General features: G+C 59.3%; 107 protein-coding genes, 5 tRNA genes and 1 pseudogene (1 of these 113 cut by a window edge). 64 read left to right on the top strand and 49 right to left on the bottom strand.

The features are described from left to right. Nucleotides 1-322: 322 nt before the first annotated feature. From ACP7B0_RS05835 to ACP7B0_RS05850, 4 genes are all read right to left on the bottom strand, one after another. The gene (locus ACP7B0_RS05835; protein ID WP_426140839.1) at nt 323-1660 is read right to left on the bottom strand and encodes a sigma-54-dependent transcriptional regulator; all 1338 of its coding nucleotides are present in this window, start codon (nt 1658-1660) and stop codon (nt 323-325) included. Between the two features lie 5 nt (nt 1661-1665). Further along, a complete protein-coding gene (locus tag ACP7B0_RS05840; RefSeq protein WP_426140088.1) occupies nt 1666-3258 on the bottom strand; it encodes a sensor histidine kinase in 1593 nt (530 codons plus the stop codon). Beyond that, nucleotides 3248-3487, bottom strand: a complete 240-nt coding sequence (locus ACP7B0_RS05845) for a PP0621 family protein (protein WP_426140089.1) — start codon at nt 3485-3487, stop codon at nt 3248-3250. The genes ACP7B0_RS05840 and ACP7B0_RS05845 overlap by 11 nt, the downstream gene beginning before the upstream one ends. Before the next feature lie 399 nt (nt 3488-3886). Continuing rightward, the gene (locus ACP7B0_RS05850) at nt 3887-4900 is read right to left on the bottom strand and encodes an outer membrane protein assembly factor BamD (RefSeq protein WP_426140091.1); all 1014 of its coding nucleotides are present in this window, start codon (nt 4898-4900) and stop codon (nt 3887-3889) included. Nucleotides 4901-5048: 148 nt separating this feature from the next. Here ACP7B0_RS05850 and rluD point away from each other — a divergent pair, with 148 nt between their 5' ends. The 7 genes from rluD to ACP7B0_RS05885 all read left to right on the top strand — a co-directional run bounded on the left by rluD (nt 5049) and on the right by ACP7B0_RS05885 (nt 10353). Beyond that, on the top strand, nt 5049-6011 hold the full coding sequence (rluD, locus tag ACP7B0_RS05855; RefSeq protein ID WP_426140092.1) for a 23S rRNA pseudouridine(1911/1915/1917) synthase RluD: 963 nt from the start codon (nt 5049-5051) through the stop codon (nt 6009-6011). Next, the gene (gene pgeF, locus ACP7B0_RS05860; RefSeq protein ID WP_426140094.1) at nt 6008-6736 is read left to right on the top strand and encodes a peptidoglycan editing factor PgeF; all 729 of its coding nucleotides are present in this window, start codon (nt 6008-6010) and stop codon (nt 6734-6736) included. Before rluD ends, pgeF begins: the two co-directional genes overlap by 4 nt. Nucleotides 6737-7047: 311 nt before the next feature. After that, nucleotides 7048-9612 (top strand): ATP-dependent chaperone ClpB, encoded by a 2565-nt coding sequence (gene clpB / locus ACP7B0_RS05865; RefSeq protein ID WP_426140096.1) that lies wholly within the window; start codon nt 7048-7050, stop codon nt 9610-9612. 307 nt (nt 9613-9919) lie between these two features. Further along, nucleotides 9920-9995 (top strand) — tRNA-Asn (locus ACP7B0_RS05870). A 21-nt stretch (nt 9996-10016) separates the two neighbouring features. Beyond that, nucleotides 10017-10093 (top strand) — tRNA-Pro (locus ACP7B0_RS05875). A gap of 5 nt (nt 10094-10098) precedes the next feature. Further along, nucleotides 10099-10174, top strand: a tRNA-Lys gene (locus tag ACP7B0_RS05880). A gap of 102 nt (nt 10175-10276) precedes the next feature. Continuing rightward, a tRNA-Pro gene (locus ACP7B0_RS05885) sits at nt 10277-10353 on the top strand. Nucleotides 10354-10536: 183 nt separating this feature from the next. On the opposite strand, the gene ACP7B0_RS05890 is transcribed toward ACP7B0_RS05885, so the two are convergent. The 5 genes from ACP7B0_RS05890 to ACP7B0_RS05910 all read right to left on the bottom strand — a co-directional run bounded on the left by ACP7B0_RS05890 (nt 10537) and on the right by ACP7B0_RS05910 (nt 15442). Beyond that, nucleotides 10537-12021, bottom strand: coding sequence for a diguanylate cyclase domain-containing protein (locus ACP7B0_RS05890; RefSeq protein WP_426140097.1), 1485 nt, complete (start codon nt 12019-12021; stop codon nt 10537-10539). Between the two features lie 726 nt (nt 12022-12747). Beyond that, nucleotides 12748-14046 (bottom strand): NAD(P)/FAD-dependent oxidoreductase, encoded by a 1299-nt coding sequence (locus ACP7B0_RS05895; protein ID WP_426140098.1) that lies wholly within the window; start codon nt 14044-14046, stop codon nt 12748-12750. Nucleotides 14047-14109: 63 nt separating this feature from the next. Then, on the bottom strand, nt 14110-14280 hold the full coding sequence (locus ACP7B0_RS05900; RefSeq protein WP_426140100.1) for a DUF3094 family protein: 171 nt from the start codon (nt 14278-14280) through the stop codon (nt 14110-14112). Nucleotides 14281-14306: 26 nt separating this feature from the next. Beyond that, nucleotides 14307-14816 carry an MOSC domain-containing protein gene (locus tag ACP7B0_RS05905; protein WP_426140101.1) on the bottom strand — a complete coding sequence of 170 codons (510 nt, stop codon included), beginning with the start codon at nt 14814-14816 and terminating at the stop codon, nt 14307-14309. Next, nucleotides 14813-15442, bottom strand: a complete 630-nt coding sequence (locus ACP7B0_RS05910; protein WP_426140102.1) for a DUF1780 domain-containing protein — start codon at nt 15440-15442, stop codon at nt 14813-14815. Before ACP7B0_RS05910 ends, ACP7B0_RS05905 begins: the two co-directional genes overlap by 4 nt. A gap of 175 nt (nt 15443-15617) precedes the next feature. Here ACP7B0_RS05910 and ACP7B0_RS05915 point away from each other — a divergent pair, with 175 nt between their 5' ends. The 3 genes from ACP7B0_RS05915 to ACP7B0_RS05925 are packed head-to-tail and all read left to right on the top strand — an operon-like array spanning nt 15618 to nt 17269. Continuing rightward, on the top strand, nt 15618-16076 hold the full coding sequence (locus ACP7B0_RS05915; RefSeq protein ID WP_426140103.1) for a hypothetical protein: 459 nt from the start codon (nt 15618-15620) through the stop codon (nt 16074-16076). 33 nt (nt 16077-16109) lie between these two features. Then, on the top strand, nt 16110-16577 hold the full coding sequence (locus ACP7B0_RS05920; protein WP_426140104.1) for a hypothetical protein: 468 nt from the start codon (nt 16110-16112) through the stop codon (nt 16575-16577). Continuing rightward, the gene (locus ACP7B0_RS05925; RefSeq protein WP_426140105.1) at nt 16574-17269 is read left to right on the top strand and encodes an energy-coupling factor ABC transporter permease; all 696 of its coding nucleotides are present in this window, start codon (nt 16574-16576) and stop codon (nt 17267-17269) included. The genes ACP7B0_RS05920 and ACP7B0_RS05925 overlap by 4 nt, the downstream gene beginning before the upstream one ends. Before the next feature lie 23 nt (nt 17270-17292). Here ACP7B0_RS05925 and yacG read toward each other — a convergent pair whose 3' ends face one another. From yacG to pilB, 5 genes are read right to left on the bottom strand one after another with little or no spacing between them, the layout of a single operon-like run. Beyond that, nucleotides 17293-17496 carry a DNA gyrase inhibitor YacG gene (gene yacG / locus ACP7B0_RS05930; RefSeq protein WP_426140106.1) on the bottom strand — a complete coding sequence of 68 codons (204 nt, stop codon included), beginning with the start codon at nt 17494-17496 and terminating at the stop codon, nt 17293-17295. Then, nucleotides 17493-18116, bottom strand: coding sequence for a dephospho-CoA kinase (gene coaE / locus ACP7B0_RS05935; RefSeq protein WP_426140107.1), 624 nt, complete (start codon nt 18114-18116; stop codon nt 17493-17495). The genes yacG and coaE overlap by 4 nt, the downstream gene beginning before the upstream one ends. Then, complete coding sequence (locus ACP7B0_RS05940) at nt 18113-18985, bottom strand: prepilin peptidase (RefSeq protein ID WP_426140108.1); 873 nt, start codon at nt 18983-18985, stop codon at nt 18113-18115. Before ACP7B0_RS05940 ends, coaE begins: the two co-directional genes overlap by 4 nt. A gap of 2 nt (nt 18986-18987) precedes the next feature. Then, complete coding sequence (locus ACP7B0_RS05945; protein WP_426140109.1) at nt 18988-20205, bottom strand: type II secretion system F family protein; 1218 nt, start codon at nt 20203-20205, stop codon at nt 18988-18990. Nucleotides 20206-20207: 2 nt separating this feature from the next. Continuing rightward, the gene (pilB, locus tag ACP7B0_RS05950; protein ID WP_426140111.1) at nt 20208-21905 is read right to left on the bottom strand and encodes a type IV-A pilus assembly ATPase PilB; all 1698 of its coding nucleotides are present in this window, start codon (nt 21903-21905) and stop codon (nt 20208-20210) included. Between the two features lie 224 nt (nt 21906-22129). Here pilB and ACP7B0_RS05955 point away from each other — a divergent pair, with 224 nt between their 5' ends. Both ACP7B0_RS05955 and ACP7B0_RS05960 read left to right on the top strand, forming a co-directional pair. Continuing rightward, nucleotides 22130-22537, top strand: coding sequence for a pilin (locus ACP7B0_RS05955; RefSeq protein WP_426140112.1), 408 nt, complete (start codon nt 22130-22132; stop codon nt 22535-22537). A 103-nt stretch (nt 22538-22640) separates the two neighbouring features. Then, nucleotides 22641-22714: transfer RNA gene (locus tag ACP7B0_RS05960), tRNA-Thr, on the top strand. Between the two features lie 126 nt (nt 22715-22840). Here the strand turns inward: ACP7B0_RS05960 and ACP7B0_RS05965 are convergent. The 3 genes from ACP7B0_RS05965 to ACP7B0_RS05975 form a co-directional block, all read right to left on the bottom strand. Further along, nucleotides 22841-23113, bottom strand: coding sequence for a hypothetical protein (locus ACP7B0_RS05965; RefSeq protein ID WP_426140114.1), 273 nt, complete (start codon nt 23111-23113; stop codon nt 22841-22843). A 51-nt stretch (nt 23114-23164) separates the two neighbouring features. Further along, nucleotides 23165-23458, bottom strand: a complete 294-nt coding sequence (locus ACP7B0_RS05970) for a hypothetical protein (RefSeq protein ID WP_426140115.1) — start codon at nt 23456-23458, stop codon at nt 23165-23167. A gap of 220 nt (nt 23459-23678) precedes the next feature. Beyond that, entirely contained in the window at nt 23679-24446 is a 768-nt protein-coding gene (locus tag ACP7B0_RS05975; protein WP_426140116.1) for a WecB/TagA/CpsF family glycosyltransferase, read from the bottom strand. A 103-nt stretch (nt 24447-24549) separates the two neighbouring features. Between ACP7B0_RS05975 and ACP7B0_RS05980 the strand changes: the two genes are divergently transcribed. Beyond that, complete coding sequence (locus ACP7B0_RS05980; RefSeq protein WP_426140117.1) at nt 24550-25653, top strand: glycoside hydrolase family 5 protein; 1104 nt, start codon at nt 24550-24552, stop codon at nt 25651-25653. Here the strand turns inward: ACP7B0_RS05980 and ACP7B0_RS05985 are convergent. The 8 genes from ACP7B0_RS05985 to nadC form a co-directional block, all read right to left on the bottom strand. After that, on the bottom strand, nt 25650-26936 hold the full coding sequence (locus ACP7B0_RS05985) for a hypothetical protein (protein WP_426140118.1): 1287 nt from the start codon (nt 26934-26936) through the stop codon (nt 25650-25652). The two genes, ACP7B0_RS05980 and ACP7B0_RS05985, sit on opposite strands and share 4 nt — an antisense overlap. Before the next feature lie 38 nt (nt 26937-26974). Continuing rightward, on the bottom strand, nt 26975-27922 hold the full coding sequence (locus ACP7B0_RS05990; RefSeq protein ID WP_426140119.1) for a glycosyltransferase family 2 protein: 948 nt from the start codon (nt 27920-27922) through the stop codon (nt 26975-26977). A 7-nt stretch (nt 27923-27929) separates the two neighbouring features. After that, nucleotides 27930-29309 (bottom strand): lipopolysaccharide biosynthesis protein, encoded by a 1380-nt coding sequence (locus tag ACP7B0_RS05995; protein WP_426140120.1) that lies wholly within the window; start codon nt 29307-29309, stop codon nt 27930-27932. An 18-nt stretch (nt 29310-29327) separates the two neighbouring features. Next, complete coding sequence (locus tag ACP7B0_RS06000; protein WP_426140121.1) at nt 29328-30713, bottom strand: undecaprenyl-phosphate glucose phosphotransferase; 1386 nt, start codon at nt 30711-30713, stop codon at nt 29328-29330. Between the two features lie 139 nt (nt 30714-30852). Beyond that, nucleotides 30853-33072, bottom strand: a complete 2220-nt coding sequence (locus ACP7B0_RS06005) for a GumC family protein (protein WP_426140122.1) — start codon at nt 33070-33072, stop codon at nt 30853-30855. A 1-nt stretch (nt 33073) separates the two neighbouring features. Further along, on the bottom strand, nt 33074-33601 hold the full coding sequence (locus ACP7B0_RS06010) for a polysaccharide biosynthesis/export family protein (protein ID WP_426140124.1): 528 nt from the start codon (nt 33599-33601) through the stop codon (nt 33074-33076). 82 nt (nt 33602-33683) lie between these two features. After that, the gene (locus ACP7B0_RS06015) at nt 33684-34838 is read right to left on the bottom strand and encodes an outer membrane beta-barrel protein (RefSeq protein WP_426140125.1); all 1155 of its coding nucleotides are present in this window, start codon (nt 34836-34838) and stop codon (nt 33684-33686) included. Between the two features lie 703 nt (nt 34839-35541). Next, nucleotides 35542-36390, bottom strand: a complete 849-nt coding sequence (gene nadC / locus ACP7B0_RS06020) for a carboxylating nicotinate-nucleotide diphosphorylase (protein WP_426140126.1) — start codon at nt 36388-36390, stop codon at nt 35542-35544. Nucleotides 36391-36731: 341 nt separating this feature from the next. Here nadC and ACP7B0_RS06025 point away from each other — a divergent pair, with 341 nt between their 5' ends. The 3 genes from ACP7B0_RS06025 to ampE all read left to right on the top strand — a co-directional run bounded on the left by ACP7B0_RS06025 (nt 36732) and on the right by ampE (nt 40897). Continuing rightward, nucleotides 36732-38978, top strand: a complete 2247-nt coding sequence (locus tag ACP7B0_RS06025) for a DUF1631 domain-containing protein (RefSeq protein WP_426140127.1) — start codon at nt 36732-36734, stop codon at nt 38976-38978. Nucleotides 38979-39497: 519 nt separating this feature from the next. Then, nucleotides 39498-40064 carry a 1,6-anhydro-N-acetylmuramyl-L-alanine amidase AmpD gene (ampD, locus tag ACP7B0_RS06030; RefSeq protein ID WP_426140128.1) on the top strand — a complete coding sequence of 189 codons (567 nt, stop codon included), beginning with the start codon at nt 39498-39500 and terminating at the stop codon, nt 40062-40064. Continuing rightward, the gene (gene ampE, locus ACP7B0_RS06035) at nt 40061-40897 is read left to right on the top strand and encodes a regulatory signaling modulator protein AmpE (RefSeq protein WP_426140129.1); all 837 of its coding nucleotides are present in this window, start codon (nt 40061-40063) and stop codon (nt 40895-40897) included. The genes ampD and ampE overlap by 4 nt, the downstream gene beginning before the upstream one ends. 34 nt (nt 40898-40931) lie before the next feature. On the opposite strand, the gene ACP7B0_RS06040 is transcribed toward ampE, so the two are convergent. Then, nucleotides 40932-41717, bottom strand: coding sequence for a TatD family hydrolase (locus ACP7B0_RS06040; protein WP_426140840.1), 786 nt, complete (start codon nt 41715-41717; stop codon nt 40932-40934). Then, entirely contained in the window at nt 41714-42709 is a 996-nt protein-coding gene (cra, locus tag ACP7B0_RS06045; RefSeq protein WP_426140132.1) for a catabolite repressor/activator, read from the bottom strand. The genes ACP7B0_RS06040 and cra overlap by 4 nt, the downstream gene beginning before the upstream one ends. 347 nt (nt 42710-43056) lie before the next feature. Between cra and ptsP the strand changes: the two genes are divergently transcribed. The 5 genes from ptsP (at nt 43057) to ACP7B0_RS06070 (ending at nt 51539) form a co-directional block, all read left to right on the top strand. After that, nucleotides 43057-45930, top strand: coding sequence for a phosphoenolpyruvate--protein phosphotransferase (gene ptsP, locus ACP7B0_RS06050; protein WP_426140133.1), 2874 nt, complete (start codon nt 43057-43059; stop codon nt 45928-45930). Next, nucleotides 45930-46871, top strand: coding sequence for a 1-phosphofructokinase (gene pfkB, locus ACP7B0_RS06055; RefSeq protein WP_426140134.1), 942 nt, complete (start codon nt 45930-45932; stop codon nt 46869-46871). The genes ptsP and pfkB overlap by 1 nt, the downstream gene beginning before the upstream one ends. 13 nt (nt 46872-46884) lie before the next feature. Continuing rightward, on the top strand, nt 46885-48627 hold the full coding sequence (locus ACP7B0_RS06060) for a PTS fructose-like transporter subunit IIB (protein ID WP_426140135.1): 1743 nt from the start codon (nt 46885-46887) through the stop codon (nt 48625-48627). Nucleotides 48628-48843: 216 nt separating this feature from the next. Further along, a complete protein-coding gene (locus tag ACP7B0_RS06065) occupies nt 48844-50409 on the top strand; it encodes an alkaline phosphatase D family protein (RefSeq protein WP_426140137.1) in 1566 nt (521 codons plus the stop codon). 188 nt (nt 50410-50597) lie between these two features. Further along, nucleotides 50598-51539, top strand: a complete 942-nt coding sequence (locus ACP7B0_RS06070) for an AEC family transporter (RefSeq protein WP_426140138.1) — start codon at nt 50598-50600, stop codon at nt 51537-51539. On the opposite strand, the gene ACP7B0_RS06075 is transcribed toward ACP7B0_RS06070, so the two are convergent. The 6 genes from ACP7B0_RS06075 to gatC form a co-directional block, all read right to left on the bottom strand. Next, nucleotides 51536-51916 carry a carboxymuconolactone decarboxylase family protein gene (locus ACP7B0_RS06075; protein ID WP_426140140.1) on the bottom strand — a complete coding sequence of 127 codons (381 nt, stop codon included), beginning with the start codon at nt 51914-51916 and terminating at the stop codon, nt 51536-51538. The two genes, ACP7B0_RS06070 and ACP7B0_RS06075, sit on opposite strands and share 4 nt — an antisense overlap. 24 nt (nt 51917-51940) lie before the next feature. Beyond that, a complete protein-coding gene (locus ACP7B0_RS06080; protein WP_426140841.1) occupies nt 51941-52993 on the bottom strand; it encodes a calcium/sodium antiporter in 1053 nt (350 codons plus the stop codon). 45 nt (nt 52994-53038) lie between these two features. Beyond that, a complete protein-coding gene (locus ACP7B0_RS06085) occupies nt 53039-53407 on the bottom strand; it encodes a septal ring lytic transglycosylase RlpA family protein (protein WP_426140142.1) in 369 nt (122 codons plus the stop codon). Between the two features lie 150 nt (nt 53408-53557). Continuing rightward, on the bottom strand, nt 53558-55003 hold the full coding sequence (gatB, locus tag ACP7B0_RS06090) for an Asp-tRNA(Asn)/Glu-tRNA(Gln) amidotransferase subunit GatB (protein WP_426140143.1): 1446 nt from the start codon (nt 55001-55003) through the stop codon (nt 53558-53560). A gap of 12 nt (nt 55004-55015) precedes the next feature. Continuing rightward, nucleotides 55016-56467 (bottom strand): Asp-tRNA(Asn)/Glu-tRNA(Gln) amidotransferase subunit GatA, encoded by a 1452-nt coding sequence (gene gatA / locus ACP7B0_RS06095; protein ID WP_426140145.1) that lies wholly within the window; start codon nt 56465-56467, stop codon nt 55016-55018. 15 nt (nt 56468-56482) lie between these two features. Next, a complete protein-coding gene (gene gatC, locus ACP7B0_RS06100) occupies nt 56483-56770 on the bottom strand; it encodes an Asp-tRNA(Asn)/Glu-tRNA(Gln) amidotransferase subunit GatC (protein WP_426140146.1) in 288 nt (95 codons plus the stop codon). Between the two features lie 208 nt (nt 56771-56978). On the opposite strand from gatC, the gene mreB reads away from it, so the two are divergent. The 8 genes from mreB to tldD all read left to right on the top strand — a co-directional run bounded on the left by mreB (nt 56979) and on the right by tldD (nt 68236). Then, nucleotides 56979-58016 carry a rod shape-determining protein MreB gene (gene mreB, locus ACP7B0_RS06105; protein WP_020292894.1) on the top strand — a complete coding sequence of 346 codons (1038 nt, stop codon included), beginning with the start codon at nt 56979-56981 and terminating at the stop codon, nt 58014-58016. 169 nt (nt 58017-58185) lie between these two features. After that, on the top strand, nt 58186-59295 hold the full coding sequence (mreC, locus tag ACP7B0_RS06110) for a rod shape-determining protein MreC (RefSeq protein WP_426140842.1): 1110 nt from the start codon (nt 58186-58188) through the stop codon (nt 59293-59295). Beyond that, nucleotides 59288-59779, top strand: coding sequence for a rod shape-determining protein MreD (gene mreD, locus ACP7B0_RS06115; RefSeq protein WP_426140147.1), 492 nt, complete (start codon nt 59288-59290; stop codon nt 59777-59779). The genes mreC and mreD overlap by 8 nt, the downstream gene beginning before the upstream one ends. Nucleotides 59780-59844: 65 nt before the next feature. Then, nucleotides 59845-60444 (top strand): Maf family protein, encoded by a 600-nt coding sequence (locus tag ACP7B0_RS06120; protein ID WP_426140149.1) that lies wholly within the window; start codon nt 59845-59847, stop codon nt 60442-60444. Further along, complete coding sequence (gene rng, locus ACP7B0_RS06125; RefSeq protein ID WP_426140150.1) at nt 60441-61898, top strand: ribonuclease G; 1458 nt, start codon at nt 60441-60443, stop codon at nt 61896-61898. Before ACP7B0_RS06120 ends, rng begins: the two co-directional genes overlap by 4 nt. Before the next feature lie 183 nt (nt 61899-62081). Beyond that, complete coding sequence (locus ACP7B0_RS06130) at nt 62082-65897, top strand: YhdP family protein (protein WP_426140151.1); 3816 nt, start codon at nt 62082-62084, stop codon at nt 65895-65897. A gap of 45 nt (nt 65898-65942) precedes the next feature. Continuing rightward, entirely contained in the window at nt 65943-66794 is an 852-nt protein-coding gene (locus tag ACP7B0_RS06135; RefSeq protein ID WP_426140153.1) for a carbon-nitrogen hydrolase family protein, read from the top strand. 2 nt (nt 66795-66796) lie between these two features. Next, nucleotides 66797-68236 carry a metalloprotease TldD gene (tldD, locus tag ACP7B0_RS06140; RefSeq protein WP_426140154.1) on the top strand — a complete coding sequence of 480 codons (1440 nt, stop codon included), beginning with the start codon at nt 66797-66799 and terminating at the stop codon, nt 68234-68236. A gap of 53 nt (nt 68237-68289) precedes the next feature. On the opposite strand, the gene yjgA is transcribed toward tldD, so the two are convergent. Next, the gene (yjgA, locus tag ACP7B0_RS06145) at nt 68290-68811 is read right to left on the bottom strand and encodes a ribosome biogenesis factor YjgA (RefSeq protein ID WP_426140155.1); all 522 of its coding nucleotides are present in this window, start codon (nt 68809-68811) and stop codon (nt 68290-68292) included. 107 nt (nt 68812-68918) lie between these two features. On the opposite strand from yjgA, the gene pmbA reads away from it, so the two are divergent. The 7 genes and pseudogenes from pmbA (at nt 68919) to ACP7B0_RS06180 (ending at nt 76267) form a co-directional block, all read left to right on the top strand. After that, nucleotides 68919-70265, top strand: coding sequence for a metalloprotease PmbA (gene pmbA / locus ACP7B0_RS06150; protein ID WP_426140157.1), 1347 nt, complete (start codon nt 68919-68921; stop codon nt 70263-70265). 270 nt (nt 70266-70535) lie between these two features. Next, on the top strand, nt 70536-71231 hold the full coding sequence (locus ACP7B0_RS06155) for a sulfotransferase family 2 domain-containing protein (RefSeq protein WP_426140159.1): 696 nt from the start codon (nt 70536-70538) through the stop codon (nt 71229-71231). After that, on the top strand, nt 71224-71871 hold the full coding sequence (gene cysC, locus ACP7B0_RS06160; RefSeq protein WP_426140160.1) for an adenylyl-sulfate kinase: 648 nt from the start codon (nt 71224-71226) through the stop codon (nt 71869-71871). The genes ACP7B0_RS06155 and cysC overlap by 8 nt, the downstream gene beginning before the upstream one ends. A gap of 144 nt (nt 71872-72015) precedes the next feature. Beyond that, complete coding sequence (locus ACP7B0_RS06165) at nt 72016-73146, top strand: mechanosensitive ion channel family protein (RefSeq protein ID WP_426140161.1); 1131 nt, start codon at nt 72016-72018, stop codon at nt 73144-73146. 182 nt (nt 73147-73328) lie between these two features. Continuing rightward, nucleotides 73329-74435: pseudogene (locus ACP7B0_RS06170) on the top strand (FIST signal transduction protein); the annotation flags it as partial. A gap of 462 nt (nt 74436-74897) precedes the next feature. Further along, nucleotides 74898-75347 (top strand): methyl-accepting chemotaxis protein, encoded by a 450-nt coding sequence (locus tag ACP7B0_RS06175; protein WP_426140843.1) that lies wholly within the window; start codon nt 74898-74900, stop codon nt 75345-75347. A 101-nt stretch (nt 75348-75448) separates the two neighbouring features. Then, entirely contained in the window at nt 75449-76267 is an 819-nt protein-coding gene (locus ACP7B0_RS06180; RefSeq protein ID WP_426140162.1) for a mechanosensitive ion channel family protein, read from the top strand. A gap of 48 nt (nt 76268-76315) precedes the next feature. Here the strand turns inward: ACP7B0_RS06180 and ACP7B0_RS06185 are convergent, their stop codons facing one another. Continuing rightward, nucleotides 76316-77803, bottom strand: a complete 1488-nt coding sequence (locus ACP7B0_RS06185) for a YdgA family protein (RefSeq protein ID WP_426140164.1) — start codon at nt 77801-77803, stop codon at nt 76316-76318. 309 nt (nt 77804-78112) lie between these two features. Here ACP7B0_RS06185 and ACP7B0_RS06190 point away from each other — a divergent pair, with 309 nt between their 5' ends. The 7 genes from ACP7B0_RS06190 to ACP7B0_RS06220 all read left to right on the top strand — a co-directional run bounded on the left by ACP7B0_RS06190 (nt 78113) and on the right by ACP7B0_RS06220 (nt 82971). After that, nucleotides 78113-78805: an HAD-IA family hydrolase gene (locus ACP7B0_RS06190; RefSeq protein WP_426140165.1), complete on the top strand. Its 693-nt coding sequence runs from the start codon at nt 78113-78115 to the stop codon at nt 78803-78805. Between the two features lie 288 nt (nt 78806-79093). Next, complete coding sequence (locus ACP7B0_RS06195) at nt 79094-80287, top strand: PepSY-associated TM helix domain-containing protein (RefSeq protein WP_426140166.1); 1194 nt, start codon at nt 79094-79096, stop codon at nt 80285-80287. After that, complete coding sequence (locus tag ACP7B0_RS06200) at nt 80284-80844, top strand: thiamine pyrophosphate-binding protein (RefSeq protein ID WP_426140167.1); 561 nt, start codon at nt 80284-80286, stop codon at nt 80842-80844. The genes ACP7B0_RS06195 and ACP7B0_RS06200 overlap by 4 nt, the downstream gene beginning before the upstream one ends. Further along, a complete protein-coding gene (locus ACP7B0_RS06205; protein ID WP_426140168.1) occupies nt 80841-81170 on the top strand; it encodes a hypothetical protein in 330 nt (109 codons plus the stop codon). Before ACP7B0_RS06200 ends, ACP7B0_RS06205 begins: the two co-directional genes overlap by 4 nt. Before the next feature lie 269 nt (nt 81171-81439). Next, a complete protein-coding gene (locus ACP7B0_RS06210) occupies nt 81440-81898 on the top strand; it encodes a hypothetical protein (protein ID WP_426140169.1) in 459 nt (152 codons plus the stop codon). A gap of 1 nt (nt 81899) precedes the next feature. Further along, nucleotides 81900-82511 carry a superoxide dismutase gene (locus ACP7B0_RS06215; protein WP_426140170.1) on the top strand — a complete coding sequence of 204 codons (612 nt, stop codon included), beginning with the start codon at nt 81900-81902 and terminating at the stop codon, nt 82509-82511. Nucleotides 82512-82632: 121 nt separating this feature from the next. Continuing rightward, nucleotides 82633-82971 (top strand): zinc ribbon domain-containing protein YjdM, encoded by a 339-nt coding sequence (locus ACP7B0_RS06220; RefSeq protein ID WP_426140172.1) that lies wholly within the window; start codon nt 82633-82635, stop codon nt 82969-82971. Nucleotides 82972-83059: 88 nt separating this feature from the next. On the opposite strand, the gene ACP7B0_RS06225 is transcribed toward ACP7B0_RS06220, so the two are convergent. The 10 genes from ACP7B0_RS06225 to ACP7B0_RS06270 all read right to left on the bottom strand — a co-directional run bounded on the left by ACP7B0_RS06225 (nt 83060) and on the right by ACP7B0_RS06270 (nt 90153). Beyond that, nucleotides 83060-83332: an HPr family phosphocarrier protein gene (locus tag ACP7B0_RS06225; RefSeq protein ID WP_426140173.1), complete on the bottom strand. Its 273-nt coding sequence runs from the start codon at nt 83330-83332 to the stop codon at nt 83060-83062. Nucleotides 83333-83348: 16 nt separating this feature from the next. Next, entirely contained in the window at nt 83349-84206 is an 858-nt protein-coding gene (rapZ, locus tag ACP7B0_RS06230; protein ID WP_426140174.1) for an RNase adapter RapZ, read from the bottom strand. Between the two features lie 2 nt (nt 84207-84208). Then, the gene (ptsN, locus tag ACP7B0_RS06235) at nt 84209-84673 is read right to left on the bottom strand and encodes a PTS IIA-like nitrogen regulatory protein PtsN (RefSeq protein WP_426140175.1); all 465 of its coding nucleotides are present in this window, start codon (nt 84671-84673) and stop codon (nt 84209-84211) included. 10 nt (nt 84674-84683) lie between these two features. Then, entirely contained in the window at nt 84684-84992 is a 309-nt protein-coding gene (gene hpf, locus ACP7B0_RS06240; RefSeq protein ID WP_426113676.1) for a ribosome hibernation-promoting factor, HPF/YfiA family, read from the bottom strand. A 130-nt stretch (nt 84993-85122) separates the two neighbouring features. Beyond that, the gene (locus ACP7B0_RS06245; protein ID WP_426140176.1) at nt 85123-86616 is read right to left on the bottom strand and encodes an RNA polymerase factor sigma-54; all 1494 of its coding nucleotides are present in this window, start codon (nt 86614-86616) and stop codon (nt 85123-85125) included. 186 nt (nt 86617-86802) lie between these two features. Next, nucleotides 86803-87528, bottom strand: coding sequence for an LPS export ABC transporter ATP-binding protein (gene lptB, locus ACP7B0_RS06250; RefSeq protein WP_426140178.1), 726 nt, complete (start codon nt 87526-87528; stop codon nt 86803-86805). Continuing rightward, nucleotides 87529-88071: a lipopolysaccharide transport periplasmic protein LptA gene (gene lptA / locus ACP7B0_RS06255; protein WP_426140180.1), complete on the bottom strand. Its 543-nt coding sequence runs from the start codon at nt 88069-88071 to the stop codon at nt 87529-87531. Then, complete coding sequence (gene lptC, locus ACP7B0_RS06260; RefSeq protein ID WP_426140181.1) at nt 88058-88630, bottom strand: LPS export ABC transporter periplasmic protein LptC; 573 nt, start codon at nt 88628-88630, stop codon at nt 88058-88060. The genes lptA and lptC overlap by 14 nt, the downstream gene beginning before the upstream one ends. Before the next feature lie 9 nt (nt 88631-88639). Beyond that, entirely contained in the window at nt 88640-89164 is a 525-nt protein-coding gene (locus ACP7B0_RS06265) for a KdsC family phosphatase (protein WP_426140182.1), read from the bottom strand. Nucleotides 89165-89178: 14 nt separating this feature from the next. Further along, complete coding sequence (locus ACP7B0_RS06270; protein ID WP_426140184.1) at nt 89179-90153, bottom strand: KpsF/GutQ family sugar-phosphate isomerase; 975 nt, start codon at nt 90151-90153, stop codon at nt 89179-89181. A gap of 289 nt (nt 90154-90442) precedes the next feature. Here ACP7B0_RS06270 and ACP7B0_RS06275 point away from each other — a divergent pair, with 289 nt between their 5' ends. From ACP7B0_RS06275 to hisC, 10 genes are all read left to right on the top strand, one after another. After that, nucleotides 90443-91252 (top strand): ATP-binding cassette domain-containing protein, encoded by an 810-nt coding sequence (locus ACP7B0_RS06275; RefSeq protein ID WP_426140185.1) that lies wholly within the window; start codon nt 90443-90445, stop codon nt 91250-91252. After that, complete coding sequence (mlaE, locus tag ACP7B0_RS06280; RefSeq protein ID WP_426140186.1) at nt 91252-92049, top strand: lipid asymmetry maintenance ABC transporter permease subunit MlaE; 798 nt, start codon at nt 91252-91254, stop codon at nt 92047-92049. Before ACP7B0_RS06275 ends, mlaE begins: the two co-directional genes overlap by 1 nt. Then, complete coding sequence (gene mlaD, locus ACP7B0_RS06285; RefSeq protein WP_426140187.1) at nt 92049-92516, top strand: outer membrane lipid asymmetry maintenance protein MlaD; 468 nt, start codon at nt 92049-92051, stop codon at nt 92514-92516. The genes mlaE and mlaD overlap by 1 nt, the downstream gene beginning before the upstream one ends. An 11-nt stretch (nt 92517-92527) precedes the next feature. Beyond that, on the top strand, nt 92528-93181 hold the full coding sequence (locus ACP7B0_RS06290) for an MlaC/ttg2D family ABC transporter substrate-binding protein (protein WP_426140189.1): 654 nt from the start codon (nt 92528-92530) through the stop codon (nt 93179-93181). Further along, on the top strand, nt 93178-93483 hold the full coding sequence (locus ACP7B0_RS06295; RefSeq protein WP_426140190.1) for an STAS domain-containing protein: 306 nt from the start codon (nt 93178-93180) through the stop codon (nt 93481-93483). Before ACP7B0_RS06290 ends, ACP7B0_RS06295 begins: the two co-directional genes overlap by 4 nt. A 117-nt stretch (nt 93484-93600) precedes the next feature. Further along, entirely contained in the window at nt 93601-93840 is a 240-nt protein-coding gene (locus ACP7B0_RS06300; RefSeq protein WP_426140192.1) for a BolA family protein, read from the top strand. Between the two features lie 22 nt (nt 93841-93862). Then, nucleotides 93863-95128 (top strand): UDP-N-acetylglucosamine 1-carboxyvinyltransferase, encoded by a 1266-nt coding sequence (murA, locus tag ACP7B0_RS06305; protein WP_426140193.1) that lies wholly within the window; start codon nt 93863-93865, stop codon nt 95126-95128. 180 nt (nt 95129-95308) lie between these two features. Next, nucleotides 95309-95944: an ATP phosphoribosyltransferase gene (hisG, locus tag ACP7B0_RS06310; protein WP_426140194.1), complete on the top strand. Its 636-nt coding sequence runs from the start codon at nt 95309-95311 to the stop codon at nt 95942-95944. A gap of 125 nt (nt 95945-96069) precedes the next feature. Next, nucleotides 96070-97401, top strand: a complete 1332-nt coding sequence (gene hisD / locus ACP7B0_RS06315) for a histidinol dehydrogenase (protein WP_426140196.1) — start codon at nt 96070-96072, stop codon at nt 97399-97401. 2 nt (nt 97402-97403) lie between these two features. Continuing rightward, nucleotides 97404-98456, top strand: coding sequence for a histidinol-phosphate transaminase (gene hisC / locus ACP7B0_RS06320; RefSeq protein WP_426140197.1), 1053 nt, complete (start codon nt 97404-97406; stop codon nt 98454-98456). A 142-nt stretch (nt 98457-98598) separates the two neighbouring features. Here hisC and algW read toward each other — a convergent pair whose 3' ends face one another. Next, complete coding sequence (gene algW, locus ACP7B0_RS06325) at nt 98599-99756, bottom strand: Do family serine endopeptidase AlgW (protein ID WP_426140198.1); 1158 nt, start codon at nt 99754-99756, stop codon at nt 98599-98601. A gap of 169 nt (nt 99757-99925) precedes the next feature. On the opposite strand from algW, the gene ACP7B0_RS06330 reads away from it, so the two are divergent. The 3 genes from ACP7B0_RS06330 to cysN all read left to right on the top strand — a co-directional run bounded on the left by ACP7B0_RS06330 (nt 99926) and on the right by cysN (nt 103666). Continuing rightward, entirely contained in the window at nt 99926-100684 is a 759-nt protein-coding gene (locus ACP7B0_RS06330) for a Nif3-like dinuclear metal center hexameric protein (RefSeq protein ID WP_426140200.1), read from the top strand. 153 nt (nt 100685-100837) lie between these two features. Next, nucleotides 100838-101755, top strand: a complete 918-nt coding sequence (gene cysD / locus ACP7B0_RS06335) for a sulfate adenylyltransferase subunit CysD (protein WP_426140201.1) — start codon at nt 100838-100840, stop codon at nt 101753-101755. Between the two features lie 12 nt (nt 101756-101767). Further along, nucleotides 101768-103666 (top strand): sulfate adenylyltransferase subunit CysN, encoded by a 1899-nt coding sequence (gene cysN, locus ACP7B0_RS06340; RefSeq protein WP_426140203.1) that lies wholly within the window; start codon nt 101768-101770, stop codon nt 103664-103666. Nucleotides 103667-103849: 183 nt separating this feature from the next. On the opposite strand, the gene ACP7B0_RS06345 is transcribed toward cysN, so the two are convergent. Then, a complete protein-coding gene (locus tag ACP7B0_RS06345; RefSeq protein ID WP_426140205.1) occupies nt 103850-104287 on the bottom strand; it encodes a YhcB family protein in 438 nt (145 codons plus the stop codon). Between the two features lie 145 nt (nt 104288-104432). Between ACP7B0_RS06345 and ACP7B0_RS06350 the strand changes: the two genes are divergently transcribed. From ACP7B0_RS06350 to zapE, 3 genes are all read left to right on the top strand, one after another. Then, complete coding sequence (locus ACP7B0_RS06350) at nt 104433-105062, top strand: alpha/beta hydrolase (protein WP_426140207.1); 630 nt, start codon at nt 104433-104435, stop codon at nt 105060-105062. Between the two features lie 24 nt (nt 105063-105086). Further along, nucleotides 105087-106436: a tryptophan--tRNA ligase gene (locus ACP7B0_RS06355; RefSeq protein WP_426140208.1), complete on the top strand. Its 1350-nt coding sequence runs from the start codon at nt 105087-105089 to the stop codon at nt 106434-106436. A 61-nt stretch (nt 106437-106497) separates the two neighbouring features. Further along, a complete protein-coding gene (gene zapE, locus ACP7B0_RS06360) occupies nt 106498-107592 on the top strand; it encodes a cell division protein ZapE (RefSeq protein WP_426140209.1) in 1095 nt (364 codons plus the stop codon). Nucleotides 107593-108177: 585 nt separating this feature from the next. On the opposite strand, the gene ACP7B0_RS06365 is transcribed toward zapE, so the two are convergent. Beyond that, nucleotides 108178-109074, bottom strand: a complete 897-nt coding sequence (locus tag ACP7B0_RS06365) for a GlxA family transcriptional regulator (RefSeq protein WP_426140844.1) — start codon at nt 109072-109074, stop codon at nt 108178-108180. 239 nt (nt 109075-109313) lie between these two features. On the opposite strand from ACP7B0_RS06365, the gene ACP7B0_RS06370 reads away from it, so the two are divergent. Further along, nucleotides 109314-110450, top strand: coding sequence for an acyl-CoA dehydrogenase family protein (locus tag ACP7B0_RS06370; protein ID WP_426140210.1), 1137 nt, complete (start codon nt 109314-109316; stop codon nt 110448-110450). Between the two features lie 129 nt (nt 110451-110579). On the opposite strand, the gene ACP7B0_RS06375 is transcribed toward ACP7B0_RS06370, so the two are convergent. Continuing rightward, nucleotides 110580-111617, bottom strand: coding sequence for an NADP(H)-dependent aldo-keto reductase (locus tag ACP7B0_RS06375; protein ID WP_426140211.1), 1038 nt, complete (start codon nt 111615-111617; stop codon nt 110580-110582). Nucleotides 111618-111863: 246 nt separating this feature from the next. Between ACP7B0_RS06375 and rplM the strand changes: the two genes are divergently transcribed. The 4 genes from rplM to ACP7B0_RS06395 all read left to right on the top strand — a co-directional run. Next, the gene (gene rplM, locus ACP7B0_RS06380; protein ID WP_020292945.1) at nt 111864-112292 is read left to right on the top strand and encodes a 50S ribosomal protein L13; all 429 of its coding nucleotides are present in this window, start codon (nt 111864-111866) and stop codon (nt 112290-112292) included. A gap of 14 nt (nt 112293-112306) precedes the next feature. Next, a complete protein-coding gene (gene rpsI, locus ACP7B0_RS06385) occupies nt 112307-112699 on the top strand; it encodes a 30S ribosomal protein S9 (protein ID WP_002555064.1) in 393 nt (130 codons plus the stop codon). Between the two features lie 268 nt (nt 112700-112967). Continuing rightward, nucleotides 112968-113561 carry a ubiquinol-cytochrome c reductase iron-sulfur subunit gene (gene petA, locus ACP7B0_RS06390; RefSeq protein WP_426140212.1) on the top strand — a complete coding sequence of 198 codons (594 nt, stop codon included), beginning with the start codon at nt 112968-112970 and terminating at the stop codon, nt 113559-113561. After that, nucleotides 113561-114190: the 5' portion of a cytochrome b gene (locus tag ACP7B0_RS06395; RefSeq protein ID WP_426140213.1), read on the top strand. The gene runs 582 nt beyond the window's last position; only the first 630 of its 1212 coding nucleotides appear in the window; its start codon is at nt 113561-113563; the stop codon falls past the right edge of the window. Before petA ends, ACP7B0_RS06395 begins: the two co-directional genes overlap by 1 nt.

Genomic DNA, 114190 nt, shown 5'->3' on the forward strand with positions numbered 1-114190 from the left:
CCCACACCACGGCACCGGAGCGAAGGAACCCCTGCGAAGCAGGGGCCGGACGTCAGCGCAAACGGTTTTCGTCTATTTTGCCACGACAAAATGGACCCGGCCGTCAGGACGGAACCTCAGTGCGCAACGCTGAAAAGGGTGTGAGTGCTACCCGATTCAACAGGCGCCACCCTGGATCGTCAACTCGCCAATGCGTGCTGGCGACATACAAGGAGCTACCGGGGTGGCGATCCACCTTGCCCGCGAATCGGTACTCCAGTCGACATATCCATCGTCTGAAACGAGCCTTCGCGGGCAAGCCTCGCTCCTACGGTTTTAGAATCTATTCCAGGCCGAGCTTTTTGAGCCGGTAGCGCATCGACCTGAACGTCAGGTTCAGGCGCTGGGCCGCAGCGGTGCGATTCCAGCGGGTTTCTTCCAGTGCCTGGAGGATGATCTTGCGTTCGATGTTTTCCAGATAATCTTCCAGATTGTCGATGTCCGCGAGGTTGTGTTCGCTCTGTTCGGCCGTGCTGGGCGATGGGGTTAGGCGCAAGTCGCTGATGTCGATGCGGTCGTTTTCACACAGGGTGTAGGCGCGCTCCAGGATGTTTTCCAGTTCGCGCACGTTTCCGGGGAATCTATAGCTTTTCAGCGCGGACAGGGCCTTAGGCTCAAGGCGGGCCAGTGGCAGCCCTGAGCTGTTTGCCAGGCGTTGCAGCAGATGAGTGGCCAGTTGATCAATGTCTTCGCGGCGCTCTCGCAAGGGCGGCACGGCCAGTTCGATGACGTTCAGGCGGTAATACAAGTCCTGGCGGAAGCGGCCGGCGGCGACTTCGACGCTTAAGTCTTTGTGGGTCGCGCAAAGGATCCGCACATCCACCACTTGCTCCTGCTGGTCTCCGATGCTGCGTATGGATTTTTCCTGTATGGCGCGCAGCAGTTTGACCTGCATCGTCAAGGGCAGATCGGCGACTTCATCCAGAAACAACGTACCGCCGTTCGCCGCCTGAAACAGCCCGGGCTTGTCCTCGTGCGCGCCGCTGAAGCTGCCTTTGCGGTGGCCGAAGAACTCGCTTTCCATCAGCTCGGCGGGTATGGCCCCGCAGTTAACCGGAATGAAAGGGCGTTCGCTGCGCGGGCCTTGTTCATGAATCAGCCGGGCGACCAGTTCTTTGCCACTGCCGGATTCGCCACTGATGTAGATAGGTGCCTGGCTGCGGGCCAGCTTGGCGATGTGCTGACGCAAGGCGTGAATGGGCGGCGAGTCCCCCAGCAGGCGTCGGTCGATGCTGCGTTCGCTCTGACCGAGCACTTGCAAGCGCAGGGCACTGCTCACCAGTTCCCGAAGACGGCCCAGGTCCACGGGTTTGGTCAGGAAGTCGAACGCCCCGGCCTTGAGCGCATGAATCGCGGTGTCGAGGTTGCCATAGGCGGTGATCATCGCCACCGGCACCTGTGAATGACGTTGCTGGATGTGCTGGACCAGCTCCAGGCCGTTGCCGTCGGGCAGGCGCATGTCGGTCAGGCACAGGTCGAAGGCTTCCCGTGCCAGCCATTCATGGGCTTCCTTGACGTTGCGGGCGCTACGGGTGTCGAGCTTCATTCGGCCAAGGGTGATTTCCAGGAGTTCGCGAATGTCCGGTTCATCGTCGACGATCAGAATTTTCTGCCGCTGGATCATGGTCAACTCAACTTCAACGGGTGGGCGAAGGTGATACGCAGACAACTGCCGCCACCTTCCCGAAAGGTGTAATCCAGCTGCGCCTGATTGCTCTCGCAAAGCTCTCTTGAAAGATAAAGACCCAAACCGGTGCCTTTGCTTTCAGTGGTGTAGAACGGCTCGAAGAGCTTGCTCAAATGCTCCTCGGCCACCCCGGGGCCGTCGTCGAGTACTTCCAGTACCGGCAACTCGCTGCGCGGGTCCCGGAACAAGCGCAGCCAGACTTGCGCGTGTTCATGCTGCTTACCACTGTAGCGCAAACCGTTTTGCAGCAGATTGCTCACCACCTGGGCGAGTTGTTCCGGGTCCATGCGGGTGGTAAGAGGCTCCGCTTCAATCTCCAGATGAAGGGTCTGGGAGGGCAGGGCGCGGGAGCGTGCCTCGGCGACGAACTGCTCAAGCCAGACCTTGAGATCAAGCATCTGCGGCTCTGCCTGGCGGCGCCGCGACAGTTGCAGCACGTTTTCAATGACCCGGTTCATGCGTTGTGACTGATCCTGAATGATCTGAATCAGGCGGCGGTCACTGCCTTCCAAAGCTTCGGACTCGTCCAGCAGTTGCGCCGCGTGGCTGATTGCGCCAAGCGGGTTGCGGATTTCATGGGCTATCCCGGCCGTCAGGCGACCCAGCGCGGCGAGCTTCAGTTGTTGCGCCTGTTGGGAAATCTGGGACAGGTCTTCGAGAAAAATCAGCGTCTGACGCTGTTCGCCGCGATTAAGGGCAATGAATGTCGGCCTTAGAATCGGTCCGATGGCTGACGTAGAGATGCTCTGCGGGACCAGCACCGGATTGATCAGCCATTGGCGAAAGCGCGTTACCAACTGAGGGGCGTAGGTGTCGATAACCTCGCCCATCAGGCTCTCATGCCCGAGCAAAATCAGTGCGCTCTGGTTGGCCAGAACCACTTGGCGACGGGCGTCCAGCACCAGAATCCCGGTGCGCATGCGCTGCAGGATCAGCGCATTGAGTTCTTCCAGGTTGTCGACATCGGCTGCGCGCTGTTCGGCCAGCACTTCGCTCAGGTGCAGCCGCCGCGTCAACGCCTGCACCAAAAGGGCGGCGGCGAAGCACAGGGCACCCAACGAGCCCGCCTGAACATAATGGCTGGCGGCCGAAGGGTTGCTGAAGCTGATGTAGAACGTCAGGTAAATAATGCCGATGGCCGAGACGGCAGCGATCAACACGCCGGCGCGGCCACGCAGCAGGACGTTGCTGATGGCCACTGATGCGATCAGCAGGTTGCCGATGCCGCTGGGTGGACCGCCGGCGGCATAAAACAATCCCGACAGCATGATGGCGTCGATCATGGCCAGGACGAACAGCTGTGCTTTGTGGTCAGGACGGTCCAGCAGCACGACAACCAGGATGTTGAACACCAGATACAGCCAGCAACCGGCCTGAAACAGGCTGGGGCTGACGATTTCCAGCAGTTCATGGTCCATGCCGCTGGAAATCAACAGCACCAGCATGATGCCGATGGTCAGTCGATACAGGTGATACAGCCGCAGAATCCGCTGCGCTTGTGGGCTGCCCAGGGATAACGCCTCAGCGATCACGTTTAGCGGGGCCTTCCAGCCGATGTGCCTCGCTGCAATACCACTGTTGATCCTGGCTCAGGGCGCGATCACGGGGCAAGTGAACGCCGCATTGGGCGCAACGGACCATGGGGGCAGCAGCAACCTCCGGCGGTGCCGCTCTGGATTTTTTGGCGGGCGGGTTGAGCAGACGCTTGATGAACCATACGGCTGCCGCGATCAGTGCAACCCACATAATTAAGCGAATCATGACTATCAGCTTGGTGATTGAGATTTCGCAGTGTAGCGAAGGAGTGACTGTTGTGTCTCTGTACGAGATCGCCCGTTATCCCTGACGCCGCAGTGGCCCCGTTGGAGCGAGGCTTGCCCGCGAATCAGGCGCTACGGTGAATCAGGCCCGCCGAGTTGTCGTTCTTCGCGGGCAAGCCTCGCTCCAACGAAAAAGAGGCCCGAAGGCCTCTTTCTCACGCATCGATCAATCAGTCGAACAGCCCGTTGTCCAAGACGCCGCAGTGGCCCCGTTGGAGCGAGGCTTGCCCGCGAATCAGGCGCCGCGGTGAACCAGGCCCACCGAGTTGTCGTTCTTCGCGGGCAAGCCTCGCTCCAACGAAAAAGAGGCCCGAAGGCCTCTTTCTCACGCATCGGTCAATCAGTCGAACAGGCCCAGCGTCATGTAGCTGAACCACGAACGGCTTTTAGTGCCTTTTGCTTCGCGTTCCTGCTCGTCGATTTCGTCCTGGTTCTCAGGCAGAAGTTCGCGAGGGATGGCTTGCTTGGCATCTTCGTATTGCTTGATCACGTCCTGGTTGGCACGGGTCTCGCCCGGTGGCAGCGGCGGGCTGCTCTCGATCAGGCCCAGTGTTGCCTTGGACAGCCACGAGCGGTTGTCGGCTTCGGCTTCACGCGGTACGAACTGACCGTCCACCAGTTGCGGGTGGTTCGGGTAGTTGGCCTTGAGCACTTCAAGGCTGGTGGCCGCCAGATCGTCCAGGTGCAGACGCTGATACGACTCGACCATGACCGCCAGGCCGTCACCCACCGAAGGGGTTTCCTGGAAGTTTTCGACCACGTAACGACCGCGGTTGGCCGAGGCTACATAGGCCTGACGAGTCAGGTAGTAGTCGGCTACGTGGATTTCGTAGGAGGCCAGCAGATTGCGCAGGTAGATCATGCGTTGCTTGGCATCAGGGGAATAACGGCTGTTCGGGAAGCGGCTGGTCAACTGAGCGAACTCGTTGAACGAGTCGCGGGCCGCGCCCGGGTCACGTTTGGTCTGGTCCAGCGGCAGGAATCGGGCCAACAGGCCGACGTCCTGATCGAAAGAGGTCAGGCCTTTCATGTAGTAGGCGTAGTCCACGTTCGGGTGCTGCGGGTGCAGGCGGATGAAACGCTCGGCGGCCGACTTCGCAGCCTCCGGCTCACCACTCTTGTAGTTCGAGTAGATGAGTTCGAGCTGTGCCTGGTCAGCGTAGCGACCGAACGGGTAGCGCGATTCCAGTGCCTTGAGCTTGTCAGTCGCAGTGCTATAGCTGTTATTAACCAGATCGGCCTGCGCCTGCTGGTACAGCTCGACTTCACTCAGATTTTCGTCGATCACTTCCTTTGACGAACAGGCAGCGGTGAGTGCGAGGATGGCTATCAGCAGCAGGTGTTTCACTTGCATGGCGGCTTGCGTCCCTATAACGGTCGCTGTCTTGGGCGTGACCGTCCTGTTATGATGGGCGCCCCGCGGAACCCCCGGGGCAAAAGACGCCGTATTTAACCACAAGCGCGCTGCCGAAACCAAAGGCTAGCCGCCACCTAGTCTGGCCATGTCCGAAAATATAGAACTTCGCGCAGAGGTGCCGTCCGATTTGGGCGGTCAACGCCTCGATCAAGTCGCCGCACAATTATTCGCTGAGCACTCGCGCTCGCGCCTCTCCGCCTGGATCAAGGACGGTCGCCTGACGGTGGACGGAGGCGTATTGCGCCCACGTGACATCGTCCATGGCGGCGCTGTTTTGCAGCTCATCGCCGAGCAGGAAGCCCAGGGTGAATGGGTTGCGCAGGATATTGCGCTCGATATCGTCTACGAGGACGATCAAATTCTGGTGATCAACAAGCCTACCGGGCTGGTTGTCCATCCCGCTGCCGGTCACGCCGACGGCACGCTGCTCAATGCCCTGTTGCACCACGTTCCGGACATCATCAACGTCCCGCGTGCGGGCATCGTGCATCGTCTGGACAAGGACACCACTGGTCTGATGGTGGTGGCCAAGACGATTCAGGCCCAGACCCAGCTGGTGACTCAGCTGCAAAGCCGCACGGTCAGCCGTATTTACGAGTGCATCGTGATCGGCGTTGTCACTTCCGGCGGCAAGATCGACGCGCCGATTGGCCGTCACGGTCAGCAGCGCCAGCGCATGGCGGTCATGGAAGGCGGCAAACAGGCCGTCAGTCATTACCGCGTGCTGGAGCGTTTCCGCTCCCACACCCATGTGCGGGTCAAGCTGGAAACCGGTCGTACGCACCAGATCCGCGTCCACATGGCGCATATCAACTATCCGTTGGTCGGCGATCCGGCCTACGGTGGTCGTTTCCGTATTCCGCCAGCGGCCAGTATGACCATGGTCGAGTCGTTGAAAAACTTCCCGCGCCAGGCCCTGCACGCTCGTTTCCTTGAGCTGGACCATCCGATCAGCGGTAAGCGCATGAGCTGGGAATCGCCGCTGCCTGACGATTTCGTCTGGCTGCTGTCGTTGCTCAAGCAGGATCGCGAGGCGTTCATCGGGTGAATGACTGGTTGATTCCCGACTGGCCCGCGCCTGCGGGGATCAAATCCTGTGTCACGACCCGCGAGGGTGGCGTCAGTCTGGCGCCGTTCGACGCGCTGAATCTGGGCGATCATGTGGATGACGATCCGCAAGCCGTCGCCAGCAATCGGTTGCACCTCACCTCGACCCTGAACGTCCGTCCCGCCTGGTTGAAGCAGGTCCACGGCCTTGGCGTCACCCAAGCGGACCCGACGCGTGTCGTGGAAGCCGACGCCAGCTGGACGGCAACGCCGGGCATCGCCTGCACCATCATGACCGCCGATTGCCTGCCTGCCTTGTTTTGCACGCTGGACGGCGCACGCGTTGCCGCCGCCCATGCGGGTTGGCGCGGGCTGGCCTCCGGGATTCTGGAAGCAACGGCCGACAGCCTGGGCGTGCCGCCTGAGCAGATCATGGTCTGGCTCGGTCCCGCGATTGGCCAACAGTCATTCGAAGTGGGGCCGGAAGTGCGTGAAGCGTTTATAAGCCTTCATCCGCACACCGCTGAAGCGTTTATACCGAGCGAAAACCCCGGACGCTTCATGGCGGACCTCTACGCCCTCGGGCGTCTGCGCCTTGCAGCCCACGGAGTTACGGATGTGTATGGCGGCGGCTTCGACACCTTCACGGATCCTCGCTTTTATTCCTATCGCCGCAGCCCCCGCAATGGTCGTTTTGCGTCGCTGATCTGGATTGATCGCGCCTGATTGATCGGCAGCCTGTCCGCAGGCCAGCTAGGCTTGCTACGCAGCAACTCTGACCTGCATCAATCAAACGCCGCTTGAATCTCGCACAATCGCCCGCATCTATCTGGCATCCAGCAGGTTTTCTCGAGGGTCTGTTACCGTTTCAGCACGGCCGCGCCGGAGCCCGTTTTGCCGCGAGGCAAGGCGAGAGACGCGAAGTTTGGTTTTTCGAATGAGCGTCGAGAAACGCAGCAACGCCGCTCGTGCTGAAACGATAACAGACCCTCTATGTGTGTTCATTGCTCCGGCCTGCTTATATAGGAAGGTGACAAATGCGTATCGATAGATTGACCAGCAAATTACAGTTAGCGTTATCGGATTCACAATCACTGGCGGTCGGCCTCGACCATCCGGCCATTGAACCTGCACATTTGATGCAGGCGTTGCTTGAGCAGCAAGGCGGCACCATCAAGCCGTTGCTGATGCAGGTTGGCTTTGACGTCAACAGCCTGCGCAAGGAACTGAGCAAAGAGCTCGACCAACTGCCAAAAATCCAGAACCCCACCGGTGACGTCAACATGTCACAGGATCTGGCGCGCCTGCTGAATCAGGCGGATCGCCTGGCACAGCAAAAGGGCGATCAGTTTATTTCCAGCGAACTGGTGCTGCTCGCCGCCATGGACGAGAACAGCAAGATGGGCAAGTTGCTGCTTGGCCAGGGCGTCAGCAAAAAAGCCCTCGAGAACGCCATCAACAACCTGCGCGGCGGTGCGGCAGTCAATGACGCCAATGTCGAAGAGTCACGTCAGGCGCTGGATAAATACACGGTCGACCTGACCAAGCGCGCCGAAGAAGGCAAGCTTGATCCGGTCATCGGCCGCGACGATGAAATTCGTCGGACCATTCAGGTGCTGCAACGCCGCACCAAAAACAACCCGGTCCTGATCGGTGAGCCTGGCGTGGGTAAAACCGCGATTGCCGAAGGTCTGGCCCAGCGCATCATCAATGGCGAAGTGCCGGATGGCCTCAAGGGCAAGCGCTTGCTGTCCCTGGACATGGGGTCGTTGATCGCGGGCGCCAAGTTTCGCGGCGAGTTCGAGGAGCGTCTGAAGTCCCTGCTGAACGAGCTGTCCAAGCAGGAAGGGCAGATCATTCTGTTTATAGACGAGTTGCACACCATGGTCGGCGCCGGTAAAGGCGAAGGCTCGATGGACGCTGGCAACATGCTCAAGCCCGCTCTGGCCCGTGGTGAGTTGCACTGCGTGGGTGCCACCACGCTCAATGAGTACCGCCAATACATAGAAAAGGACGCGGCCCTTGAGCGTCGCTTCCAGAAAGTGCTGGTGGAAGAGCCTAGCGAAGAAGACACCATCGCGATTCTGCGTGGCCTGAAAGAACGTTACGAAGTCCACCATAAAGTGGCCATTACCGACGGCGCGATCATTGCGGCGGCCAAGCTGAGCCATCGCTATATCACCGACCGTCAGTTGCCGGACAAGGCGATCGACCTCATCGACGAAGCGGCCAGCCGTATTCGCATGGAAATCGACTCCAAGCCGGAAGTGCTTGATCGTCTCGAGCGCCGGTTGATCCAGCTCAAGGTCGAATCCCAGGCCCTCAAGAAAGAGGACGATGAAGCGGCGATCAAGCGCCTGGAAAAACTTCAGGAAGAGATTGTCCGGCTGGAGCGTGAATACGCGGATCTCGAAGAGATCTGGACCTCGGAAAAAGCCGAGGTCACAGGTTCCGCGCAGATCCAGCAAAAGATCGAGCAATCGCGTCAGGAGCTGGAAGCCGCCCGTCGTCGCGGTGATCTCAATCGCATGGCTGAACTGCAGTACGGGATCATTCCCGACCTGGAGCGCAGCCTGCAGATGGTCGATCAACACGGCAAGCCGGAAAACCAGTTGCTGCGCAGCAAGGTCACCGAGGAGGAGATCGCGGAAGTCGTGTCCAAGTGGACTGGTATTCCCGTGTCGAAGATGCTCGAAGGCGAGCGCGACAAGCTGATGAAAATGGAAAGCCTGTTGCACCAGCGCGTGATCGGGCAGGACGAAGCCGTGGTTGCCGTGTCGAACGCCGTGCGTCGTTCCCGCGCCGGGTTGTCCGACCCTAATCGCCCCAGCGGTTCGTTCATGTTCCTCGGCCCGACCGGCGTGGGTAAAACCGAGCTGTGCAAGGCGTTGGCCGAATTCCTCTTTGACACTGAAGAGGCCATGGTGCGGATCGACATGTCCGAGTTCATGGAGAAACATTCCGTGGCACGGCTGATCGGCGCACCGCCAGGCTATGTCGGCTATGAAGAGGGCGGTTACCTGACCGAGGCGGTGCGTCGCAAGCCTTATTCGGTGATCCTGCTGGACGAGGTCGAGAAAGCGCATCCGGATGTCTTCAACATCCTGCTGCAAGTGCTCGAAGACGGGCGTTTGACCGACAGCCATGGTCGCACCGTGGACTTCCGCAACACGGTGATCGTCATGACCTCCAACCTGGGCTCGGTACAGATTCAGGAACTGGTGGGAGATCGTGAAGCGCAACGTGCAGCGGTCATGGACGCGGTGAGTACCCACTTCCGGCCGGAGTTCGTCAACCGGATTGATGAAGTCGTCATCTTCGAACCATTGGCTCGCGACCAGATCGCCGGCATCACTGATATTCAGCTCAGCCGTCTGCGTGCTCGCTTGACCGAGCGCGAACTCACGCTTGAACTGAGCCCTGAGGCGATGGACAAGCTTATTGCCGTGGGGTACGACCCGGTGTACGGCGCGCGTCCGTTGAAACGTGCGATACAGCGCTGGATCGAGAACCCGTTGGCGCAGTTGATCCTGTCGGGCGGCTTGATGCCCGGTTCGAGTGTCACAGGCACGGTGGTGAACGACGAGATCGTATTTGCCTGATAAGCAGAAGGCCGCTTGCTGGTGAAGCATCTATCGCCAGCAGGCGGCCGCTGTTGAGGGTTGCAATGGATGATTGACCACCAGACCCTGATTTCTCTGGCTTGAAAGGCGATCTGAAAAAAAATCGCAAATCATTGTCTTCAAAGCAATTTGGGGGGTTGACACCTGTTTTTAAAATTGTAGAATAGCGCGCCTCAGAGACGTGAACGCAGCGATGCAAACACATCGAAGAGGATGAATTAACACGTTAACAGCGCGTTAGTTCAGAGCTGTAAAGTTGTAGAAGTTGCATCTGAAATCGATAAGTTCCGCGATAGCTCAGTTGGTAGAGCAAGTGACTGTTAATCACTGGGTCCCTGGTTCGAGTCCAGGTCGTGGAGCCAGATTTCAATATGTAGCTGTATCGGGGTATAGCGCAGTCCGGTAGCGCGCCTGCTTTGGGAGCAGGATGTCAGGAGTTCGAATCCCCTTACCCCGACCATTTTTGGGTCGTTAGCTCAGTTGGTAGAGCAGTTGGCTTTTAACCAATTGGTCGTAGGTTCGAATCCCACACGACCCACCATTTTTGGCCTCAGCAGCAATGCCGGGGCCGAATCTTATAGATCTGATGCCATTAGCATCACATCGCAGACGGCTGGTTGAGGCGTCTTTAAAAAGTTTCAAACGGGGTATAGCGCAGTCCGGTAGCGCGCCTGCTTTGGGAGCAGGATGTCAGGAGTTCGAATCCCCTTACCCCGACCATATTTACAAATAAGCCTGATTTAAGCCTGGTGCTAAAATCGGGCTTTTTTGCGTCTGTGGTTTATGTGCATCCGATGTTGATGAAGTCAGTTATCCTGGCAAGTTTGCTGTTGCTCGTGAATAGGTGCATACAACGGCGCATTGACGGTTGATCGCCTGCTTCCAGTCGCGGCGCGCAGTGGTCTAACTCATCACCTCTGTTGCCAGCTCCACTCGATTACGGCCCCGCTGTTTGGCGCGGTAGAGCGCCGTGTCTGCGGCCCTCAGGAAGCCCGTAATGCTGGTTTGCCCATCGGGGCGAAGGACTGCGACCCCCACGCTCACCGTGAGGTGCTTGAGGGGCGACATGTTGTGAGGCAACCGGAGTTGCGCAATCTCCCGACAAAGCATCTCGGCAAACGCTGCTGCATGCTCCTCACTGGTTGACTGCAGGATGATCGCAAATTCCTCTCCGCCGTAGCGTGCCACGAAGTCGCCGCTACGACGCACGAGGGATGTCAGCTCAGACGCCACCCGGCGCAAGACTTCATCCCCGGCCTGGTGGCCGTAGTGGTCGTTGTATTGTTTGAACCAGTCGACATCGATCATGGCGAGCATCAACTGCTGACCGTTGCGGCGCGCACGGCCCCACTCGGTTGTCAGGGTCTTGTCAAACTGGCGACGATTGGGGATGCCCGTCAAACCATCGGTTGCGCTGATCGTCGCCAGTTGCCGGTTCGACAGTTCCAGCTCTTGTGTGCGCAGACGCACGCGGGCTTCCAGTTCCAGCTCGCGCAGTTGCATTTCCTTGACCAGAACAGAAAACCCGACGCCGATAAGGCTCAGCGTAAAAATGAACTCCTGCGCCCGCAGCACTTCCAGTTGAATGGGCATATCACCGAAAGGTTTGAAGCCTGAGGTCATCATCATGGTCATCGACAATGAAACCAGTGCGACGAAGACGGCCGTCGAGCGGACTCCGAAGCGAAACGCAATAATCGCAGCGCCGGGCAGTAGTAGCGTGGGCGTGACCGTTATTTCGTCCAGGTTGCCGTCATAGTGGTGGGTGGCGAAGGAAGCAGTGATCAGCACCAGGGTGGTCAGCAACGCTTTGTCGAGCCAGGTCAGGTGCATGTGTTGTTGCGCACGCTGGGTCAGGGTCAGCAGGAGTGGCGTATAGATAAGCAACCCGAGCGCGTCACCAAACCACCAAAGTCGCACGAGGGTGAGGTAGCTGGTGGTGGCACCGGCAACGTGCTGCAAGACGAAGGCAGCCATCAGGCTGGCCAGGAGTGCGCCCGTCACGGGGCCGGCAAGCACGAATTTGACCAGATCTTCCAGTCGCTGCAGGCGCAGTGAGGCCCCGCTGCGCCTGAGTAGCGCATAGGTAACAAGCACTTCAAACACGTTCACCGCGCTGAGCGGAACAGCCTCTTGCCATGAAAAAGCGCCAACGCTGGCCAGTACGTCAGAGCCAAAGGTGACCGCCGCGAGCAGCAGCATGCGCTGTCCGCGAAAACGCAGCAACGCCGCCAGCAACACCGCATTGGGTAGCCATACGACGACGACGTTGTCCGGGGTTACAGCGCAAAAAAATGTCAATTTGACACTGGCAAAATGGACCAGCATAAGCAGCGCGCAGAACAGCAATCCGGGACGCTGCCAGAAATTTTCAATGGGTGCGATCATCACCGATTCCCAAAGGCAAGTGACTCGAACGATTGTCTTGGACCATTAACGTGATGCTCTCAATACGCTCAGCCAAAAACGGGCAGCGGCGCGTATTGAATTAATGCAAAAACATCTCGACTCAGTGCGCAGGATTCAGGGGTGTGAAAAGACAGCGATCGTTGATCCCGATCACACACGGCGAATTAATAACGCGTAAAAAAAGTTGAGGGGTGCTGCTCAAGTAACGTGACGGCCTTTGGCGATGCGTCCCGTTCATTGCATTTTTGTTACGTGATTAATCGCCCAACGCGGCTGCGTCGGGCTCGTCAAGCTTCGTCTATTGTGTCACATGACCCTCCCGGCTTCGATAGCGAACACAGACAAATACACGCGTGATTAACGGACCCGAGCAAGTAACATGCAACCAACCCGAATATCGGGCGCACACTCTTTAACTTCGTTTTGACGCCAATATATTGTCTTGGCGAAGGCCGAAAGTTGCATTCTTCATGTGCGTACAGACTTTATTATTATCAGAAGCTATTTCGAAATCGAACGCGTGGGGCCGTCACTAATATTGACCGGCATCCCGATAGGTTCGCCAAAGCGTTTGAACGCATTTAAAGAATGGACGTTCCCGGGTGGGGTGGGTGCAGGCTCACTGGCATTTCAGTGCCTGCACCGGAGGGTTCAGAAAAGTCGGCGGCGCGCAGACTCATCTCCCCCTGAAGCGCATTCATTGCATCAATGCAGCTTCATCCTCGGTTCCGTGCCTTTGCCGATGCGGCTGCCGAGCACCAGCATCAGGGTGCGGAAGGTGCCGTACAACGCCATCTGGTGCATGCGATACAGGGAGATGTAGAACATCCGCGCCAGCCAGCCTTCCAGCATGACGCTGCCCATCAGGTTCCCCATCAGATTGCCCACGGCGGAGAACTTGGACAGCGAGATCAACGAGCCGTAATCGGTATATTTGTACGCAGGCAGCGGCTTGCCTTCGATGCGCAGGCGCAACGATTTGACCAGCAATGACGCTTGTTGATGCGCTGCCTGGGCGCGGGGCGGAACGTTGCGGTCCGAGCCTTTCTGCGGGCAGGCTGCGCAATCACCGAAGGCAAAGACATTGTCGTCGCGAGTGGTTTGCAGCGTGGTTCGCACCTGCAACTGGTTGATGCGGTTGCTTTCCAGACCGTCCAGCTCATGCAGGAATACCGGCGCTCGAATACCGGCCGCCCAGACCTTCAGCGTAGCGGGAATCACTTGGCCGCTGGCGGTGATCAGGCTGTCGGCAGTGACTTCGCTGACGGCGGCGTTGGTCAGGACCGTGACGCCGAGTTTTTCCAGCGTGGTGTGCACCGGGCCGCCAATTCGCTCAGGCAGCGCCGGCAACACGCGAGGGCCTGCCTCTATCAAGGTGATGCGCAGGTTTTCCGGCTTGATCCGGCCCAGACCGTAGGCGGCCAGTTCGTGGGCGGCATTGTGCAGCTCGGCCGCCAACTCAACCCCCGTCGCGCCTGCACCGACAATGGCCACGGTGATTTCTTCGGTGATGTCGGTTTGTCCGGCATGGGCCCGTAAATAATGGTTGAGCAATTGCTGATGAAATTTCTCGGCCTGCTGGCGCGTATCCAGAAACAGACAGTGGTCTGCCGCCCCTTGGGTGTTGAAGTCGTTGGTGGTGCTGCCGACGGCAATAACCAGCGAGTCATAATCCAGGCTGCGCGCAGGCACCAGCTCCAGGCCGTTTTCGTCCAGTGTCGCGGCCAGGTGCACCTGGCGTTGCGCGCGGTCCAGGCCAGTCATACGGCCGAGCTGAAACTGAAAGTGATTCCACTTGGCTTGCGCCACGTAGTTCAGCTCGTCCTCGTAGGAGTTCAGCGAGCCAGCCGCCACTTCGTGCAACAACGGTTTCCAGATGTGGGTCAGATTGGCGTCCACCAGCGTGACGCTGGCGGTGCCTTTCTTGCCCAGGGTCTTACCCAGACGGGTCGCCAACTCCAGACCGCCGGCACCTCCGCCAACGATGACAATACGATGCGTCATAGGGATATCTCATAAGGTTTACGGAATTCGGGGGGCGAGGCTGACGCTGCGCGAGCACGCGGCTCACGTCAGATAGCTCAACAGGCGGCTCAACAAACCCAGGCCGACCACTGCAGCCACCACGATGATCAGGAGCAGCCACGGCCGGAAAGGTCGACGCTCGACTTGATGCTGCGGGGCTTGCAGGTACTCTTCGACACGTCGTTGGTCGTCAGGGTTCAGGCGGCTGGGCATATAAGTAAGCCTCTTGGATTGAACGGCTACTCGGGGGTGAAATTCAGCGGTTCGACGTGCAACGCGTCATCAAGGCGAATGATTGCGCCTTGTAGCACCCGTGCGGTGATTCCGCCATGGCCGCGAACAGCCTGAAACGTGCCGCGCCCGAGGCGTTGCTCCAGACGGGCGCAGGGTTGGCACCAGCCTGTGGTTTCCAGAATCGCCTGGCCAATCCTGAAGCGTCGGCCTTTGAGGCTGAACAGATTGATGCCGCTGATCACCAGGTTACGGCGCATGTCCTGAGGCAGTATGGGCTGATCGGCGGCGCGGCCCAGCAATGAACTGATCACCGGCAGATGTTCCCACTGAATCAATGTGACCTGGCGAGCGTTACGCGGGCCGGGGCGTGCGTGGTCGCCGGTCAGGCCCGCTTCGCGCCGCGCCTCAACGGCGTCCAGCACGATCATGTCGCCGCGAGACTCGGGGCGCACACCGATCCAGCGCACGCGGCCTTGCTGGGGTACATCAGCCAGCAGTTCTTGCAGGGGGCTCATAAACTGATTCCAACATCAAAGACAACGCTACGACCCAGATTGGTCCGCAAAAATTCCGGGGCATCGGGGTGGGCGAACAGCACCCTGGCAAACGTGGGGCCCACCAGAGACAACGAGCGCCAGCCCTGGCGCAGGTATTCGGTGGGCGGTGGGAAGTGGCTGTTCAGGTCCAGCACCTCGCGCTTGAGACTGGCGAACGCGATGATGTCCAGTTCCCCCAGGTCCAGCCCGCGCTCGCGGTAGTTGTGAGCTTTTTTTCGTAGCGTGGGGCCCAGGCGCTGCAACAGCTCCGGCGCGGGTATGCGCTTGGGCTTGGCCTCGCGGCGCACCAGTTGGCTCAGGGAAAACGCACTGCGCCGCCGCGCCAGTTCTTCGCGCCACTCGTCATTAAGACGACGGCCTTCATCAAGCACGAAAAACACCTCGAAGCAGGCGTCACGAAACAGCACATCGGGCGGCTCCTGGCCGGCGGCGTGGAAGTCCTCATTGCGGTGGGGGATGTTCAGGCCCTGCAATAATCGCTGACAAACCCAACGCTCACGCTCCCACTTACGCGCATTGGAGAGGAACGCGTTGGCTTGTTCGGCCTGGATCGTGAGCAGGCGAAGATAGTCAGAGTCATCCATAGGCCCAAGCTTAGCGTCCAATTGGCTATAACTGAAAGGATGTTTAGCGTCCGGGTGCAAAGCGCCGGGTTCATGTCTGCTCGGTATCAATCGGCATGCGACGTTGCTACACAGCGATCTGTCAGATCATCTCGGCTATCCTGTGGTTTTAGAACCGTCCCGGGAGCACCCGCGCTTGAAACTCTGGCCAATTCTGCTGTTAAGTTTATTGCCGTTCGCCGCTCAGGCTGTGCAGCCCGGCGAACACATCGCGTCATGGACGCTGCTTGATCAATTCGACGAGCCTTACACGCTCAACGACCAGACTCAGACGTTGCTGGTGGCCCGCAGCATGGATGCCGCCAAATTGGTGAACGCGGCTCTGCAAGACAAGCCCAAGGGGTTTCTCGAGGCGCGCCACACGGTGTTCGTCGCGGACATTCAGAAGATGCCCGCCTTGATCGCCAAAATGTTTGCCGTGCCGTCGATGCGCGCCTATTCCTATCGCGTGATGCTCGACCGCGACGGCCGTGTCGTGCCGCGTTACGCGGGTGACGCTGACAAGGTCCTGTGGCTTGAGTTGCATGACGGCCGCGTGGTGAAACAACAGCAATTCAGCACGGCCGAACAGCTGCGTGAGGCGCTGGAACACTGATACATAACGGGTCCACAACGGAGGAACTCACGTTTGAAGCTTTGGCCGATCCTGCTATTCGTCTTGCTGCCGCTCACTGCGCAGGCCATTGAAATCGGCGATCCTGTGCCGTCCTGGAGCCTGTTGGACCAATTCGACGAACCTTACGTGATGGATGAGCACACCACTCAGACGATCCTGGTGGCCAGCAGCATGAGCGCGGGCAAGACCATGGAAAAAGCGCTCAAGGACAAACCCAAAGGCTTTCTCGAAGCGCGCCGCACCGTGTTCATTGCCGACATCAAACCCATGCCAGCGCTGATTACCCGGTTTTTCGCGGTGCCGAAGATGCGCAAGGTGTATTCCTACCGGGTCGCACTGGACCGCGAGGCGTTGATTGCGCCCGGCTACGGCGGCGATCCGAGCAAGGTGCAATGGTTGCAGCTCAAAGACGGCAAACTGGCGTCGCGTCGGGAATTCAACGGCCCTGACGAACTGCGCATGGCCCTGGAACAGCCATGATCAGCGCCCAGGTCCTGACCCCGGAAACCATGACAACCGCCTGGCTGTTGTACGTGCCGGTGCTGTGTTGGGCGATCTGGCGTTCGCCCTGGGTTGAGCTGTTCACCGACAGCCGCCGTCAGCACCTGTTGTTCGGCACTGTCTTCGCGCTGTTCCTGCTGTGGTTGGTACGGCGTGATTTCGACACGGGCGTGTCGTACCACTTCATTGGCATGACGGCCGTTACCCTGCTGCTGGACTGGCCATTGGCGCTGGTGGGCGGGCTGGTGGCGCAGATCGGCCTGTTGGCCATGGGGCGACAGGATCTGGCGGCGATGGGGGTCAACGGTTTGCTGTTCATCGGGCTGCCGGTGTTGGTCACGGAAGCCTGCGCGATCCTGGTGGAGCGCGCGCAACCCAAAAGCCCGTTTGTGTACATCTTCTGTTCGGGGTTTCTCGCTGCCGCGCTGGCCACCTTGTTGTGCCTGCTGGTGGCGTTGGGCGTGCTGTGGTTTGAAGAGCTGTTCGAAATGCCGATCTGGTTATCGGACTTTGTCGGTTACCTGTGGCTGATCATTTTTCCCGAAGCGTTCATCAACGGCATGATCGTCAGCGCCCTGGTGGTCTTCAGCCCTGAATGGCTGGAGACGTTCAATCGCACACGCTACCTGTCAGCACCCTGGAACGAAAAGCGCCCGGGCGACGACACCTGAGGTGTGCCCGGGGCTTGTGTGCATCAGTGCCCGCGTGGGGGCAGGTCGCCGGAGAACAGTTCGTCTTCGGCGTCCGGGCTGACCGGGATGGCGTGTTCTTCCGACGCCCACGCGCCCAGATCGATCAATTTGCAGCGCTCGGAGCAAAACGGCCGGGAAGGGCTGGCCGCGCTCCATTCCACGGGTGCGCCACAGGTTGGGCAGTCGACGGTTGTTGGTTGGCTCATGACTGGCCTCCACGCAAGATTAAGTAAAAGTGATGCAGCCGCTGGACTTCGCTTCGCAGCCAGGCGTGATCCCGGTCGTTGACCAGCACATCGTCGGCATGGTTCAAGCGTTCTTCGCGACTGGCCTGGACCTTGAGAATGGCCTGGACCTGCTCCTGGCTGGAACTGTCGCGCAGCATGGTGCGCTCCACTTGCAGTTGTTGAGGGGCGTCGATCACCAGCACGCGCTGGGTCAGCTTGTACTGGCCCGACTCGATCAGCAATGGCGAGACCAGGATCGCGTAAGGCGAGGTTGCGCTGGCCAGGTCGCGCTGGATCTCTTGCGCAATCAGTGGATGCAGCAGGGCTTCCAGCCAGCGTCGCTCGTCAGGGTGCTCGAAGATCAAGCCTCGCAAGGCACTGCGATTGAGGGTGCCGTCGGCCTGCAACACGGTGGGGCCGAAATGCTCGACGATGCGGGCCAGGGCAGGGCGGCCCGGTTCCACCACCCAACGGGCGGCGTGATCGGCGTCGACCACGTGAATCCCGAGGTCGATAAAACACTGCGCCGCAGCGCTTTTGCCGCTACCGATACCGCCGGTGAGGCCGAGAATCCAGGGTTTGAAAGCGCTGTTGGTCATTTGAAACCGGCAAACTGCAAATAAGAGTCGGTTATTTGACCACCCCAGAGCAAAGCGATCCAGCCTGCGATGGCCAGATAAGGACCAAAGGGAATTGGCGTACTGGTTGCCACGCTGCGCAAACGCAGCAGGATCAGGCCCAGAATCGCGCCCACCAGCGACGACATTAGAATGGTCAGCGGCAGGATCTGCCAGCCGCCCCACGCGCCCAGCATGGCCAGTAACTTGAAGTCGCCCTGGCCCATGCCTTCCTTGCCGGTGACCAGTTTGAACAGCCAGAACACCGACCACAAGGTCAGATAACCCGCCACCGCGCCCCACAAGGCATCCCCAAGGCTGGTAAACAGACCGAAGGCGTTGACGATCAGACCCAGCCACAGCAACGGCAGCACCAGTGAATCCGGCAGCAGTTGATGGTCAGCGTCGATCAGGCTCATGGCGAACAAGCCCCAGGTCAGCACCAGCATCGCGCCCGCTTGCCAGCCGAAACCGAAATGCCAGGCGATAAACACCGACAGCACACCGCACGCCAGTTCCACCAATGGGTAGCGTTTGCTGATCGGCGCCTTGCAACGGGAGCATTTACCGCCCAGAAACAGATAGCTCAACACCGGGAGGTTTTCCCATGGGCGAATCCGGTGGGCGCAATGGGGGCAGCGTGAATGCGGCAGGATCAGGTTGAAGGTTTCGCCTGCCGATTCGGCGGGCAAGCCCAGCATTTCCCGGGACTGCGCTTTCCAGTCCTGTTCCATCATGATGGGCAGGCGGTAGATCAACACATTGAGGAAGCTGCCGACGAGCAAACCCAGGACGAGCGCGGATAAAACAAAAGCCAGCGGTGAGCTGGCCAGGAAGTCAAAAAGAGGCATTTCTAGACGACATCCCCGAGTTTGAATATGGGTAGATACATAGCGATAACCAGACCGCCGACCATCACGCCAAGTACCGCCATGATCATGGGTTCCATGAGGCTGGTCAGGCTGTCGACCAGGTTATCGACTTCGTCCTCGTAATACGTGGCAACCTTGTCGAGCATCGAATCCAGGGCACCGGATTCTTCACCGATTGCTGTCATCTGGATTGCCAGACTCGGGAACACGCCAGTGGCGCGCATGGAGAAGTTAAGCTGCATGCCGGTCGAGACGTCCTGTCGGATCTTCATGACCGCATTTTTGAACACCACGTTACCGGTGGCGCTCGCCACAGAGTCCAGCGCTTCTACCAGCGGAACGCCTGCCGCGAACGTCGTGGACAGCGTGCGTGCATATCGAGCCACCGCAGACTTGTATAACAAAGGGCCGATTACCGGGAGTTTCAACAAGCCACGGTCAATGCTGTCACGAAACTTTTGTGACTGTTTGTAGGCACGTTTGAATAGAAAAAACGCCGCGACCATCACCCCAAGAATAATGAGCCACCATTGCTGAACAATTTGGGAAAGCCCTATCACCATCAATGTGAACGCTGGCAACTCTGCCCCGAAGCCGGCAAACACTGACTGGAACTGCGGCACCACTTTAATCAGCAAAATGCCTGAAACGATAAAAGCCACCACCAATACGGCGATAGGGTAGGTCATTGCTTTTTTGATCTTGGCTTTGAGTGCTTCTGTTTTTTCCTTGTAAGTGGCGACGCGGTCCAGGAGGCTTTCCAGCGCACCCGCCTGTTCACCGGCATCCACCAGGCTGCAATACAGCTCATCGAAATATTGCGGTTTTTGCCTCAGCGCCGTGGCAAAGCTGTTACCTGCGGCGACTTCCTGCTTAACATCATTGATCAGCTTGCGCATGTTCGGGTTGTCAGCGCCTTCGATGATGATGTCGAAGGACTGCAACAACGGCACCCCTGCCTTCATCATCGTCGCCATTTGCCGGGAAAAGAACGCGATATCCAGCGGCTTGATCTTCTTGCCTTGACCGAAAATCGAGACGGATTTCTTGCGGACTTTGGTGGGGTTGATGCCCTGCTTGCGAAGTTGAGCCTTGATCAGCGCGATATTATGCCCGGTCAGTTCGCCGGTCATTTTCGTGCCTTTCTTATCGGTGCCTTCCCAGGTAAAGATACTGGCTTTGACTGCTTTGCTGGCCATGGTCAGTCCTTGGTCACGCGGTTGACTTCTTCGAGGCTGGTAATGCCTTGCATGGCTTTCATCAGGCCGGACGTGCGCAAATCATTAAACCCGTCCTTGCGCATCTGAATGGAAATATCCAGCGAGTTGCCTTCTTCCATGATGATGCGCTCCAGCGCGGGAGTTTTCTTGACCACCTCATAAATCCCCACCCGGCCCTTATAACCGCCGTTACACAGGTCGCAGCCCACCGGCGCATAAATCTTGAAGCTGCCCACTTTGTCTGCCGGGAAACCTTCCTTGATCAGCGTCTCCCGGGGGATGTCCACTTCCTTCTTGCAGTAGGGGCATAACTTGCGCGCCAGACGCTGGGCGATGATCAGGTTGATGGCTGTGGCGATATTGAACGCCGCTACACCCATGTGGTGCAGGCGAGTCAGGGTTTCCGCGGCGCTGTTGGTGTGCAGCGTGGAAAGCACCAGGTGCCCGGTTTGCGACGCCTTGATGGCGATTTCTGCTGTTTCCAGGTCGCGGATTTCCCCCACCATGATGACGTCAGGGTCCTGACGCAGGAAAGCCCGAAGTGCCTGGGAAAAGTCCATGCCTTGACGGGGATTCACGTTGACCTGATTGACGCCCTCAAGGTTGATCTCCACCGGGTCTTCTGCCGTGGAAATATTGATGTCCACGGTGTTGAGGATATTCAGGCCGGTGTACAGCGACACGGTTTTACCCGAGCCCGTCGGGCCGGTCACCAGGATCATGCCTTGGGGTTGGCGCAAGGCTTCCAGATAGAGTGCTTTCTGATCAGGTTCATAACCCAGCGCGTCAATGCCCATCTGGGCGCTGGTGGGGTCGAGAATCCGCATCACGATTTTCTCGCCCCACAGCGTCGGCAGGGTGTTGACCCGGAAATCAATGGACTTGGTTTTCGAGATGCGCAGCTTGATGCGACCGTCCTGGGGTTTGCGTCGCTCGGAAATGTCCAGGCTGGCCATGACTTTCAAGCGCGCCGCAATGCGATTGGCCAGATGAATCGGGGGTTTGGCCACTTCATGGAGGATGCCGTCCGTGCGCAGGCGTACCCGAAACATTTTTTCGTAGGGTTCGAAATGCAAGTCCGAGGAGCCGAGGCGGATGGCATCCAGCAACATCTTGTTGACGAAGCGCACCACCGGGGCATCGTCTGCATCACCCTTGGCGGACAGACTGCTCTCTTTGCTGTCATCGACCGATTCGATTTCCAGGCCCAGATCGACATCGGACAAATCACCCATGCCGCTGGCGCTGTCGAAAAACTTCTCGATGGCGTCACTGAGTTTGTCGTCTTCAACCAGAATCGCTTCGGTGGTAAGCCCGGTATTGAACTGGATGTCCGTGACAGCCTGATGGTTGGACGGGTCCGACACACCGATAAACAACTTATTGCCACGGCGCCACAGCGGCAGCGCCTGATGCTGGCGAACGAGCTTCTCGCTGACCAGGCCTTTGGGCTGGCTGTCCTTGTCCAGGCTCTTCAGGTCGAAAAACGGAATGCCGAACTGGTCGGAGGCGATTTCCGCCAGGACCAACGCCTTGGCCAGCTTGTTCTGCACCAGGTAATTGACCAGCGAAACCTTGTCGCGCCGCGCTTGCTGGAACGCCAGCTGCGCAGCTTTTTCATCGAGAAGCCCGGCAATAACCAATTGTTTGGCCAAACCGGTGAGGACCACATCACTCATAAAACCACCAGACACAGACAGTGCGAGGTTTATAGCGCAGTCCAGCGGTGCTGCCAATGACGCAGGGCAATGTGACGGAAAATGTCACTTTGTGCGTGTAAGTGAGCACTCAATACCCTGCTGCCGGGACGAAGGCAGCAATGGATCATGTAAATGTTTTGTTGGCACGACCTATGCTTTTGTCCGGATAGGCAACAACTTATTGACACTCCGGAGCAGTACTCATGAAGGCACAAAAAGGCTTTACCCTTATCGAACTGATGATCGTTGTCGCGATCATCGGGATTTTGGCGGCTGTGGCGCTGCCTGCTTATCAGAACTACGTGAAAAAAGCTAAATTCACGGAAGTGATCTCCATCTCTGATGGCTATAAAAGTGCTGTAGCTATCTGTGCCCAGACCTTGAATACCAAAACCGGTTGTGATGCTGGTACCAATGGTATCCCTGCAGCGATCGCGGCAGCCCAAGGTGTGATTGCAACTCTAGCCGTTAAAGACGGGGGCATTACAACAACTGGCACAGCTGCAGTCGATTCTCTGACTTACATCTTGACTCCGACGCTTGCCGAGACAGGGATTACGTGGGCAGTCACTGGTACTTGCACAACTTCAACGCCGCCGCTTTGTAAGTAGTTATTTAAACTGCTCATTTCAGCCATTTTGCAGAATTCAATTGAGTCCTATTTTGACTTAGGTTCTAGATCGTGGCCAGTGTGAGTTAAACTGCTCGCTACCTGCCGAAATAGCTCAGCCCGGTAGAGCAGCGCACTCGTAACGCGAAGGTCGCAGGTTCGATTCCTGTTTTCGGCACCGGCTTCATCGTTTTACACAGCTCGCTTCACCTTGCACCGCACCAAACAAAAAGCCCTGCACATGCAGGGCTTTTTGCGTTATTGCTCGCGCCAACGAGCTATAGGCTTCACCGCCATCTGAACCTCAACCCTTCACTTCATAAAGCCCAAAACTGCGCCCATCCACGCAGCGCACCTTCGGGCCGTCGATAAACGCCATGTCATGCCCTTCGTGGTCCACCAGTCTTTGGGGTGAGCCGAGTACGAGGATACCAATGTCGCCGCTCCAGTCACGGCGGGGGTCGTGTTCGAGGTAGGCGTAGACGCGGCGGTTCTGGATGCGCCAGACGGGGTTTTTCTGATCGGGGTCTTTTACATCGTAAGTGGCGGCAGGGTCGAAGACGAAGTTGGCAGTCATGGCAGTGTCCGTTGTTCACGCCGAGGCCGACTGCGCGTAAGACCCTGGCTGTTAAGGGTTGGAGGATGGGTTCTCGTTTGTCGGTATCCAGATGCATTCGGCCAGTTGCACTGACAGGTCAGCCGATTCGCCATGGGCCAGCGCTCTGCAGGCATTGGCTGCCCACTCCTGATATTCGGCGAACGTGAAGACGCCGTTGCGCTGAAGCTCCAGCAACCGCCCGCAAAAGATGCCAATGCGGAAGATCCGGGTCGGTAGATCGTCGGGTTGTCCCAACGCCTCCAATGCCAGATGGAGCTCGAGTCGTCGTTGGGTTTTCAGCGTTTCAACCAGGCTGTCGTTCATTGGCGCGACCCCCGTCTGACAAAATACACCTGCACTGCTCGGGTACAACTTAGTACAGATTCATTTCCGTACAGCACCGCTCGTCGTCGATGTCCGGTTCTGCTCCACAATGCGTTGAACGTTTGTCAGAACTGCAACACAGGCCGTGCACAAAAATCATCGAGGGCTACACTGGTTCAAGGCAGTTGGAGCACGATTGCCGCTCTGGTGTGCGCCGGGCCTAGGACAGGCCTCGTGGATCATTGTCTGAATTCGGGCGTTTCCCTGACCCATTCCTGATCTCTTTGAAGATGGCCGGAATGATCCGGTAGGCATCCTTGACGTAACGTTTGCCCAGCCGCCTGGGTTCGTGAAGGAAGCGATGCAGCCATTCCAGGGACAGGCGTTGTATCCACTCGGGCGCTCGTCTGTGCTTCCCCGACAAAAACAGCAGTGACGCACCCACGCACAAGCCAATGCCCACGGCGGCACCGCGCTCGTACACCCGCATCGCGAGTATTTCCTGGCGGGGCGAACCCACCGAAAACACCACCATACGCGCCGGATGTTGATTGATGAACAAGATGGAGCGTTCGATTTCCAGCGGGTTGGCGATAAAACCCATCGGCGGGTTGTGATGGTGAAAGGTGATCGAGGGGTACTTCTGTTTCAACGTGGCAATGATGTCCTGTTCACAACCGATGACCGTTACCGGCCAGCGGCGTTGCTCGGCGATCTGGATCAGCTCTTGTGTCAACGTGCTGCCCGGGATCGCCTCGGCGATGTTTGCATGGAGTCGATTCAACAACGGGAACAGCACCCGGCTGTCACACAGCCGGTAAGCCGCGTAGCGGTAAGACCTGCGTAACTCCCCGTCATGCTCCAGCATCACGATGTGATCCACATTGGGCGTGACGATGTAACGAAACGGCCTGTCGCTCAGTGCTATGAGCTCCCGGATGAGTTCCTGGCGCGGCCGATGATAAAACTCGATGCCAAACACTTTCATAAGGTTGCTCCTGAGGCGTGATCGCGTTGAACCACGCGATTGCCGGGGGTACTTGCCTGCTGCCTGTGCACACAGGCAGCGAAACAAGGAGGGCCAGCTCACCATGCTCGATTCACTGGACTCAGTTGCGGCGGCGCTGACTGCCGGGTTATCGAACGCGATGCACACAGGCATCCACCGGGCGGGCGGGCTGCTGCTCGTTATGGTGTTGTGTGTGTTGCCTTGGGAGGTGCAGGCGCAAAAAGCGGCCAGGCAGGTGCCGATGGTCTTGCTCAATGTGTCGGGTGCGGAGTTTTCCGAGGGCGTCTGGCCGGGGGAGAACGGCACCCATTACTTCTTCCCGGACGACAATTATTTCGACCAATGGCAAGCCCGGGGCATCCGGGCGATTCGCTTTCCCCTGCGCTGGGAGCGTTTGCAGACAAACCTGTGGGAGGAGCTGGATGAAACCTACGCCGCGCTGATCGACAGGATGCTGATCCAGGCCGAACGGCGCAGGATCAAAGTCACCCTGGATGTGCATAATTTCGGGCGCTACAAGAATGAAGTGCTGGGTAGCAAAGCCGTACCGATCCCGGCGTATCGCGACTTGCTGCACCGCGTCTCGGCGCGCTGGCGGGATTTTCGCGCGCTCCACGCCTACGACATCATGAATGAGCCCCACGACGAAGCCGATGAGCACTGGCCGCGAGCGGCGCAAGCGGGCATTTTTGCCATTCGTGGCAATGACTGGCACCGCCCGATCATCATCGAAGGAAGGTCCTGGTCCAGTGCCACCCGCTGGCCGCAGCACAACGATGCCTTGCTGGACCTGAAGGACCCGTCCAACAACCTGATCTTTTCCGCGCACCTGTACTTTGACGAGGACGCCAGCGGGCGTTATCAGAAAACCCTGGGCCGTCAGTTCGACCCGGACATCGCCGTGAAAAGGGTCAAGCCTTTTGTCGAGTGGCTGGAGAAACATGGCAAGCGTGGCCAGATCGGCGAAGCCGGGTTCCCGGCCGACGATCCGCGCTGGGGGCAGGCCATGGATCGTCTGCTGGCGTATCTGCAGGAACGCTGTGTGCCGCTGGCGTATTGGTCTGCGGGGTCGGCGTGGGGTGATTATCCGCTGTCTATCGAACCGGTGGGGGGGCGGGATCGTCCGCAATGGCCGGTGCTGGCGAAATACCTGACAACACCGCACTGCACGATGCCTCGGCGTTAACCCTGGCGGTTCATGAAGACGTGCCTTCTTGCTGATCCCTGCGGCCATCCGTTTTTGTCGGGCGACGTGGCCGCCACCGTATCCTGCGTGCGGGCGAAGTAAACGAATGCCGCAATGGACAGACCGGTGATTTCCCCGCCATACATGATGGTGTTGGAAAACAGAAAGTTGATCCCGTTGAACCAGAACGTCAGTTGCAAGGCGTTCAGCAAGTCGCCTTTTTTCCGGCACCAGGACATGAGTCGAAAAAAACCCAAGTAGTAGATCAGCGCAATCGCCGGGGTCAGAAAACCGAAGCGGTAGTAAACCCCGAGCAGGCCCACGTCCGACAGATAGAAGTAAGCGTTGTACATCCGTGAGAAACCGCCTTGCCATTGCAAGGACAACGCGCCCATGCCCATCAGGCTGTTGCGCGCCACTTCCTCAAGCACGATCTGTGTCGTGATATTGCGCACACCCGGTCCCTGGGCCTCGAACAACAGCGCGTCGAACCTGTCCAGTTGTGCGGCGAAAAAGTCCGGTGCCAGGAAGAAGGCAGCCAACAACACCGCGCCAACAAGGAGGCCAAGTTTGACCAGCAGGCCGACGCGTCTGCGAAAAATCCAGAGGCCTGCCAGCGCCCAGATCAGCATGGTGTTGCGGGTCTGAAGCACCAGCCATAAATAGGAGGCGAAGAGCAGCAATAGAGCGAGGGCGAGCCAGGACATGGCTCTTTTCAGGCGATACATCAGCATGAAGGCGCAAGCACTGACATACGGCGCGCCGACGCTGAAGCGGTTGGGCCTCAGAGGATTGATCCCGTAATCCTTTTCATCGACGGTAAAACTCACGTCGCTGTTTTCCGGGAGGACGCCGAAGTAATACAGGTAACCGATCGCAACACAGGCCAGGGCACAGGCCAGCAGAAATTTTTCCAGTTGTTCCTGGCTGGGGCGCGCCTTGATCAGCAAAAACAGCACCGGGAAATACAGCAGGTAGAGAAAGCTGCGGCGCTCCTCCAGGAGCCCGAAGCCGATGGGCTGACCGAAGTTGAGCGCCGCCAGCAGTGCGGAAAGCAGGGGCAATACCAGGCCAAAAAACAGCACCCACAGCCCCGCACGGGACTGCTGTGCGCGGCGCCATGTCAGTAATAAAACCAAGGCTGCCAGCACGATCGCGACGATGAACAGTTCACGCAGGTACGCGATACCGGCTTTTTTATCGTCGGTCAGGAACAGGCACGCCGAGTTCAGAAACAGCACCAGCAATAGCAAGGCGCGATAGACCCGGAGTCGGGTAATCATCGGCGGTTCTCCTTCAATGCCCACGACAGCGGTGCGTTTCAACGCCACGAATAAGCCAGGCCCTGGGTAATGCCCTTGATCCCGTAACGAATGTTTTTCGGGTTGTGGCGGTTCTGCAAGGCCGTGATGGCCGTCAGGGCCAGCGCCGAAAACAGGGAGTAGGGCATCGAGTGAAATTTTTTGTTGTACATGATGGCAGCCCGGTTCCGGTAGAAATGGAACATATGGCTACGGTTCTGCGTGCTGGCGCTGTCGCCGTGGCGTGCAAAGCTTTGGGGGGCCACGTGACAGGTAAAACCCTGCAGGGCGGCCCGGCGTTGCCAGTCCACCTCTTCGTAGTACATGAAGTAGCGTTCATCCATCGGGCCGACGCGTTGAATGACATCGCGCTTGATCAGCAGTGACGCCCCCATCAGGTAATCGGGTCGGGGCAGCCTGGGCAACTGCTGGCTCAGTTCATCGCGGCTCAGGTTCTTGCCGATCAGTCGGGCTTTGCCGAGCCAGGGATAAAGCTGGCCGCCGCCTACGCACTGGACGATCTCCGGGTGATCGGCGTACACCAGAATCGACGCGCAAAACCCGCAGTCGGCATCGCTGTCGAAAGCGGACAGCAACGCTTGCAATGCACCGGCTTCGACGGTGATGTCGTTGTTCAGCAGCCAGATATAGTCGTAGCCGGCGCGAAACAGGTAGTCGATGCCTGTGTTATTGCCGCCGGCATAGCCATAGTTGTCCGCATTCCGGATCAGGCAAGTGCGATGCCTGTCTTGATGCTGACGGATCTGGTCTTCAGTGCCTGTCCAGGTATCGCCATCGACACGGGTGCTGAAATAGTGGGTCAGGCGCAGGTAATCGTTGTCCTCGGAATGGTTATCGACGACCACCAGAGGAATCCCACAGTGGGCGTCCACGGACCTTACGCAGTTGATGGTCTGTTCAGCGCCGTTCCAGTTAAGGATCAGCGCGCATACGTTATCCATGTCCATGTGCGGGTTACTCCGGTGGTGGCGGCAGATCGCGAGCGGTGAGCGGGTGACGTCGATGCCTGCGCCGCGCCTCGAACAAGACGATGATGATCAGGCACAGGTTGATGACGGTGTTGGCGGCCGCGAAGGCCATCACCACTGCCAGGGGATTCTTGAGCACCAGCGCACTGGCCAGCACGGCCACGATCCGCAACGTCGTGCTGACGATCTCGAACAGCAAAAAGCGTTTCTGCAGGCTCAGCGCGGGTATCGCCACGGCGCAGGGGCCGGAAATAAAACCGGCGAATTCGGCCAGCGCCAGCCAGCGCGCGTATTCCCCTGCCGCCGCCCATGCGTTGCCGAAGACCAGTCCGAACAGCCATGGCCCGGCCAGCGCCAGGGCCGCGAACGGCACGGCCCCCACCAGCGCCATGCCGGCGACGCCGCGCGCCAACAGGTGGGTCACCGGTTCGTCGGCGTGAATCGCCTGGGTGATGCGCGGGTAATAAACACTGCCAACGGCCTTGCCGACAAAGTTGCTTGGCATGCTCAGCACTTGCAGGCACAGGGCAAAAAAACCGGCCGAGACCGCGCCGAAGGACGCTGCCAGCACCAGCGTCGGCATGTGGATGGAAAGGGCGTTGATGAGCACTTGCGGGGCGCGGAACAACGGGAAGTCCCGGTACTGCGCGGCCAGTGTTGTCAGGTGCGCAGGGGGCGCGGGATCGGTCGGGGCCTGCGCGTTGGCCGCGGGTTTGAACGTCATGCCCAGCAACAGCAGTGCGCTGTGGATCACGTAGTACAAGGCGCTGGTCACCACCAGCACCGACGCCGAAGCCTGGATCAGGCCCGCCAGACTGCGCGTGGCGTTATACACCAGCGCATGCAGGGTCGCGCCGCGAGCGGTGAGGCTGAAACGCTGGGTTCGATACAGCCACTGCTGGGTGATTTCCAGCACGGCGGCGCTGAACATCACCACCGGCAGCAGCATCAGATAGGGAATCAGCATATCGATGCCCAGGGCGCGGGCCATCGCCGGGCCCTGAACATACAGAAGCAACGCTGACACGCTGGCGATGACCAGTGCCACCCACAACGAGAGCCTGACCAGGCCTCGGGCGTCGGTGTCGCATTTGGGCAGGACGATTGCCATGGGGTAAGTCAGCGCGCAGGCCGGGATCAGGATGATGGTCAGGCTCAGGAAGGTGCCCACCACGCCAAACGCTTCAGGTCCGTAGATACGCATGATCACCGGGATCAGCGCCAGATTGATCGCCTGCGCTCCGGCACTGCCGGACACCGTAGTGGCGATGTTGCGCAGCAGCCTTGCTTGTGTCGCCTGTTGCCACACACCGCGCCAGCCGCCATGGCCTGGCAATACGGCACCGCCGGGTTCCTGATCAGCCATGTTCGCCTCCGTCTGCACTCAGTAGATGTTGCGCGAGAACAGGGTGAACGGCGTCTTGAGCAGGATCTTGATGTCCAGCCAAAGCGACCAGTGATTGATGTAGTCCAGGTCCTTTTCCAGGCGTTCCTGCATTTTTTCCAGGGTTTCGGTTTCCCCTCGGCAGCCGCTGACTTGAGCCAGGCCCGTGATGCCGGGCTTGATGCGATGGCGTGCGGTGTAGGCCAGGATTCTCGCGCCGTAATACTGGTTGTGAGCCACGGCGTGAGGACGCGGCCCGACCAGGGCCATTTCTCCGAGCAGTACGTTGATCAGTTGGGGCAACTCGTCCAGCGAAGTGCGGCGCAGAAAAGCGCCCACCGGCGTGATCCGTGGATCATTCCGGGTGGCTTGTTGCACGTGGGTGTCTTCATGCACGCGCATCGAGCGAAATTTCCAGACCTGAATCACCTCGCCGTTGCAGCCATGCCTTGGCTGGCGGAAAAACACCGGCCCCGGTGATGACAGCTTCACCGCCAGTGCAATCGCGGACATGACCGGCAGCAGCACCAGCAGAGCGATCAGCGCCAGGCTGCGGTCGAGCATTTCCTTGCCCAGGGTGGCGGCAGGGTGTGAGCTGCGTGGCGTCTCGTTCAGGTAAATCGCCGGGAACTGCTCGATCTGGGACACCGACTGATTGAGCAGCAGCATGCTGCCGAAATCCGGCACCCACACCACATCCACATTGAGGTCCAGCAGGCTTTGGTAGATGGCCTCGATCTGCGTGATCATGTTCAGTGCAAGCGCGATGTAAACCCGCCGCACACGATCACCGACGACCAGCTCGCGCAGTCGCGCCAGTTCACAAAGAACCGGGGGCTGCCCTTCGATGGACGAGACGCCGGGTTCGGTCGCCACCAATCCGAGCACGGGCACGCGCGGGCGTAGCTGTTGCGCCAGGGCGTAGGCCATGGGACAGGTGCCGATGATGACCGAGACGCGCTCCTGGCGCAGCCAGCGCGAGTGCAGGCTGACCAGATAGCGCAGGGGCAGGTAGGTCAGGCATTGAGCCAGGTAACCTGTGCACGCGACCTTGAGCAGCAGGGCGTCATCCAGATCGGCTTGCCCCAGGCACAGCCGCGCCACCCCAAACAGCGCGGCGACCAGCAGCAGCCAGCCGCCGAGCAGGCGCAGCAGGCCCGACCCGTAGCCGAAACGCTTGTGATAGATGTGCAGCAAACTGTAAATCGGCACAGAGCCGAGCACGCCAATGATCATCAGCACGCGGTAGGCATACGGCACTGCGCCGATGGCGTCATAGACAACGGCGCACGTCGTGAGTGTTGTCAGGCCCATGGCGCAGATCCATTGCGCCCAGAAAGTCAGGCCGCGTCGATTGACCGACGGGTGCAGGCGTTGAGCAAGCATGGTGAATGTCTCCTCGATAGTGAGCATCGCGAAGCAGCTCGCCCTCAGGATCGGCGAGTCAAATGCTAGGCATGCGGTGGCCAGCATGCGCAGGCTATGAAGTGCGCAGCCGCGCGGGCTGCACAGGGCACAGGTGCGCCTATTGGGTGGTTTCACGAGGCAGATAACGGTAATACCGGCTGTATCCCCGGCGTCCTTTCAACGGGGTCATTTGATTGAGCACCACGCCCGTCAGCGGGGCGCCGTTTTGCAGGAGTTGCTCGATGCATTGCTGGACCAGCGCAGCGGGTGTGCTGTCGGACTTGATCACATAAATCGCTGCGTCGGCCATGGCGCACAGCACCGCAGCATCGCTGACCGCGTCACTGGCCGGCGAATCGAGGATGATCCGGTCGTAATGCTGACGCGCCCATTCGATGAACCGCCCGAAGTTGGCCGAGGCCAACAGTTCCAGCGGGTTGGGCGGTACTTCGCCGGCGGTCAGGATGTCCACCTGACCGATCTGATGAAGGCAGGCATCGATCTTGCTCTGGCCGCTGATCAGCGTGGCCAGGCCGGGCTGTGCGGCATTCATGCCCAGATTGCGGGCCAGATTCGGCCGACGCAGATCGGCTTCGATCAACAGCACGCGTTCCAGTTGCCCCAACGCAAAGGCCAGGTTGACCGCGATGGCGCTCTTGCCTTCGCCGGGCAGGGTCGAGGTGATGACCAACAGGCCGCGCCGTTTGTGGGTGTCCCCCAGCATGACGGCGGTGCGCAAGGTCCGGATGGCTTCGGTGAAGCCTGCGTCGTCGTTGCGTTCAAACTGCCGGGAAATGCTCTTGCGGTTCTTCTTCTCCAGCAGCGGCACCAGCCCGAGCACCGGCAGGTTGAGTTTGCGGGCGATGTCTTCGCCGGATTTGAAGCCGCTATGCAAGGTGTCGCGCAGCAGGTAAAACACGCAACCCAGTGCCAGCGCCAGCATGGCGGTGATGGACGCAATCAAGGATTTGTTCGGTGCGCTGGGTTCGCTGGGCACGATGGCCGGGTCGACGATGCGTGCATTGCTGACGCCGATATCCGCCGTGGCCGTTGTCTCGCGCAGCCGCGTGACGAAGGTGTCATACAAGGTGCGATTGCTGTCCACGTCCCGTTGCAGTTCGCGCAGTTTGAATTCTTTGCGGGAGATGTCCTGAATCTGCGCCCGGCTGGTGTTGACCGATGAGCGCAACGCCTCTTCATTGGCCCGTGCCAATTGGTAATTGCGCTCGAGGCCGGCGACCACTTGGTCCACCTGCCCCCGCAGACTGGCTCTGGCAGCGGCGAGGTCCGAGCGGGCGGCGATCATCTTCGGATGGCGATCACCATAGCGACGCGACAGCTCGTCGACCTTGGCCATGGCTTGCGCCTCGTTGGCCTGAAATTGCTGGATCACGGGGTTGCTGATCACCGCTGGCACGCTGGACAGATTGGCCAGGCTTCCGGAACCCAGCATCGACTTGACCTGGGCGTATTGGCTTTGCGCTTCAGCCCGCTGGCGACGCGCGTCGATCATCCGGTCACTGGTTTTTGACAGCTCGTTGGCGCTGAGTGTGACCACGCCGTCCACGTCCACCAATCCTTCGGCATCGCGGTAGCGTTGCAGCTTGTTTTCGGATTCCTGCAATTGCGTGCGCAATTCGACCATCCGGCTGTTCATCCATTTTGAAGCGTTCAACGACTCGTTCATCTGCGCGTCAAGTCGGCTGTCCAGGTAGCCGTGGGCCAGTGCATTGGCCGCCAGCGCTGCGGTTTCCCGGTCGTTCAGGGTCACGCTGATGTTGACCAGCTGACTTTTGCCCTGGGCCGCGACGCTGCTGCGCTTCATCAAGGCTTGGACCGTGGCATCGAAAACCTCGGTCGGGGTCATGGTGCGGTCTTCAAGCCAACTGTCGGGGAATCCGGCAGGGTAGAGCTGTGCACTCGCTTTGCGCACCGTTTGCAGCAGACTCAGGCGCTGGCGTGGATCAAACTCGGGGTGCCGGGTCAGGTCCAGTTGGCGCACGACACGTTCGGCCACTGCCCGGCTCTGGATCAGGGTGATCTGAGTCTGCAGGTAGTCCACGGCCGCATTGGGTGAATCGTAGGTGGGTTGTTGAAAGCTGATCAACGTAGCGCCCTTGGGCTCGATGACCAGCGACGCCGTCGCCCGATAGACCGGCGTGAGGTTTTGCAGCATCAGTATGACGGCCAGGGTCGCGGCTGCCGCCAGAGCCGCAATACGCCATTTATGAGCCCACAGGATTGCGCCCAGATTGCGCGAGTCGATGAAGTCGCGGTCGTCAGCGATGGGGGCGTAGCGTTGTGGCAGCCCTGGGTTGCTTAAAGTCACCTCGTCCATGTCAGAAGAACCCCTGTTCAATGGTGATGGTGTCGCCGGGCTCGACCAGCGTGTTCAGGCTGGCTTTCTGGCTGCTGCGGCGCAGGTCGGCACCGCGCACGATGTAGATGCGTCGATCCGAAGCACGCTCGGTGAGGCCGCCGGCCAGGGCAATCGCCCGGTCCAGCGTCAGGCCCGGCTCGAACGGATAGCCGCCGGGCAGCTTCACTTCCCCGCTGATATAGAACGGTCGGTACGCCAGCACGCTCACCGAAACCCGGGGCGCAACCAGATAGCCGTCCTTGAGCTTTTCCGTCAGCAAGGCTTCGACTTCGCCGGGCGTCCTGCCTTTGGCGTTGACCTCTCCGAGGAAGGGGTATGAAAAAGTACCGGCATCATTCAGACGGATTTCCGCGAAGCTGAGGTCCGTTTCACCGAAGACATTGATCTTCAGGATGTCACCTGAGTTGAGTTGGTACTGCGGCGCAGCAAATACCGGGAAGCTGCCCGTCAGCAACACCGCGATGCGGCAGAACTGGCCTAAAGACATGGGATATCTCCCTTCAACTGAAACGGTCCATGTGAAGAGGCGGCTCGCTGTCCGGCGCGAGGGTTATGGGCAGGCAGGGCGCTCAAAGGCTCAAGTTGAAACTCAGCAGGTAGACATTGCGGGTATAGCGTTCGTCGACGACGTTGGAGTCGTTATGCCAGCGGCGATAACCGAGGCTGACTTCTGCCCAGCGGTTGACGGCGTAGATCAGTGAGGCGCCGTAGCTGTCCAGTGTGTCGTCGCGGCTCAGTCCCAGGTATTCGCGCTCGGCGTGCTGGTAGTCGAGTTTCGATGAAATCCAGCCCGACCATTGGTGTGTCCAGCTCAGGCGAGTGCTGGTGGTGTGGACCGTGCTGGCACCGTCGTCGCCCTCGTCGAACGCCTTGCGCAGGTTCAGCTCCCATGTGGAATAGGTGCGCGGCTTCCATGCCAGGCCGACTTCCCACATCGGGCTGCTGTGGTCACTGACCGAGCCGCTGTCGAAATCCTTGCGTTCATAACCGACGCGCAGACTGCCGCTGGTTTTGGCGGTGACATCACGGCTCAGGCCGATCAGTGCCGCGCTGCCGGTGCTGTTGCGCGTGCTGCCCGGGAGCACGTAGTCATAGTCGCTGCGTCGCAGTTCGAGCAACCCTCGGGTGCGCCCGCCAAGCCGGTGATACCAGGTCGCGACGAACGCCTGGGTATCGTGTTCCTTGTCCTCGTTGAGGGTGCCGCTGTTGCGGTAGCGCAGTTCCTGATACTCCGCAGAGAGATCAATCTGATTCATGCCGCTTTGCACGCCGAAGCTGTAACCCAGCAGGGCATTCTTCAAGGTGTATTTGTCGTTTTTCAGCGGGTCGGCCGTGTCGGTGGTTTCTTCGGCGCGTTTGTAGCCCAGCTCAGCTTTCAAGCGGTTGCGCGAATCAAATTCCAGCGCGCTCCGAAGCGCTAACTGTTGATCCACGTGATTGGCGTCGGTGTGGTCGTGGAAGGTTTCGCTGTGCACCGCATATTCAAGCTGATAGGCGCTTTTACGTGTCTGGGCCTCCAGCAGGAAAACCGGGCGCAGTGAGGTGACCCACGACGACACGGCATCTTCGTGGAGCGCGCGCACGTTATCGTCATAACGTTCTCCCGCCTCAAGCGTCGGTGTGAACTGCAAACCACCGACTTCAATACTCTGTGGTTTACCCGCCATGGCCGAAAGCGGAAATGGCGAAAGGACAAGCAGTACCAGCCAGTTTTGCCTGTTCATGGGCATGATCCGTTTGAGCCGCACCCACATTTCGACGCACGCGGGTGATTGCCGCTTATGCGTCATGAAATGTTCACCGCGTTGAGGGTTTCGGGCAGAGGAAGTTGCTGAGGCCTGGCGCTGTAGTTAAGTGAGCGAGGTACGTTAAGCGCCGGAACAGTCATGCTGCGCAATGACTGATTAACAGGTACGCTACCGCACGAGTCTGCAATAGACTCTAATTGATCTAAACCTTACAGCCATGGGTAATAACAATTTCGGAGTGCTATTAAATATTCGGAATACAAGACAGGCGCAACCGCCCCCGTGTGTGCAGTGACAAACGGTAGTGTGGGTGGGGTTAATATTGAAAGGGTAAATGGATTTGCCCGATGCAGATAAGGAAATCCAATGACGGAGTGCTGACAACCCCGGCCAGAGCGGTGAAGAGACGCGCCTTCTATAAAACGAGACTTTGTTATATCAGTACGGTGTAAGTTTATTGAACATCGTCGAACCCCGGTCAGTGTCAATCGTTACGATTCTATAAATAATGGTTCTATAACACGCGGTGTTCGTTGTGGGGGCGCCTGATGCGGCGCCGTTCATTATCTGCCAGTGTGCACAGGGTGCGGCAGTTATAAAGCACAGAAAGTTTGCGTTACTTTCTGTGCCTGTCGTTACGGTTTCAACGCGTTCCGGCACATTGTCGCAACAACCGTTTTCAGAGGCTCAAACGCATCGACAGATCCACGGCTTTGACATCTTTGGTCAGCGCACCGATGGAAATGTAATCCACGCCCGTTTCAGCAACCACCCGCAGCGTCTGATCGTTGATGCCGCCGCTGGCTTCCAGCTTGGCGCGACCGGCATTGATCGCCACCGCTTCACGCATGTCTTCCAGGCTCAATTCGTCGAGCATGACGATATCGGCTCCGGCATCCAGCGCCTGGCGTAATTCAGCGAGGTTTTCCACTTCGATTTCCACGGGTTTGCCAAGCGCAATCTTGCGCGCGGCGCTGATGGCCTCTGCAATACCGCCACTGGCGGCGATGTGGTTTTCCTTGATCAGGAACGCGTCGAACAGCCCGATGCGATGGTTGTGACAGCCGCCGCAGGTGACCGCGTATTTCTGCGCCATCCGCAGGCCCGGCAGGGTTTTGCGCGTGTCCAGCAACTGGACCTGAGTACCTGTCACTTTATCGGCGTAATGTTGTGCCTTGGTGGCGACGCCCGATAGCATTTGCAGGAAGTTCAATGCGCTGCGTTCACCGGTCAGCAACGAACGAGCCGGGCCTTCCAGATGAAACAGTATCTGGTCCGGCTGGACCCGGTCACCGTCCACAACCTGCCAGTGCACGGCGACACGCGGGTCCACCTGGCGGAATACGGCATCGACCCATGCGGTCCCGGCGATGACTGCGGCATCCCGGGAGATGACCGAGGCCTTGGCCAGTCGCTCTGCCGGGATGAGTTGGGCAGTGATGTCGCCACTGCCGACGTCTTCCTGCAGCGCTCGGCGCACGTTGGCCTCGATTTCGGCAGTCAGGGTGGCGAGTTGTAAATTCGGCATAGCGGGCTCCACTAACAAAGTGGCGCGAGTATAAGGCACGTTTTCCCGGTGACCCACCTGTCGAAGGCTCGGGTTCGAGGGGCGTGGCTGCTGCTGGTCGGTTTTTTTTTCAAGGGACTGCGATGGATCAGCTTTTTCGCGGTCTATGGCGTAATGGTCAATCCATTTTTGTTAAAAACGGTTAAACCGGTGCTGGCGCCGCGAACGTCTTTTGAAGATAATCCGACTTGTATTTGACGTCATGACTTTGACGTTTTTTCAGTAAGAACGAACATGCCCGCGTAGACCGGCCCGAAAGCCTGGTTTGCGAAGAGGTAGCGGCTGTTTTCCATGGGGGCTTGATGCAAAACGACGATAAGGTTGTGCCGTTGAACAAAGCGACCCCTGACCTGGCTGCTAACTCGCCTCTGGCCCGCTTGCCGGTTGTGCTCCTGCAAGTCAGGGACAAGGCTGCGCAGCAGCTCAAGGAAGCGCTGCAGGCGCTGTTCGATAACGCCGACGACACGCTTTTCGAGATGGCGGACCGCGCGCAGAACAACACTGAACAGAACACCTTCTTCGAAGCGATGCGCGATCTGCGCTTGAAGCGCAAAAGCATCGAACGGGCGTTCCTCGACAAGTTTTACGAAGCGTTCCTGCGCCTTGGCCACTATCAGATCACCGAGCCGACAATCCCGGCGGCTGTGGCGTTTGACAAGCTGGCGCTGGTGCACAACGACGACCTGGAAAAGACCGTCGCGGTGGATGCCATGGTCGCCAAGGTTCTGAGCCGCGATGGCGTTGCCCTCGGGCAGCTGACCACGCGCCTGAACCAGTTGATCACCCAGCCGTTGAGCGACAACTCCAACCCCATGGGGCCCGCGATGCTCTGCGATTTCTTCCTGCAGGCCGGTCGTAGCCTGGGGGTGGAGATCAAGGTCAAGCTGATCGTCCTCAAGCTCTTCGAAAAATACGTCTTGGCGAATGCCGACGATTTGTACCTGGAAGCCAATCAATTACTGATCGCTACCGGCGTGCTGCCTGAACTCAAGGCGTTGCCCGCCCGTCGTGCCACAGACCGCGTCGTTCGCCCTACTCGCGCAAGCGAACTGGCTGACCCTGAGCTGGCGCAGGCGGCCGATAAACTCGACAAGGGCGTTCAGGAAGTGTTCTCGGCCTTGCAGGATTTGCTCCTGCAGGTTCGCGGCAACCTGGTCCCTCGCCATGAACCCAATGCTGAAGCCCGGCCGATTTCCAGTCAGGATCTGCTGCGGTTGCTGTCGCATTTGCAGCAATACGTGCCCACGCCCGATGCGCAGGACGATTTCGACCTGCGCAATCAACTCGAACAGCTGCTGACCCGCGTCAGCGTGAAAAGCGGCAAGTTCCGGGTGGTGGGGGGCGGCGACGAAGACGTGATCAACCTGATTGCCATGCTTTTCGAGTTCATCCTCGATGATCGCAATCTTCCGTCGTCCCTGCGCGCATTGATCGGGCGGTTGCAGATCCCGATGCTCAAAGTTGCCGTGCTCGACAAAAGCTTTTTCAGTCGTGGCAGTCATCCTGCGCGTCGCCTGCTTAACGAAATTGCCTCCGCCGCCTTGGGTTGGGGTGGTCGAGATGACTACCAGCGCGACTCGTTGTATGTCCGCGTCGAGCAGATCGTGCAGCGTTTGCTTAATGATTTTGTTGACGATCCGGCGATTTTTTCCGAGTTGCTGGTGGATTTCCTGGCGTTTACCAGCGACGAACGTCGGCGCAGCGAATTGCTCGAGCAACGCACTCGAGACGCCGAAGAGGGGCGGGCCCGGGCCGAACTGGCACGTCTGCGCGTGCAGCATGAGCTCAACGACCGCCTGATGGGCAAGACCTTGCCCGAGGTGGTGGTGCGCTTGCTTCAGGAAGCCTGGAGCAAAGTGCTGCTGCTGACCTGCCTCAAGCACGGCGATGAGTCCAGCGAATGGGCAGCGGGGCTGGCCGCCATGGACGATCTGATCTGGAGCGTGGAGCTGCACGAAGAGCCCCAGGCCCGCCAGCGTCTGTTGGATCTGGTGCCCGGTTTGCTCAAGGCCCTGCGCGAAGGTCTGGCCAGCGCGGCGTTCGATCCTTTTGCCACCAGTGAATTCTTCAGCCAGCTGGAAGCACTGCACGTTCAGGCATTTCAGCACTTCTCGAAAATGCAGGACGAACTCGGCGACGGTTTTTCCCTTGATGCTGAAGGCGAGGGTTCGTCCGGCCCGTCGATGATCGAGGTGGTTGAGGAGATTGTTCTCGTGGCCCCCGGCGAGCAGTTGCTCAGTGAGCCGGTTCTGCGCCTGCCGGACGATGACGCGGGGTTGTTACAGGTCGACAAACTGCGTCTGGGTTGCTGGGTCGAGATCCAGGAAGACGAAGAACACCGCCTGCGCTGCAAGCTGGCGGCGATCGTCGAGCCCAGCGGGCGCTACGTATTCGTCAATCGCACCGGCATGAAGGTGCTGGAAAAAACCCGCATGGGGCTGGCGGTGGAGTTTCGTCGCGGCGCCATTCGCCTGCTTGACGACGCGCTGCTGTTCGACCGGGCGCTGGAGTCGGTGATCGGCAACCTGCGCAAGCTCAAAGGCGCCTGATTCCCGCACTACCGAATGATCTGTTGAAACGAGGCTTGCCCACCCGCGACCGACCTGTTGGAGCGAGGCTTGCGTTCAATACCGTTGCATCTCTGCGCCAGGACAGCGCTCCCACGTTGGAGCGAGGCTTGCCCGCGAAGGGGTCTTCAGCGAGTGATAGGGCGTTGCGGATCTCTCAACTCCGTGGGACCGGCTTTAGCCGGGAAAAGGCCGGTATGTTCGCTGCCTCTGTTGCGTCAAGGGTGCAGCCTTCCCGGCCAAAGCCGGTCCCACGAACATCCGGGCAGCGGTTATTTGTCGTGGTTTCCTTATCTGTTGGAAGATTGCCCGCGAAGGGATTCATGATCCGTAACACTCGGTTGAGTGTACCGGCCTCTTCGCGGGCAAGCCGCGCTCCAACGGGATTTGCGTTCAATACCGTTGCGTCGCTGTCACGACAGCGTTCCCAATTACTCCCCCACACCATCCCCCACTGCGGGCATACTTGCGGCTATCGATTTGTCCGTTCAAGGAACACTCATGCATCTGGACCCTGCCAGCGGTTGGTGCCAAGGCGTGCAGCATTGCCCCTCACCCAATTTCAATTCGCGCCCGGCGAATGAAATCTCGTTACTGGTGATCCATAACATCAGCCTTCCCCCCGCGCAGTTCAAGACGGGCAAGGTGCAGGCTTTTTTTCAGAATCAACTGGACGTTGACGAGCATCCCTATTTCGCGGGCATTGCCGATTTGCGCGTATCAGCGCATTTTCTGATTGAGCGCGATGGGGACGTTATCCAGTTTGTATCCTGTCTGGATCGGGCGTGGCATGCCGGTGTGTCCTGTTTCCAGGGGCGGGAAACCTGTAATGATTTCTCCGTTGGCATCGAGCTTGAAGGCACGGATGATCAACCGTTCACAAATGAGCAATATGCTGCGCTGATTGCATTGACCCGACAGTTGCAGGCCGCGTATCCGGCGATTACTGCCGAGCGGATCTGTGGACACAGCGACATCGCACCCGGTCGCAAGACCGATCCGGGGCCGTATTTTGACTGGTCGCGCTTGCAGGCGGCCCTGCTGGACGAAGTGAGGAATGAGTCATGAGTTTTCTGGTGTTGCTGCTGGCGGTCTGGATCGAAAAGTTTTCCGCCCTGCGTCAGCGCGTGCAGCGTGACTGGCCATGGTTGAGCGAGCTGTCCCGGCTGGAATCACATCCACGCCTGGGCTCGCGTCCCTGGGTGATCCTCAGTGTGATGGTCTTGCTGCCGGTGGTGCTGCTGGCATTGATGCTGGTGGTGCTGGGCTCGGTGTTCAACGGCTGGCTGGCCTTGCCGGTGCATTTGCTGGTGTTGATCTTCAGCCTGGGGCGTGGCGATCTGATTGCCGCCCTGGGCCCGTTCCGCGACGCTTGCCGACGTGGTGATGTTCAGGCCGCCGTGCATGTGGCCGAGCGTGACATGCAGGTGCAGGCCGACAGCAGCGAACAGTTGCTTGAAGGTGTTCAGGGCCATCTGTTGTGGCAGGCCTATCAAAGCTTCTTTGCGGTGATTTTCTGGTATTTCCTGCTCGGTCCGGTGGCAGCGCTGGCTTATCGCCTGCTGGCGCTTGCGGCTGAACACGGCAAGGGCGCACCCCTGCGCGATGCCGCCGGACAACTGCGGCATGCCTTCGACTGGGTGCCGGTGCGCCTGTTGGCGGCGAGCTTCGCGCTGGTGGGTAATTTCGTGTCTGTCAGCCGGGTGATGCTGCATGAGTTGCTGAACTGGAACATCAGTGCCGCTCAACTGATCGCGAAAATCGGCTGTGTGGCCAGCGACGTGCCTGCGCCGGTCATAGGCGCCGAAGGTGTGGCGAGCCTGGACGTGCTCTGGGAGTTGCTGATCCGCGCCGCGATTGTCTGGTACGCCGGGTTTGCCTTATGGACGTTGCTTGTATAACCGCGACCCTCGCGCCAGCGGGATCCGGGCGAAGCTAAGCCCACCCAAACAACTCCCGCGCGTTGCGCGTGCTGGCCTCGGCCAGTTGCCCGGCTGAAATATTCATTAATTCAGCCAGTGCCGCACAAATCTGCGGCAGGTGCGCCGGGCTGTTGCGTTGGCCGGGGAACATCGCGGGTGCCATGTCCGGCGCATCGGTTTCCAGCACCACCGAATCCAGTGGCAATTGGGCGATGACCCGATGCATGCGCAAGGCCTGTGGCCAGGTGGCGGCACCTCCAAGGCCGAGCTTGAAACCCAGCTTGATGTATTCCCGGGCTTCTTCGTAGCTGCCGGCAAAGGCATGAATGATTCCGGATCGCTGGAGCCTGAAGCGCTTCAAGGTGGCAATCACGTCGGCGTGGCTGCGTCGCACGTGGATCAGGGCTGGCAGGTTGAAGTCCGCCGCGAGTTGCAACTGGGCCTCGAACAACGGCTGCTGAGCCTGGCGGTCAAGGGTTTCGATGTAGTAATCCAGACCGATTTCACCCACGGCGCACAGTTGCGGGTGACCCCGCAGGCGCGACAGCCAGTCGCCCAGCCCGGTCAAATGTTCCGGGCGATGCTCATTGAGGTACACCGGGTGCAGGCCAAACGCCGCGTGTACGGCGGGGTTGCTCAAGGTCAAATCCCACAGACGTTGCCAGTTACGCTGATAAACCCCCAGCACCACCATGCGCTCGACGCCCAGTTTCTCGCACCGGGCGAGGACAGCGGACCGATCCGCATCGAAATCCGGGAAGTCCAGGTGCGTATGGGTGTCGATCAACGTCACGGTCAGCCCCCGTGAATGCGTTGCTTGAACGTCCGCACGATGGCGTGAACCCCCGGTTCGTACTGATTTTTTTCAACCGCAGCGAGCGCCAGCTCCAATGCCATGCTGGCGATGACCTGATGCTGTTGCGCCATGGCGTTGACCGGCAACGGCAGGAAATCCAGCAGTTGCGTGTCGCCAAACGTCCCGAGGTGAAACTGTTCAGGGTTCGCAGGATGGCTTTGCAGCACGTCGAATATCCCCTGCAGCAGCACGTAGGAGGTGGTGATCAATGCATCGGGGAAATGGCCCAGACGCTCCAGCACATCGTTCATCAGCCGTTGGCCGCATTGACGACTGAAGGCTTCGCCTTGCTCCAGCATGACTGTGCCCGCGAAGCCCTCAAGGGCGTGTGAGAAACCCTCGGCGCGGGCGCGGCTGATGACCAGTTCCGGGCGGGCGCCGATCAGGGCAATGTGAGCCGGCCGGGTGGCCAGCAGGCTTTGGGTCAGGCGCAGGCTGGCGTCATGGTCGTCACTGACCACCGAACAGAAGTGCGCCGGGTCCATTTCCCGGTCGATGGCGATGATCGGCAAGCCTTTGCTTTGCAATTCGCGATAACTGTCGTCGCTGGCGGGCAGGCAACTGGCGACAAACAGCGCGTCACATCGGCGGGCGCGAAACAACTGCAGCAATTGCAGTTCGCTGATGGGATCGTCGTCAGAACTGGCGATCAGCAATTGGTAGCCTTGGGCTCTGGCACCTTGCTCCAGCAGTTTGGCAATGCGCGCGTAGCTGGGGTTTTCCAGGTCGGGCAGGATGAAGCCCAAGGTGCGCGTGTGGCGGCTGCGTAGGCCGGCAGCTTGCGGGTTGGGCCGGAAGCCGTGCTCCTTGACCACCGCTTGCACCCGTTCGACGGTGGCGGTGCTGATGCGCTGCTGTTCGGCCTTGCCGTTGATCACGTAACTGGCGGTGGTCACGGAACACCCGGCCAGACGCGCGATATCACTGAGTTTCAACGCTGGACTTCCTTTTGTTATTGAGCGTTTCTAAGCGGCTTCGGGGGATTTTCGCCCATCACGGCCCATCATGACAGAAGACCTTTGGCCACCCGTGAAGGCTCATTATTTTTTGCATCAGGCACCGCCTTCAGACCGGGTGGGCTTCAACCGGCGCGGATAATCAAGTAACGTGCCGGGCTATCTAGATTAAACGATTCAGCCAATTTAGCTGAATTGCTGCCATTACGTAAAAAACGTTGTCAGACGGTTACCGTTTTCATCACCTAAGCTCTCGATCAACCGTTTCATGATCGTTCTTAAAACAAGAATCCAGGCGCTTATTTCGCGCTGCACAGGAGTTAGGCATGCTCGAGCTTACCGTAGAGCAAATTTCCATGGCCCAGACGGCTGTGGATAAATCCGCCGCATTAAAGCTGCTGGCTGACCTGCTGGTCGCCGATGGTCTGGTCGCCGACGGCTATTTGTCGGGCCTGCAAAATCGTGAACAGCAAGGTTCGACGTTTCTGGGTCAAGGTATCGCAATCCCTCACGGTACACCCGAAACCCGCGATCTGGTGTTTGCTACCGGCGTTCGCCTGATGCAGTTCCCCGAAGGGGTGGATTGGGGTGACGGGCAAATGGTGTACCTGGCCATCGGCATCGCCGCCAAGTCCGACGAACACCTGCGTCTGTTGCAACTGTTGACCCGCGCGCTGGGCGAAACGGACCTGGGCGAAGCCTTGCGTCAAGCACCAAGCCCTGAAGCGCTGCTTCAATTGCTGCAAGGCGCCCCCCAAGAGCTGGCCCTTGATGCGCAACTGATCAGCCTGGGTGTTTCGGCGGACGACTTTGAGGAGTTGGTCTGGCGCGGCGCCCGGCTGCTGCGCAAGGCTGAATGTGTCAGCAACGGGTTCGCCGCTGTCCTGCAACAAGTCGAAGCCCTGCCATTGGGCGACGGGTTGTGGTGGCTGCACAGCGAGCAGACGGTCAAACGTCCTGGCTTGGCGTTTGTCACGCCGGACAAGCCTATTCGCTATCTGGGGCAGCCGCTCACCGGTCTGTTCTGTCTGGCCAGCCTGGGTGAGGCCCATCAGGCATTGCTCGAGCGTCTGTGCTCGCTGCTCATCGAAGGGCGCGGCCATGAACTGGGCCAGGCCACCAGCAGCCGTGCGGTACTGGAAGCATTGGGCGGCGAGTTGCCAGCGCAATGGCCGACCCAGCGTGTGCCACTGGCGAACGCCCACGGCTTGCATGCCCGTCCGGCGAAGATCCTGGCGCAACTGGCCAAGGGTTTCGAAGGTGAAATTCGCGTGCGCGTGGTGGAAACCGGCGAAAGCGCCGTGTCGGTCAAGAGCTTGAGCAAGTTGCTCAGCCTCGGTGCGCGTCGTGGTCAGACGCTGGAATTCATCGCTGAACCGAGCATTGCCGCCGACGCGCTGCCCGCTTTGTTGGCGGCTGTGCTGGAAGGGCTGGGGGAAGAGATCGAGCCGCTGCCAGTTGCTTCAGCTTCAGCTTCGGCACCCACGACGCCTGAAGCCGTGAGCAGCAAAGTGGCTACCGCTCCCTTGGACGGCAGCCAGCTTCAGGCCGTACCTGCTTCGCCAGGTATTGCCATCGGCCCTGCGCATATTCAGGTGCTGCAAGCGTTTGAGTACCCGGCGCTTGGCGAGTCGGTGGCCATTGAGCAGGAGCGCTTGCAAAGCGCCCTGGCCGAAGTGCGCAGTGACATTGAAGGCCTTATTCAACGCAGCACCGCCAAAGCCATTCGCGAGATTTTCATCACGCACCAGGAAATGCTCGATGACCCTGAGCTGAGCAGCGAAGTCACCTTGCGCCTCAAGCAAGGCGAAAGCGCCGCAGCGGCGTGGGCCAGCGTGATTGACAGCGCTGCGCGTCAGCAGGAGCAGTTGCACGATGCGCTGCTGGCCGAGCGTGCCGCGGATCTGCGGGATGTGGGGCGTCGGGTGCTGGCGCAGATTTGCGGCATTGAAACCGTGGCGGCGCCGGATGAACCCTACATTCTGGTCATGGACGAAGTCGGCCCGTCTGATGTGGCGCGTCTGGACCCGGAGCACGTGGCGGGGATCCTGACGGCCCGTGGCGGGGCGACAGCGCACAGCGCCATCGTCGCTCGCGCCCTCGGCATTCCGGCGCTGGTGGGCGCGGGGGAATCCGTGCTGATGATCAAGCCGGGTACGGTGCTGTTGCTCGACGGCCAGAAAGGCCGCCTGACCGTCGCGCCGGATACCGCTACCTTGCAACGCGCCGCCGTGGACCGCGACACCCGCGAGCAGCGCCTGCAAGCGGCTGCTGAAAAACGTATGGACCCGGCGGTGACTCGCGACGGCCATGCCGTTGAGGTTGCGGCCAATATCGGCGACAGCGCGGGCACGCCCGCGGCGGTGGCTCAAGGCGCGGAAGGCATTGGCCTGCTGCGTACCGAGTTGCTGTTCATGGCTCATTCCCAAGCGCCGGATGAAGCGACCCAGGAAGCCGAATACCGCCGCGTGCTGGACGACCTGCAAGGTCGGCCGCTGGTGGTGCGCACTCTGGACGTGGGCGGCGACAAACCGCTGCCGTACTGGCCCATCGACAAGGAAGAAAACCCGTTCCTTGGGGTGCGCGGCATTCGTCTGACCCTGCAGCGTCCCGATGTCATGGAAAGCCAGTTGCGCGCTTTGCTGCGTGCCGCCGATGACCGTCCGCTGCGCATCATGTTCCCCATGGTCGGCACCGTTGAAGAATGGCGCCAGGCCCGGGACATGACCTTACGTCTTCTGGAAGAGATTCCGGTTCCGGATCTGCAGATCGGCATCATGATCGAAGTGCCTTCGGCGGCCTTGCTGGCCCCGGTGCTGGCCAAGGAAGTGGACTTCTTCAGCATCGGCACCAACGATCTGACGCAATACACCATGGCCATCGACCGTGGCCACCCCACGCTCTCGGCCCAGGCCGATGGCTTGCACCCGGCGGTCCTGCAACTGATCGACATCACCGTGCGTGCGGCCCATGCCAATGGCAAATGGGTCGGTATCTGTGGCGAACTGGCGGCTGATCCGCTGGCGGTTCCCGTACTCGTGGGCCTGGGCGTCGACGAGTTGAGCGTTTCGGCGCGCAGCATCGCCGAGGTCAAAGCCTGCGTACGTGAACTGACCTTGACGACCGCGCAACACCTGGCGCAAACCGCGCTGACCCTAGGCAGCGCCAGCGAAGTTCGCGCGCTCGTGGAGGCCTTGTAATGGCGAAGATTCTTACCCTGACCATGAACCCGGCGCTGGACCTGACCGTCCAGTTGGGCCCCTTGCAACTGGGGCAGGTCAATCGCAGCGACGCCATGCTCACCCACGCGGCGGGCAAGGGCTTGAATGTGGCGCAAGTGCTGGCCGATCTGGGTCATCAACTGACGGTGGCGGGGTTTCTCGGCATCGATAACCAGCAGCCCTTCGAGGCGCTGTTTGCCCGTCGCGGTTTCGTCGACGAGTTCGTCCGGGTGCCGGGGGAGACCCGTAGCAACATCAAGCTGGCCGAGCACAGTGGGCGCGTGACCGACCTGAACGGCCCCGGCCCGATGGTGAGCGAAGACGCACAGCAAGCGCTGTATGCCCGGATCGAACAGATCGCCTCAGGGTTTGATGCCGTCGTCGTGGCCGGCAGTTTGCCCCGTGGCGTCAGCCCTGAATGGCTGCACAAACTCCTGGTGTGCCTCAAAGGCCTGGGTCTGAAAATCGCCCTGGACAGCAGCGGCCTGGCGTTGCGCGCCGGGCTGGCCGCTGGCCCGTGGTTGATCAAACCCAACACGGAAGAGCTGGCCGACGCGCTGGACGCCCCGATCATTTCCATCGCTGCCCAGTCCGAAGCCGCCGCCGGCCTGCGCGCCAAAGGCATCGAACACGTGGTGATTTCCCAAGGCTCCGAAGGCGTGCACTGGTTCAGTTCCGGCAGCGCACTGCAATCCATGCCGCCGAAAGTCACCGTCGCCAGCACCGTCGGTGCCGGTGATTCGCTGCTGGCGGGCATGGTTCACGGCCTGCTCAGCGGCCATTCGCCCCAACAAACCCTGCGCACCGCCACCGCGATTGCGGCCATGGCGGTGACCCAGATCGGCTTCGGCATCAACGATGCCGCGCAGCTCAAACGACTTGAAAGCGGCGTCACCGTGCGCACTCTGGCAGAACAATAAGAGAGGATTCGTGATGAAGTTAGCCATTGTGACGGCCTGCCCGAACGGCAAGGTCAGCAGCGTTCTCAGTGCTCGTTTGCTGGACGCTGCCGCTCAGCGTCAGGGTTGGGCCACCAGCGTCGAGGTGCATGACCCGAGCCATCCGGAAAAGCAGCTTTCGGCTGCGGATATCGAAGCCGCCGATTGGGTGCTGGTGGTCAACACCGGGCCTGTGGACCTGAGCCGTTTTGTCGGCAAGCGTGTGTTCCAGAGCACGCCAGCCCATGCGTTGCAGGATGTCGACGACTTCCTGCGCCGTGCGTCCGAGCAGGCCACGGTTCATGTCGCCTCCGAGGCTGAACCGGTCGCCACCGCGCCCGATTCCACCCGTGCCCCGCGCATTGTCGCGGTCACGGCGTGCCCCACTGGCGTGGCCCATACGTTCATGGCGGCCGAAGCCATTCAACAGGCGGCCAAGCGTCTGGGTTATGAGTTGCAGGTCGAAACCCAGGGTTCGGTGGGTGCGCGTAATCCCTTGGGCGACCAGGTGATTGCTGACGCCGATGTGGTGTTGCTGGCCGCTGATATCGACGTCAATACCGACCGGTTTGCGGGCAAGCGGATTTACCGTTGCGGCACCGGGATTGCCCTCAAACAAGCCGAAGCCACGCTGAAAAAGGCCTTGGCCGAAGGGCAGGTCGAATCCACGGGCGGCGCCACCAAAGCACCGTCCAAGCAGGAAAAAACCGGCGTCTACAAGCATTTGCTGACGGGCGTTTCGTACATGCTGCCCATGGTGGTGGCGGGTGGTTTGTTGATCGCCCTGTCGTTCGTGTTCGGCATCACCGCGTTCAAGGAACAGGGCACGCTGGCAGCGGCGCTGATGCAGATCGGCGGCGATGCCGCGTTCAAACTGATGGTGCCGTTGCTGGCGGGTTACATCGCCTATTCCATCGCTGACCGTCCCGGTCTGGCGCCGGGGATGATCGGCGGGCTGCTGGCCAGTACGCTGGGCGCGGGCTTTATCGGCGGTATCGCAGCCGGTTTCATTGCCGGTTACAGCGCGTGGGCGGTCGCCCGTTACGTGCGTTTGCCTGCCAGTGTCGAAGCCCTCAAGCCGATTCTGATCATCCCGTTGCTGTCGAGTCTGTTTACCGGCCTGGTGATGATTTACGTGGTCGGCAAACCGGTGGCGGGCTTGCTGGAAAGCCTGACCCACTTCCTCGACAGCATGGGCACCACCAACGCGATTTTGCTGGGTGTCGTGCTGGGCGCGATGATGTGCGTCGATCTGGGCGGCCCGATCAACAAGGCCTCCTACGCCTTTTCGGTGGGGCTGCTGGCTTCGCAAAGTTACGCCCCGATGGCGGCCGCCATGGCCGCTGGCATGGTGCCGCCCATCGGTATGGGCATCGCCAGTTTTATCGCCCGTCGCAAGTTCGCACAAAGCGAGCGCGAGGCTGGCAAGGCGGCGTTTGTGCTGGGGCTGTGTTTTATCTCTGAAGGCGCGATCCCGTTTGCTGCCAAGGACCCGTTGCGGGTGATCCCGTGCAGCATTGCGGGCGGCGCGCTGACCGGTGCGCTGTCGATGTATTTCGGCTGCAAACTGATGGCGCCCCACGGCGGTCTGTTCGTGATGCTGATCCCCAATGCCATCAACCACGCGTTGCTGTACTTGCTGGCGATTGTCGCGGGCAGTGTGCTGACTGGCGTGGCGTATGCGCTGCTCAAACGACCAGAGGCCGTGGAGATGGAGGTTGTGCCCGCTACCGCTTAAGCCGGGACGTTGATGTGGGACCGGGTTTATCCGGGAAGGCGATAGGCCAGGCGAAAAAACTGCCGGGATCAAACCGACCGCTTCCCGGCTAAAGCCGGTCCCACGACTTAGTGCGAAGGCGATGTCTCATACGACGACCATTCACCCGCTGTCACACTCCCCCCACATTGCACTGCTAGCGTTCCCCTTAGGCTCAATCACCCAGGGGGGACCACCATGACTCAGTTCGACCTCACTCGCCGTCGCATCATCCAGGTCGCAGGGGCGGGTTTGTTGTTGCCTGGCCTTGCTCCGGCGGTCATTGCTTCTGTCCAGGATCGCCCGAAAATCACGGACGGCGTGCAGTCCGGCGACTTGCAGGGCAATCAGGCGGTGGTCTGGAGTCGCAGTGACCGGCCTTCGCGCATGGTGGTCGAGTGGGACACCCGCAGCATGTTCACCCATCCGCGCCGTGTGGTTTCCGCATTGGCTGATCAGCGCACCGACTTCACGGCGCGCGTCGAACTCAGCGAACTGCCCGGCGATCAGGCCATTTTCTACCGCGTACACTTCGAAGACGCCCAGTCCGGCGTCGCCAGCGAACCCTGGTTTGGTCATTTGCGCAGCGCGCCAGAACAGCGGCGCGACCTGCGTTTTGTCTGGAGTGGCGACACAGTCGGGCAGGGCTTCGGTATCAATCCGGACATCGGTGGCATGCGGATCTACGAAGCCATGCGCCTGCGCCTGCCGGATTTCTTCATTCACAGCGGCGACACCATCTACGGCGACGGCCCGGTTCCGGCGCAGATCACCGCCGAAGACGGGCGCATCTGGCGCAACATCACCACCGAAGCGAAAAGCAAAGTCGCGGAAACCCTTGATGAGTATCGCGGTGCCTACCGCTACAACCTGCTGGACGACAATCTGCGGCGCTTCAACGCCCAGGTGCCGCAGATCTGGCAGTGGGACGATCACGAGGTGACCAACAACTGGTCGCCCAACAAGCAACTGGATGACCGCTACAAGGAGAAAGACATCCGGCTGCTGGCCAGTCGCGGACGGCAGGCGTTCCTGGAATACGCGCCGATGCGTTTGCAGCAAGCCGACAGCGGGGGGCGCATTTATCGCCAACTCAGCTATGGCCCGCTGCTGGATGTGTTCGTGCTGGACATGCGCAGCTATCGCGGTGGCAACGATGCCAATCTGGGCGGGAAGCCGGGGCCGAACACGGCGTTTCTCGGTCGGGAGCAACTGGATTGGCTCAAGGCCGGGCTCAAGGCTTCAGGCGCACAATGGAAAGTCATTGCTGCAGACATGCCCATTGGCCTGGGCGTGCCGGACGGTGAAGTAAGCCTGGGCGTTGCGCGCTGGGAAGCCATCGCCAATGGCAACAGCGGCCCGGCCGTCGGCCGCGAACTGGAAATTGCCGAGTTGCTGGGCTTTTTGCGGGCGCAGAAGGTGCGAGATTGTGTGTGGCTGACCGCCGATGTGCATTATTGCGCGGCGCATCACTATCAACCGGACCTCGCGGCCTTTCAGGATTTCGACCCGTTCTGGGAGTTTGTCGCGGGCCCCTTGAATGCGGGCAGCTTCGGCCCCAATCCGCTGGACAAGACGTTTGGTCCCGAATTGGTTTTCCAGAAAGCGCCACCTGCGCAGAACACCTCGCCGTTCGCGGGTTTTCAGTTTTTCGGCGAAGTGAATATCGACGGTCAGAGCGGCGAAATGACCGTAACCCTGCGGGACCTGGACGGCGTGTCGGTGTTTGAAAAGAAACTGGTGCCCGCTCGGGAGTTGACCTGACCGATGGGGCGAGGCTTGCCCGCGAAGGCATCCGTTCAGACGATAAAAAACGATCGGATGTACTCACCTCTTCGCGAGCAGGCCTTACTCCAACAGGTCCGGTGTTCGCCGTTCCGGGCAATTCCCTGTAACACTCGCGTCATCGTGGCTTATCATCAGCTACCTAACGACGGGACAGGGTTCTTGGCATGCTTTCCATTTTTTTCGAGACCCTGAGCATCACCGCGCCGGTATTCGCCATGTTGTTCCTGGGCGTGGTCCTTAAACGGATCGGCTGGATTGATGACGGTTTTATCATGACCGCATCGAGTCTGGTGTTTAACGTCACCATGCCGGCATTGCTGTTCCTGGGCATTATCCACGCCGACCTGCACGCGGCCTTGCAACCTTCGCTGCTGATCTTTTTTTCCGCCGCCACGCTGTTGGGCTTCGCCATCTCATGGGGCTGGGCGATCTGGCGAGTGCCCCTGGTGGAGCGCGGCATTTTCGTGCAGGGCTCCTTTCGCGGTAACAACGGCGTGATCGGCCTGGCGCTGGCCGCCAGTATGTACGGCGATTACGGCATCTCGCTGGGGGCGATCCTCGCGGCGCTGGTGATTCTGTTCTACAACACGCTTTCAACCATCGTTCTGGCGGTGTACAGCCCGGTGATCAAATCCGATCCCTGGAGCATCTTCAAAAGCGTGCTCTGCAACCCGTTGATCATCAGCGTGTTGGCGGCGTCACCGTTTGCCTACTTCCAGATCGGCTTGCCTCACTGGCTCGAGACGTCCGGCAATTACCTGGCGCAAATGACCTTGCCCCTGGCGCTGATCTGTATCGGCGGCACGCTGTCGCTGACATCGCTGCGCAAGAGCGGGGGGCTCGCCGTGAGCGCGAGCGTCATGAAAATGGTGACGCTGCCGGTGATCTGCACCCTGGCTGCGTGGCTTTGCGGCTTTCGCGGGGCGGAGCTGGGGATTCTGTTTCTGTATTTCGGCAGCCCCACGGCGGCGGCCAGTTACGTCATGGCCCGCGCCGCCAATGGCAATCACGAGCTGGCAGCGGCGATCATTGTGATCACCACGGTTGCGGCCGCAGTGACCACCAATATCGGCATCTTTATCTTGCAGTGGGGCGGCTGGATTTAAGCCTTCTGCCAGGTATCAATCACTTCCTGGGCCGCCCTGAACGCATCGATGGCGGCCGGGACACCGGCATACACCGCGCAATGCAGCAGCGCTTCCCGAATCTCTTCGACGGTGCAGCCGTTGTTCAGAGCGCCCCGCACGTGGCCTTTGAGTTCTTGCGGGCATTTAAGGGCGGTCAGGGCGGCGAGGGTAATCAGGCTGCGGGTTTTGAGTGGCAGACCTTCGCGAGCCCAGGTACTGCCCCACGCGTGTTCGTTGACGAAATCCTGAAGCGGTTGCGTGAACTCGGTGGCATTGCCCAGTGCGCGATCGACGAACGCGTCGCCCATCACCTGACGGCGAATGCGTTCGCCATTGTTTTTATCGTCAGCGCTCATTGCAGGTTCCTCTTTCGCGTGTTTTCAGTGTTGACGCCGCCATGCCTTGACCGTGCTGAACACCACAAAGGCGGCCAGCAGTGGCAGGACGAATTGCACCATCAGCCGTTCCAGCTTTTCAGCCAGGGGCATGCCCGTGGTGAACGACACGATATGCAGCCCGTAAGCCAGATACAACGCCAACAGCATCAGGCCCTCGAAGCGCGTGATGCGGTAGCCGGAATAAAACAACGGCAGGCACAGTGCGGCCACGCCGAGCATCACCGGCAGATCGAAGGCCAGTGCATTGGGCGAAACGGATAACGGGGCGGGCGCGAGCAGGGCGGTCACGCCCAGCACGCCCAGCAGGTTGAACAGATTGCTGCCGATGACGTTGCCCACGGCGATGTCCCGCTCCCCGCGAAAGGCGGCAATCAAGGACGTGGTCAATGCTGGCAGGGACGTGCTGACCGCGATCACCGTCAAACCGATGATGCGCTCGGACAAGCCCAGGTCCAGTGCGATGGTCACTGAAGCGGCGACCAGCAGATGACTACCCAGGATCAGCAGGACGATGCCGCCCACCACCGCGGCCATGCGCAGCGCAATAGGCCAGGCCCGGGGCGCGCGACCTTTGCTGGCGGATTGACGGTAGGCGAAGCCCTGGCCTGACTGACGCAGCACGATCAGCAGATAAGCGAGCAGCCCCAGCAACAGCGTCACGCCGTCCAGAACGCCGAGTTCGCCGTTCAGCGACAGCACGAAGACCATGGCGCTAGCGGCGATCATCAGCGGGATGTCCAGGCGCACCACTTGGCGTGTGACACGCAGTGGGATGATCAGGGCACACAGGCCGAGGGTGACCAGCACATTGAAAATGTTGCCGCCTACCACGCTGCCCACGGCAATGTCCGGGCTGGACGTGAAGGCGGCCTGCAAGCCCACCGCCATTTGCGGTGCGCTGCTGCCCAGGGCCACGAAGGTCAGGCCGATGAACAGCGGGCGGATGCCGAGTGTGGTGGCCAGGCTCACGGCGGCGCGTACGGAAAGCTCGGCGCCGATCACCAGCAGCATAAGGCCGCTGATCCATTGAATCAGGCTCGGTAGTGGCAAGGTCGAAAGCTGGAGAATTGCGGTTGTCCTTTAGTCGAGGGCTTGCACGCGCACGTGTGCGATTCCGCTGCGCAGCATACCCAGTTGTGCAGCCGCTGCGCGTGACAAATCGATCAATCGTCCACGGGTGTGAGGGCCGCGATCATTGATGCGCACCACAACGGAACGGTCATTGCTCAGGTTGGTGACTTTGACGAGGGTGCCAAAGGGCAGTCGACGATGAGCGGCTGTCAGCGCGTTCTGATTGAAGCGCTCGCCGCTGGCGGTACGGGTGCCGTGATGTTGCGAGCCGTAATACGAAGCGCCGCCGGTTTCATCGTAACCGTGCGGGTCGATGAGGCCTGTCGCGCAACCGGCGAGCAGCAGGAGTAGGGCGCAAGAGGCCAGAAGCCGAAGCATGGGATGTGATCCTTGAAATGGGGTCACGGGATATTTCGCCGTGTACCCGTTGGAGCGAGGCTTGCCCGCGAAGGCAATGTTCCGGTCTCTGAACATGGGTCGGATGTACCGACCTCTTCGCGGGCAAGCCTCGCTCCAACGGAGGCCTGATCAGCCTTCCAGTTTCTTCTTCAGCAGTTCATTGACCTGCTGCGGGTTGGCCTTGCCTTTGGAGGCTTTCATGGCCTGGCCGACAAAGAAACCAAACATCTTGCCGCGCTTGGCTTCATCCGCTGCGCGATAATCCGCAACCTGCTGCGCATTGGCGGCCAGCATCTCGTCGAGCATCGACTCAATGGCGCCGCTGTCGGTGACCTGCTTCAGTCCGCGAGTCTCGATGACCTGGTCCGCCGTGCCTTCACCGTTGGCCATGGCTTCGAACACCATCTTGGCGATCTTGCCCGAGATGGTGTTGTCGGTGATGCGCAATAACATGCCGCCCAGTTGCTCGGCGCTGACCGGGGATTGCTCGATTTCGAGGCCCAGCTTGTTCAGCAGGCTGCCCAGTTCGACCATGACCCAGTTGGCCGCCAGCTTGGCGTCGCCACTGATGGCGACCACTTTTTCGAAATAATCCGCTTGCTCGCGGCTGGAAGCCAGCACGCTGGCGTCGTAGGCCGACAGGCCGAACTGCGCCTGGAAGCGCTCGCGTTTCTGCGGTGGAAGCTCCGGCAGCGTGGCGCGGGTTTCTTCGATGAACGAGTCTTCGATGACCACTGGCAGCAGGTCAGGATCGGGGAAGTAACGGTAATCGTTGGCTTCTTCCTTGCTGCGCATGGCGCGGGTTTCGTCTTTGTTCGGGTCGTACAGGCGCGTTTGCTGGATGACCTTGCCGCCGTCTTCGATCAGATCGATCTGGCGCTGGATTTCGCTGTTGATCGCCTTCTCGATGAAGCGGAACGAGTTGACGTTCTTGATCTCGCAGCGGGTGCCGAACTCGACCTGACCTTTTGGACGGATCGACACGTTGCAGTCGCAGCGCAGCGAGCCTTCGGCCATGTTGCCGTCGCAGATGCCCAGGTAGCGGACCAGCGCGTGCATGGCTTTGACATACGCCACCGCTTCCTTGGCCGAACGCATGTCCGGCTCCGAAACGATTTCCAGCAGCGGGGTGCCTGCGCGGTTGAGGTCGATACCGGTCATGCCGCTGAAGTCTTCGTGCAGGCTTTTGCCCGCATCTTCTTCAAGGTGCGCACGGGTAATGCCGACGCGTTTGACGGTGCCGTCCTCAAGGGTGATGTCCAGATGACCCTTGCCGACAATCGGCAATTCCATCTGGCTGATCTGGTAACCCTTGGGCAGGTCCGGGTAGAAGTAGTTCTTGCGGGCGAAGACGTTGTGTTTGCCGATTTCGGCGTCTACGGCCAGACCGAACTTGACGGCCATGCGCACGGCTTCTTTATTGAGCACCGGCAAAACGCCCGGCATGCCCAGGTCCACAAGGCTGGCCTGTGTGTTGGGCTCGGAGCCAAACGTGATTGAGCTACCGGAGAAAATCTTCGATTGGGTCGAGAGCTGGGTGTGAATCTCCAGCCCGATGACAACTTCCCATTGCATGTGTGTTTCTCCTTAGAAGCCTGTCGGCGCGCGCAAATGCCAGTCAGTGACCTGCTGGTATTGGTGGGCGACATTGAGCAGGCGGCCTTCCTGGAAGTACGGGGCAAGCAACTGCACGCCCACCGGCAAGCCGTCGACGAAACCCGCTGGCATTGACAAGCCCGGCAGACCCGCGAGGTTGGCGGTGATGGTGTAGAAGTCTTCCAGGTACTCGGAAATCGGATCGTTGTTCTTGGCGCCGATTTTCCAGGCCGGGTTAGGCGTGGTCGGGCCGAGAATCACGTCGACTTCGGTGAAGGCGTTCATGAAGTCGTTCTTGATCAGGCGGCGGATTTTCTGCGCCTGCAGGTAATACGCGTCGTAATAGCCCGCGGACAACGCATAGGCACCCACCATGATCCGGCGCTGCACTTCCGGGCCGAAACCTTCGGCGCGGGAGCGTTTGTACAGGTCGGTCAGGTCTTTCGGGTCTTCGCAGCGATAGCCAAAACGCACGCCGTCGAAACGCGACAGGTTGGACGACGCTTCCGCCGGGGCGATGACGTAATAGGCCGGGATGCCGTGTTGCAGGTTCGGCAGGCTGATCTCTTTAACGATGGCGCCGAGTTTTTCCAGCTCCTTCACGCTTTCCTGCACCCGTTGGGCGATGCGCGGATCCAGGCCGGCGCCGAAGTATTCCTTCGGAATGCCGATGCGCAAACCCTTCACGGACTGATTGAGGGTGGCGCTGTAGTCCGGCACAGGTTCGTCGATGCTGGTGGAGTCCTGCGGGTCGAAACCGGCCATGCCTTGCAGCAGCAATGCGCAGTCTTCGGCGGTACGGGCCAGCGGGCCGGCCTGATCGAGGCTTGAGGCATAGGCAATCATGCCCCAGCGGGAAATCCGGCCATAGGTCGGTTTCAGACCGGTGAGGTTGGTCAGCGCAGCAGGCTGACGAATCGAGCCGCCCGTGTCAGTACCGGTTGCGGCAGGCAGCAGACGCGCTGCGACAGCAGCAGCCGAACCGCCGGATGAGCCGCCGGGCACGTGTTCCAGGTTCCAGGGGTTTTTCACCGGCCCGTAGTGGCTCGACTCGTTGGCCGAGCCCATGGCGAATTCGTCCATGTTGGTCTTGCCGAGGGTCACGGTGCCCGCAGCGGCCAGCTTCGCAACGACAGTGGCGTCATAGGGGGCCTTGAAATTGTCGAGCATCTTCGACGCGCAACTGGTGCGGATGCCTTTGGTGCAGAACAGATCCTTGTAGGCCAGCGGTGCGCCGAGCAGGGGATTGTTCTCACCGGCGGCACGGCGTGCGTCGGCAGCCTGGGCCTGAGTGATGGCCAGGTCTTCGGTCACGGTGATGAAGCTGTTGAGCTGCGGGTCGAGCTGCGCAATGCGCGACAGCAGGACACGGGTCAGTTCTTCAGACGAAAACTTTTTTTCGGCGAGTCCGCGGGCGATCTCGGCTAGAGTCATTTGATGCATTGCAGGCTCATTCCCTTACTCGATGACTTTCGGAACCAGATAAAGGCCGTGTTCGACCGCTGGTGCGATGGCTTGGTAAGTCTCGCGGTGATTTTGTTCGGTGACCACGTCTTCGCGCAGGCGCTGGGCCGCTTCCAGCGGGTGCGCCAGCGGCTCGATACCGGTGGTATCGACTGCTTGCATCTGGTCGACGAGCGCCAGAATGTTATTTAATGCTTCGGTAGTACGCGGGATATCGGCGTCATTCAGGCCGAGTCGGGCCAGATGAGCGATCTTTTCCACGTCGGAGCGTTCAAGCGCCATGGGGTTCTCCAGTGGAATGCTGACGGAATCGATCCGTGTGTTAGATTGAGGAACACTATTGCATTTCTACGGTCATAAGGCCGCGAACGTCTAGGGTCATGCTCGGAAAAACCGCTAATTTAGCATATTGGCTCCTTGCCCAAAATCCCTGTCGTTGTTAGAGTTTGCCGCACTTTTTTACCCACGCGTTCCCTAGGGTCCCTTTCCCATGTTCAAGAAACTGCGTGGCATGTTTTCCAGCGATCTGTCTATCGACCTGGGCACTGCCAACACCCTTATTTACGTGCGTGAGCGCGGTATCGTTCTGAATGAACCATCAGTTGTGGCCATTCGGACCCACGGAAACCAGAAAAGCGTCGTTGCTGTCGGGATGGAAGCCAAGCGCATGCTTGGCAGGACTCCAGGCAACATCGCGGCTATTCGCCCCATGAAAGACGGCGTGATCGCCGATTTCAGCGTGTGCGAAAAGATGCTGCAGTACTTCATCAACAAGGTTCACGAGAACAGCTTTCTGCAACCGAGCCCTCGTGTGCTGATCTGCGTGCCGTGCAAATCCACTCAGGTCGAGCGTCGCGCCATTCGCGAATCGGCTCTGGGCGCCGGTGCCCGTGAAGTATTCCTGATCGAAGAGCCCATGGCTGCTGCCATCGGTGCCGGTCTGCCCGTTGAAGAAGCACGCGGTTCGATGGTCGTCGATATCGGTGGCGGTACCACTGAAATCGCCCTGATCTCCCTCAACGGTGTGGTTTACGCCGAATCGGTACGTGTCGGCGGCGACCGTTTCGACGAAGCGATCATCACCTACGTGCGTCGTAACTACGGCAGCCTGATCGGTGAATCCACGGCCGAGCGCATCAAGCAGGAAATCGGCACCGCCTATCCAGGCGGCGAAGTGCGTGAAGTCGACGTGCGCGGCCGCAACCTGGCCGAAGGCGTGCCACGTGCCTTCACACTGAACTCCAACGAAGTGCTCGAAGCGTTGCAGGAATCCCTGGCGACGATCGTTCAGGCCGTGAAAAGCGCGCTGGAACAATCGCCTCCCGAGCTGGCTTCGGACATCGCCGAGCGCGGTCTGGTGTTGACCGGCGGTGGTGCCTTGCTGCGGGATCTGGACAAGTTGCTGGCCCAGGAAACCGGTCTGCCGGTCATCGTCGCTGAAGACCCGTTGACCTGTGTGGCGCGTGGCGGTGGCCGTGCGCTGGAAATGATGGACAAGCACACCATGGATCTGCTTTCCAGCGAGTGATTGCTGGCAGCACGTTCAGGCAGCCTTGTGTGGGCAGGCAGCGCTTTGGCTGCCTGTGTGCGTTAGGCTGACGCCTCAATCCGGCGTTCACTTTCTCATCTGTCCAGGCCGGTTCATTGCCGCATGAATAAGCACAGCCCATTGAAATCTTGCCCTGGAGGAGCGGCCCATTAAACCGCTTTTCACTAAAGGCCCGTCGCTGGGCGTGCGCCTGCTGGTGCTGGTCGTGTTGTCGGTAGCGCTGATGGTGGTGGATGCCCGGTTTACCGTGCTCAAGCCCCTGCGCAGCCAGATGTCGCTGGTCCTGATGCAGTCCTACTGGATCGTCGATCTGCCGGAACGTCTCTATCAGGGCGTCGCCAGTCAGTTCGGCAGTCGTACGGAGCTGCTTGCCGAAAACGAAAAGCTCAAGACCGAAGCTTTGCTGCTTCAGGGACGCCTGCAGAAACTGGCCGCCCTGACCGAGCAGAACGTGCGCCTGCGCGAGTTGCTCAACTCGTCGGCGCTGGTGAACGAGAAGGTCGAAGTGGCCGAACTGATCGGCATGGACCCCAACCCTTTCACCCACCGGATCATCATCAACAAGGGCGAGCGTGACGGCGTGTTCCTGGGGCAGCCTGTCCTCGATGCTCGTGGTCTGATGGGGCAAGTGGTCGAGTTGATGCCCTATACCTCCCGCGTCCTGTTGCTGACCGACACCACTCACAGCATTCCCGTGCAGGTCAACCGCAACGGCTTGCGTGCCATTGCCAGCGGCACCGGCAACCCCGAGCGCCTGGAGCTGCGACATGTGGCGGACACGGCCGATATCAAGGAAGGGGATTTGTTGGTGAGTTCCGGGCTGGGCCAGCGTTTCCCCGCCGGTTATCCGGTGGCGACAGTCAAGGAAGTGATCCACGATTCCGGGCAGCCGTTCGCAATCGTTCGTGCCGTCCCGACCGCCGCGTTGAATCGTAGCCGCTACCTGTTGCTGGTGTTCTCCGACGGGCGCTCGCCCGAGGAGCGTGCCGCCGAAGCCGCTCAGGCTCAGGAGTCTGCCGAGCGAACGACTGAGTCGGCTGCAACACCCGCGACCGTGACGCCACCTGCGGCGGCACCCACGCCCGTCAAGCCGGTTAATGCTGCTCCGGCGACCGCGCCAACGCATGCGCCGGCAAGCCCGGCCACGACTACGCCGAAACCGGCCAGCAAGCCGCCCGCCAAGCCCGCGACCACACCTGCGCCCACTAAGCCACCGGCTGCCGCACCCGCCACCTCCCGGGAGAGAATAGATGGTTAGTCATGCCCCGGCCCGCAATGGGTGGGTCATCTGGCTCACTTTCGCGATAGGTCTGCTGCTGAGTGTTTCGCCGCTGCCGCAATTCATGGAAATCTTCCGGCCGCTGTGGCTGGCGCTGCTACTGACCTTCTGGATTCTCGCTTTACCCCATAAGGTCGGCATGACCACTGCCTGGATGCTGGGCCTCATGGAAGACGTGCTGTACGGCACGCTGCTGGGGCAGAATGCACTGATCCTGAGCCTTATCGCTTTTCTGGTGATGACCTTGCATCAGCGCCTGCGGATGTTTCCCGTCTGGCAGCAATGTCTGGTCCTGCTGGTGGTGTTCGGCCTTGCCCAACTGGCGCAATTGTGGCTCAGCGCCCTGACCGGTAACCGTCAGCCGACCCTTGCGCTGGTTCTGCCCGCACTGGTGAGCGCGCTGCTCTGGCCTTGGGTCAGTTATGGCATGCGCGGGTTGCGCAATCGCTTGCGAATCAACTAAGAGCCTTCGGGTGGACGCGGTTTGATCAGGATGGCGTCCGCCCTCATCGACACGGAGACGTCCTCATGCCCCGGCTTTATCTGGCTTCCGGCTCGCCACGCCGTCGTGAATTACTCACTCAGATCGGCGTGCCGTTCACTGTGCTCAGCGCGCAGATCGACGAAACCCCACTGAACGATGAGCCCGCCGCGGCCTATGTCGAGCGTCTGGCGCGTGGCAAGGCCGAGGCCGGGCTTGCCGTGTTGCCTGACCTGGATGCCTGCGTAATGGGGGCCGACACGGCCGTGGTGCTCGACGGCCAACTGCTTGGCAAACCCGTGGACGAAGCCGATGCCATTGGCATGTTGATGGCATTGTCCGGGCGCGAGCATGAGGTGCTGACCGCCGTTGCGCTGATCGACCGGCAACGCTGCGAAACCCGAACCGTCACCAGCCGCGTGCGCTTTCGCGCCATTGCGACACATGAGGCCATGGCTTACTGGGCCAGCGGCGAGCCAGCGGACAAAGCCGGCAGCTATGCTATTCAGGGGCTGGCGGCTATTTTTGTCGAGGGCTTGCATGGCAGCTATTCCGCCGTGGTCGGGCTGCCGCTGTGCGAAACCGCAGAACTGCTTGGCCATTTCGGCATACCCTGTTGGCAATGCCTGGAAGGTGACAAGTCATGAGTGAAGAGATCCTGATCAACATCACGCCGATGGAGTCGCGCGTGGCGGTGGTGGAAAACGGTGTTCTGCAGGAAGTCCATGTTGAGCGGACCCAGCGTCGCGGTATCGTCGGCAATATTTATAAAGGCAAGGTCGTGCGGGTGCTGCCCGGCATGCAGGCGGCGTTCATCGATATCGGCCTTGATCGTGCGGCGTTCATCCACGCCTCCGAAATCTCCATGCGTGAAGGCCCGTCCGTGGAGAGCATCAGCTCACTGGTCCACGAAGGTCAGAGCCTTGTGGTGCAGGTCACGAAAGACCCGATTGGCAGCAAAGGCGCGCGCCTGACCACCCAGTTGTCGATCCCTTCCCGGTATTTGGTGTACATGCCCCGCACGGCCCATGTGGGCATTTCCCTGAAGATAGAGGATGAGAGCGAACGCGAACGCCTGAAAAAGGTGGTGACCGACTGCGTGGCGCTTGAAGGCATCAAGGAAGTGGGCGGTTTTATCCTGCGAACGGCTGCCGAAGGCGCGGGTGCGGATGAAATCCTTATGGATATCCGTTACCTGCGCAGGCTTTGGGATCAGATCGGCGAGCAGATCAAGACGGCACCGACGCCCAGCGTCATTTACGAAGACCTCGGCCTGGCGCTGCGTACGCTGCGGGATCTGGTCAGCCCGCGCATCGAGAAGATCCGCATCGACTCGCGGGAAACCTTCCAGAAAACCACGCAATTCGTTGCTGAGCTGATGCCGGAAATCGCCGATCGTCTGGAGCACTATCCGGGTGAGCGACCTATTTTCGATCTGTACGGCGTCGAGGATGAAATCCAGAAAGCGCTGGAGCGCAAGGTCCCGCTCAAGTCGGGCGGCTATCTGGTGATCGATCCGGCTGAAGCCATGAGCACCATCGACGTCAATACCGGTGCCTTCGTCGGTCATCGCAATCTGGAAGAGACCATCTTCAAGACCAACCTGGAAGCGGCGACCGCCATCGCCCGCCAGCTGCGCCTGCGCAACTTGGGCGGCATCATCATCATCGACTTCATCGACATGGAAGACGGCGAGCACCAACGCCAGGTTTTGCGCACGCTGGAGAAACAGCTGGAGCGTGACCACGCCAAGACCAACATTATCGGCATCACCGAGCTGGGGCTGGTGCAGATGACCCGCAAGCGGACCCGGGAAAGCCTTGAGCAGGTGTTGTGTGAGCCATGCGGCAGTTGTCAGGGACGCGGTAAACTCAAGACGCCGGAAACCGTCTGTTACGAAATTTTCCGCGAGATTCTGCGCGAAGCCCGGGCCTATCAGGCGGTGGGTTATCGAGTGCTGGCTAACCAGCGCGTGGTGGATCGTTTGCTGGATGAGGAGTCCGGTAACGTCGCGGAGCTGGAAGGCTTTATTGGCCGGACCATACGTTTTCAAGTAGAAACCATGTATTCCCAGGAACAATACGACGTGGTGTTGCTCTGACGTTTCACGTAGTGAACAGGTATCGAGATCAGTGCCCAAAGGGCCAGTGGCAAGGATGCCCATATAACGAGAATTATGCGTGGCCAATGAGCAAATCCCGGATGTATTCGCACCTGCACGTTTGAGCCGGACCCCTTTCACGCAACCTGAACGTTGCGTACCACGGCGCGGAGGCTCTTTGACATGGAGCGTCTGACACGACTTTTTGCCACCCTGACCCGTTGGGGGCTGATGCTGTGCGCGCTGCTTTTGGTCCTGGCGGCGCTGTATGTCAGTGTCGGCCGGCAACTTGCGCCGCTGGTTTCCGAGTACCGTGTTGAGGTTCAGAGCAAGGCCCGGGTCGCGCTGGACATGCCGTTGGTCATCGGCAGTCTGGAGGGCAGTTGGAGCGGTTTTGCACCGATCCTCGTGGCCAACGATGTCATGGTGGGTGAAGGGGCTTCCGCCGTGCGTCTGGATCAGGTCCGGGTGGTGCCCGATGTGTGGGAAAGCCTGCTCGCCCGAGAGGTGCGCGTCGCTCATCTTGAGGTCAATGGCCTTCAGGTGAGTCTCAAGGAAGACAAGGACGGGCAGTGGGCGCTGCAAGGCTTGCCCGTCAGCCAGGACAAACCGTTCGATCCAGAGCAGGCATTGACGCAGATGCAGATGATTTCGCGTCTGTCGCTGCTCAACAGTCAGGTCACCTTGCAGCCGTTCGAACAGACGCCGCTGACACTGACTTACGTCAACCTGAGCCTGGCAACCGGCAGCTACCGCCAACGGCTGGACGCGCGGTTCACGTTACCCGATGGTCAGCCCGTGGCCCTCAATCTGCGTTCGCGTGTCCAGGCCAGCCAGTGGCGGGACGGCGAAGCCGATATCTACCTGAGCCTGCCGCAAAGCGACTGGGCGCAGTGGTTGCCCAAAAACCTGACCCGTGAGTGGAAAGTGTCCACGCTCAAGGCGGGCGGAGAATTCTGGTTGAGTTGGGGCAAGGGCACCGTGCAAAGCGCAGTGGCTCGGCTTAACGCCCCCCAACTGAAAGCGGGTTACGCGGACCGTAAAGCCTCGACCCTCGACAATCTGGCCCTCAATGCCTGGTTCAAGCGTAGCGATGAAGGTTTCGACGTGACCCTGGATTCGCTCGCCATGGATCTGGGCGCCAAGCGTTGGGAAAGCCGGATTCAGCTACACCAACAGGCCGCTACTGCCGACAAGGAAGAACTCTGGCATGTTGAGGCTGACCGCCTGGACCTGACGCCGGTCACGCCGTTGATTGATTCTCTGGCACCGCTGCCGGATAAACTGATGGTCGTCGTCGACAGCCTCAAAGTGACCGGTGGTCTGCGCAACGTGCTGCTGGACATTCGGCCGCAGGCCACGGGTGACAGACGCTTGAGTTTCGCGGCCAATCTGGACAAGGTCGGCTTCAATGCTTATCGCGGCGCTCCTGCCGCCGGGAACGTCAGCGGCGCGGTCAGTGGCGATCTTGGGCAGGGTGAGCTGCGTCTGGCCACCGATGACTTCATGCTCCATCTGGACCCTATCTTCGCCAAGCCCTGGACGTATTTGAAAGCCAATGCACGGCTGACCTGGCGTCTGGATGATCAGGGCGTAACGCTCGTTGCGCCCTACATCAAAGTGCTGGGCGAGGAAGGCAAGATCGCCGCAGACTTCCTCATACGCCTGCATTTCGACCACAGCCAGGAAGATTATATGGACCTGCGGGTCGGCATGGTCGATGGCGACGGGCGCTACACCAGCAAGTACCTGCCAGCAGCGCTGAGCCCTGCGCTGGACGAATGGTTGCGCACGGCTATTGTCGGCGGGAATGTCGATCAGGGTTTCTTCCAGTATCAAGGCTCCTTGAGCAAGGGCGCGCCAGACACCGCAAGGGTGATCAGCCTGTTTTTCGATGTACATGATGCGACGCTGGCGTTTCAGCCGGGTTGGCCATCACTGACCGGCGTGAACGGCAAGGTCTACGTCGAAAACAGCGGTGTGCGCGTCAAAGCCAGCAAAGGCCAGTTGCTCAATACCCAAGTCAGCAATGTGATGGTCAATATTCCTCATGTACCGGCGGGGCAGGTCAGTCACTTGTTCGTAGACGGTGATTTTTCAGGCGCCCTGGCCGATGGCGTGAAGATCCTTCAGGAAGCGCCCATCGGCACCGCCAGCACCTTTGAGGGGTGGCAGGGTGAAGGCCCGCTGCAAGGCAAACTGAAGCTGGATATCCCGCTGGTCAAAGGCCAGGAGCCGAAGATCGTGGTGGATTTCAGCACCGACGGCGCGAGGCTCAAGCTCAGCGATCCGGAGTTGGAGCTGACCCAGCTCAAGGGCGATTTCCGTTTTGACAATGCCAAGGGGTTGAGCGGCAAGGGTGTGCGGGCGCAAGCGTTCGATCGGCCGGTGACAGCGGAAATCGCCGCCGAGGGCAAGCCGGGTGCAAACATCACTCGGGTGGTCGCCAATGGTCAGGTCACGGTGAAAAAGCTCACCCAATGGCTGGGCGTGACCCAGGCATTGCCGGCGTCGGGCGATCTGCCGTATCAGTTGCAACTGACCCTGGCCGATGCCGACAGTCAACTGAGGGTCAACTCGAGCCTGAAAGGCGTGGCGATCGATTTGCCAGCGCCTTTCGGTAAAGGCGCGGACGAAACCCGGGACAGCGAATTTCGCATGACGCTGCAAGGTGCCGAGCAACGTTATGGTTTCTCTTATGCCAATCTCGCCAATCTGGCCTTTGCCTCGCCTGCCGGAAAGCTGGCGGACGGGCGCGGTGAATTGTTCCTCGGCAACGGCGGTGCCATTGTCCCCGACGCCAAGGGGCTCAGGGTGCGCGGATCCCTGTCGCAGCTGGACGTCGCCCCGTGGCAGGCCACTGTTGAGCGTTATGCGGGAAATGATCCGGGTGGCAGCGCCAAGCAGTTGGTCAACAACGTCGATCTGCAAATCGGCAAGTTGACCGCCATGGGCACGACCCTGGATCAGGCCAGTGTCCAGCTCAAGCGAGGTAACGCGGCTTGGGGGCTATTTCTGGACAGCCAGTTGATCAAGGGCAGTGCGAACATTCCCGATGCCAAGTCGGCACCCGTCGATATCGCCATGCTTTATGTGCGTCTGCCTGCTTCGGACCCGAACGCTGCCGTCATTGAAAATGCCCCGGACCCTTTGGCTGATGTGGACCCGGGCAAGATTCCCGCGATGAATATCAAAATCACCCAGGTGTTCCAGGGTGATCAACTGGTCGGCGGCTGGTCGCTCAAGACCCGTCCTTCTGCCACGGGCGTGCGCTTTCTGGACATGAACATGGGCCTCAAAGGCTTGCTGTTGCAGGGCGAGGGCGCATGGGAGGGCGCGCCGGGGTCCACCAGCAGTTGGTACAAGGGGCGTCTGGACGGCAGGAATCTGGCCGATATCCTCAAGGCGTGGGGCTATGCGCCCACCGTGACCAGCGATGATTTCGAGTTGAGTGTCGATGGACGCTGGCCCGGATCTCCGGCGTGGGCCGCGCTCAAACGGTTCTCCGGGAGCCTGGACGCGACTCTGCGCAGTGGCCAGTTCGTCGAAGTAGAAGGTGGCGCTTCCGCACTGCGAGTATTTGGCCTGCTGAACTTCAACTCCATCGGTCGCCGTTTGCGCCTGGACTTCTCGGATCTGCTGGGCAAAGGCTTGAGCTATGACCGGGTCAAGGGTTTGCTGGTGGCCAGTGACGGGGTTTACGTGACACGCAAGCCGATAACCCTGACCGGGCCTTCGAGCAATCTGGAACTGGAAGGCACGCTGGACATGGTCAGAGACCGGGTCGATGCCAAGTTGCTGGTCACCCTGCCGGTGACCAATAACCTGCCGATTGCGGCGTTGATTGTCGGTGCCCCGGCCATCGGTGGTGCGCTGTTCCTGGTGGACAAGCTGTTGGGCGACCGTGTCGCGCGCTTCGCCAGCGTGCAGTACAAGGTTGAAGGCCCGTGGAAAGATCCGAAGATCACGTTCGACAAGCCTTTTGAAAAACCCCAATAACACGCCATGGAGTACAGTGGTGGCCTGTCATCAGCGGAGCGCCCCATGTCTTTTGCCGTGATTCAAATGGTCAGCCAGAGCGATGTGCTGGCCAATCTGGCCCAGGCGCGCCGCTTGTTGGAGCGCGCGGCCGAATCGGGTGCGCGACTGGCGGTATTGCCGGAGAACTTCGCTGCCATGGGCCGCCGCGACATCGCGGACATCGGTCGCGCCGAAGCGCAAGGGCAAGGCCCGATCCTGCCGTGGTTGAAACGGGCCGCTTGCGACCTCAAGTTATGGATAGTTGCCGGCACGTTGCCGTTGCCACCCACCGATAAACCCGACGCAAAAGTGACGGCCTGTTCGCTGTTGATTGATGAGCACGGCGAACAGGTCGCCCGTTACGACAAGCTTCACCTGTTTGATGTGGACGTAGCGGACAACCGCGGCCGCTATCGAGAGTCTGATGACTATGCTCACGGCAATAACGTCATCGTTGCCGACACGCCCGTAGGTCGATTGGGTTTGAGCGTGTGCTACGACCTGCGCTTTCCCGAGCTGTACAGCGCCTTGCGTGACGCAGGCGCCGAATTGATTACCGCACCGTCGGCCTTCACCGCCGTGACCGGTGCGGCGCACTGGGACATTCTCATCCGTGCGCGGGCCATCGAAACCCAGTGTTATCTGCTGGCGGCCGCGCAGGGCGGGGTCCATCCAGGACCTCGGGAAACTTATGGGCACGCCGCGATCATCGACCCCTGGGGTCGGGTGCTGGCCGAGCAGGCGCAGGGTGAAGCCGTGCTGCTGGGCGAACGCGACAGTGAAGAACAGGCGTCCATACGGGCGCGGATGCCGGTGTCCAGTCACCGGCGCTTTTTTTCGCAGGACGCATTGCGGCCTGTGCAGACCTCGGAGTGAATATGAGCGACTTGTCCTCAGTCAGCGAACACCTTCTGGCCCCCGGTGGCGTCACCCTCGACAGCCTGCAATCAGTGCTGGGCGAGCTGGCCGGACCGGGTATCGACGCGGCTGACCTGTATTTTCAGGGCCAGATTTCCGAGTCCTGGTCTCTGGAAGACGGCATCGTCAAGGAAGGCAGTTTCAATCTCGATCAAGGCGTAGGTGTGCGGGCGCAGTCGGGTGAGAAAACCGGTTTCGCCTACAGCAACGCGATTACCCACGAAGCCCTGAGCACCGCCGCGCGTGCGGCGCGCTCGATTTCCCGTGCGGGGCAAAATGGCACCGTTCAGGCCTTCACCACTCAGGACGTGGCTCAGCTCTACGCGCCGGACAACCCCCTTGAAGTCATGACACGCGCTGAAAAGGTCGAGCTGCTCAAGCGTGTCGATGTCGCCACCCGCGCTCTGGATTCACGTATCCAGCAAGTCACGGTGAGCATGGCGGGCGTTTGGGAGCGCATCCTCGTGGCTTCCACCGATGGCAGCCTTGCCGCCGACGTGCGGCCGCTGGTGCGGTTCAACGTCAGCGTGATCGTCGAGCAGAATGGCCGTCGCGAGCGTGGCGGCCATGGCGGCGGCGGGCGTACGGACTACCGTTACTTTCTCAGCGATGACCGTGCCATGGGCTACGCCCGTGAGGCGTTGCGTCAGGCACTGGTGAATCTGGAAGCGATACCGGCGCCTGCGGGCACCTTGCCGGTTGTGTTGGGGTCCGGTTGGTCCGGCGTGCTGCTGCACGAAGCGGTCGGCCACGGCCTGGAAGGCGACTTCAACCGCAAGGGCAGTTCCGCGTACAGCGGTCGCATGGGAGAAATGGTCGCGTCCAAGCTGTGCACCATCGTCGATGACGGCACGCTGGCCGGCCGTCGTGGCTCCCTGAGTGTCGACGATGAAGGCACGCCGACCGAATGCACGACGCTGATCGAAAACGGCGTCCTCAAGGGCTACATGCAAGACAAGCTCAATGCACGGCTGATGGGCGTGGCGCGGACCGGTAACGGTCGTCGCGAGTCCTATGCGCACTTGCCGATGCCGCGCATGACCAACACCTACATGCTGGCCGGGCAGAGCGATCCGCAGGAAATCATTGCGTCGGTCAAACGCGGTCTCTACTGCGCCAACCTGGGCGGCGGGCAAGTGGACATCACCAGTGGCAAATTCGTGTTTTCCACCAGCGAAGCGTATTTGATCGAAGACGGCAAGATCACGGCGCCGGTCAAAGGCGCAACGTTGATCGGCAACGGACCGGAGGCCATGAGCAAGGTGTCGATGGTCGGTAACGACCTGTCGCTGGACAGCGGCGTGGGCACCTGCGGCAAAGATGGTCAGTCGGTTCCGGTAGGCGTGGGTCAGCCGACCCTGAAGATCGATGCGATCACGGTAGGCGGTACGGGCGGTTGAGGGGTTGAACCTGTGGGACCGGCTGAAGCCGGTTCCACAGAGTGACGCGTAGGTTAACGCAGGCCGCGCAACTTCTCGTCCAGTTCACGAATGTATTTGAAGATTTTACGGCTGGAAGCCGGCGGCTTGTTCTGCGCAAGCTCGTGTTGAGCCTGGCGGATCAAGGAGCGCAGTTGTTGGCGATCCGCTTCGGGATATTCGCTGACGAACTGCTCAAGTACCGCGTCGTCGCCTGCAATCAAGCGATCACGCCAGCGTTCCAGACCATGAAAACGTTCGTTGTACTGGCGAGTGGAGGCATCGAGTTGATCAAGCAACACCAGAATGGCGTCCTGATCCTGATCGCGCATCAGCTTGCCGATGAACATGATGTGCCGTTTACGCGCAATGTTGGCCGTGTGCTTGGGCGCATCGGCCAGGGCCCGGCGCAAGGCGTCGGTCAAAGGCAGCTTGGCCAGCAAGTCAGGCTTGAGCGTAGTCAGGCGTTCGCCCAGATCAACCAGAGCATGCAGCTCGCGTTTGACCTGAGATTTGCTTTTCTCCCCGTCGAGGGAGTCGTCGTAAGAATCAACCATGGGGGCAGTCCGCAAATAAACGCCGCCATGATAACCAGTCGGGGGCCGCTTGTCCGGCCCGGTCGGTACTCGGCCTGTGCCGAAAGCAGAATTTGATGGAGAAAGTCATGAGTGCATCACAAAGCGTTGGCCCACAGGCCTTGCCCGCACTGCAGGAACAGGTAGAGCAAATCATCGCCGAAGCCAGACGTCAGGGTGCCAGTGCCTGCGAAGTGGCGGTGTCCCTGGAGCAGGGCCTGTCCACGTCGGTTCGCCAGCGAGAAGTGGAAACGGTTGAGTTCAATCGCGACCAGGGTTTCGGCATCACCTTGTACGTCGGGCAGCGCAAAGGCTCTGCCAGCACCTCGGCCAGTGGCGCGGACGCCATTCGCGAAACCGTCGCGGCGGCGCTGGCAATCGCCAAACACACTTCCGAAGATGAAAGCTCGGGCCTGGCCGACGCCGCGCTGATGGCCAAGGAGCAGATGGATTTCGATCTTTACCACGCCTGGGACATCACCCCGGAACAGGCCATCGAGAAAGCCTTGCTGTGTGAAGCGGCCGCTTTCGATGCCGACAGCCGAATCAAGAATGCCGACGGCACCACCCTCAGTACGCACCAGGGCTGCCGTGTTTACGGCAACAGCCATGGTTTCATCGGGGGTTATGCGTCGACGCGGCACAGCTTGAGCTGCGTGATGATCGCCGAGGGCGAAGGCCAGATGCAGCGCGATTACTGGTACGACATCAGCCGTCAGGGCGAACTGCTGGCCGATGCGCAGAGCATCGGTCGCAAGGCCGCCGAGCGTGCAGCCAGCCGTCTGGGCGCGCGGCCGGTGCCAACCTGCGAAGTGCCGGTTCTGTTTTCCGCCGAACTGGCCGGTGGCCTGTTCGGCAGTTTTCTCGCGGCGATTTCCGGCGGAAACCTTTACCGCAAGTCATCGTTCCTTGAAGGCACCATGGGGCAGCGGTTGTTCCCGGAATGGATGACCATCGACGAGCGTCCACATTTGATGCGCGCCATGGGCAGTTCGGCCTTTGACGGCGATGGCCTGGCGACCTACGCCAAGCCCTTCGTCGAAAACGGCGAACTGGTTTCCTACATCCTCAGCACGTATTCAGGGCGCAAACTGAACCTGCCAAGCACCGCCAACGCCGGTGGCGTGCATAACCTGTTCGTCACCCATGGCACGGAAGATCAGGCCGCGCTGGTACGCCGTATGGGACGCGGGCTGCTGGTCACCGAGTTGATGGGCAGCGGGTTGAACATGGTCACCGGTGACTATTCCCGTGGCGCGGCGGGTTTCTGGGTCGAGAACGGGGAAATCCAGTTCCCGGTCCAGGAAGTCACGATTGCGGGCAACATGCGCGATATGTTCCAGCAAATCGTCGCGGTCGGCAGCGATCTGGAACTGCGCAGCAATATCCGCACCGGCTCGGTGTTGATCGAGAAAATGACGGTTGCCGGCAGCTGATGGTTTGATGTCAGCAGGGGCCCCTTTGTGAACGAGACGTTGATCCTGTTATTCAGGATGACGTCTCGCTCCTCAATCTTGCGTGTACGACATTTATTACGCCGCGCTCGTGCAGGCCATGTAGGGTGTATGTAACAACCTGCTTACAGCAAATCTACAATAAATTAATAAAGCGCAGTCAATGTAAATAGTATGAAAAGAGTTTCATTTTAGGCGCTGTTAAGTTGTACGCTTGGGGCCTACCCCCTGTATAGCTTCAGGTCGTCATTTATGAACCGCCTTCTCTGGAAGTTGATTCCGAAGACGCAGCGCGAGTTATTGCTTGAGCGTCTCCCGGTTATTGATCGTCAAGTCGTGAACAAAACACTGTCCGGCAAGAGCCGCTTTCCTGCGGAGTTCGACGCGCTGGAGTGTGTGTTCATCCATGTCCCGAAATGTGCGGGCAGTAGCGTGGCCACGGCCTTGTTTGGCAGCACGCCTACGGGCCATATGCCGCTTTACTGGTATGAAAAACAGTTCAATCAACGCTTTCACAGCTACTTTAAGTTCGGCTTTGTACGTGATCCGTTACAACGCGCCTGGTCGGCCTACAGTTACTTGTTGCAGAACCGCCAGGCGCGGGACAAGGCGGCGTATGAGTTGGTCAGCCGTTACGAGAACTTTGACGCGTTTGTGGATAACTGGCTGCGTCCTGAGAATCTATCGAAACAGATACATTTCACGCCTCAGCATTACTTCCTGCAAGATGCGATGGGGCATCTTAATGTGGACTTTGTCGGGCGTCAGGAAACCCTCGAAGAAGACTTTCGCAAGTTGTGCATTCACCTGCATGTGAAAGCCGAGTTGCCGCACATCAATAAGTCGGTTTCGCCTGGCAATCAGCACATTCAATTCTGTTCTGCCGCCACTCGTCGTCGAGTGCGCGAGGTCTATGCCCGTGACTATGAGTTATTTGCTTATGACTGAGCGCAAACCCCTGATCGTCGCCCCCAACCTGTTGGTCAATCAAATGCAACGCGAAGACATGAAGCAACAGCGTGCCTGTTGCATCTGGCTCACGGGTTTGTCCGGTGCGGGCAAATCCACGCTGGGAATTGAACTGGACAGGGCGTTGCAGCAAAACGGCCTGCACAGCTATTTGCTGGATGGGGATCGCTTGCGGAAAGGCATTTGCCGGGATCTGGGCATGAGCGATGCCGACCGCCACGAAAATGTGCGGCGTATCGCGGAAGTGGCCAGGCTGATGGTGGACGCCGGGCTGATCGTGATTGTCTGTGCGATTTCGCCGTTCCGCGCCGACCGCGATGCCGTCAGGCAAGCCATGGCGGCAGGCGAGTTCATCGAGGTGCATGTCAGCACCCCGTTCAACGAATGCGCACGGCGTGACACCAAAGGGCTGTATCGCGCTGCGCTACAAGGCCGGATCAGGAATTTCACCGGCTACGACAGTCCGTATGAAGCCCCGTTGCAGCCGGAATTCGTCATCGACACCAGCGTCGATGATTGCGATGCCTTTATCGAACAGCTTGTGGCCACTCAGTCAGGCGTGATGTCATTGCGTCCGGATCGCGATGCAATGATGCCCTTAACGCCAGAATCCTTCTGAGGGTTCGATGACAGCGGAACGATCCGTCGCTTGAGGGCTCACATTTTGCAGGCAGCTATCGCCGTCAAGGTCGGCGGAGGGTTCTGGATCAACCACCGGGGTGTCCGCTCGACTTAAAGTCATTCCTGCTGCGAGTACCCATCGATGGAAAACCTGTTGCCCGAGCGCTGGCTGGAGCTTTTGCCCTTGCCCTGGCTCCGTACGCTTATCGTCGCCTGTTTCGCCGTATTGCTCGCCCTGCTGATTCGCTGGGTGGCCTTCACCGTTCTGCGGCGCATTGCCAATTCGTTTGTCTTGCCTCAACAACTGCTGTACCGCGCCGCACACCCGACGCTATGGTTGCTGCCGCTGTTGGCATTGCAGACTGTGTGGACCGCAGCACCTGACAGTCTGCCAATGGTCGCCACCGTGCGTCACGTCAACGGGTTGCTTGTCACCGCTGGCTTTACCTGGCTGGTGCTGAGCTGCGTCAAGGCCGTGGGCGAGGCGGTGGCGATTCGCAATCCGCTGGATATCGAAGACAACCTCAATGCACGGCGGATCCAGACTCAGGTTCGGGTCCTGGTGCGCTGTGTGAATGCGTTGGTGCTGTTGTTCGGTACCGGCCTGATTCTCATGAGCTTTCCGGCCGTGGCCCAGATTGGCACCAGTTTGCTGGCCTCGGCCGGTCTGGCTGGGCTGGCTGCGGGCTTTGCGGCCAAACCGGTGTTGGGCAATCTGATTGCCGGCCTGCAAATCGCGATTTCCCAGCCCATTCGCCTGGATGACGTGGTGATCGTCGAGGGTGAATGGGGGCGTGTCGAGGAAATCAGCGGCACGTATGTGGTCATCAAAATCTGGGACGAACGACGCATGGTCGTGCCGTTGCAGTATTTCATCGAAAAGCCTTTCCAGAACTGGACCCGGGCGACCTCCAGCCTGATTGGCTCGGTGTTTGTCTGGGTGGATTATTCGCTGCCGGTGGAAGAACTGCGCGCCGAAGTACAGCGCATCTGTGAAGACATTCCGCATTTGTGGGACGGCCGCGTCTGCGTATTGCAGGTGGCCGATACCAGCGCCAAGGCCATGCAACTGCGGGTGCTGCTGAGCTCTGCGGACTCGTCACGCAGTTGGGATGCCCGCTGCCATATGCGCGAGCGCTTGATCGCGTTCATTGCCAAACAGTACCCACAGAGCCTGCCGATGCTGCGTACCGAGATTTCCTCGCGCAACGTGCGCCCTGAAGTCGAGGCCCATGAAACGCCTGCTGACGTGCCGCGCCAGCCTCCGGTCTAGTGGCCCGCAAGTGGGTTTGACAGGAGAAGGTGTGTTCGCCGCCGGTAGGTGCTTACCGGCGGCGACTCACAACGAGGCTCTGAAAAAATAATCGTCGCTCACCCTAACCTTGATCAATATCGCGCCGATGCTAAGGGAACAGACTAAAAAAAATAGATCCGATCCCTTCTGAGTTTTCTGCCATGAGCCTGTTTTCTCGCCTGAGGGCTACCACCGCACGCACCCGCGGCGTTTTGAGTGTGATCGCTTCATCCCGCGACTTGGGCGACAAACTGGCGGCATTGAGTTTTGATCCTGTCTACCTGACCGGTTTTGTTTCGCCGCACATCGACATTGACCAGGTGGCGCGCAGTATTTCCACACGCTTCCCGAATGCGGCCATCAGTTTATGCACAACATCCGGCGAGCTGTGTTCAGGCACCGACGCCCTGTATTGCGCCACCGGCGAACAATGGGATCGGGTCGTGCTGGCGTTATTCGATGCCAGCGTCATCGCGTCTGCCGAGATCGTCCATATCCCGCTGCACAGTGAAGACATCCGCGCGCCGGGCAAGCGTCTGCCCATGCGTGACCGGATCGCACGCCTGACGGATTCGATCAAGCGCACCCAGGTAAAAACCGTCATTGACCATCGCGACACGCTGGCCTACGTCACCTTCGACGGGCTGTCGGCGTCAGAGTCGTTCTTCATGGAAGCGCTCTACGAGTCGGGGCGCTTTCCCTGCCTGTTTGTGGGCGGTTCGGCGGGCGGTAAAAGCGATTTCAAGAAAACCGTTATTCATGACGGCAAACGCAGCTATGTGAATCACGCTCAGGTGGTGTTCCTTAAAAGCGCAAAGAACGTGCGTTTCGGCGTATTCAAGAGCCAGAACTTCGAAGCGACACCGTTCAGCATGAGCGTGCTGACGGCCTCCCTGGAGGAGCGCTACATCAGCCAGGTGGTCAACGCCAAAGGGCAGATCACCACGATGGTGGCGGCACTCTGCGAGACGTTGAAATGCGAACCGCGCCAGCTTGAGGCTCAACTGGCGCAGTACTCCTTTGCCATTCGTGTCGGGGAAGAGCTGTTCGTTCGCTCCATCGCCAGCATCGACTACGAAAACGAGCGGGTGCATCTGTTCTGCGACGTCGCCCCCGGTGAAGAACTGGTTATGGTCAAGCGCACGTCGATGGTGGATGCCACGCGCAAGGACTTTGCCCGCTTCCTGCAGGGGAAATCCGGGAAACCCCTGGTGGGTCTGCTGAGCGACTGCATTCTACGGCGCATGAATAACGGCAGTGAATTGAGCCGTATGAACGGGACCTTTGGCGACACACCTGTCGTGGGCTTTTCTACATTCGGGGAAATCCTGGGGCTGAACCTCAATCAGACGCTGACAGCGGTATTTTTCTTCCGGGTGCCCGCGAATCAGGATTTCCGCGACGATTACATGGATAACTTCATCGCCTACTACGGTGAGTTCAAGGCGTTCTTCCTGCGCCGCCAGATCAAGAAACTGGCCGGGTTGAGTCAGGTAGTGGTCAAGCAGATTGACCAGTTCAAGCAGCGCAACTTCACCAGCACCATCGACACCAACGGGCTGGACGAGCATATCCAGCCAGTGTTCAAGGGTTTGAGTGACTTAGGGGACGTGCTGGTCAAGGCTCACCAGGATCAGGAAGAAATCTCCCTGCAACTTCGCCACTATTCCGGCGAGTTGCATGTGTCCATGGACGAACTGGGTCAGACCATCGCCACCCAGGAACAGGTGATGGACAAGGCCAGTCACACCGTCAGAAGCCTCGCCAGCCAGGCCGATGAAGTCGTGCTCAGTTCACGGGAGCTGGCCAGATCGAGCCTGAAAATTCAGTCCATCGTGCAGACGATTCAGCAGATTGCCGGCCAGACCAACTTGCTGGCGCTCAACGCTGCCATTGAAGCCGCCCGCGCGGGAGAAATGGGCCGGGGCTTTGCCGTGGTGGCCGATGAAGTGCGCCAACTGGCGCAGAAGACCTCTCAGAACGCCAGTGACATTGGTACTGACATCGATCACCTCGCCCAGGAAATTCGCAAAGTGGCGCAGCACATCGAGGAGCAATCGACGGAAGTCGGAACATTGACCGGATTGCTGAGCGAGCTGGAAGGCTCCAGCGGCATGACAGCAGGCACCTCCCAGCGCACACGGCAACTGGCGGATACCCTGGTGGGATTGACGCAGTAACGCGCAATAGCACTTTGCTTCCTGTCAGAACTGTCAGTAGCGAGGTGGCAGGTGTTTCAGTAATGATGGACGGAGCAGATTATTGGCAGGGAGACGCCATCATGGACGATCTGAACTTCATCAATATCGGCACGGATAGAGTCACCGCGTTACTGGATATGGGGCTGCAATACGGGGCTGTGATCCTGCTCAGGGTGGTGGTCGCCATACTGTTCTGGATCGTGGGGCGCTGGCTGATCGGGGTTGTGGTCAACATGGTGCAGCGCTCGCTGACTCGCCAAAAATTTGATCCTACCGTGCTGCGTTACCTGGGGTCGTTCATCACGGTGGTGCTGAACATTTTCCTGGTGATCGCGATTCTGGGCTTCTGCGGTATCGAAACCACCAGCATGGCGGCATTGCTGGCAGCGGTGGGTCTGGCCATCGGGTTGGCGTGGTCGGGGCTGTTGGCCAATCTGGCCGCGGGCGGGTTCATCATTGTGTTGCGGCCTTTCAAGGTCGGTGATGTGATCACTGCGGCAGGGGTAACGGGCACGGTCATGGAAATCGGCTTGTTCGTCACGTCCATCAATACGCTGGATAACGTGCTGACGCTGGTGGGCAACAATCAGATTTTTGCCGGCAACATCGTTAATTATTCCAGTAACGAATTCCGTCGAGTGGAGCTGACCGCGACCTTGCCCGCCACGGTGGACGAACAGGCGGTGATGTCGACGCTCAGGCAACAGATTGGCAGCATTCCCGATGTGCTGGCCAATCCGGAAGTGGACATCAACCTCTCGGCCATCTCCCCGGACTCCCTGACGCTGTCGGTCAGGCCCTATTGCCACAACGACCATTACTGGCCGGTGTATTACAAATCCGTGGAGGTGATCAGAAGCCTGCTGCGTGACGTTTCAAAAACGCACACACCAGGTTGACTCCACAAGGCTCAGGGCTGCTGGACGCGCAGCCCTGATACCTTCCATTTACTGCCCGGATATTCCGCCGACCTTGCCCATGATCAGGGCGACGAACTGCTGAGGTGACATCTTCTGGCCATTGAAATCCACCACGTCATTGGCGTAATGGAGGTCCGTAACCACGTTTTCGCCCTCGGCCTTGGCCAGTTGCAGCGCCACGGCCAGGGTGGCAATCATGTCGCTGGCCGATTTGGCCTGCGTTTCAATGGCAGCGGCATCCGTCAGCCCGGCAGCTTTGGCCTGGAGGGTAGCGATGTCCTGGATCATCGGTTTGGACAGCACAACCTTGGCATCCAGCTGGCCGATGCTTTTTGCGAGGACAGCCGACGAAGGCTGATCAAGCGAGCCGGGGTCCTTCAGGTCCACAGCGATGCGCACATGGCTTTCGCCGTTGGTGGTCTTGAGTGCCAGCTTTTCAAACTCGACGTGAGGCTTGCCGGCCAGCAGTCTCGACATCTGGGCTTCCATCAGTTGTTGATCGGCAGGCAAAAGCGCCAGTTGCAGAGGCTCGCCGGCGGCGGCAGCGGCCTGTTGCTGCGGCAATATCTTGGTCTCATACAGTTGATACAGCGCCTGGGTTGCCGCGACATCAAAGTTGCTGACTTTAAATGCCATCTGCGCGGCACCCAGGTCATTGCCCTGAAAATTGATCATGCCAACGTTGTAATTAACCTGCGCGGCAAACTTGCCTTCGTCTTCCTGCGCCAGGTTGGTGTTGACCACGTCCTTGAACAGAATGGGTGGCTGACCTGCAACCTGTGCCAGAGCGCTGGCAATTTTCAGGTTGCTATGGCCCAGGTAAAAGCCGGATTTGCCTTTGGTGCCACCACTGTCGAAGGTCAAACCCTGAACGGCCAACATCACTTGACCATCGGGCCCGGTGACGTCCAGTTTCAGGTTGTCCATGTTGCCTGCGAAATTGACTTTCTCGGCATCGGCGCTGGCGTCCACGTCCATGTTCAGGCCGGAGAACGTGAAGGTGCCGTCGGTGTCGTTCATTTCAAGGGGAGACAGGTTCAGTGCGCCGCTCACTGCACGGTCGTAGCCGACACTGGCGTAGCCCTTGACCGGTGCAACGCCCTTGCTCATGGCGAACCATTTCTCGGCGCTCGGGCTTTTTTCCATCTCGAAATTGCTCTGCGCCATGACGGGCAGCAGCTTCAGGGACGTGATGCGCGAGACCGGAAACGGACCATGCTCGATGTGATCCACGAACAGGAACTCGGCATTGGTACCGTCAGCCGTCAGGTTAGGGTCCTGAATCACCACACGGTAATGGGCGGTGCTGCTGAACAGGTGACGATCCATCGACGCCAGCTCAATGGTCATGCTGCTGTTGCTGCCCTTGAGCGAGTTTGCCAGCTCCAGGTTGGCGTTCTGGATCGAGTCGCGCAACACGCCTTCAAGCCGGGTGCCTGTATACCAGGCGCCGCCAGTGGCCAGGGCTCCTATGACGACGATGACGCCTACTGCGATGCCTGCTGATTTATTCATGTTTGACTCGACGATGTCCGTTTCTGGATGTTGAAGGATATCTTCCCTGAACCAGAGCGAGTTTCCGTGGCCTTATTCAAGGCGACAGATCAGCGCTGCTGCGGAGAAAAGTTGCGAGAGATTATCATCGACAACTTGCAGCGGCCCAGCGTTGTTGCCTTCTTATGCGTACAAATGCTCTTTTTCCATCGGGAGTGGGGCGGCTGAGGACCTATCGGGTTGCAGTAACGCCAGATTCACACACCGGTGGCAATAGTCGTACTACAGACGTTAGGCTGACTTCAGGTTTTAAAAACAGGATTCGAGAACATGACGCAATGGCACAGCGAACGAGGCCCCATCGAGGCCGTAATCTTTGATATGGACGGCTTGCTGCTGGACACCGAAGGTATCTATACCGAGGTGACCCATCTGATTGCCAGCCGCTACGGCCGCACGTTCGACTGGGCCGTGAAACAGCACACCATCGGCCGTGGTGCCCGGGACTTTGCCGGGTTCGTGATTCAGGAGCTGGAGCTGCCATTGTCGGTGGACGAATTTCTCGACATCCGCGCGCCCATGCTCGACGAGCGCTTTCCTAAGGCGGCGGCCATGCACGGTGCCGAGGCGCTGGTGCGGCATTTGGCTGAGCACAACATCCCCATCGCCGTGGGCACCAGTTCGTCCATTCACTACTTCAAGGCAAAAACCCAACAGCATCGCAGATGGTTCGAGTTGTTCGAAACCGTGGTGACCGCCGATGACCCGCAAGTAGGCGCCGCCAAACCCGCGCCGGATATCTTTCTGGTTGCCGCCAGCCGTCTGGGCGTCACGCCCGCCAATTGCATCGTCTTCGAAGACTCCCCGTTCGGCGTAACAGCCGCCAAGGCCGCGGGTATGCATGCCATAGCGGTGCCTGACTCCCATATGCCAGTGGAGCAGTACACCCACGCGGACCTGTTGCTGGGGTCGCTGGCAGATTTCCCGCTTGAGGCCTGGGGTTTGCCGGGGATGAAGGTTTAAGCGGCCGGCGACCGGCGGCCGGCGACTGGCGGCCGGCGTCGCGTTTACCTGCAACGGGTATCGGGCTGTCAACGCTTTGAACTGGACTGGACGGGCAAGGTGGAATGCCTTTCCGGTTCAGGCCGTCAGTGCTGGGTTTGCCAAGGGCGGGCCCGCGGTAACATTTGCTTGCATCTTCGCCCTCGTTTTTTCGCCTCTCATTCGTCTTGGAGGTATGGCCAACATTTATTTGGCCCTGCCTTGTCCGCCATAGGACCGGTTGTCCCCCTCAAGACAAGATTGCGCCCCATGTCCAAAAAGTCGCGTTCGCGTATCTGGTTTCTGGTTCACAGTTGGCTGGCTCTGCCGATCTGGTTCTTTGTGTTGATTGTGTGCGTGACCGGCACACTGGCAGTGGTCAGTCAGGAAATTGTCTGGCTGGCGCAGCCGGAGGTACGTGCACACAAGCCTTCGGACGCCGCGCCGCTGTTGACCCTCGGCGAGGCCGTCGAGGCGATCAACAAGGCGCAGCCGGAGCTGGTGGTCAGAAACATCGTGCGCCCGGATGAGTCGCATTTTGCGCTGACGGCCAGTGTCAGTAATCCTGACGGCACGCTGACCACGTTGTACGTGAACCCTTATACGGGCGTCATCCAGGGCAAGGCCGCGACCTTTAACTTCCGTGGTTTTACCCGGGCGTTGCATGGCTGGTGGCTGGTGCCGTTTACCCATGGCTTCAGTTGGGGCTGGTATCTGGTCTCACTGTTGGGCTTGCCGTTGTTGGCATCGCTGGTCACCGGGCTGGTGGTCTACAAGCGTTTCTGGCGTGGTTTTCTGAAGCCCAGGCTGCGCTTCAATCAAGGCGCTCGGGTTTTCTGGGGCGACTTCCATCGCCTGTCGGGCATCTGGTCAATCTGGTTTATCGCCGTCATTTCCATCACCGGGACCTGGTTTCTGATTCAGGCGCTGCTTTTCGACAATCGTATTTCCCTATCAACCGAGGGCGTTCCGGTATTCGTCGCCCGCGAAGAGGTGCCCCTTTCACCCTCGGGAGAGCGACCACCGACCTTCAATCTCGATCAAGCGATCAGCGTGGCCCAACGTGAAGTTCCGGGGCTGGAAATCTCCTTCGCCGAGCTTCCCGGTACGGCTTACGCACCGCTGACCGTAGGAGGGCGGGGTTGGTACCCGTTGATGTTCCAGACCGCAGAAATCAATCCCTACAACGGGGCAATCATTGGCCAGCGACTGCTGGCGGACAATTCGAAACTGGAGTTCGTGACTGAGTCCATGCGGCCGTTGCACACCGGGGATTTCGGCGGGATCTGGATCAAGATGGTCTGGTTTGTCTTCGGTTTGCTGTTAAGCATGATGGTGCTTAGCGGTCTGCTGATCTGGAGCAAACGCACTGCGCTGGCCACCGTGGCGCTGCTCAAGCGCCCGGAACGCGACACGCAACGCCTGAGTGCGGTGAGCGCCGTCCGCCAGGAGATCAACTCATGAGCCGGACCACCGCTGCCTCCAGAAAGAAAACCTCCCTGCCCAGCACCCGACTCGCACGTCTGTGGCTCAAGTGGCGTTTTCACCTGAATATCCTGCTGCTGTTGATCCCGCTGGGCTTCATGCCTGCCTATTTCAAGAACGCTGCGCTCATGCGGGGCGATGGTGGGCTGGGTGAGCGAATCATGGGCGATGTTCAAATCGGCCCATGGAGCCTGACGCTGGCCGAAGTACACGACGATGGCCCGGAGTCGGATGGGCCAGCCGGCTTTGTGAAGGAATTCAACGCAACTCTGTGCCAAGCCTGCATCAGTCAGGTCAAGGCCGTTTACATGCGCATGGGCAAGCCGCGCAGTCTGCGCGCTGCCGGTGCGATTTTTGAAGGCAGCCCTTATCGGTTGGGGGCTGAAGTGCCGATACCGACCTCCACACAAGCAGATGATGAGCTTTGGATAACTCTGGAAGGTTGGGATGGCTCGGTCCATCAGAAGGCAATCCCCCTGACCCAGGCGTCACCCCAAACGGTCCAATGGCTGGCCAGACCGGGAGACAAACGATGATCCGCTTGAACGCTTTGCGTCTGGTCGCGGTTGCGGGCTTGTTGGGTCTGGCAAGCAGTGCCCATGCCCACGGGCTGTTCTGCCAGTGTGAAGAACTGCCTGACCGGAAAGTTCGTTGCACCGGTGGATTTTCCAGTGGTGTCGGCGTACCGGACGTGACCGTGGATGTGATCGACTACAACGAACGGATTCTTATTCCCGGCAAATTCGGCCCTGACTCCACATTCACCTTCAAGCGCCCGCCGGGCGAGTTCTACGTATTGATGGATGTCGGCGCGGGTCATGTGCTGGAAGTGGACCATTTGCAGATCAGACCGGCGCCGTGAAGGGCTGATATGAGGGAGGGTTTTTGCTCTCTTTACAAAACCCTTTCATTTTCGGGGTTGTCTTGGCTTCTGATATCAAATAATAATGAGTCTTATTCGTGATATTGCAGGGCTTCACGTGCTGCCGCGAGTTACGGGTTACGGCGCTCACTGAGCGTGCAAGCCCGGCTCAAGCAATGCACGGGGGCCGTACTGCCTCGGTCCGATCCTGAAAACCTCACTGCTGGCGTGGCCTGGCGCTCGCCAGCTGCTGCCAAGGGAGCCGCGCCATGGAGCACTGGAAACGCACCATTGAACAGGCCAATCGCTGTTTCAACCTCGGTGAGCTGGTCGATGCCCGTGAGTTGTACCTGCAGGCGCTGGCGCTGGCTCAGGTGTTGTTAGACCGCTGGCCCAACCCTGACGAAGCTGTCGCGGCTTGCGTCATCTCCCATCACAACCTGGCGGACCTGCACCTGAGCCTGCACCAGCCGGAGGAGAGCGCCGAGTACCTGTGCGCGATTCATCAGCGCTTGCTGCAGGTTATGCAGGATCAGCAGTTCACGCCCGCCTTGCGCAAGGCCGCACTGCGTCATAGCAGCAAAACCTACGCCGAGTTGCTGACGTTCATCAGCGAGCATGGCGAATACCCTCGGACCCAACGGCTGTTGAGCAGTGGCGGTGAGCACGCGCGGGTGTCATTGCAGCGTAACGCTGCCACGTTTGCCCATTCTTACGGAGTACATTGATATGCCGTTTACCTTGCCTGCCTTGCCCTATGCCTACGATGCCCTGGAACCACACATCGATGCGCAGACCATGGAAATTCACTACACGAAGCATCACCAGACCTATATCAACAACCTTAACGCTGCCCTTGAAGGGACCGAATGGGCCGAATGGTCAATCGAGAAGCTGGTTGGCGAGGTGCAGCAGTTGCCGGAAAAACTGCGTCCGGCGGTTATCAATCAGGGCGGCGGGCACGCGAACCATTCGCTGTTCTGGGCTGTGATGAGCCCGGCAGGCGGCGGTTTGCCTGAGGGTGATGTAGCCAAGGCCATGGATGAACAGCTGGGGGGTTTCGAACCGTTCAAAGAAGCTTTTACCAAAGCGGCGTTGACGCGCTTCGGCAGCGGCTGGGCGTGGTTGAGCGTTACGCCTGAGAAAAATCTTGTGGTGGAAAGCAGCGGCAATCAGGACAGCCCGTTGATGAGCGGTAATACACCGATTCTGGGGCTGGATGTGTGGGAGCACGCATACTACCTGCGCTATCAGAACCGCCGACCTGAATACATCAATGCGTTTTACAACGTCATCAACTGGGCCGAAGTTTCCCGTCGTTATCAGGCCGCCCTGGCCTGAGTGGGCGTGCGGGGTACTGAAGCCTGGACGGGCCGCGCCGGGCACTGCCGAGATTGGTGACGCGGCATCGGGAAAAACCCCTTATAATCCATGGTTTTTACCCTTTGACGCGAGAATCACCGTGAGCTTACCTGCCTGCCCGAAATGCAATTCCGAATACACCTACGAAGACGGCGCCATGCTGATCTGCCCGGAATGCGCGCACGAATGGTCCGCCGAAGGCGCTGCGGAAGCTGCCGACGACGTCAAAGTCATCAAGGATTCGGTCGGTAATACGCTGCAGGATGGCGACACCGTCACCGTCATCAAGGACCTGAAAGTCAAAGGTTCCTCCCTCGTGGTCAAAGTCGGTACCAAGGTCAAGAACATCCGCCTGGTTGACGGCGATCACGACATCGACTGCAAGATCGACGGTATCGGCGCAATGAAGCTGAAATCAGAGTTTGTGAAGAAGGGCTAAATCCTTCTCTAACGAAAAAGCCCGATCCGGAGTCAATCCTGGATCGGGCTTTTTTACGCAGATGATTCAATGAAGCCAGGCGGCTCGGTCATTCCCCTTCATCAAACCTGTTATTGATCAACTCGACGAGTCCGTCCAGCGCAGCCTGTTCGTCTTCGCCTTCGGTCGACAAATGGATTTCTGTGCCTTTGCCGGCGGCCAGCATCATAACGGCCATGATGCTTTTGCCATCGACCATGCTGTCAGGCGCACGTCCGACTCTGATCTGGCAGGGGAACCTGCCGGCCACGCCCACAAATTTGGCGGCTGCACGGGCATGAAGGCCCAGCTTGTTGATGATGGTGATTTGACGAGCGGGCATCGCAGTGGAAGTCCTTTCAGCCTAGGTCGCGGTGGCGGACCTGAACGTTCTTGAGGGATTGATGCAAGACTTGACCCAGGCGCTCGGTCAGGTAAACAGAGCGGTGGTGCCCGCCGGTGCAGCCAATGGCAATGGTGACGTACGAGCGGTTGCTGGCCGCGAAGCGGGGCAGCCACTTGTTGAGGTACGCGAAGATGTCCTGAAACATCTCCTCGACATCGGGCTGTGCGGCGAGGTAGTCGGCAACCGGTTGTTCCAGACCTGAATGCTCGCGCAGCTCAGGTTTCCAGTAAGGATTGGGCAGGCAGCGCACGTCGAACACAAGGTCGGCATCCACGGGCATGCCGCGCTTGAATCCAAACGACTCGATCAGGAAGGCGGTGCCCGGTTCTGGCTTGTTCAGCAGCCGCAGCTTCAGGGCGTCGCGCAATTGATAGAGGTTCAGGTGCGTGGTGTTGATCTTCAGATCGGCCAGATCGATGATCGGGCCCAGCAGCGTGGTTTCGTCCCGTATCGCTTCGGCCAGTGAACGATTGGCCGTGCTCAACGGGTGACGGCGTCGGGTTTCCGAAAAACGCTTGAAAAGCGTGGCTTCGTCCGCATCCAGATAAAGCACGTCGCATTGAATATTGCGCGAGCGCACTTCCTGAAGCATTTGCGGGAAGCGCGTCAGATGGCTTGGCAGATTGCGGGCGTCAATGGACACGGCGAGCAGCGGCTCGGCCAGTTCCGTATTGATCAGCGCGCGCTCGGCCAGCTCGGGCAGCAGGCCAGCAGGGAGGTTGTCAACGCAATAGAAGCCGCTGTCCTCCAGCACGTCCAGTGCAGTGCTCTTGCCGGAGCCTGAACGGCCACTGACGATTATCATGCGCATGGTCAGTTACCGCTCTGCACGTCCAGCACCACCTGATAAAGCGTTTCACTGCTTTGGGCGCTGCGCAGGCGTTCACGCACATCGGTGCGGTCAAGCATGCTGGCTATCTGGCGCAGCAGCTCAAGGTGCTCATCGGTGGCGGCTTCAGGGACCAGCAGGACAAATAGCAGGTCCACTGGCGCGCCATCGATAGCGTCGAATTCTACAGGAGCATCAAGGCGCAACACGGCGCTGATGGGCGCCGAGCACCCGGCAAGACGGCAGTGGGGGATCGCAATCCCGTTTCCAAAGCCGGTTGACCCGAGTTTTTCCCGGGCGACGAGGCTCTCGAACACGGTTTGCGAATCCAGATCAGGCACTTCTTTGCCGATCAGATTGCCAATGGATTCGAGTACACGTTTTTTACTGCCACCCGACACGTTCACAAGTGAACGGCCGGGGGTCAGGATGTTTTCAAGTCGGATCATGTGGGGGGTATCAGCGAGCCGTCGCACCTTGAAGGTGGCCGATCTGCTTTTCCTTATGCTTGAGCAATTGTCTGTCGAGCTTGTCGGTCAGAAGGTCGATCGCCGCGTACATGTCGTCATGTTCCGCATTGGCGACCACTTTCGCACCAGGGATGTGCAGGGTGGCTTCGATTTTCTGTTTCAGTTTCTCGACCTCCATGATGACCTGCACATTGGTTATCTTGTCGAAGTGGCGCTCCAGTCGTCCGAGTTTTTCGGTGATGTAGTCGCGTAGGGCGTCGGTCACATCCAGTTGATGTCCACTGATGTTGACTTGCATACCGCTTTCTCCTTATTGCCAGTGCATAAAGAGGCAGGCTTTTGCCTACCACTGGAACGCTTTGGCTTGCAGCTCTGGCTCGGGTAAAAACGACTGCGGGTTGTGCGCACCCTGTCTTTACCCGGCCGGATCACATCAGTCGCTTGCGTTCGCTGGATGGCGCAATGCCCAGTGATTCGCGGTATTTAGCAACTGTGCGACGAGCTACCTGAATGCCTTGTGCCTCCAGTAAACCAGCGATCTTGCTGTCACTCAACGGCTTTTTCTGATTTTCAGCGGCAACCAGTTTTTTGATGATCGCCCGAATCGCCGTGGACGAACATTCACCGCCCTCCGACGTGCTGACGTGGCTCGAAAAGAAATATTTCAATTCGTATATGCCGCGCGGCGTATGCATGAATTTTTGCGTAGTCACGCGGGAAATCGTCGATTCGTGCATGCCGACCGCCTCAGCAATGTCATGCAGGACGAGCGGTTTCATGGCCTCGTCGCCATATTCCAGAAAGCCGCGTTGATGCTCGACGATCTGGGTGGCGACTTTCATCAGCGTTTCGTTGCGGCTCTGCAGGCTCTTGATGAACCAGCGGGCTTCCTGCAACTGATTGCGCATGAAGGTGTTGTCGGCACTGGTGTCGGCGCGGCGCACGAACCCGGCGTATTGAGGGTTCACCCGCAGGCGAGGCACCGATTCCTGATTAAGCTCCACCAGCCAGCGCTCGTTGTCCTTGCGCACGATAACGTCAGGCACAACATATTCGGCTTCGGTGGATTCGATTTGCGAGCCCGGCCGTGGATTGAGGCTCTGAACCAGCTCGATGACCTGACGCAGCTCATCTTCCTTGAGCTTCATGCGGCGCATCAGCTGGCTGTAGTCGCGACTGCCGAGCAGGTCGATAAAGTCGCTGACCAGGCGCTGAGCTTCAGCCAGCCAGCGGGTTTTGGCGGGCAGTTGGCGCAATTGCAGCAACAGGCATTCGCTGAGGTTGCGCGCCCCGATGCCCGCAGGTTCGAATTGCTGGATGCGGTGCAGAACGGCCTCGATCTCGTCCAGTTCGATATCCAGCTCGGGATCAAAGGCGTCGAGAATCTCTTCGAGGGTTTCGTCCAGATAACCCTGATTGTTGATGCAGTCGATCAGCGTCACGGCAATCAGACGATCGGTATCGGACATGGGCGCCAGATTCAGCTGCCAGAGCAAATGGCTCTGCAGGCTTTCACCCACGGACGTGCGAGTCGTAAAGTCCCATTCGTCATCGTCATTGCTGGGCAGGCTGCTGGCGCTGGTCTGGTAGACGTCTTCCCAGGCAGTGTCCACTGGCAATTCATTGGGAATGCGCTCGTTCCAGTCGCCTTCTTCCAGGTTGTCTACCGTAGGGGCGGGTTCCTGATAAGTCGGCTCCTGAACGTCGGGATTGGGCTTTTGCTCGACGCTGTCGGCCAGGGGGTCAGCGTTGTCGAAGTCTTCTCCTTCTTCCTGGCGTTCCAGCATAGGGTTGGACTCCAGCGCCTCTTGAATCTCTTGTTGGAGATCCAGAGTCGAAAGCTGGAGTAAGCGGATGGCCTGTTGCAGCTGCGGCGTCATCGTCAGCTGCTGGCCCATTCTCAAGACTAGCGATGGTTTCATGGCTGGGGCTTAACACCTTATTCGCCGGCGCACACGCGCCATCCACTACCGGGGCGCCGGAGCGCCTGCATAAGCAAATTATATGCCTGAAACCAAAGTGTTTGCCTAGAGTGTGATGGCAATTAATGCATCATCATCGAAAACATCCAGGCATTGCTCGCTTGGAGGGGCGAGGCACCACAGTAATTACAGGCGGAACTCGTGACCGAGGTAGACCTCTTTCACCAGTTGATTTGCCAGAATGGTTTCCGAGTCGCCTTCGGCGATCAGTTGCCCATCGTTGACGATGTAAGCGGTTTCGCAGATGTCCAGAGTATCCCGAACGTTGTGATCGGTGATCAAAACGCCGATACCCTTGGCTTTCAAGTGATGGATGATCTGCTTGATGTCGCCGACTGAAATCGGGTCCACGCCGGCGAAAGGTTCGTCGAGCAGAATGAATTTCGGTGAAGTAGCCAGGGCGCGTGCAATTTCAACCCGGCGACGTTCGCCACCGGACAGGCTCATCCCCAGGTTGTCGCGAATATGGGTGATGTGGAATTCCTGCAGCAGGCTTTCCAGTTCCTTGCGCCGCGCCGCGCTGTCCAGTTCCTTGCGGGTCTCAAGGATGGCCATGATGTTGTCCGAGACGGACAGCTTGCGGAAAATCGAGGCTTCCTGAGGCAGGTAGCCGATGCCCGCGCGTGCGCGACCGTGCATGGGTTGGTGGCTCACGTCCAGGTCGTCGATCAGTACGCGACCCTGATCGGCCTGCACCAGCCCGACGATCATGTAAAAGCAGGTGGTCTTGCCGGCACCGTTGGGCCCGAGCAGGCCAACGATCTGGCCGCTGTCGATAGACAGGCTCACATCACGCACGACCTGACGGCCCTTGTAGCTTTTAGCCAAATGCTGGGCTTTCAGCGTCGCCATTTACTGGGCCTTCTGCTGGTCGGTTTTCTTTTTCGGCTGGATAACCATGTCGATGCGCGGGCGCGGTGTCGTGACCTTGTTGCCATTGGCGCGGCCAGCGCTGACGATCTGCTTCACGGTGTCGTAGACAATCTTCTCGCCTTCGGACGTGTTGCCGTCATTGATGACCTTGGCCTTGTCGATCAACACGATGCGATCCTGCGATGCATAGTATTGGATGGTGACCGCGTAAGCCTGAACAATAGGCTTGTCCACCGATGGCTTTTGCTCGTAATAAGCCAGGTTGCCGACGGACGTGAACACGTCGACTTCGCCCTGAGCATTACGGGTGATGGTCACGGTGTTACCGGTGATCTTCATCGAGCCTTGCGTGATGATGACGTTGCCTTTGTAGGTGGCTATGCCTTGTTTATCATCAAGCTGTGCATCATCAGACTGGATGTGGATCGGCTGATCGCGGTCAGTCGGCAGGGACCAGGCGCTCGCGCTTCCCAGTGCTGCGCCCAGGCCGAGCAAGAAAGGAAGGGTTTTAACGAGCCTCATACTGTCCTCTTACGTTGGACAGCAGGTCCATCCTGCCGTCGTTCAAATACGCTTTCATCCCTTTGGCCGTCGTCACACCGCCTGCCCCGTCGATTCTAACGGCTTGCTCGGTCTGCGCATATTGCTTCTGTGGGAATACCGTCATCCGACTACTGGTGATGATGGTCGTGCGGTTTTTATCATCGGTTCGGGCTATGCGAACCGAGTCGATCAGTTCGACGTGGTCTCCGCCAGGGGAAACCTCGCCTGTCTTGCTCTGGACGTGCCACGGATAAAGGGTGCCACGATACATTTGCAGGTCCGGCGTGGTCAGCAGCGTGACGTCGGTAGCCTTGAGATGCTCGACCTTGTCGGCCGTCATCTCGTATTGAAGCTTGCCGTCGGGCAAGTACTGAACGCTGTGGGCGTTGATGGCGTAAAAGTCGATAGCGCTTTCGTCCACGGAGGCCGCAGGCTGGTCCATGAAGCTTTCAGGGCTGATATTCCAATACCCGGCAGCGGCCAGCAGGGCCGCCAATACGCCGAAGATCAGAAATGATCGAATTTTTTTACTGAACATAAATGGCTTCTATAGGTAGGCGGCGTGGGCGGCTTCAAGGTTGCCCTGCGCGCTGAGAATCAGTTCACAGAACTCGCGAGCTGCGCCTTCGCCGCCCCGTACCCTGGTAACGCCGTGGGCATGCTGTCGTACAAAGTCTGCGGCATTGGCGACCGCCATGCCCAGTCCGACACGGCGAATGACGGGTAAGTCTGGCAGATCATCCCCCAGATAGGCGACTTGTTCGTAATTCAGATTGAGCCGGGCCAGCAATTCATCCAGAACGACCAGCTTGTCTTCGCGACCCTGATAGAGGTGCTCGATGCCCAGATTGTTGGCGCGACGCTCTACGACCGGGGTTTTTCGGCCGCTGATGATGGCAGTGACGATTCCCGAGGCAATGAGCATCTTGATGCCCTGGCCGTCCAGCGTATTGAAGGTCTTGAACTCGCTGCCGTCTTCCAGAAAGTAGAGGCGGCCATCAGTCAGCACGCCATCGACGTCGAAAACGGCCAGCTTGATGTGCTTGCCTCGTTGCAGCAACTCTGTGGTCATGATCACGTCTCCCATCACATGACGCCTGCGCGCAGCAGATCCTGCAAGTTGAACGCGCCGACGGGGTGGTCGTTTTCGTCTACAACGATCAGGGAGCCAATCTTGTTGTCTTCCATGATCTTCAAGGCTTCGGCGGCCAGCATTTCGGGGCGGGCGGTTTTGCCATGGACCGTCATGACTTCATCAATGGTCGTCAGGCGGATATCGAACGGGCGATCCAGCGTACGGCGCAAGTCGCCGTCGGTAAAGATTCCCGCCAGTCGTCCGTCGGCTTCGAGAACCGCGGTCATGCCCAGGCCCTTGCGGGTCATTTCCATCAGGGATTCACGCAGCAATGTGCCTCGTTGCACCTTGGGCAGTTCATCGCCCACGTGCATGACATGCTCGACCTTGAGCAGCAGGCGTCTGCCCAGCGCGCCGCCGGGGTGGGAGAACGCGAAATCCTCGGCGGTGAATCCACGGGCTTCCAGCAATGCGACGGCCAATGCATCGCCCATCACCAGGGCGGCCGTCGTCGAGGACGTCGGCGCCAGGTTCAGCGGGCAGGCTTCATGGACGACGCGGGCGCTCAGGTTGACGTCAGCGGCCTTGGCAAGTGTCGATGCCGGGTTGCCCGTCAGGCTGATCATCTGGATGCCAAGGCGCTTGATCAGCGGCAGCAAGGTCACGATTTCAGCGGTGGTGCCTGAATTGGACAGGGCCAGAATGATGTCGTCGGCCGTGATCATGCCCATGTCGCCGTGGCTGGCTTCAGCCGGGTGGACAAAGAACGAGGTCGTCCCGGTACTGGCCAGCGTGGCCGCGATTTTCTTGCCGATGTGCCCGGACTTGCCCATTCCAACCACGACAACGCGCCCTTTGCTGGCAAGAATCATCTCGCAGGCCTGGACGAAATCCGCATCGATGGTGCTGAGCAAGCCTTCTACGGCTTCTATTTCGAGGCGGATGGTGCGTTGTGCTGACTGGATCAGGTCGCTGGATTGGCTCATGGGGAAATCGTTCGGCCTTCAAAAGGCGGCGATTATAGCGGTAATGCGCGATTCCCTCACGCTTGATCGTCGATCTTTGTCATCAATCAGTGTGATCCGTTGCTGCTTCTATATAGAACGTGCCGGGAATGTCGTAAATATTTGTGCCAAATCATCCCTGACAGGCTTCTCTCTTTGGTGGCGTGAAATTGCAGTGGTATAGTTCGCGACCTGTTCGGCCCTCCTGGATAGCATGCCTCCCGTCAGGGATCTGGTAGCTGAGAGTGAGTCTGTAGCGCAAGGAGTTTTGATGAGTGCCGATAACGCCTACGCGATCGAGCTGAAGGGCGTTTCCTTCAAGCGCGGTGCGCGCAGCATCTTCGAAAATGTCGATATTCGTATTCCCCGTGGCAAAGTGACCGGCATCATGGGGCCTTCGGGCAGTGGCAAGACAACCCTGTTGCGCCTTATGGGGGCACAGCTGCGGCCGTCTGTTGGCGAAATATGGGTCAACGGCCAGAACCTGCCCAAGCTGTCGCGCAGCGATCTGTTCGATGCGCGCAAGCACATGGGCGTGTTGTTTCAAAGTGGTGCGCTGTTTACTGACCTGGACGTGTTTGAAAACGTGGCCTTCCCCTTGCGCGTTCATACCGAACTGCCGGACGAGATGATTCGCGACATTGTGCTGCTCAAGTTGCAGGCAGTGGGTTTGCGCGGTGCCATCGACCTCATGCCCGATGAGCTGAGCGGAGGCATGAAGCGTCGTGTGGCGCTCGCGCGTGCTATCGCCCTGGACCCGCAGATTCTCATGTATGACGAGCCTTTCGTGGGGCAAGACCCGATTGCAATGGGGGTTTTGGTGCGGCTGATCAAGCTGCTCAACGATGCGCTCGGGATCACCAGCGTGGTCGTTTCCCATGATCTGGCCGAGACCGCCAGCATTGCCGATTACCTTTATGTGGTGGGCGATGGGCAGGTATTGGGGCAGGGGACACCGCAAGAGCTGATGAACTCGGACAGCCCGCGTATCCGTCAATTCATGACTGGCGACCCGGATGGCCCCGTGCCGTTTCACTATCCGGCGCCGGATTTTCGCGAAGATCTTTTGGGGAAGCGCTGATGCGCAGAAAGTCATTAATGGAGCGGATACGCCTGCTTGGGTGCGCCGCGATCGATACCGTTACCGTATTGGGACGATCAGGGATTTTTCTTGTCCATGCCTTGTTGGGGCGTGGCGGGATCGGCGGCAATTTCCAATTGCTGGTCAAACAGCTGCATTCGGTCGGCGTCATGTCCCTGGCGATCATTGTCGTCTCAGGCCTGTTCATCGGCATGGTTCTGGCATTGCAGGGCTTCAGCATTCTCTCCAGCTATGGGTCGGAGCAGGCTGTTGGCCAAATGGTGGCACTGACCCTGTTGCGTGAGCTGGGTCCGGTCGTGGCAGCCTTGCTGTTCGCCGGCCGTGCCGGTTCCGCGCTGACCGCCGAGATTGGCAACATGAAATCCACCGAGCAGCTCTCCAGCCTGGAAATGATTGGTGTCGATCCGCTCAAGTACATCATTGCGCCACGCTTGTGGGCCGGGTTTATCTCGCTCCCTGTGCTGGCGATGATTTTCAGCGTGGTCGGCATCTGGGGCGGCTCCTGGGTTGCCATTGACTGGCTGGGCGTCTACGAAGGCTCGTTCTGGTCGAACATGCAGAACAGTGTTTCGTTCACCGATGACGTGCTCAACGGTGTGATCAAAAGCGTCATCTTTGCTTTTGTGGTGACCTGGATCGCCGTATTCCAGGGTTACGACTGTGAGCCCACGTCCGAGGGGATCAGTCGCGCCACTACCAAAACAGTCGTATATGCCTCATTGGCCATACTGGGCCTGGACTTTATCTTGACCGCCTTGATGTTTGGAGATTTCTGATGCAAAACCGCACCATCGAAACCGGTGTCGGCCTGTTCCTGCTGGCCGGGATACTGGCTTTGCTATTACTGGCCCTGCGTGTCAGCGGTCTGAGCGGCAGCGCCACTAGCGAAACGTATAAACTTTATGCAAATTTCGACAATATTGCCGGTTTGACTGTCAGAGCCAAGGTCAGCATGGCGGGTGTCACGATTGGCAAGGTGACGGCGATCGATCTTGATCGCGATACCTTCACCGGTCGGGTGACCATGGAGATCCAGAAGAAAGTCGATAATCTTCCGGTGGACTCCACGGCATCGATCCTGACGGCCGGCTTGCTGGGTGAAAAATATGTGGGTATCAGCGTTGGTGGCGACGAAAAGCTGCTCAAGGATGGCGGCGTCATTCATGACACGCAGTCGTCCCTGGTGCTGGAAGACCTGATCGGAAAATTCCTGCTCAATACCGTGAGTAAAGACGCCAAATGAGGAGCTTTTACATGATCTCAACCTTGCGCCGTGGTCTGCTGGTGTTACTGGCGTTGCTACCCATGCTGGCTAATGCGGCCGCCACGCCGTCCGCTCATGACCTTGTGGACCGCACCACCAAGGAATTGCTGGCTGACCTGGCCACCAATAAAGAGCAGTACAAAACCAATCCAGGCGCTTTTTACGACGCACTCAACCGCATTGTCGGTCCGGTCGTGGATGCCGAAGGCATTTCCAAGAGCATCATGACGGTCAAGTATTCGCGCAATGCTTCGCCGGCCCAGATGCAGCGCTTCCAGGAGAACTTCAAGCGCAGCCTGATGCAGTTCTATGGCAACGCCTTGCTGGAATACAACAACCAGGGCATTACCGTTTCTCCGGAAAAGCCTGAAGGCGATGACCGTACCAGCGTCGACATGGTGGTCAAGGGCAACAACGGGGCGAACTACCCGGTGTCCTATACCCTGGTCAAGCTTGGCGGTGAGTGGAAGGTGCGCAACGTCATCATCAACGGCATTAACATCGGCAAGTTGTTCCGTGACCAGTTCTCCGATGCCATGCAGCGCAACGGCAACAATCTGGATGAGACCATCAACAATTGGGCTGGCGAAGTCGCCAAGGCCAGGGAAAAAGCACCTGATGCTGTTGGTCAGGCTGCGCAATGACTGAGTCCGCCATTCGACTTGGCGCGCCGGGTGAGCTGCAGTTGATCGGTGTTCTCGACTATCGCACCGGTCCGGCCCTGCGCAAGCAGGGCGCGGCGCTGATCAAGTCCAGCGAGTTGCCTTCGGTGGTTCTCGATTGTTCTCTGGTCGAGAAATCCAGCAGCGTCGGCCTGGCCTTGCTGCTGGCGTTTATGCGCGACGCCAGGGATGCTGGCAAGTCCGTCAGCATCCGGTCGATGCCTGAAGACATGCGCCAGATTGCCCAGGTGTCAGAGTTGACCGAGTTGCTCGGCAACCATTGATCGATGGCTATTGAATCAGCCCCTCGTCCGGGTCCTGCGTTTGCGGGGTTCGCATTGAGTGGGCTTTTTTGTATGATGGCCGACCCGCGCGCGTAGGGCGCCAATCGAGGTTAAGCAATGCACGCCGTAGAAGTTAAGAGCTTCCTTGAAGGGAAGTTGCCTGAGATCCAGGTCGAAGTTGAAGGCGAGGGCTGCAACTTCCAGCTGAACGTGATCAGTGACGAGATGGCTTCCTTAAGCCCCGTCAAGCGTCAGCAACAGATCTATGCGCATTTGAACCCCTGGATCGCCGATGGCAGCATCCATGCGATCACTATGAAATTTTTCAGCCGCGCTGCGTGGGCCGAGCGCACCTGAGCCAATTGGCGTCGAGATTCTAATGGATAAACTGATTATTACTGGCGGTGTTCGTCTTGATGGCGAAATCCGCATCTCCGGGGCGAAAAACTCTGCCCTGCCGATTCTTGCCGCGACCTTGCTGGCCGATGGGCCTGTAACCGTTCAGAACCTGCCGCACCTGCACGACATCACCACCATGATCGAGCTGTTTGGTCGTATGGGCATCGAGCCTGTGATCGACGAAAAGCTCAGCGTCGAGATTGACGCTCGCACCATCAAGACCCTGATCGCGCCATATGAGCTGGTCAAGACCATGCGCGCCTCGATTCTGGTGCTCGGTCCGATGGTTGCCCGTTTCGGTGAAGCCGAAGTGGCGTTGCCGGGTGGGTGCGCCATCGGTTCGCGTCCGGTCGATCTGCACATCCGTGGTCTTGAAGCCATGGGCGCGATCATCGATGTGGAAGGCGGCTACATCAAGGCCAAGGCCCCTGAAGGTGGCCTGCGCGGTGCCAATTTCTTCTTCGATACCGTGAGCGTGACCGGTACCGAAAACATCATGATGGCCGCGAGTCTGGCCAATGGCCGCAGCGTTCTGCAGAACGCCGCCCGTGAACCTGAAGTGGTCGACCTTGCCAACTTCCTGATTGCCATGGGTGCCAGGATTCAGGGTGCGGGCACTGACACCATCACCATCGATGGTGTGAAGCGTCTGGGCTCTGCGACATATAAGGTCATGCCTGACCGTATCGAAACCGGGACTTATCTGGTGGCCGCAGCGGCAACCGGCGGTCGCGTCAAGCTCAAGGACACCGACCCGACTATCCTGGAAGCGGTGTTGCTCAAGCTTCAGGAAGCGGGTGCTGAAATCACCACCGGCGCTGACTGGATCGAACTGAACATGCACGGCAAGCGGCCCAAAGCCGTCAATGTGCGTACCGCGCCGTACCCTGCGTTCCCGACTGACATGCAGGCGCAGTTCATCTCGCTGAACGCTATCGCTGAAGGCACCGGGGCCGTGATCGAAACCATTTTCGAAAACCGCTTCATGCACGTCTACGAGATGCACCGCATGGGGGCGCATATCCAGGTTGAAGGTAATACCGCCATCGTGACCGGTACCGAGATTCTCAAAGGCGCGCCAGTCATGGCGACTGACCTTCGGGCATCGGCCAGTCTGGTGATTTCGGCTCTGGTTGCCCAAGGTGACACCTTGATTGACCGCATCTATCACATAGACCGCGGCTACGAGTGCATCGAAGAGAAACTGCAAATGCTGGGCGCCAAGATTCGTCGCGTTCCGGGCTAGTCGCTTCCAGGCCCCCCCGATGCCTGGGTCGAATCCGTTCGGCCAGGGCACGGGGGAGCAGGCTCGACACTTGTGTAACCACTGATTCGTTCCACCTCATGCCTGGCAGGTCTCGCGTGAGGGTTGTTCGGCGCCGTTTGTGTCCGGGCAAAAGCTTCCTGATAAGGACTGACGTTTCCCATGTTGACCATCGCACTGTCCAAGGGCCGCATCCTTGATGACACGTTGCCGCTTCTTGCTGAAGCGGGCATCGTGCCGACCGAGAATCCGGACAAAAGCCGAAAGCTGATCATCCCGACGACCCAGGCCGATGTTCGCCTGTTGATCGTGCGCGCCACGGATGTGCCGACCTATGTCGAGCATGGCGCCGCCGACCTGGGTGTCGCTGGCAAAGATGTGTTGATGGAATACAGCGGCCAGGGCCTTTATGAGCCGCTGGACCTGCAGATCGCCAAATGCAGACTGATGACCGCTGGCGCTGTCGGCGCCGTAGAGCCCAAGGGGCGCCTGCGCGTGGCCACCAAGTTCGTTAACGTGGCCAAGCGTTATTACGCCGAGCAGGGCCGTCAGGTCGACATCATCAAGCTGTACGGCTCCATGGAGCTGGCACCGCTGATTGGCCTGGCCGACAAGATCATCGACGTGGTCGACACCGGCAATACGCTGCGAGCCAATGGCCTGGAGCCTCAAGAACTGATCGCTACGATCAGCTCGCGTCTGGTGGTCAACAAGGCTTCCATGAAAATGCAGCACGCCCGTATTCAGGCGCTCATCGACACCCTGCGCAATGCAGTGGAGTCACGACACCGCGGCTGACTTACCTGCGCGACCTTGAGTCGCGCCCGTCTATCCGCCTCATAGCCAGAATTCTCAGGTGCCCAAGCGGATCGACTGCTAGTTTAGGGCGCCTGAGTTTTTGCCAATCCTATGAGGCTCTCGCTATGACCGCACCGACTGCAATTCGCCGACTCAACGCTGCTGACCCTGATTTCGCGCATCATCTGGATCATCTGCTGAGCTGGGAAAGTGTGTCTGACGATTCGGTCAACGAGCGCGTGCTGGAGATCATCAAGGCCGTGCGTGAGCGTGGGGACGCCGCTTTGGTGGAGTTCACCCAACGCTTCGATGGCCTGCAGGTCGCCTCGATGGCTGACCTGATCCTGCCCCGCGAACGTCTGGAGCTGGCGCTGACCCGGATTACCCCCGCCCAGCGCGAGGCCCTGGAAAAGGCGGCAGATCGGGTGCGTATGTACCACGAAAGGCAGAAGCAGGATTCCTGGACCTACACCGAAGCGGACGGCACTGTGCTGGGCCAGAAGGTCACGCCGCTGGATCGTGCCGGGCTTTATGTGCCGGGCGGCAAGGCGTCTTATCCCTCTTCGGTGCTCATGAACGCCATCCCCGCAAAAGTGGCAGGCGTTGCTGAAGTGGTCATGGTGGTGCCCACGCCACGGGGCGAGATCAACGAGCTGGTGCTGGCTGCCGCCTGCATCGCGGGTGTGGACCGTGTGTTCACCATCGGCGGCGCGCAAGCCGTTGCGGCCCTGGCCTATGGCACTGAAAGCGTACCGATGGTCGATAAGGTCGTCGGCCCCGGCAATATCTATGTGGCAACGGCCAAGCGCCACGTCTTTGGTCAGGTCGGCATCGACATGATCGCCGGTCCTTCGGAGATTCTGGTGGTGTGCGACGGTCAGACCGATCCGGACTGGATCGCCATGGACCTGTTTTCCCAGGCGGAGCACGATGAAGATGCTCAGGCGATCCTGGTCAGCCCGGATGCCGAGTTCCTCGATAAAGTGGCGGCCAGCATCGCCCGGCTGCTGCCCACCATGGAGCGCGCCGAGATTATCGACAAGTCGATCAATGGCCGTGGTGCGTTGATCAAGGTGCAGGATATGCAGCAGGCCATTGAAGTCGCCAATCGCATTGCACCCGAACACCTGGAACTGTCCGTGGCCGACCCGGAAGCCTGGCTGCCGCTGATCCGCCACGCAGGCGCGATCTTCATGGGGCGTCACACGTCCGAAGCGCTGGGCGATTATTGCGCGGGGCCGAACCACGTTTTGCCAACCTCGGGCACCGCGCGCTTTTCATCGCCGCTGGGTGTCTACGACTTCCAGAAGCGCTCCTCGATCATTTACTGCTCAGAGCAAGGCGCGTCGGAACTGGGTAAAACGGCTTCGGTGCTGGCGCGAGGCGAGTCTCTGACGGCTCACGCGCGCAGCGCCGAGTACCGCATCATCGACAGCACTGAAGGGCAGGGGAACTGAAGATGAGTAAATTCTGGAGTGCGTTCGTCAATGATCTGGTGCCTTACGTGCCGGGTGAACAGCCGAAGCTGACCAAGCTGGTCAAGCTCAACACCAACGAGAACCCGTACGGCCCCTCGCCAAAGGTCTTGGCCGCGATGCGCGCCGAGCTGACCGATGACCTGCGGCTGTATCCCGACCCCAATAGTGATCTGCTCAAGCAGGCGGTCGCCCGTTATTACCGTGTGCCCGCCAACCATGTCTTCCTGGGGAACGGGTCTGACGAAGTTCTGGCGCACATATTCAACGCGTTTTTCCGTCACGACGAACCGCTGCTTTTTCCGGACATCAGCTACAGCTTCTACCCCGTGTATTGCGGGTTGTATGGCATCGATTTCGAGGCTGTGCCGCTGGACGAGCAGTTTCAGATTCGGGTTGAAGATTACGCCAAACCCAACGGCGGCATCATTTTCCCGAATCCGAACGCGCCGACGGGCTGCCTGTTGGCTTTGGAAGCCGTAGAGACGCTGCTCAAGGGCAGCCCGGATTCAGTGGTCGTCGTGGATGAGGCGTACATCGACTTTGGCGGCGAGACCGCGATTGCGCTGGTGGAGCGTTACCCGAACCTGCTGGTGACCCAGACGCTCTCCAAGTCGCGCTCGCTGGCGGGGTTGCGCGTCGGTCTGGCGGTGGGTCACCCGGACCTGATCGAGGCGCTTGAGCGGGTCAAGAACAGTTTCAACTCCTATCCGCTGGATCGTCTGGCAATCGTCGGCGCGACGGCTGCGTTCGAGGATCAAGAGCACTTCGACCTGACGCGCAACGCGGTCATTGCCAGTCGCGAGGCGCTGATCGATGCGTTGCAGGGGAAGGGTTTCGAGGTGTTGCCGTCGGCGGCCAACTTTATCTTTGCTCGGCACCCCGGCCACGATGCGGCAGGGCTGGCAGCGAAGCTGCGTGAGCAGGGTGTCATCGTGCGTCACTTCAAGCAGGAGCGCATCGCGCAATTCCTGCGCATCAGCATTGGCACGCCCGAGCAGAATCAGGCGCTGCTGGAGGGGTTGGCGGGGTTGTAACGCAGAAATGAACGACCTGTTGGAGCGAGGCTTGCCCGCGAATCAGGCGCCTCGATAGGTCAGACTTGGCGCGTTATCGTTTTTCGCGGGGAAGCCTCGCTCCAACGGCGTCGGTGTTCGACGCCCTATCGCCCACAAAAAGTTACTCCTGTTCCACCGGCGTCACGGCCGGTGGCGGGCGTATGCCCACTTCTGCGCTGAGCGTCAATTCCTTGCCATTACGCATGACCTGAATGGCGATTTTTTCGCTGGGTTTGGCGCGCGCGACCTGGTTCATTGAGCGTCGGCCGTCGCCAGCCGGCTCGCCATTGATACTCAGGATGACGTCGCCCAACTGCAAGCCGGCCTTCTGTGCCGGGCCGTCGCGGAAAATGCCTGCGACCACAATGCCTGGGCGATCCTTCAAGCCGAACGATTCCGCCAATTCCTGGGTCAGCGGTTGCACTTCAATGCCCAGCCAGCCGCGAATCACCTGGCCGTGTTCGATAATCGACTTCATGACGTCCATCGCCAGCTTGATCGGGATGGCGAAGCCGATGCCTTGTGAGCCCCCCGACTTGGAGAAAATCGCTGTATTGATGCCGGTCAGGTTGCCGTTGGCATCGACCAGCGCACCGCCGGAGTTGCCCGGGTTGATGGCTGCGTCGGTCTGGATGAAGTCTTCGTAAGTGTTCAGGCCCAGTTGGTTGCGGCCCGTAGCGCTGATGATGCCCATGGTGACCGTCTGGCCGACGCCGAACGGATTGCCGATCGCCAGCGCGACATCACCGATGCGGATACTGTCGGAACGCCCAATGGTAATTGCCGGGATGTTCACAAGATCAATCTTGAGGACCGCGAGGTCGGTTTCAGGATCGCTGCCGATCACCCGGGCGGTGGTTTCCCGTCCGTCCTTGAGCGCGACGACAATCTGGTCCGCGCCTGTGGTGACGTGGTTGTTGGTCAGGATATAGCCTTCCGGGCTCATCAGAACGCCGGAGCCGAGGCTGGACTCCATGCGTTTCTGTTTGGGCAGGTTGTCGCCGAAGAAACGCCGGAACTGCGGGTCTTCAAATAATGGGTGGCTGGACTTGTTAACCATCTTGGTCGTGTACAGGTTGACGACTGCAGGCGCGGCAAGGCTCACTGCATCGGCATAGGACACCGGGCCCTGTTGGACCTTGGTGGTCTGTGGCGCCTGTTGCAGGTTCACATCAAGGGTGGGCAAGCCAACCCATTGAGGGTAGCGCTGAATAATCAGTAGAGCGATGAGCACACCCGCCAGCAAGGGCCAGCCGAAAAACCGCAGTGCTTTGAACATTGAGCAGTCCTGAAAGTTGTCTGACGCTGCGGCTGGTTGCCCATCTGCGCCATAATGGGCGGCATTATACGAGTTGTTAGTGTTCTGTCTCGCAAATAAGCTGTACTCGAGTGTACGCTTTTCCCGATCAGGACACTATTCGCGCTGAATCGAATCACCAGGAGTCTTTATGGCCGTTGCGCTGAGCACCTTTGTAGAAGAAGCCGATCGCTATCTCAACAGCGCCCGCATCCAGGATTACTGCCCCAATGGCCTGCAAGTCGAAGGTCGCCCGCAAGTCATGCGCATTGTCAGCGGCGTCACCGCCAGCCAGGCGTTGCTGGATGCAGCCGTGGAAGTCCAGGCTGATCTGATTCTCGTTCACCACGGTTACTTCTGGAAGGGCGAGAACCCCTGCGTGACGGGGATGAAGCAGCGTCGCCTCAAGACATTGCTCAAACACGACATTAGTCTGCTGGCGTATCACCTGCCGCTGGATCTGCACCCGGACGTGGGCAACAACGTGCAATTGGCTCGCCAGTTGGGCATTACCGTCGAGGGGCCCCTCGATCCGGATAACCCCAAAGTCATTGGGCTGGTGGGTTCCCTGGCCGAGCCGATGATGCCCCGGGATTTTGCCCGGCATGTCCAGCAGGCGTTAGGACGCGAGCCCTTGTTGGTCGAAGGCAGCGAGATGATCCGGCGCGTGGGCTGGTGCACGGGTGGTGGGCAGGGCTATATCGACCAGGCGGTATTGGCCGGCGTGGATTTGTTCCTGAGTGGCGAAGCCTCGGAGCAGACGTTTCATAGCGCTCAGGAAAACAACATCAGCTTTATTGCCGCTGGGCATCATGCGACCGAGCGCTACGGCGTTCAGGCCCTGGGCGATTATCTGGCCCGGCGCTTTGCGCTGGAGCACGTGTTCATCGACTGCCCCAATCCGATCTGATCACCCAAACGAGGGGGCATATCCATAGATCGTTTCGATCTATTGAGGCTCCTGAATAGAAGCAGTTGCTGTGCTAGAGTGCGGCCTCGAACACGGCCCGCTGGCCGTCCCGGGCGTTGCCCGGTCAATAACGAAAGCAATACGTGAGTAGCCATGGTCGATAAACTGACGCATCTGAAACAGCTGGAGGCGGAAAGCATCCACATCATCCGCGAGGTCGCCGCCGAGTTCGATAACCCGGTGATGCTGTACTCCGTCGGTAAAGATTCCGCCGTCATGCTCCACCTGGCGCGCAAAGCGTTTTTCCCGGGCAAACTGCCGTTTCCGGTCATGCACGTGGACACTCGGTGGAAATTCCAGGAAATGTATCGTTTCCGCGATCGCATGGTTGAGGAAATGGGCCTGGACCTGATTGTTCACGTCAATCCCGATGGCGTCGCGCAGGGGATAAACCCGCTGACCCACGGCAGCTCCAAGCACACCGACATCATGAAGACCGAAGGTCTCAAGCAGGCCCTGGACAAATACGGCTTTGATGCCGCGTTCGGTGGCGCGCGTCGTGATGAAGAAAAATCCCGTGCCAAGGAACGCGTGTATTCGTTCCGCGACAGCAAGCACCGCTGGGACCCGAAGAATCAGCGTCCTGAACTGTGGAACGTGTACAACGGCAACGTCAACAAAGGCGAGTCGATCCGTGTGTTCCCGCTGTCCAACTGGACCGAGCTGGATATCTGGCAGTACATCTACCTCGAAGGCATCCCGATTGTCCCGCTGTATTTCGCCGCCGAGCGCGATGTCATCGAGATGAACGGCACCTGGATCATGATCGACGACGAGCGTCTGCTCAATCACCTCAGCGATGAGGATAAGGCGCGCATCGTCAAGAAAAAGGTCCGTTTCCGTACATTGGGTGATTACCCGCTGACGGGGGCAGTCGAGTCCGAGGCCACCAGCCTCACCGACATCATTCAGGAAATGCTCCTGACGCGAACTTCCGAACGCCAGGGCCGGGTCATCGATCACGATGGCGCAGGTTCCATGGAAGAAAAGAAACGTCAGGGTTATTTCTAAACGGGGTGTCACATGTCGCATCAATCTGAATTGATCAGCGAGGACATCCTCGCCTATCTGGGCCAGCACGAACGCAAGGAAATGCTGCGCTTTCTTACCTGTGGCAACGTCGACGACGGCAAGAGCACGCTGATCGGCCGTCTGCTGCACGACTCCAAGATGATCTACGAAGATCACCTGGAAGCGATCACTCGCGATTCGAAGAAATCCGGCACCACCGGCGATGATGTGGATCTGGCGCTGCTGGTGGACGGCTTGCAGGCCGAGCGTGAGCAGGGCATCACCATCGATGTGGCTTACCGTTATTTCTCCACCGCCAAGCGCAAGTTCATCATCGCCGATACCCCTGGCCATGAGCAGTACACCCGCAACATGGCCACGGGTGCCTCGACGTGCGACCTGGCGATCATCCTGGTGGACGCGCGTTACGGCGTGCAGACCCAGACCCGTCGCCACAGCTTCATCGCGTCGCTGCTGGGTATCAAGCACATCGTGGTCGCCATCAACAAGATGGACCTCAACGGCTTTGACGAAAGCGTTTTCGAGTCGATCAAGGCGGACTACCTGAAGTTCGCTGAAGGTATTGCCTTCAAGCCGACGACCATGGCGTTCGTGCCGATGTCGGCGCTCAAGGGCGACAACGTGGTCAACAAGAGCGAGCGGTCGCCCTGGTACACCGGCCAGTCGCTGATGGAAATTCTCGAAACCGTTGAAATCGCCAACGATCGCAACTACAGCGATCTGCGTTTCCCGGTGCAGTACGTCAACCGTCCGAACCTGAACTTCCGGGGTTTCGCCGGCACGCTGGCCAGCGGCATCGTGCACAAGGGCGATGAAGTCGTCGTGCTGCCGTCGGGCAAGAGCAGCCGCGTGAAGTCCATCGTCACGTTCGAAGGTGAGCTGGAGCATGCAGGTCCGGGTCAGGCCGTCACCCTGACCATGGAAGACGAAATCGATATTTCCCGTGGTGACCTGCTGGTGCATGCCGACAACGTGCCGCAGGTTTCCGATGCGTTCGACGCCATGCTGGTATGGATGGCTGAAGAGCCGATGCTGCCGGGCAAAAAATACGACATCAAACGCGCCACCAGCTATGTGCCGGGTTCGATCACCAGCATCGTGCACCGTATTGATGTGAACACCCTGGCTGAAGGCCCGGCCAGTTCGCTGCAACTCAACGAGATCGGGCGCGTCAAGGTCAGCCTGGACTCGGCCATTGCGCTGGATGGATACGACAGCAACCGCACCACCGGTTCGTTCATCGTCATTGACCGTTTGACCAACGGCACCGTCGCGGCGGGCATGATCATCGCCAAGGCTGTGGGCGGCAGCAGCGCCAATCACCACGGCAAGCTCGCTCACGTGGCCACCGAAGAGCGCGCCCAGCGCTTTGGCCAGCAACCGGCCACCGTACTGTTCAGCGGCCTCTCAGGCGCTGGCAAGAGCACGCTGGCCTATGCGGTCGAGCGCAAACTGTTCGACATGGGTCGTGCGGTCTTCGTGCTCGATGGGCAGAACCTGCGCCATGACCTTAACAAAGGTCTGCCGCATGATCGTGCCGGGCGTACCGAGAACTGGCGTCGCGCCGCGCATGTGGCGCGTCAGTTCAACGAAGCGGGCTTGCTGACGCTGGCCGCCTTCGTCGCCCCGGATGCTGAAGGTCGTGAACAGGCCAGGTCGCTGATCGGTGCCGATCGCCTGCTGACCGTTTACGTCCAGGCTTCGCCAGCGGTATGCCGCGAGCGTGACCCACAGGGCCTGTATGCCGCCGATGGCGACAACATTCCGGGTGAGTCCTTCCCGTACGACGTGCCGCTCAATGCCGATCTGGTCATCGATACGCAGTCGTTGAATCTGGAAGAAAGCGTCAAGCAAGTGCTGGACCTGCTGCGCAGTCGCGGCGCGATCTAAGCCCGTTTGCTGCAACAACAAAACCCGCCAGTGATGGCGGGTTTTTTGTTTGTGGCTATGAGATTGCCGTTCGTTGGCGCGCACTCAGTTCAGGTGACTATCGGGTGTTCAATGAGCCAATAGACGCACACAAAAAACCCGCCATTCATTCCAATGGCGGGTTTTTGTGCTGCGTGTCGCGACTTACTTTTTCAAACCGTAATGCTCATCGAGCATGCCGGGAGCGTTCGGCATCTTCGGTGCGTAATCCTTCGGCGGTTCTGCGGCGGTGCGCGGTGGCGTCAGGCGATCACGCTGGATCTGATTGGCCTCCGGATGCAAGGCGGCGAGCAGGCGCTGACGGGTCTGTTCGTCGAGGGCCAGACGATTGGCGCCCTCAGCGAGGTGTTCCTGAACTTCCTGATAACTCTGGGACAGCTTCTGCACCAGATTAGCCGTGCTGTTGAAGTGAGTGACCACCTCGTTCTGATAATTGTCGAAACGCTCCTGAACGTCATCCAGCTGGCGCTGGGTACCGTTGGGGGCGGCGTTGGGCAGCAGACGTGCGACCAGGAAACCGATGACCACACCGGCGACCAGCGCAAGGGTCGGCAACAACCAAACTAAGAGCGAGTGTTCCACGAGTCCTTCCTCTATAAACGGCTTTGCTTTACGTTAACGGCTCGAACCTGCTCTGTATACCGCGACACGCTCACGGATACGCATTAGGCAGACAATCAGCTAGACGAGTCGACCCGATTCGAGGTCACGGAGTTCATTTTTGCTCATGCGCGAAACCCCTGTTTTGATTGATGGCCCTGTGGGTCAGCTCGAAGCGCTTTACCTGGATCTGGCGGATGCCAAAGGCCTGGCGCTGATTTGCCATCCTAACCCGCTACAGGGCGGCACGATGCTCAATAAAGTGGTGTCGACCCTGCAACGCACTGCCCGCGATGCCGGTTTGACGACCCTGCGCTTTAATTATCGCGGCGTGGGCGCCAGTGCCGGCAGTTCCGAGGCCGGGGCCGGCGAAGTCGACGATGCTGTCGCTGTGGCCCGCTGGTTGCGCGAGCAACAGCCGGACCTGCCCATTACCTTGTTCGGGTTTTCATTTGGCGGTTACGTCGCTGCAACGCTGGGTGGCGTGCTCGAAGCGCAGGGCGTTCCGCTCAAACATCTGTTCATGATTGCGCCTGCGGTCATGCGTCTGAGCGCTCAGGATCAACTCCCGCAAAATTGCCCGTTGACGCTGATCCAGCCGGAAACCGACGAAATCATCGACCCGCAGGCGGTGTATGACTGGTCGGCAGCGCTGTCGCGTCCACATGAGCTGCTGAAAGTGGCAGAATGCGGACACTTTTTTCACGGCAAGCTGACCGATCTCAAGGATCTGGTCATGCCGCGCCTTTCGAATTGATGACAGCCCGATAAGCGACCCGCCATGACCACTCGTATTCTGACCGGTATCACCACCACCGGCACTCCTCATCTGGGCAACTATGCTGGGGCCATTCGCCCGGCCATTGTTGCCAGTCGCGAAAGCGGCGCCGATTCGTACTATTTTCTGGCTGACTACCACGCCCTGATCAAATGCGATGACCCGCTGCGCATCCAGCGCTCGCGTCTGGAAATCGCCGCGACGTGGCTGGCTGCCGGCCTCGATGTGGACCGCGTGACGTTCTATCGCCAATCGGATATCCCGGAAATCCCGGAACTGACCTGGCTGCTGACCTGCGTGGCCGCCAAGGGCCTGCTCAATCGTGCGCACGCTTACAAGGCGTCGGTGGACAAGAACGTTGAAAACGGCGAAGACCCGGACGCCGGTATCACCATGGGCCTGTACAGCTATCCGGTGCTGATGGCGGCGGACATTCTGATGTTCAACGCCCATAAAGTGCCGGTCGGTCGCGACCAGATCCAGCACGTTGAAATGGCGCGGGACATTGGCCAGCGCTTCAACCACCTGTTCGGCCAGGGCAAGGAATTCTTCGTGATGCCTGAAGCCCTGATCGAGGAAAGCGTGGCGACGCTGCCGGGGCTGGACGGGCGCAAAATGTCGAAAAGCTATGACAACACCATCCCGTTGTTCAGCGGCGCCAAAGAGATGAAAGACGCGATCTCGCGCATCGTGACGGACTCCCGCGCGCCGGGTGAAGCCAAGGACCCGGACAACTCGCACCTGTTCACTCTCCATCAGGCCTTCGCCACACCTGAACAGAGCGCTGAGTTTCGTTCCGAGCTGTTGCAGGGGCTGGGTTGGGGTGAGGCCAAGAATCGCTTGTTCCAGTTGCTGGACAATCAGTTGGGTGAAGCCCGCGAGAATTACCACCGCCTGATCGAACGTCCAGCCGATCTGGAAGACATTCTGCTCGCCGGTGCTGCAAAAGCCCGCCGCGTCGCCACGCCGTTTTTGGGTGAGCTGCGCGAAGCGGTCGGCCTGCGTTCATTCCGCAGTGACGTACAAGTGGCCACCGCCGGTAAGAAAAAAGCCGTCAAGGGCGCGCGTTTCGTCAGCTTCCGTGAAGACGATGGCAGTTTCCGCTTCCGTCTTCTGGCGGCCGATGGCGAACAGCTGTTGCTGTCGCGCCATTTTGCCGATGGCAAGGCTGCAGGCGCCGCCAGCAAACAGCTGCAGCAGGGTGGGGCGCTGGACATCCGTCCTGAAGACAACGGCTTTACGCTGTGGCTTGATGGCCAATGTGTGGCCGACAGCCCGTCATTTGCCGATGCGACGGCTCGTGACGCCGCTATCGAAAGCCTGAAAACAGCCCTGGCCCCGCAACAGGACTGATTGCCAATCTGTCGGGCCGTCGCTACAGTGACGGCCCGTTTTTGTTGCCTTGCTAACGAATATGACCCCCCTAGAACGATATCAAGCAGATCTGAAGCGCCCCGACTTTTTCCATGACGCCGCGCAGGAAACTGCTGTGCGTCACTTGCAGCGTTTGTACGACGACCTGATCGCCGCACACGCCAGCAAGCCAGGCATGTTCGGCAAGCTGTTCGGCAAGAAAGAGCAGGTTCCGGTCAAAGGTCTGTACTTCTGGGGCGGCGTAGGGCGGGGCAAGACGTACCTGGTCGACACGTTCTTCGAGGCTTTGCCGTTCGAAGACAAGGTTCGCACCCACTTTCACCGCTTCATGAAGCGCGTGCACGAAGAAATGCGCACCCTCAAGGGCGAAAGAAACCCGCTGACGATCATCGCCAAGCGTTTTTCGGACGAGGCGCGAGTCATCTGCTTCGACGAGTTTTTTGTGTCGGATATCACCGATGCCATGATTCTCGGCACGCTGATGGAAGAGCTGTTCAAAAATGGCGTGACCCTGGTCGCCACGTCGAACATCGTGCCGGACGGTCTGTACAAGGACGGTCTGCAACGCGCGCGCTTCCTGCCGGCGATTGCCCTGATCAAGCAGAACACAGAGATCGTCAACGTCGACAGCGGCGTGGATTATCGTTTGCGCCATCTTGAACAGGCGGAGCTGTACCACTTTCCTCTGGATGAGGCCGCTGAGGAAAGCCTGCGCAAAAGCTTCCGCGCCTTGACGCCGGAATGCACCAAAGCCATTGAAAACGATGTGCTGATGATCGAAAACCGCGAAATCCGGGCGATACGCACCTGTGATGACGTGGCCTGGTTCGATTTTCGCGAGCTCTGTGACGGGCCGCGCAGCCAGAACGATTACATTGAGCTGGGCAAGATTTTCCATGCCGTGCTGATCAGTGGCGTCGAGCAGATGACGGTCACTACTGACGATATCGCCCGTCGCTTTATCAACATGGTTGACGAGTTCTACGACCGCAACGTCAAGCTGATCCTCTCAGCCGAAGTGGAACTCAAGGACCTGTACACCGGCGGACGCCTGAACTTCGAGTTCCAGCGCACGCTCAGTCGCCTGCTGGAAATGCAGTCCCACGAATTCCTGGCGCGGGCCCACAAGCCCTGACGGATCGCAGGACGGTAGGTGCACTCGGAGGTCACGACGGCCGCCATGGCGGTGAATCAGACACACCGATCGCTGCCTCGCGTTGCTCGTGAGCTCCTACACGCGTGCTGATTCGACGCGATTCCTGTAGGAGCGCTCGGAGGCTACGACGGCCGCGATGGCGGTGTATCAGGCAGACCGCGATCGCTGCCTCGCGTTGCTCGTGAGCGCCTACAGGCGTGCTGATCCGACGCGATTTCCTGTAGGAGCGTTCGGAGGTCACGACGGCCGCGATGGCGGTGTATCAGGCAGACCGCGATCGCTGCCTCGCGTTGCTCGTGAGCTCCTACAGGCGTGCTGATCCGACGCGATTTCCTGTAGGAGCGCTCGGAGGTCACGACGGCCGCGATGGCGGTGAATCAGACACACCGCGATCGCTGCCTCGCGTTGCTCGTGAGCTCCTACACGCGCGCTGACCCGACGCGATTTCCTGTAGGAGCGCTCGGAGGTCACGACGGCCGCGATGGCGGTGAATCAGACACACCGCGATCGCTGCCTCGCGTTGCTCGTGAGCGCCTACAGGCGTGCTGGAGAATCCGCCGCTGCTTACGCGGCTTGCTGAAACTGCTGCCGATACTGGTTTGGCGACAATTCCGTGTGCTGGCGAAACAGCCGCGCAAAGAAACTCGCATCGTCGTAACCCACCTCATAACTGATGGTCTTGATGCTCTTGCGCGTGCCTGAAAGCAGGCCCTTGGCGGTTTCGATGCGCAGGCGCTGCAGATAATGCAAAGGCTTGTCGCCGGTGGCGCTCTGGAAGCGGCGCATGAAATTGCGGATGCTCATGCCGTGCTCCCGGGCGACGTCCTCGAAGCGGAACTTGTCGGCGAAATGCTCCTCCAGCCAGTGCTGAATCTGCAGGATCATCACATCCTGATGCAGCTTTTGACCGCCAAACCCCATGCGTCCCGGCGAATAGTTGCGCTGGACTTCATAGAGGATGTCCCGCGCCACGGCCTGGGCGACGTTGGCGCCGCAAAACCGCTCGATCAGATAGATGTAGAGATCGCACGCCGAGGTGGTGCCGCCTGCGCAGTACAGGTTGTCGGCATCTGTCAGGTGTTTCTCCTGATTGAGCAACACATTGGGAAAGCGCTGACTGAATTGATCGAAGAAGCGCCAGTAAGTGGTCGCTTCCTTGCCGTCCAGCAAACCTGACTCGGCCAGCCAGAACACGCCGCTGGCTTCGCCGCACAACACTGCGCCGTTGGCATGTTGCTCGCGCAGCCAGGGGAGGACTTGCGGGTAGCGCTGGCGCAGCGCGTCAAAATCGTCCGAGAAGGCCGGGATCACGATGACATCGGCTTGGCCAAGATCGCCGTCCACCGGCAGGATGACCCCGCTGAAGCTGTGCACGGACTTGCCGTCCGGGCTGACCAGTCGGGTTTCGAACGCGGGCGTCCTGCCTTGGCCCAGCTGTTTGCTGTAACGCAGGCTGGCCAGGTGAAAAAAGTCCTTGGCCTGCATCAGGGTCGAGGCGAACACCCCGTCGATGGCCAGGATGCTCACGCGCCGTAACGGTGCGGAAGAATGGGTCGGCATATTCTATTGTTCTTATATGGGAAAGTGGTCACGTAGCGGCTGGATCGTCTTATTTTTTGTCGGATGTGTCCAGTGTCCTCGCCCAGTTCATCGGCATAGGCTCTGTAAACCCATTCCGGTTTTCCAGCCTCAGGTGCCACATGATCCCCAGAACCCTGTTCAGCTCAGAGCACGAACTTTTTCGCGACAGCGTGCGCAAGTTTCTTGAACAGGAGGCGGTGCCTTATCACGCGCAATGGGAAAAGCAGGGCCATATCGATCGCCTGCTCTGGAACAAGGCGGGTGAGCAGGGGATGCTGTGCTCGCATCTGCCGGAAGAGTACGGCGGCATGGCGGCGGATTTTCTGTACAGCGTCGTGGTGATCGAGGAAATCGGACGCCTGGGGTTGACCGGCATTGGATTCTCCCTCCATTCGGACATCGTGGCACCGTACATCCTGCATTACGGCAGCGAAGCGCTGAAGCTGAAATACCTGCCCAAACTGGTGTCCGGTGAAATGGTCACGGCCATTGCCATGACCGAGCCCGGCGCAGGGTCTGACTTGCAGGGCGTGAAAACCACGGCTGTGCTGGATGGCGATGAATACGTGATCAACGGTTCGAAAACCTTTATCACCAACGGCTATCTGGCGGATCTGGTCATCGTCGTCGCCAAGACTGATCCCAAGGCGGGCGCCAAAGGCACGAGTCTGTTTCTGGTGGACGCCGACACCCCCGGGTTTGCCAAGGGTAAACGTCTTGAGAAAGTCGGCATGAAAGCGCAGGACACCTCTGAGCTGTTCTTTCAGGACGTTCGCGTGCCCAAAGAGAACTTGCTCGGTCAGGCGGGCATGGGCTTTGCTTACCTGATGCAGGAGTTGCCTCAGGAGCGTCTGACCGTGGCGGTGGGGGCGCTGGCGTCGGCCGAGGCGGCGCTGCAATGGACGCTGGATTACACGCGGGAACGCAAGGCTTTCGGCAAGGCAATTGCCGATTTTCAAAACACACGCTTCAAGTTGGCGGAGATCGCCACCGAGGTGCAGATCGGTCGGGTATTTGTCGACCGATGTCTTGAACTGCACCTGGAGGGCAAGCTGGATGTGCCTACGGCGGCGATGGCCAAATACTGGACCACCGACCTGCAATGCAAAGTGCTCGACGAGTGCGTGCAGCTGCATGGCGGCTATGGCTTCATGTGGGAATACCCCATTGCCAGAGCCTGGGCGGATGCGCGGGTGCAGCGCATTTATGCGGGGACGAATGAAATCATGAAGGAAATCATTGCCCGGAGTTTGTAGGGCTAGACAGCGCCGTTGGAGCGACCGGGGTGGCGACCCAGCTTGCCCGCGAAGGCGTCAGGCCAGGCCATGATTCGTCGCCTGGGTAGATCCTTTCGCGGGCAAGCCTCGCCAGCCATTCAAACTGACTTACGGCGCAGGATTCGGGTGATCCTTGTGGATCGCTTCGATCCCGGCCAGCACTTCTTCGGACAACTGAAGCTCGAAACTGGCGATGTTGCTGTCCAGTTGCTCAAGCGTCGTGGCGCCGATGATGTTGCTGGTCACGAACGGCTGGCGGGTGACGAAGGCCAGCGCCATCTGCGTCGGCTCCAGGCCGTGCTCGCGGGCCAGTGCAACATAACGACTGCACGCTGCCTCGGATTGCGGGTTGAAATAGCGGGTGAAGCGGCTGTAGAGGCTCAGGCGACCGTTGGCAGGGCGTGCGCCGCCTTCATATTTGCCTGACAGCATGCCGAACGCCAGGGGCGAATAAGCCAGCAGGCCGCATTGTTCGCGAATGGCGACTTCAGCCAGGCCGACTTCGAAGCTGCGATTGAGCAGGTTGTACGGGTTCTGGATGGAGACTGCCCGAGGCCAGCCGCGGCTTTCGGCCAGTTGCAGGAACTTCATCGTGCCCCACGGCGTTTCGTTGGACAGGCCGATGTGACGAATCTTGCCGGCCTTGACCTGTTCGTCCAGGGCTTCGAGGGTTTCTTCCAGCGGGGTGAACGTTTCATCGGAGTGGGTGTAACCCAGCTTGCCGAAGAAATTGGTGCTGCGTTCCGGCCAGTGCAACTGGTACAGGTCAAGGTAATCGGTCTGCAAGCGAGCGAGGCTGGCGTCCAGGGCTGCAACGATGTGCTCGCGGTTGTGTTTCAGGCTGCCGCCGCGAATGTGCTCGATAGCGTTACCGGGGCCGGCGATCTTGCTGGCCAGGACCCAATCGGCCCGATCACCCTGTTTCTTGAACCAGTTACCGATGATTGTTTCGGTAGCGGCGTAGGTTTCAGCCTTTGGCGGGACGGGATACATTTCGGCGGTATCGAGAAAATTGATACCCGCCGCTTTGGCGCGTTCGATCTGGGCAAACGCCTGCGCTTCGCTGTTTTGCTCACCCCAGGTCATTGTGCCAAGGCAGATCGCGCTGACATTGAGATCGGTTCTGCCGAGTTGGCGATAATCCATTTGCGTCTCCTTTGGTAGGGGAAACATAAAAGCAGGTTGAAATTTTTTTCGCAATCTGCATAATTCCGCGGCTCTTTGCAGTGGAAGTGATGCCCCATTTGCCTGAGAAATCTTGCCGTAAAGCGAACGTGTCGACCCGAGCCCTCGATAACGTCTGTTTTCGGCTGCCTTTGACCTTGTCAAAGTACGCACTATTCAGTAAGATCCGCCGTCTCAAATTATCAGGGCGGCCCCTGAGGCTAATAAATGAAAACTTATACTGCTAAACCAGAAACAGTTAAGCGCGACTGGTTCGTCGTCGACGCTGCTGGTCAGACCCTCGGTCGTCTGGCCACTGAAATCGCCAGCCGTCTGCGTGGCAAGCACAAGCCGGAATACACTCCGCACGTTGACACCGGTGATTACATCGTTGTTATCAACGCTGAGCAAATCCGCGTGACCGGTGCCAAAACCACCGACAAGATCTACTACTCACACTCCGGTTTTCCGGGCGGGATCAAGTCGATCAACTTTGAAAAGCTGATCGCCAAAGCTCCTGAGCGCGTGATCGAGACCGCGGTCAAGGGCATGCTGCCTAAGAACCCGCTGGGTCGCGACATGTATCGTAAGCTGAAAGTCTATGCGGGCACTGCACACCCTCATACTGCTCAGCAGCCCCAAGAACTGAAGTTTTAACGGAATAGTTGATTATGTCGGCGACTCAAAATTACGGCACTGGCCGTCGCAAGACCGCAACCGCACGCGTTTTCCTGCGTCCGGGTACTGGCAATATCTCCATCAACAACCGTTCGCTGGACAATTTCTTCGGCCGCGAAACTGCCCGCATGGTAGTTCGTCAGCCGCTGGAACTGACTGAGACTGTCGAGAAGTTCGACATCTACGTCACCGTCATCGGCGGCGGTGTGAGTGGTCAAGCTGGCGCAATCCGCCACGGTATCACCCGCGCTCTGATGCAGTATGACGAAACCCTGCGTGGCGCTCTGCGCAAAGCAGGCTTCGTGACTCGCGATGCTCGCGAAGTTGAACGTAAGAAAGTCGGTCTGCGTAAAGCGCGTAAGCGTCCGCAATACTCGAAGCGTTAATTCGCACTTCGTTCAAAAAGAACGCTCAGTTTCCTCGCGGAACTGGGCGTTTTTTTATGGGCGGCTATTATGTAGGTGGCCATTGGGTGTGACAACGTGACTCATCTGTGGAAGCCGCGAATTACAAGGGCTGCGGCTTTCGTCCAAAAGTAATTCCCTTGTGTAATGAAGGGCTTTTCATTACCATTCGGCAAAATTTATAACAGCTAAATTTTTATTAAGTAGACGCCTGATTTAACAGGCCACAAAGCTGATGGGAGAGGACGGAATGAGCAATGACGGCGTGAATGCAGGCCGGCGTCGCTTCCTCGTGGCGGCCACATCTGTGGTTGGCGCAGCAGGAGCGGTGGGGGCTGCGGTCCCGTTCGTGGGGTCATGGTTTCCCAGTGCCAAGGCGAAAGCCGCGGGTGCACCGGTCAAGGTGAATATCAGCAAGATCGAAGCCGGACAGCAGATGATTGCTGAGTGGCGCGGTCAACCTGTTTTCATCGTCCGTCGCACCCAGGAGATTTTGGGAAATCTTGGCAAAATTACAGGCCAGTTAGCTGACCCCGAATCCAAAAGTTCGGATCAACCCACTTACGTCGATCCTGTTGTGCGATCAATCAAGCCGGAAATCCTGCTTCTGATCGGTATTTGCACGCACCTTGGCTGCTCTCCGACTTTCCGTCCCGAAGTAGCGCCTGCTGACCTGGGCAAGGATTGGGTCGGCGGTTATTTCTGCCCTTGCCATGGCTCCCACTACGACATGGCAGGCCGCGTCTACAAATCGCAACCCGCACCGTTGAATCTGCCAGTGCCGCCGCATTCCTATGAGTCGGACAATATTATTGTCATTGGCGTTGATCAGGAGAAAGCGTGATGAGCAAATTCATGGATTGGGTTGATGCGCGCTTTCCCGCGACAAAAATGTGGGAAGACCATCTCAGCAAGTATTACGCTCCAAAAAACTTCAACTTCTTCTACTTCTTCGGTTCCCTGGCGCTGCTGGTTCTGGTCAATCAGATCGTAACCGGCGTATGGCTGACCATGAGCTACACACCGTCGGCTGAAGAGGCGTTTGCGTCCGTCGAGTACATCATGCGCGACGTGGAGTACGGCGCGATTCTGCGTCTGCTGCACTCGACCGGCGCATCGGCGTTCTTCGTCGTGGTGTATCTGCACATGTTCCGGGGCTTGCTCTACGGTTCCTATCAGAAGCCTCGGGAGCTGGTCTGGATCTTCGGCATGCTGATCTACCTGGCGCTCATGGCGGAAGCCTTCATGGGGTACCTGTTGCCTTGGGGGCAGATGTCCTACTGGGGTGCCCAGGTGATCATCTCGCTGTTTGGCGCCATTCCGGTGATCGGTAATGACCTGACCCAGTGGATTCGTGGTGACTACCTGATTTCCGGTATTACGCTGAACCGCTTCTTCGCCTTGCATGTGGTCGCCTTGCCGATCGTTATTCTCGGGCTTGTGGTGTTGCATATTCTGGCGCTGCACGAGGTT

It is taken from the genome of Pseudomonas sp. DWP3-1-2 (genome assembly GCF_049896285.1).
Taxonomy (GTDB): domain Bacteria; phylum Pseudomonadota; class Gammaproteobacteria; order Pseudomonadales; family Pseudomonadaceae; genus Aquipseudomonas.

Bases quoted from the DNA above. Each gene is read 5' to 3' on its own strand.
- ACP7B0_RS05845 (WP_426140089.1), bottom strand. From the start codon at position 3,487: ATGATTCGCTTAATTATGTGGGTTGCACTGATCGCGGCAGCCGTATGG.
- ACP7B0_RS05850 (WP_426140091.1), bottom strand. From the start codon at position 4,900: ATGCAAGTGAAACACCTGCTGCTGATAGCCATCCTCGCACTCACCGCT.
- rluD (WP_426140092.1), top strand. From the start codon at position 5,049: ATGTCCGAAAATATAGAACTTCGCGCAGAGGTGCCGTCCGATTTGGGC.
- clpB (WP_426140096.1), top strand. From the start codon at position 7,048: ATGCGTATCGATAGATTGACCAGCAAATTACAGTTAGCGTTATCGGAT.
- ACP7B0_RS05890 (WP_426140097.1), bottom strand. From the start codon at position 12,021: ATGATCGCACCCATTGAAAATTTCTGGCAGCGTCCCGGATTGCTGTTC.
- ACP7B0_RS05895 (WP_426140098.1), bottom strand. From the start codon at position 14,046: ATGACGCATCGTATTGTCATCGTTGGCGGAGGTGCCGGCGGTCTGGAG.
- ACP7B0_RS05900 (WP_426140100.1), bottom strand. From the start codon at position 14,280: ATGCCCAGCCGCCTGAACCCTGACGACCAACGACGTGTCGAAGAGTAC.
- ACP7B0_RS05905 (WP_426140101.1), bottom strand. From the start codon at position 14,816: ATGAGCCCCCTGCAAGAACTGCTGGCTGATGTACCCCAGCAAGGCCGC.
- ACP7B0_RS05910 (WP_426140102.1), bottom strand. From the start codon at position 15,442: ATGGATGACTCTGACTATCTTCGCCTGCTCACGATCCAGGCCGAACAA.
- ACP7B0_RS05925 (WP_426140105.1), top strand. From the start codon at position 16,574: ATGATCAGCGCCCAGGTCCTGACCCCGGAAACCATGACAACCGCCTGG.
- yacG (WP_426140106.1), bottom strand. From the start codon at position 17,496: ATGAGCCAACCAACAACCGTCGACTGCCCAACCTGTGGCGCACCCGTG.
- coaE (WP_426140107.1), bottom strand. From the start codon at position 18,116: ATGACCAACAGCGCTTTCAAACCCTGGATTCTCGGCCTCACCGGCGGT.
- ACP7B0_RS05940 (WP_426140108.1), bottom strand. From the start codon at position 18,985: ATGCCTCTTTTTGACTTCCTGGCCAGCTCACCGCTGGCTTTTGTTTTA.
- ACP7B0_RS05945 (WP_426140109.1), bottom strand. From the start codon at position 20,205: ATGGCCAGCAAAGCAGTCAAAGCCAGTATCTTTACCTGGGAAGGCACC.
- pilB (WP_426140111.1), bottom strand. From the start codon at position 21,905: ATGAGTGATGTGGTCCTCACCGGTTTGGCCAAACAATTGGTTATTGCC.
- ACP7B0_RS05955 (WP_426140112.1), top strand. From the start codon at position 22,130: ATGAAGGCACAAAAAGGCTTTACCCTTATCGAACTGATGATCGTTGTC.
- ACP7B0_RS05965 (WP_426140114.1), bottom strand. From the start codon at position 23,113: ATGACTGCCAACTTCGTCTTCGACCCTGCCGCCACTTACGATGTAAAA.
- ACP7B0_RS05970 (WP_426140115.1), bottom strand. From the start codon at position 23,458: ATGAACGACAGCCTGGTTGAAACGCTGAAAACCCAACGACGACTCGAG.
- ACP7B0_RS05975 (WP_426140116.1), bottom strand. From the start codon at position 24,446: ATGAAAGTGTTTGGCATCGAGTTTTATCATCGGCCGCGCCAGGAACTC.
- ACP7B0_RS05980 (WP_426140117.1), top strand. From the start codon at position 24,550: ATGCTCGATTCACTGGACTCAGTTGCGGCGGCGCTGACTGCCGGGTTA.
- ACP7B0_RS05985 (WP_426140118.1), bottom strand. From the start codon at position 26,936: ATGATTACCCGACTCCGGGTCTATCGCGCCTTGCTATTGCTGGTGCTG.
- ACP7B0_RS05990 (WP_426140119.1), bottom strand. From the start codon at position 27,922: ATGGACATGGATAACGTATGCGCGCTGATCCTTAACTGGAACGGCGCT.
- ACP7B0_RS05995 (WP_426140120.1), bottom strand. From the start codon at position 29,309: ATGGCTGATCAGGAACCCGGCGGTGCCGTATTGCCAGGCCATGGCGGC.
- ACP7B0_RS06000 (WP_426140121.1), bottom strand. From the start codon at position 30,713: ATGCTTGCTCAACGCCTGCACCCGTCGGTCAATCGACGCGGCCTGACT.
- ACP7B0_RS06005 (WP_426140122.1), bottom strand. From the start codon at position 33,072: ATGGACGAGGTGACTTTAAGCAACCCAGGGCTGCCACAACGCTACGCC.
- ACP7B0_RS06010 (WP_426140124.1), bottom strand. From the start codon at position 33,601: ATGTCTTTAGGCCAGTTCTGCCGCATCGCGGTGTTGCTGACGGGCAGC.
- ACP7B0_RS06015 (WP_426140125.1), bottom strand. From the start codon at position 34,838: ATGAACAGGCAAAACTGGCTGGTACTGCTTGTCCTTTCGCCATTTCCG.
- nadC (WP_426140126.1), bottom strand. From the start codon at position 36,390: ATGCCGAATTTACAACTCGCCACCCTGACTGCCGAAATCGAGGCCAAC.
- ACP7B0_RS06025 (WP_426140127.1), top strand. From the start codon at position 36,732: ATGCAAAACGACGATAAGGTTGTGCCGTTGAACAAAGCGACCCCTGAC.
- ampD (WP_426140128.1), top strand. From the start codon at position 39,498: ATGCATCTGGACCCTGCCAGCGGTTGGTGCCAAGGCGTGCAGCATTGC.
- ampE (WP_426140129.1), top strand. From the start codon at position 40,061: ATGAGTTTTCTGGTGTTGCTGCTGGCGGTCTGGATCGAAAAGTTTTCC.
- ptsP (WP_426140133.1), top strand. From the start codon at position 43,057: ATGCTCGAGCTTACCGTAGAGCAAATTTCCATGGCCCAGACGGCTGTG.
- pfkB (WP_426140134.1), top strand. From the start codon at position 45,930: ATGGCGAAGATTCTTACCCTGACCATGAACCCGGCGCTGGACCTGACC.
- ACP7B0_RS06060 (WP_426140135.1), top strand. From the start codon at position 46,885: ATGAAGTTAGCCATTGTGACGGCCTGCCCGAACGGCAAGGTCAGCAGC.
- ACP7B0_RS06065 (WP_426140137.1), top strand. From the start codon at position 48,844: ATGACTCAGTTCGACCTCACTCGCCGTCGCATCATCCAGGTCGCAGGG.
- ACP7B0_RS06070 (WP_426140138.1), top strand. From the start codon at position 50,598: ATGCTTTCCATTTTTTTCGAGACCCTGAGCATCACCGCGCCGGTATTC.
- ACP7B0_RS06075 (WP_426140140.1), bottom strand. From the start codon at position 51,916: ATGAGCGCTGACGATAAAAACAATGGCGAACGCATTCGCCGTCAGGTG.
- ACP7B0_RS06085 (WP_426140142.1), bottom strand. From the start codon at position 53,407: ATGCTTCGGCTTCTGGCCTCTTGCGCCCTACTCCTGCTGCTCGCCGGT.
- gatB (WP_426140143.1), bottom strand. From the start codon at position 55,003: ATGCAATGGGAAGTTGTCATCGGGCTGGAGATTCACACCCAGCTCTCG.
- gatA (WP_426140145.1), bottom strand. From the start codon at position 56,467: ATGCATCAAATGACTCTAGCCGAGATCGCCCGCGGACTCGCCGAAAAA.
- gatC (WP_426140146.1), bottom strand. From the start codon at position 56,770: ATGGCGCTTGAACGCTCCGACGTGGAAAAGATCGCTCATCTGGCCCGA.
- mreB (WP_020292894.1), top strand. From the start codon at position 56,979: ATGTTCAAGAAACTGCGTGGCATGTTTTCCAGCGATCTGTCTATCGAC.
- mreD (WP_426140147.1), top strand. From the start codon at position 59,288: ATGGTTAGTCATGCCCCGGCCCGCAATGGGTGGGTCATCTGGCTCACT.
- ACP7B0_RS06120 (WP_426140149.1), top strand. From the start codon at position 59,845: ATGCCCCGGCTTTATCTGGCTTCCGGCTCGCCACGCCGTCGTGAATTA.
- rng (WP_426140150.1), top strand. From the start codon at position 60,441: ATGAGTGAAGAGATCCTGATCAACATCACGCCGATGGAGTCGCGCGTG.
- ACP7B0_RS06130 (WP_426140151.1), top strand. From the start codon at position 62,082: ATGGAGCGTCTGACACGACTTTTTGCCACCCTGACCCGTTGGGGGCTG.
- ACP7B0_RS06135 (WP_426140153.1), top strand. From the start codon at position 65,943: ATGTCTTTTGCCGTGATTCAAATGGTCAGCCAGAGCGATGTGCTGGCC.
- tldD (WP_426140154.1), top strand. From the start codon at position 66,797: ATGAGCGACTTGTCCTCAGTCAGCGAACACCTTCTGGCCCCCGGTGGC.
- yjgA (WP_426140155.1), bottom strand. From the start codon at position 68,811: ATGGTTGATTCTTACGACGACTCCCTCGACGGGGAGAAAAGCAAATCT.
- pmbA (WP_426140157.1), top strand. From the start codon at position 68,919: ATGAGTGCATCACAAAGCGTTGGCCCACAGGCCTTGCCCGCACTGCAG.
- ACP7B0_RS06155 (WP_426140159.1), top strand. From the start codon at position 70,536: ATGAACCGCCTTCTCTGGAAGTTGATTCCGAAGACGCAGCGCGAGTTA.
- cysC (WP_426140160.1), top strand. From the start codon at position 71,224: ATGACTGAGCGCAAACCCCTGATCGTCGCCCCCAACCTGTTGGTCAAT.
- ACP7B0_RS06165 (WP_426140161.1), top strand. From the start codon at position 72,016: ATGGAAAACCTGTTGCCCGAGCGCTGGCTGGAGCTTTTGCCCTTGCCC.
- ACP7B0_RS06175 (WP_426140843.1), top strand. From the start codon at position 74,898: ATGGACAAGGCCAGTCACACCGTCAGAAGCCTCGCCAGCCAGGCCGAT.
- ACP7B0_RS06180 (WP_426140162.1), top strand. From the start codon at position 75,449: ATGGACGATCTGAACTTCATCAATATCGGCACGGATAGAGTCACCGCG.
- ACP7B0_RS06185 (WP_426140164.1), bottom strand. From the start codon at position 77,803: ATGAATAAATCAGCAGGCATCGCAGTAGGCGTCATCGTCGTCATAGGA.
- ACP7B0_RS06190 (WP_426140165.1), top strand. From the start codon at position 78,113: ATGACGCAATGGCACAGCGAACGAGGCCCCATCGAGGCCGTAATCTTT.
- ACP7B0_RS06195 (WP_426140166.1), top strand. From the start codon at position 79,094: ATGTCCAAAAAGTCGCGTTCGCGTATCTGGTTTCTGGTTCACAGTTGG.
- ACP7B0_RS06200 (WP_426140167.1), top strand. From the start codon at position 80,284: ATGAGCCGGACCACCGCTGCCTCCAGAAAGAAAACCTCCCTGCCCAGC.
- ACP7B0_RS06205 (WP_426140168.1), top strand. From the start codon at position 80,841: ATGATCCGCTTGAACGCTTTGCGTCTGGTCGCGGTTGCGGGCTTGTTG.
- ACP7B0_RS06210 (WP_426140169.1), top strand. From the start codon at position 81,440: ATGGAGCACTGGAAACGCACCATTGAACAGGCCAATCGCTGTTTCAAC.
- ACP7B0_RS06215 (WP_426140170.1), top strand. From the start codon at position 81,900: ATGCCGTTTACCTTGCCTGCCTTGCCCTATGCCTACGATGCCCTGGAA.
- ACP7B0_RS06225 (WP_426140173.1), bottom strand. From the start codon at position 83,332: ATGCCCGCTCGTCAAATCACCATCATCAACAAGCTGGGCCTTCATGCC.
- rapZ (WP_426140174.1), bottom strand. From the start codon at position 84,206: ATGCGCATGATAATCGTCAGTGGCCGTTCAGGCTCCGGCAAGAGCACT.
- ptsN (WP_426140175.1), bottom strand. From the start codon at position 84,673: ATGATCCGACTTGAAAACATCCTGACCCCCGGCCGTTCACTTGTGAAC.
- hpf (WP_426113676.1), bottom strand. From the start codon at position 84,992: ATGCAAGTCAACATCAGTGGACATCAACTGGATGTGACCGACGCCCTA.
- ACP7B0_RS06245 (WP_426140176.1), bottom strand. From the start codon at position 86,616: ATGAAACCATCGCTAGTCTTGAGAATGGGCCAGCAGCTGACGATGACG.
- lptB (WP_426140178.1), bottom strand. From the start codon at position 87,528: ATGGCGACGCTGAAAGCCCAGCATTTGGCTAAAAGCTACAAGGGCCGT.
- lptA (WP_426140180.1), bottom strand. From the start codon at position 88,071: ATGAGGCTCGTTAAAACCCTTCCTTTCTTGCTCGGCCTGGGCGCAGCA.
- lptC (WP_426140181.1), bottom strand. From the start codon at position 88,630: ATGTTCAGTAAAAAAATTCGATCATTTCTGATCTTCGGCGTATTGGCG.
- ACP7B0_RS06265 (WP_426140182.1), bottom strand. From the start codon at position 89,164: ATGACCACAGAGTTGCTGCAACGAGGCAAGCACATCAAGCTGGCCGTT.
- ACP7B0_RS06270 (WP_426140184.1), bottom strand. From the start codon at position 90,153: ATGAGCCAATCCAGCGACCTGATCCAGTCAGCACAACGCACCATCCGC.
- ACP7B0_RS06275 (WP_426140185.1), top strand. From the start codon at position 90,443: ATGAGTGCCGATAACGCCTACGCGATCGAGCTGAAGGGCGTTTCCTTC.
- mlaE (WP_426140186.1), top strand. From the start codon at position 91,252: ATGCGCAGAAAGTCATTAATGGAGCGGATACGCCTGCTTGGGTGCGCC.
- mlaD (WP_426140187.1), top strand. From the start codon at position 92,049: ATGCAAAACCGCACCATCGAAACCGGTGTCGGCCTGTTCCTGCTGGCC.
- ACP7B0_RS06290 (WP_426140189.1), top strand. From the start codon at position 92,528: ATGATCTCAACCTTGCGCCGTGGTCTGCTGGTGTTACTGGCGTTGCTA.
- ACP7B0_RS06295 (WP_426140190.1), top strand. From the start codon at position 93,178: ATGACTGAGTCCGCCATTCGACTTGGCGCGCCGGGTGAGCTGCAGTTG.
- ACP7B0_RS06300 (WP_426140192.1), top strand. From the start codon at position 93,601: ATGCACGCCGTAGAAGTTAAGAGCTTCCTTGAAGGGAAGTTGCCTGAG.
- murA (WP_426140193.1), top strand. From the start codon at position 93,863: ATGGATAAACTGATTATTACTGGCGGTGTTCGTCTTGATGGCGAAATC.
- hisG (WP_426140194.1), top strand. From the start codon at position 95,309: ATGTTGACCATCGCACTGTCCAAGGGCCGCATCCTTGATGACACGTTG.
- hisD (WP_426140196.1), top strand. From the start codon at position 96,070: ATGACCGCACCGACTGCAATTCGCCGACTCAACGCTGCTGACCCTGAT.
- hisC (WP_426140197.1), top strand. From the start codon at position 97,404: ATGAGTAAATTCTGGAGTGCGTTCGTCAATGATCTGGTGCCTTACGTG.
- algW (WP_426140198.1), bottom strand. From the start codon at position 99,756: ATGTTCAAAGCACTGCGGTTTTTCGGCTGGCCCTTGCTGGCGGGTGTG.
- ACP7B0_RS06330 (WP_426140200.1), top strand. From the start codon at position 99,926: ATGGCCGTTGCGCTGAGCACCTTTGTAGAAGAAGCCGATCGCTATCTC.
- cysD (WP_426140201.1), top strand. From the start codon at position 100,838: ATGGTCGATAAACTGACGCATCTGAAACAGCTGGAGGCGGAAAGCATC.
- cysN (WP_426140203.1), top strand. From the start codon at position 101,768: ATGTCGCATCAATCTGAATTGATCAGCGAGGACATCCTCGCCTATCTG.
- ACP7B0_RS06350 (WP_426140207.1), top strand. From the start codon at position 104,433: ATGCGCGAAACCCCTGTTTTGATTGATGGCCCTGTGGGTCAGCTCGAA.
- ACP7B0_RS06355 (WP_426140208.1), top strand. From the start codon at position 105,087: ATGACCACTCGTATTCTGACCGGTATCACCACCACCGGCACTCCTCAT.
- zapE (WP_426140209.1), top strand. From the start codon at position 106,498: ATGACCCCCCTAGAACGATATCAAGCAGATCTGAAGCGCCCCGACTTT.
- ACP7B0_RS06370 (WP_426140210.1), top strand. From the start codon at position 109,314: ATGATCCCCAGAACCCTGTTCAGCTCAGAGCACGAACTTTTTCGCGAC.
- ACP7B0_RS06375 (WP_426140211.1), bottom strand. From the start codon at position 111,617: ATGGATTATCGCCAACTCGGCAGAACCGATCTCAATGTCAGCGCGATC.
- rplM (WP_020292945.1), top strand. From the start codon at position 111,864: ATGAAAACTTATACTGCTAAACCAGAAACAGTTAAGCGCGACTGGTTC.
- rpsI (WP_002555064.1), top strand. From the start codon at position 112,307: ATGTCGGCGACTCAAAATTACGGCACTGGCCGTCGCAAGACCGCAACC.
- petA (WP_426140212.1), top strand. From the start codon at position 112,968: ATGAGCAATGACGGCGTGAATGCAGGCCGGCGTCGCTTCCTCGTGGCG.